Here is a 112,594-nt window from a genome sequence, read left to right as displayed (position 1 = left end):
TGCCTACGCCGCGGCGCACGTGATCCCCGAAGCAACGGCCGACAACACCCCGGGTACCCCCGCGCGCTTGGACTGGGACGCCACCATGGCGTACCGGCACGAACTGTGGTCCTACGGCCTGGGTGTTGCCGACGCCATGGACACAGCGCAGCGAGGCATGGGCCTGGACTGGGCCGCCACGCAGCAGCTCATCAAGCGAACCGGCGTCGAAGCGACATCCGTGGTGGCATCCGGCAACACCGCTACCGCCGGGAAGACCGTCAGGGACCTCGTCTCTTGCGGTGCCGGAACTGACCAGCTGGACCTGGACTCTGTCCCCGAGGGGCCCGCCGGAATCAAGACCGTGCTGGACGCCTACCGCGAGCAGATCGCCGTCGTGAGTGAAGCGGGACCGAAGGTCATCATCATGGCGTCGCGGGCGCTGGCCAAGGTGGCAGCAAGCCCTGAGGACTATCTGCAGGTCTACTCCACGCTCCTCAGTGAGGTGGACCAGCCCGTCATCCTGCACTGGCTCGGGACCATGTTCGACCCCGCACTGGCCGGCTACTGGGGATCGGACGACGTCGCCGAATCAACGGAAACCTTCCTTGGCCTGATCCGGGACCACGCGGACAAGGTGGACGGAGTGAAGGTCTCGCTGCTGGACGCCTCGCATGAAGTTGCCCTGCGTGCAGCCCTTCCGGAGGGCGTCCGCCTCTACACCGGCGACGATTTCAACTACCCGGAACTGATCGACGGCGACGGCGCCCACCACTCGGACGCGCTGTTGGGCATCTTCGCCGCGATCTACCCTGCCGCCTCGGTCGCCTTGCAGAAGTACGACGCCGGCGACGCCGCGGACGCGCGCGCCATCCTGGACTCCACCCGCGAACTGGGCAAGCACATCTTCAGCGCCCCCACGTTCTACTACAAGACCGGGATCGCCTTCATGTCCTGGCTCAACGGCAAACAGCCCGGATTCCAAATGGTCGGCGGGCTGCATTCCGGCCGCTCCGTGGTCCACCTGGCACGCACCTTCGAACTCGCCGATCAGGCCGGGCTCCTGAGCGATCCCGCGTTGGCCGCCTTCCGCATGTCCGATTACCTCCGCATCAACGGGGTGAGCGCATGAACGACTTTTCGCGGCCGTCCGACTTTTCCAGATTGTCACTCAACAGCGCCACCACCAAGAAATGGACCCTCGCCGAGGCGGTGGACGGTTGCGTCCGTGCCGGGATCCCGGCGATCGGCCCGTGGCGGGACATCGTCGCCGACACCGGCCTGGACAAAGCGGCCAAGCTGATCAAGGACGCCGGACTTCGCGTTTCCTCCCTCTGCCGGGGAGGCTTCCTCACAGCCGCCGACGCCGAAGGGCAGGCCGCCGCTGTGGCGGACAACCGGACAGCCATCCTCGAAGCCGTCGCGCTGGATACGCAGGAGCTGTTCCTGGTGGTCGGCGGACTCGCCCCGGGAGAGAAGGACGTCGTCGCGGCCCGCCAGCGCGTGGCCGACCGCCTCGAGGACCTGGTGCCCTTCGCCGTCGAACACGGGGTCCGGCTGGTGCTCGAACCCCTGCACCCGATGTACGCGGCGGACCGGGCCCTCATCTCGACGCTGGGCCAAGCGCTCGACCTCGCCTCGCCTTACGACGCGAAGGCGGTGGGCGTCGCCGTCGACACCTTCCACGTGTGGTGGGACCCGGAACTGAAGCAGCAGATCCAGCGGGCCGGCCGGGAAAACCGGATCGCATCCTACCAGGTGTGCGATTTCAACCTCCCCATCGCCGCCGACGCCCTGCTGTCCCGCGGCATGATGGGCGACGGCGTGATCGACTTCGCGACGATCGGCAGCTGGGTGCGCGACGCCGGATACACGGGTGACATCGAGGTGGAGATCTTCAACCAGGACATCTGGGACGCAGACGGCGATTCAGTCCTGGAAACCATGAAGCAGCGCTACGCGGAGCTCGTGCTTCCGTACGCCTAACGGCGCGGCGGCGGTCTGAAGGGCGGGGCACATTGCGTGCCCCGCCCTTTCAGTGTGCCTATCCCGTGGCGGAGACCCGCCCGGCCACCAGTTCTGCAATCTCGGCCGGAGATAGCCTGCCGTCGACGAGCCACACCGTGAACGTGCGGACCAATGAGTCCCCTGCGGCAAGCACCACTGGCCGGTCCCACGCGAGGGCCGAACCCACTGCGGGGTAAGCCGCCATCCGGACGAACCAAAGATCCGGCGCCTCAGCCGGGGCAGCGAACACCACGGTGGCGGGGCCTCCAGGGAGGTCGGCTGCCCAAGCCAGCCACGGTGACGCCGAGCCGTGGACTTCGGGTTCGCCGCGACCTTCGGCAGTGAAGACCTCAGCTTCGGCGCACGCAGGCAAGCGCCAGAAAAAGCCGCCGTAGCCGCTTCCGGGGGCGCCGTTTGAGCCGGGGCTGCCCAGCGAGGAGTCGACGACGGCGGTCAGTTCTGTTCTTAGCTCCAGTTGCCAGGTGCGGCGGTCGAGCTGCCGGGAGCCGGTGGTGCGGCGTTCGCGGAGAAGTTCGGCGCCGTCCGATGCCTGCCAACTCAATTCCTGCTCCAGCAAGCCGGGCCCGGACACTGTGGAGCGCTCGATGATGCGCCCATGGTCTTGCCGTTCTTCGTAACGGCCCGACGCGCGGATGTACGTTTTGCCGCCCCAGAAATTGGTCCCGTTCACATCCTGCAAGGTGAATCCCGCGCCAAGGTGCCAGGGGTGGTCTGCCGGCAGGTGATCGGTTACGGGGACTCCGGCCAGTGTACGGACCGGGTGCAGATAGGGCCGCGGGGAGAGCCGCGTGGCAAGGCCTGTACCGCTCTGCACGGTCGCCAACAGGGCAGCGCCGCCAAGCTCGCCGCCGTCGGGCAGGCTCAAAACCGGCCTTCCGGCGTCGACGGCTGGCCGCGCCCAAGGCAAGCCGAGTTCGCTGAAGGTGGCGTGCGCCGCCGTCGCGCGTTCCAGGGCGTCTTCGATTCCGTCGACCACGGGACGGGCGGCGTCGCCCTCGCCCTCCCAGGTGACGTACTGCTCCGGGATCAGCGCCGGAGATTCCGCGGTGCGGATGGCTTCGAGGACCTGCATGAAGGCGCCGCTGTCCGCGAGCGGACTGATCAGCGGCGCGGTTGCGGGCCCCGGCGTCGAGCGACGATGCTCCAGCAGGTCTTCGGTGAGGTCCACCCGGCCGTATACGGTTTCGCGCTTCCCGGCGGCTGAGCTTACCGTGAGGCGGTCTTCGGTGTAATGGAACACTGCAGTGCCTTCGCTGCCCTGCAGGGTGATGTACGGTTCCACGGACTCGGCGGCGCAGAGGGTGAGCGCGCACGTGATGGGCACGCCCGCTGCGGTGCGGATCCGAATGACGGAGGTGTCGTCGGCTTCGATGTCGTTGGCGCGGTACAGGTCCGTATCCACGGACGCAAGATCGTCCACGGTTTTCGCCCCGGCGATCCTCAGCGCTGTGGCGATGGCGTGGGCCAGGGGGTTGGTCGCCACCCCATCGACGACGTCGACGCCGTCAAGGCTGCGCTTACCCGCCCATCGTGAGCGTTTGTAATAGGCGCGGTCACGCACCCAACGCCCGGTGGCCGAGATGCCCAGGAGCGTGCCGATCTCTCCCGCCGCAAGGAGTTCATCAATGGCCTGGAGGGCCCGGGATCCGAGGCTTTGGAAGCCGACCTGGACGATTCTGCCAGCTGCGGTGGCGGCTTCCTGCAGGCGATTGAAGTCGGCGAGGGAAGCGACTGGAGGCTTCTCGAGGTATAGATCGGCGTGGGGGAGCGTCGTGAGGGCGAGTTGCGCGTGCGTCTGGATGGGGGTGGCCACAATGACGAGGTCCAACGCGGGGGTTCCCGCCAAGAGCTCGTCCAAGTTGCTGAATACCGCGGTTCCGGGCGGGAGGGCGCCGGGGGCGGGCGGATTCGGATCCGCCACGGCAACAAGTCGCACCACGCCGTTTGCCTGGAGCCTTTCGAGGTTCTGCAGGTGGTGCGCGCCGAAGCCGTGGACCCCAATAAGGGCCACCCTGCTGGGCTCATGGCCGGACTGTTTGTGTTCTGCCGGGTTGCGTTCTGCCGGGACGGGCGTGGACAGGGTGCCCATGGCTCTCCTCATCTGTCCCCGGGAGGCGGGGCTGCTGACGTCGGTGTCGTTTCAGGACCGCTTGGTAAGCGCTTTCCAAGAAGAGTGTACCTTGAGTCCAGGGGAGATGTAACGGCTTTGGTTTGCTGCGTTTAGGCGGTTGCGTTTAGACGATCCGGCCGGCCGGCAGTTTCTCCCCGGCCTCGACCGCCACGTCGATCGAATTTCCCGCTACAGGCATAGGGCATGTGCCATATGGGGTGAAGGCGCTCGGGTAGTTGATGGCGCGGTTGAAGTCGAGGACCACGGAACCGTCGGGCCGGGGGCGCGAGACGGCCAGCTTGCGCCATTCGTCCGTGGTGTTGCCGTTCGTCTCGTCGTGGAAGGTCACCGTGAGGGCTCCGAGCTTCTCGGCCTCGGCGTGCAGGCGGATCTCGTGGGGAAGTCCAGGCGCCCGGAAAACTACCTCGCCTACCGATCGGTGCACCCCATCCACCAAAGGATTGGCTGTCCCGATGGGCACATCCACGGGCTCGGGGTACGCCTCGAAGCGGCCTTCAAGCACCCAGTCCGGGTTGTATTCAAAGGTGGGAACGGCGTCGAACTCCGTCAGTACGGGCGAGGAGTCGTCCCGGGTCCGGATGGCGTACTTGTCCGCGCGCATGGCCAGTTCCACCACCACTTCCGTGCCATCCGAGCCGCCGAACTGCACCCACATGAGCGATTCCTCGTCCTGGAGGGTGGCTGAAATCGTGCCGTCCACGGGAGCTCCCGTGTCCACGAGCGTGAGTCCGTCGGTCGCGCTCGCGGTGAGTGTCGCCGTCGTGCCGTCCGTAGACCAAAGCCCGGGGACGAGCTCGACGGCGGCGGGTGCGGATTCGAGCCACTGGAAAGAGGTGAGGGTCAGCCAGCCGTGGTCCGCAGCGAGGGCGGCGTTGCGGCCGGTGCGGAAACGTTGCCAGCGTTCCAGCTGGGCGTTGCTTGCGGGGGCTGTTGCGCTCATGGTTCCTCCAGCGGCTTGGGGCGGTGTTCGTTGGCTTAACCATGCACCCGTCGCCACCATTCCCGGAACCCAACTGACTAGCAGTTGTTGTCGTTTTGACGGCTCATAACGACAACAACTGCTAGTCAGTTGGGCCGGAGCGGGCGGGCGGAGCGCGCAGGCGGAGCCCGCGACAACATTTGAGACGGATTGCCACCGGCCTCAGGGCTGCGGGTAGGATTCCTTTGGAAATATTAGTAATCCGGCTCACAGTATCCAGCGCAGTGTACGGGCCACACCCAACGCCAGAAGGTATTTTTCATGGTTGACACTGCACATCTCAGCACCGACCTTGCCGCGGAACTGCGGGCCGATGTCCGCCGCGTCTCCACGCTTCTCGGAGAGTCATTGGTCCGCCAGCATGGCCCCGAGCTGCTCCAGCTCGTCGAGCAGGTGCGCCTGCTCACCAAGGAATCCAAGGAAGCCGCCCGCGGCGGCGCCGATGCCACAGGCCCGTGGAGCGCGCACGACGTCGTCGCCCAGGTCCGCGAGTTGCTCGCCTCATTGCCTCTTGAGGAAGCCACTGAGCTGGTCCGTGCCTTCGCCTTCTATTTCCACCTCGCCAACGCCGCCGAGCAAGTGCACCGTGTCCGCGGACTGCGCACCCGCCAGGAAAAGGACGGCTGGTTGGCCAAAGCCGTGGCCGAGATCGCCGATGAGGCCGGAACCCAGGCCCTGCAGGACGTCGTCAATGAGCTGGACGTTCGTCCTATTTTCACCGCGCACCCCACCGAAGCCTCGCGGCGTTCGGTGCTGGACAAGATCCGTAAACTCTCGGACGTCCTGGCCGAATCCACCGTTGAGGGCACGGCCGCCCGCCGTCGGCAGGACCGCCAGCTCGCCGAGATCATCGACCAGATGTGGCAGACCGACGAACTCCGCCAAGTCCGCCCCACTCCCGTGGACGAGGCCCGCAACGCCATCTACTACCTGAGCAGCATCCTGACCGATGCCATGCCGGAAATGCTCACGGACCTTTCAGAGCTGCTGGGGGAGCACGGCGTCGTGCTGCCAGCGCACAACGCCCCCATCCGCTTCGGTTCCTGGATCGGCGGAGACCGCGACGGCAACCCGAACGTCACCGCTTCGGTCACGCGCGAAATCCTGCAGCTGCAGAACCAGCACGCCGTGCGGATCAGCATCTCGATGATCGACGAACTGATCTCCATCCTCTCCAACTCCACAGCCTTGGTGGACGCGGAAAAGGATCTCCTGGACTCGATCGCCGTCGACCTCAAGAACCTGCCCGGCCTGGACAAGCGCATCCTGGAGCTGAACGCGCAGGAGCCCTACCGCCTCAAGCTGACCTGCATCAAGGCCAAGCTCATCAACACGGGCCGCCGCGTGTCCGCATCCAGCCACCACGAACCCGGCCGCGACTACGCTTCCACGTCCGAGTTGCTGGCCGAACTCGAACTGCTGGAGGCCTCGCTGCGGAAACACTCGGCCGTGCTCGTGGCCGACGGCGCCCTGGCCCGGGTCCGCCGGGCGATCGCTTCCTTCGGGCTGCACTTGGCGACCCTCGACATCCGTGAGCATGCCGACTACCACCACGACGCCGTCGGGCAGTTGGTGGACCGGATCGGCGTCGGAACTCCCTACGGCGAGTTGAGCCGCGCCGAACGCTTCGAGCGGCTGAGCGCGGAGCTGGCTTCGCGCCGCCCGCTGTCCGGCCACCCCATCAAGCTCGACGGCGACGGCGACCGCACCTACGACGTCTTCCGCAGCATCCGCCACGCCCTCCAGACGTACGGGCCCGACGTCGTCGAAACCTACATCATCTCCATGACGCGCGGCGCGGACGATGTCCTGGCTGCCGCTGTGCTGGCCCGCGAAGCCGGACTGATTGACCTGTTCGGCGCGGCTCCGTATGCCAAGATCGGCTTCGCCCCGCTCCTGGAGACCGTGGAAGAGCTGCGTGCTTCGGCCGAAATCGTTGACTTGCTGCTCTCTGACCCGTCGTATCGTGAGCTGGTACGGCTGCGTGGCGATGTCCAGGAGATCATGCTCGGCTACTCGGACTCCAACAAGGAATCCGGTGTCATGACCAGCCAGTGGGAGATCCACAAGACCCAACGCAAGCTACGCGACGTCGCCGCCAAGCATGGCGTCAACGTCCGTTTGTTCCATGGCCGCGGCGGTTCCGTAGGCCGTGGTGGCGGACCGACCTACGACGCCATCATGGCCCAGCCCAACGGAGTGCTTGAAGGCGCCATCAAGTTCACCGAGCAGGGCGAAGTCATCTCGGACAAGTACTCCTTGCCGGAGCTCGCCCGCGAAAACCTTGAGCTCTCCCTGGCGGCCGTGATGCAGGGTTCCGCGCTGCACCGCACCCCGCGCACCTCGGACGACGAGCGCGAGCGCTACGGACACGTCATGGAGATCATTTCCGACGCCGCGTTTGCCCAGTACCGTTCCCTGATCGACGATCCGGACCTGCCGGCGTACTTCCTTGCCTCGACGCCGGTGGAGCAACTCGGATCCCTGAACATCGGCTCGCGGCCCTCCAAGCGGCCGGATTCCGGTGCGGGACTGGGCGGGTTGCGGGCCATTCCGTGGGTCTTCGGTTGGACGCAGTCCCGGCAGATCGTTCCGGGCTGGTTCGGCGTGGGCTCAGGCCTGAAGGCAGCCCGCGAGGCAGGCAACACCGCTGAGCTTGCCGAAATGATGAAGCGCTGGCACTTCTTCCAGTCCGTGATTTCCAATGTGGAGATGACCCTGGCCAAGACGGACATGGACATCGCCGGGCACTACGTGTCTTCGCTGGTTCCGGAAGAGCTGCACCACCTGTTCAAGGCAATCCGTACTGAGTACGATCTCACGGTTGCCGAGGTGGAACTCCTGAGCGGCGAAACCGAGCTCTTGGAAGCCCAGCCGACGCTCAAGCGTTCCCTCGAAATCCGCGACCAGTACCTCGACCCCATCAGTTACCTGCAGGTGGAGTTGTTGCGCCGCGTCCGCGAGGCCTCCATTTCCGGCGCCGAGATTGACGAACGACTCCAGCGGGCCATGCTCATCACCGTTAACGGCGTGGCCGCCGGCCTCCGGAACACGGGATAGCGGCTCCTTCCGTTCCTTCCCTTCCGACGCTCGCTCACTTATGTGGGTCTTTCGGCGCACGCTCGCTCACATCATGTGAGCGAGCGTGCGGCAGGGAGGGCTTGTTTGTGAGCGAGGGTTGCGTCCGTCCTACCCTCGCTCACATATATGCGTCCTTCTGGAAACCCTCGCTCACAGCGAGCGTTTAGGGTTGAGGGATGCCGTCGTTCCAGACCAAGTTGAAGATCACCGGGCTCAAACCAGGAAACCCGCCGGAGTCGGTAATGGCCGCTGCGCTTGCGGCCCTGGAAACGCGTCATCATGTCGAATCCAATCAGCTCGACATTGTTGGTGGCGTCGCCCAAATCAGCCTCCGCTTCCTCGTGGAGCCGCGCGACTATCCGGGCGAGAACAGCGAAGCCCGCGCGTCGGCAGCCATGATGCGCGACGCCGTCGAACGCGTAGCGCTCACAGGGAACCTTTATGTGCTGCGTCGCAAACGGGGGAAATGGTCGCCGGTTTGAGCCCGACGCCGGGACGCGCCTAAAGGTGCGGCGGCTCGCCCGGCTCGTCCACCGGCGAGCGGTCACCCCGGCGATGCGTGACGATCACGCCCACCACGACGCCAATCAGCAGACCCACGCCGACGCCGATCAGTGAGCTCGCCCAGAACGGAAGCTTCGTCGTCGAGCCCGCAAAGTAACCCAACCCGGCTTGCCACGTGGCCCACAACAGGCCGCCCAAGCCAGCGCAGAGACTGAAGCCGCGGGAGGAAACCTCTGCGATCCCGGAAGCAGCCGACGCAGCCAGCCGCCCGCCGGGGATGAACCGGGCTCCGATGATCGCGCCGTAAGTGGAGGATCGCCCGGCCCTGGCGATCGCCCGGTGGATGCCCTGATGGACTTTGCGGCCCCACGCCCAACGGTCCAGGATGTGTCCCAAGCGACGCTTGAAGAGTTGGAAAACAATCATGTCGCCCAGCCAGGAGGCGACGGCGGCCATCAAACCCACCAACCACAGGTTGACCCGGCCCTCCGCTGCCAGCGCGCCACCGGTGATCACCAACATTTCGGACGGGATGGGCGGGAAGATCGCGTCGCCCACCACCATGGGGATGATCCAGGCATAGATCGCGGCTCCCCAGCCATCGGCGGTGGTGATGTCCATGGGCACAAATTACCGCACTTTGGTGCATCCACCGGAGTGTCGTGCAAGACTGGCGCCATGCGGCTCGAAATCCTGCAAGGTGACATCACCACGCGCGACGTCGACGCGATCGTCAACGCCGCCAACTCGTCATTGATGGGTGGCGGGGGAGTGGACGGCGCGATCCATCGCGCCGCGGGCAGGGAGCTCCTGGCCGCGTGCATGGAGGTGCGCGAACGGTACCCGCACGGGCTGCCCGTGGGCCAAGCCGTGGCTACCCCCGGGTTCAAATTGCCTGCCCGATGGGTGATCCACACAGTTGGCCCCAACCGCCACGCGGGCCAGAACGATCCGGAACTGCTGGCGTCGTGTTTCCGCGAGAGCCTGAAAGTGGCAGCGTCCCTCGGAGCGAGTTCCGTTGCGTTCCCCGCAATCAGCGCGGGGGTCTACGGCTGGGACGCGCGCGAGGTCGCCGCGGTAGCGCTCGACGCCGTCAGCCGGCTCGACGTCGAAAGCTCCAGCGGGCTGGAACTCGTCGAATTTGTGCTGTTCAGTGCGGAGACGACCGACGTGTTCCGGAGCGTGTTCGGGGCTTCGGACGGGTGAGGGCACGCTTTCGCAGCGGCGTCAGACGGACTGCGCCTCAAGCACGGACTTCAACTGCCCTAGCTGTCCGACTTCCGACTCCATGGTCTTGGTGATCATCGAGCCCATGAGCTTCATGAAGCCCTTGGGCTGGAGATCCAAGGCAAACCGAACGGTGGTGCCGCCGTCGGCCTCGTTCAGGGTGAAGGATCCTGTTGGGCGGGCGGGGCCCGCGATGACCTGGAAATCGAGCCGCTTGCCCGGCTCGGCCGCGGTGATCTCGTAATCGCCGGCGATCGTGCGACCACCGGGGCCAGCCATCGTTTGCGAGTACACGGCACCCTTGTTGCCTGCTTCTCCGCTTGCGAGGGCGACATTCTTCACGCCCGGACGCCACAGCTTATTGTTCAGCCCGTCCGCGAGGAAGGCGTAGACGTCGTTTGCGGGGCGGTTGATCGAGACTTCGTTTTCAGCGTGGGCCATGTGGTTCCTTTTCGCGAGACCGAACACCGCCCGCGGTTGTCGGGCCGGCAAAACCGAGCATATACGCCCGGTCCGCTTGGCAACTCGGGAACGCGCCATTTTTTCGCCGTCCCCGGATCCTGAACACCCGTCCCCGACGCTCGCTCGGGTATGTGGGTGTTTGGCCCGACGCTCGCTCACATATGTGGGTGTTTGGGGGACGCTCGCGCGGGTACGACCCCAAGCTGAACATGTTCCTCATTTTGGGTGAGCGAGCGTCCCGGGAAGGGCCGTCATATGTGAGCGATGGTTTGGGGGAAAGCCGTTATTGGTGAGCGAGCGTCCCGGGAAAGGGCGCCATATGTGAGCGATGGTTTGGGGGGAGGGTCAGGCGGGGTGGGCTTCGCCTAGCTCGAGACGGCTCCGGTATTCCACGGGTTGCTTGCTGATGGGGTCGACAAAGCGGATGCCGCGAGCGAGCAATTGCAGCGGCTTGGAGTAGTCGTCCGGGGCCTTGTCCAGGAGTTCGGGATAGAACGCGTCGTTCACGATTCCCAGCCCGAGCGAAGCCATGTGCACGCGAAGCTGGTGGGTCTTGCCGGTGTGGGGCTCAAGCCGGTAGAGCGCCCGGCCGGCGCCGCCGTCGTCGAACGTTCTCAGCAGCTCAATGCGGGTTTCCGCGTTGGGTTCGCCGTCGATCACCTCGGCGAGAAGGTAGCTGCGGGATTTTGTCATGCGATTGCGCACGACGGCGGGGAATTCGACGGCGGGAAAGCCCGCGGCGGGTGCCGCGGCGGAGATGCACTCGTACTCCTTTTGCACCTGCCGTTTTTCGAAGAGCACTTGGTACTTGCCGCGGGTCTCCGGATTGGTGGAGAGCAGCAACACCCCGGCAGTCATGCGGTCGAGCCGGTGCATCGGGATGAGGTCCGGCAGGTCCAGTTGGTTCCGGAGACGGACGAGTGCGGATTCCTGGATGTAGGTCCCGCCCGGAGTGGTGGGCAGGAAGTGGGGCTTGTCGACGACCAGAAGGTGCTCGTCCTGGTGCAGGATGTTGATCTCCACCGGCATACGAGTCTCCGGCGGGAGCGTGCGGTAGTACCAAATGAAGGTGTGTTCTTCGAGCGGGGTGCGGCGATCAAGGGGCGCGCCGCCCTCGCCGACGATTTCGCCGGCGTCGAACCTGTCCTCGATGCCCTGGGGGTCGATATGACCCCAGCGGTGCATCATGTAGTCCATCGCGGTGTCCCAGGGCCCCTCGTCCGGGAGGCGCAGGCGGGTGGCGTTGACGCCGTCGCGCACTGGAAGGGGGGATTGCATCACCGGTCCATTCTACCGGGGTTATGGCCAGGCCTCCGACGAGAAAAAAGTTCTTGACAATAAAAGTTGTCGGTAGGCAGAATGGAAGCATGTTGGACATCGAAGTGATCGAGGATCCCGCCGCGGCGGAAGCGTCGCTGGACCCGATCCGCACCCGCATTCTGCAGGAACTGGTCGAGCCGGGTTCCGCCACGCAGCTGGCGGTCAAGGTGGGCCTGCCCCGGCAGAAAGTCAACTACCATCTCAAGGCCCTCGAGCGGCATGGACTCGTCGAACTCGTGGAGGAACGGAAGAAGGGCAACGTCACCGAACGCGTTTTGCGCGCGACGGCGGCGTCGTACCTGATCTCGCCGGTGGCACTTGCATCCGTGGCGCCGGATCCCCGGCGCTTCTCGGACCGCTTTTCCGCCTTCTGGCTCCTGGCCCTCGCGGCCCGGACGGTCCAGGAGATGGGCAAGCTGATAGCCGGCGCGGCCGCGGCCAAGAAGAAGCTTGCGAGCTTCGCGATCGACGGCGAAATCACCTTCCGGTCGGCGTCGGACCGTGCCGCATTTGCCGAGGAGCTCGCTGTCGCGGTGACCTGGCTCGTGGACAAGTACCACGACGGCGGTACCGGCGCTTCGACCGAAACAGTGAGCGGCGCACGCAAGCACCGGCTCGTCGTCGTACTTCATCCCGCACTCAAGACAACGCAGCACTCTCCAGAAAAGGAACAGGACAATGACTGACAACCGTGAATTCGAAATCGTGGCCGACACCGAACTGCCCGGCACTCCTGAACGGGTCTGGCAGGCTGTCACCCAGGACACCTCGGCCTGGATGTTTCCCACCGATCAGTGGCCGGCCGTGAAAACCGTGGACGAGTATCCCAGCCACCTTGTGACCCGGATGGACGGGCCGGACGGCTGGTTCAACCAGTTGGAGCACGTGCTCGAACCGCTCGACGGCGGCCGGGCCAAGCTCCACTATGTCCACAGCGGCATCTTCGCGGACAACTGGGAAGGGCAGTACGACGGCGCCAGTAAGCACACCGAGTTCTACCTGCACACCCTGGGCCAGTACCTTCAGTACTTCGACGGCAAGCCTGTGGTCTTCACGGACGTCCAGGGCCCGGCGGCCTCGCAGGCGCCCGACGGTTTCGTGCAACTGAAGAAGGCCCTCGGCGTGAACGGCGTTGCAGAGGGTTCCGCGGTTGAGGTGGACGTCGACGGGGTGGGGCGGCTGAGCGGAGAACTCGACTTCTCCAACCAGCACTTCCTGGGCCTACGGACGGCGGACACGCTCTACCGGTTCTTTGGCCGGAACTCCTTCGGAGCACCCGTGGGCATGACGGTGCACGATTTCAGCGGCAGCGGCGATTCTGAACTGACCGCGAAGGCCTGGGGCGACTTCCTGGAGAAGGTGTACGCCTAACCCGCCCGCTAAGGGAAGCGAAGCTGGCTCAGGCTGCCCAGCCGCGTCCCACGGCATCCAACGCGGCGGCGTAGATCCCTTCCCAATCGGTTCCGGGCTCGTCCATGTTCGCAAGTTCCAGGCTCACCAGTCCGTGGACCTGTCCCCAGATGGACATGGCGATCGTCGCGGTTTCGGCATCACGAATGGTCCCCGCTTGCTGCGCGGCGGTCACCGCTTCCATCAGGGGAAGCATCGCTTCCGAGGCGACTGCCGGCGTCGGGCTGCAGTCCACATAGCTGGCAAGTGCGCCGCCAAACATGAGCCGGTACAAGGCTGGATGTTCAAGTGCCCAGGAACGGTAGGCGAGGCCCAAGCCTCGGAGCCCTCCGTTTTCGGCGAGCCGTTGCGAGTCGCCGAACGAGCGGAATCCGTCGTCGACGGCGGCCGTCAGCAACTGCGCCTTGCCGCCGAAGAGTGAGTAGACCGCCGTGGTGGAGGTCTGGGCGGCTGCGGCAACGTCGCGGAGCGTGACTCGCGCAGGGCCGTGCCGGTCAACGAGTTCGGCCGTTACCTGAAGAAGCCGCTGCCGGACGAGCTGGTCATGAACGATGGGTCTTGCCATGCCTCCAAGTGTTTCATAACATTGTTTCGTAACGACGTTATGAAACTCGACGAGCGGAACTTGAGCTACCGTTCCCAGACCGAAGGATTCGCATGGCACAGGAAATCTTCCCGGGGCGCTTCACGGCCGACACCGGGCGCGAATCGGTGACCGTATTCCTTATCGGAATGCGGGCCAACCGTTGGTGGAAGATCGGCAAAGTGGCGCGAGTGGCATCGTCAATGCCCACCATGCTCCGCCATCTCGCAACGCATCCCGAGTCCGGACTGCTCGGGTGCGAACAGTGGTTCGGGCGCACCACCATGCTGCTCAGCTATTGGGAGAGCCCCGAGCATCTCAGGCGCTTCGCGGCGGACAGGGACTCGCCGCACTTGGCGCCCTGGCGACGCTTCATGAAGGAAGTCGCGGGAAGCGGCGACATCGGCGTGTGGCACGAAACCTACCAGGTGCCGGCGTCGGGAATCGAGGTGGTCTACAACGGCATGCCGCAGTTTGGCCTGGCCAAAGCCACCTCCCATGTCCCTGTCGGTCCGGGCACCAACACCGCCAGGCAGCGCATGGGTGCCGGGCGACCCAACTGACTCGCAGTTAATGTCGTTCTGAGGGCTCAAAATGACAACAAATGCGAGCCAGTTGGGCGGCGGAGGGGCAAGTGGCGGCGGGGGAGCGGGCGGGCTGCGGAACGGCGGGCTACGCGACGGCGGCGGGTTCCTTGGGCGCTTTCAAGGTCCTCCGGAGTTGCGGCGACGCATCGATCCGGGCTTGGGCATCGCGCAGTGCCAGCACCGCCGTCTCAAGCTGGGCCGGCGCGAGCGTGTACGGAACGCGCATGAAGTGCTCGAAAGCCCCGCCGACGCCGAAGCGCGGGCCGGCCGCGAGCCGCACGCCGAAGTCCGGGGCGACGACGGTGAGCGCGGTACTCGACGGCGTGGGCAACCTGCACCATGCCGTCAGCCCGCCGCGCGGACGTTCCACGTGCCACCCGGGAAGGTGCTCGGCCAGTAATCCGAGGAGCGCTTCCCGGTTCCGCCGCAGCTCCGCAAGCCTCGCGTCCAGCGGTTCGGCGAAAGCCCGGAGCAGCCGAGCCGCAGCCAGCTGCTCGACGACGGGCCCGCCCAGATCCATCGTTGTCCGGGTCTGCACGAAGCGGTTGATCAGGTCCTCTTCGGCGCGGATCCACCCGGTCCGGAGCCCGGCCCAATGCGATTTGCTGAGCGATCCGATGGTCACCACCGCCGGACTGAACGCCGCGAGCGGCGAGGTGCTGACGCCGTCGAGGTTTAGCTCCCGCAGCGTTTCGTCTACCACCAGGACAGTGCCCGTCCCTGCCGCCTCGCGGACCAGGCGGCGCCGCTGAAGGTTGGACATGATCCGCCCGGTGGGGTTGTGGAAGTCCGGGACGAGGTAGGCCATGGCCGGGCGTTGGTGGCGCATTGCGGCCACCATGCCGTCGATATCCCAACCGCCCGACGTCGGCTCGGCGGCAGCGCCCGACGTCGGCTCGCCGGCAGGTGGCATCGGTACCGGAACCGTGCGTGAGCCCGAAACGCGGATTGCATCGAGAGCGTTGGGGTAGCTGGGATGCTCCACGAGGACCTTCTGCTGCCGCCCGGCGAGGGTCTTCAGGATAATGTTCAGCGCGTGCTGGGCCCCCGAAGTCACCAGTATCTGTGCGGCCGTCGTGGGGATGCCGGCTGCCGTGTAGCGGTCCGCGATGGCTTCCCGGAGGGGCGGGAGGCCGACCGCGTCGTAGCCAAAACCGGGCAACAGCGCAGGGAGATCGATCAACGCATCCGCGAATGCCCGGTGCACCACCTCGCCCGTCGCTGGCAGTGAAGCATAGGCGAGGTCGAGGATCCCCTCCGGAATGGCCAGTCCAGGTCCGCTGACAGGGACCGTCCGGTGTGGAATGCCCGTCCGGCCCCTGCTGCCCTGGCCGCCGCTCAGGAATCCTTGCTCGCGCAGGCTGGCATAGGCGGCAGTGACGGTGGTCCGGCTGACGCCCAGGGTGACGGCGAGCGCGCGCTCACTGGGCAGTGCCACGTCGAGTGGGATGCGCCCGTCCATCACCAAAAGGCGTACGACGTCGGCAAGCTCGCGATAGGCGGGAGCGGCGCCAGTGTTCCACGGACCGAGGAGACGCACCATGGCTGTGGGGTTGAGGGATCCGGGCATAAGACCAGTATTGCAAACTGGCTATGGAAAGCAATGCCAGTTTTCGGGAGCATGGTTTCATGATGACCCGCAGAATCACCCAGCTCCTGATTGGCCTCGCAATGTACGGGATCTCCCTGGCCATGTTCATCCGGGCCGGCCTTGGCCTGGACCCCTGGGATGTCTTCCACCAAGGCGTCGCGGGGAAGATCGGGTGGAGCATCGGCACGGTCGTCGTAGTGGTCAGCTTCCTGGTTCTTCTCCTCTGGATACCGCTGAGGCAGATGCCCGGTTTCGGAACCCTCGCCAACGCCGTTCTGGTGGGAGTCTTCGCGGACATCGGCCTGGCCCTGATCCCGGCGTTCTCGCACCTGGGTGGCCAGATCGCCATGCTCGCCGGCGCCGTGGTCCTGAACGGAATCGCCTCCGCTTGCTACATCGGCGCACGCCTTGGCCCGGGTGCCCGCGACGGACTCATGACGGGACTTGCCCGCCGCACCGGATGGTCGGTGCGTTTGTCCCGGACCTTGATCGAGGTTGTCGTGCTCGGTGTGGGCTGGCTGTTGGGTGGGTCCGTCGGCGTTGGAACCGTTGTCTACGCCTTGGCCATTGGCCCGGTGGTTCAGCTATTGCTGCCGCTGTTTACGGTTCCGGTGAAGGCTCCCGTGGCTGCCCCGGAAGCGGTGCCGGCCACTTCGTGACGCGGAATCTTCCTGGCGACTCGCAGATTTCTTGACGCCCCCGGAATTCCGGAGGCGTCAGGGAATTTCCGCAGCGTCAGCCGGACGAGCCGGGCTGGCACTCCGGGCAGAAGTAGATGGTGCGGTCTTCCATCCCGGACGCTGGCCCCAGCACTCCGCGGCGAATCGGCGTCCGGCAACGAAGGCACGGCTGGTGCTCGCGGCCGTACACCCAGTAGCCGGAGCGGGGAATTCCCCGGACTCCAGGGAACGCTGTGCCGCGCGTGATCCTTGGCCCGGGTCCGAGGTTGGCTTCGAGCATAACCTTGGCTTCGGCGAGCATCGCCGGCAGATCCTTCACAGCCGATACCGGCGCGGCCGGATGCACCCCGGCCAGGAAACACGCCTCGCAACGGTAGATATTGCCGAGGCCGGCGAGGTTCCGCTGGTCCAACAGTGCGACGCCGATCGGTGCGTCCGGCGCGGCCCGGAGCCGACGAACGGCCTCTTCCGCGTCCCAGTCGGGACCGAGCAGGTCCGGGCCGAGGTGCCCTACTACGCGGGACTCGTCCGTCGTCGGGATCACCTCCAGGATTCCCAAGGAGAAGCCGACGACGTCGGCCGTCGCTGTGCGGAGGACGCACCTGGCCGTGTGGCCGGGTTTCCTCCACCGGCCGCCGGGGGAATAGACCTGCCAGCTTCCCTCCATTTTCAAATGCGAATGGATGGTCAGGGCGCGGCGGGATGGTCCGGTAGCCGCCGAACCGGCGTCGTCCGCCGGCGCAGTCGCGACCGACCCAATCGCCGCCGGCTCCAGCAAGCGCATGAGCAGGTGCTTTCCCCGTGGCACTACCTCGGACACGGTCCATCCGGCCAGGTTCAGTGTGGCAAACCTGGGTACCCGGAAGTCCGAGGAGACAAGGGTCTGCCCACCGAGGGCCTTGTGCAACTCCGCGGCGGCCCGCCAGACCGAGTCACCCTCAGGCACGGATCCTCAAACCCTTCGGCGTGGAGTACGCCCCGGCAGCCGCAAGGGCGGAAGCCACGGGGGTGTCCAAGAGGTCATGGCCGTTGACCTTTTCCATAATCAATTTGTCCACGGCTCCCCGCCGCACCACTCCGACGAGCGCGGCAGCGGCAGCGGCCAGGACGGCGTCGTCTTGGCTGAAAGTGAGCAGGGTCTTCCCTCCCCGTTCGACATACAAAACCAAGGCGCCGTCGACTATCACCACCAGGGCACCTGCTTTCCGTCCCGGACGGTGGCCCGATCCAGCGTCGACGGCCAACGCGGGCCACGGGAGGGCCGCGCCATACGGGTTTGCGGGGTCCGTTGCGGCGAGGGCCAAAGCGACTGGCTCCGTTTTGGCGAGTTGGGCGTCCTCCGTGAAGGAGCGTAATCGGTCCACTGTCGCCGGCACGGCAAATTGGGCGGCGCCGAGGTGTTCGATGAAGTAGCCGCGGCGGCACCGCCCGGCTTCTTCGAGGCGCGCGAGGACCTTGTACATCAGCCCGAATCCGCCCACGATGTTCTCCACCATGACGGAGCCCCGAGTCACGACGCCGTACCTGTCGAGGAGGAGTTCGGCGGTGCCGCGCGCGTGGATGGTGGGGTCGAGCTCGGGAGCAGGCAACGCGGACCAGCGTCCAACGGCGAGCGGGGGAGTCGGAGCCGCTCCGGTGACCGAGCCGTAGCGGCCGCCCGCGAGTCCGGGCGAGCCCATCAAGCCCGTGCCGTGCGAGCGGCCGAGCCTGCTCATGCGCAGGGACCTGGCACGCGGCGGCCGCGCGGGCTGTTTGTGCGCCGTGCGTCCGCCGGCAATCATCGCGCGGACGGGGCCGAAGGTGTCGCCCGTGATGCGGCCGGCCCACACAAGGTCCCACAGGGCAGCCACCACGGCATCGTCGCTAAGGACCGCGTCCATGCCGCCGGCAACATCGGTGAGTTGCCGGAAGAAATAGGCGCCCCCGCCGGTCTGCAGGTATTCCAGAAGGCGGAGTTGGGCGTCGCCGGGCTCGAATTCAGGGTCCGGGTTGAGGGTGAGCTCCGCGGCTTCGGCCACATGGAGACTGATCCAGCCGTCGTTCCCGGGCAACGAGCCAGCCCCTGACCACAAGACTTCGCCCGCGGCCATGAGCTCGTCCAACATGGCCGGCTGGTAATCGGAAATGCGGCTGGCCAGCACCAAAGGCTCCCACGCCGACGCCGGAACAGGCACGCCGGAGAGCTGGTCGATGGCGGTCATGATGCCGTCGAGCCCGCGCAGCGCCGGGGCACCCCTGCCTCCAGAAGAACCAGGACGGCCGGCCGAGGGCACGGATACGTTTTGCCAGGCGGGGAGGAACCGGCCGTACGCGGCAGCGTCCACCGGCTCCACTTCGGCGCGCAGCGCGGCCAGTGAACGACGCCGGAGCTTGCGCAGCACTTCGGAATCGCACCACTCGCTACTCAATGGGACTCCGCGGAGCGGAACAGCCGGGAGTTCCGGTGTCTCCAACAACTCCGAACCCTCATCGGGAACCGTGGCCGGCGCACTCGGGTGCGGGCGGAACTCGCCCTCCACTACGCGGCCGTCCGCCGCCAGGCGTTTGAGCGCAGTGCTTACGACGGCGACACCCAGTCCCAGCCTCGAGGCGGCTTCCTCGGCCGTGAAGGGTCCGTGGGTTCGTGCATATCGGGAGACCAGGTCCCCGAGCGGATCGTGGACGGGTTCGATGAAGGCGAGCGGCACTCCCATGGGCAGCGGAACCCCGATGGCATCGCGGAGCCGGGCCGCGTCCTCGATAGCGGCGAATCGTTCAACGCCGCTGAGCGTCACGGTGAGGGCGCGGTTGGCCTTGCGCAGCGCCGCCAGATGCGATGCGGCCAGATGCGATCCCGCCGCCAGTTGCGACGCGGCCGGATCCGCGGAAGCTTCCACTCCTTCGGGCTGCAAACGGGCCGCCACTTCTTCGACGCTCAAGGGGCCGAGCAGGCGCAGCAAGTCCGCGACGCCTTCCATCCCACGGACCAGCCGGTCCGGTGCCAGCCGCTGGAGCTCGAGCTCGGTGGCCTCAATGACCTTCGCGTCGAGGAGTTCGCGTAGTTCCACCCTGCCCAGGAGCTCGTTGAGGAGCGTGGAGTCGAGGGCCAAGGCAGCGGCCCTGCGTTCGGCGAGCGGTGAATCGCCCTCGTACAAATACTGGGCCACATACCCAAAGAGCAGCGATTTGGCGAAGGGCGAGGGCTGCTGCGTGGTGGTCTGAACCAAGCGCAGTTCCCTGCGTTCGATCGAAGCTGCTATGTCTTTCAACGCGGGGAGGTCGTAGACGTCCTGCAAACACTCGCGCACGGTTTCGAGCACGATGGGGAAAGACGGGTACTTCTTCGCGACATCCAGCAATTGCGCGGAGCGTTGCCGTTGCTGCCACAGCGGCTGCCTTTTCGCAGGGTTCTGGCGCGGCAACAACAGGGCGCGCGCGGCACACTCGCGGAAGCGGGAGGCGAACAAGGCACTCCCGCCAACCTCCGCCGTCACGATCTGCTCAAGCTCCTCCGGGTCGAACAGGAACAGCTCGGCCCCCGGAGGTTCGTCCTCCATCATCGGGACCCTCAGCACGATCCCGTCGTCGGCGGCCATCGCGGAACCGTCCAGCCCGTAGCGCTGCTGGAGCCGCTGCCCGACGGCGAGTGCCCACGGTGCGTGGACCGGCATGCCGAAGGGGCTGTGCAGCACCACGCGCCAATCGCCGAGTTCGTCATGGAACCGTTCGACCACGAGCGTCCGGTCATTAGGGACCACTTCCGTGGCCTGCTTCTGTTCGCCCAGATACTGGATCAGGTTGCCGGCGGCGAAGTCGTCCAGTCCGCTGGCCTTGCAGCGTTCCAGTGCTGGCTCTTGGTCCGAGGCGGAAAGCTCACGCACGAATGCTCCGAGGGCGCGGCCGAGATCCACCGGCCGGCCCAAGGAATCGCCCTTCCAGAAGGGGAGTTTTCCGGGCTGGCCGAAGGCGGGCGAGACAAGGACACGGTCGTGCGTGATGTCCTCGATTTTCCAGCTGGTGGCGCCCAGGGCAAAGATGTCGCCGACGCGTGATTCGTAGACCATTTCCTCGTCGAGCTCGCCGACGCGTCGGCCGCCTTTGGCAGCGCGCGACGCCGGACTGGGCTCCTGTGCGGACCCTGCACCGGCCTGGCTGGAACCGGAGCCGGACCCAGAACCGGTGCCTTCGCTCTCGGTGCCGATGATGTACACGCCGAAGAGCCCGCGGTCCGGGATGGTTCCGCCCGAGGTGACGGCAAGTCGCTGTGCTCCGGGGCGGCCCTCGATGGTGCCGGCATTCCGGTCCCAGATGATGCGCGGCCTGAGTTCGGCGAATTCGTCCGAAGGATACCGGCCAGCCAGGAGATCCAGGGTGGCTTCGAAAGCTGAGCGGGGCAGGGTGGCGAAAGGAGCGGAGCGCCGAACGGTGGCGAACCATTCCTCGACATCGATGCTTCCCAGGGCGGTGGCGGCGACCGTTTGTTGGGCGAGGATGTCCAAGGGGTTGGCTGGAACGTGGAGGCGTTCGATCTTCCCGCTCAGCATGCGTTCCACAGTGATGGCGGTGTGGACGAGGTCTGCCCGGTGCTTGGGGAAGAGTACGCCTTCTGAAATCTCGCCTACTTGGTGCCCGGCGCGCCCAACCCTTTGCAGTCCGCTCGCCACCGACGGCGGCGACTCAACCTGGACTACAAGGTCCACGGCACCCATGTCGATGCCGAGTTCCAGGGACGACGTGGCCACAACGCACCGCAGCCGGCCGGACTTGAGGTCATCCTCGATGAGTGCCCGCTGGTCCTTGGACACGGAACCGTGGTGCGCGCGGGCCAGGACCGGATCGGCGCCGCTCGTGCTGCCGGCCTGGGCCATCATGTGCGCCGGAGTCGCCGTCGAGGACGGCAGCCCCGAGTCCAGCGCCGAATCCGCCGCGGCGGAAAACACATCCACCGCCATGAGTTGGCGCTCCGCGTAGATCTCGTTCAATCGGGCTGTGAGTCGCTCCGCGAGACGCCGGGAGTTCGCGAACACAATGGTGGACTGCTTCGACAGCACAAGGTCGACGATCTTCTCCTCGACATGCGGCCAAATGGACGCTTGCGGTTGCAGTCCGGAGGCCGGCCCGGAGTCGAAGGCGCCCGCGGCTCCCGCCAGGTCGGACATGTCCTCCACAGGAACGCTGACGCTGAGGTTCCAGTTCTTGTGCGACGGTGGTGCGACGATTTCCACGGGTGCCGAACCGGCGAGGAACTGTGCGACGAGCTCGCGCGGCTCCACGGTAGCCGAGAGGCCGATCCGTTGGGCGGGTTTCGGCAGCAGAGCATCGAGCCGTTCCAATGACACCGCGAGGTGTGCGCCACGCTTGGTGCCTGCAACGGCGTGGACCTCGTCGACGATCACGGTGTCCACCTCGCTGAGCGTCTCCCGGGCTTTGGACGTCAGCATGAGGAACAAGGACTCGGGCGTGGTGATGAGGATGTCCGGCGGGTGGCTGAGCAGCGCGCGGCGGTCCGCCGTCGTCGTATCTCCTGAACGGACTCCGACGCTGACCAGCGGGGCCGGCAACCCGAGCCGTTTGGCGGTTTGCGTGATGCCGATCAGCGGCGAGCGGAGGTTCCGTTCGACGTCCACGCCGAGGGCCTTGAGGGGTGAGATGTACAGGACTCGGGTCTTGCGCTTGGGAGCTTTGGCACGGGCGGTTGTGCCCTCAAGTTCCGGAAGGGCGCCCGCCGAAGCAAGCGGGGACACGGACAAGAGCCGGTCCAACGCCCACAGGAATGCTGCGAGCGTCTTGCCGGAACCCGTGGGTGCAACTACAAGGGCGTGCGATCCCGAAGAAATGGCCTTCCATGCACCGTCCTGGGCAGGGGTGGGCGCGGAGAAAGCACCGAGGAACCACTCCCGCGTGGCACGGCTGAAGCGGTCCATGGCTGAATTGCCAGGACCGCCCGGTAGCTTCTGCTCCTGCATTCCTCCATCATGCCTCACGGCACCGACACAATAAGGAACAGCGCTGGACCGCCTACCCCGCCTGGAACGCCTGGACGGTCAGGAGATTGATATTGGTGTTGCTGCAGGCCGTGTATTGCTGCGGGATGAACAGCGAAGCGGTGTCCTCGGGTGGGTAGACCCGGAAGCCGGCGGCTGGGGCCTGGGTGCACTCGGGGTAGTTCCCGGCCTGGGTGTAGCGGAGTTGGGCGAAACCGGCCTTCCCCGGAGCGAGGAGCACTTGCGTCACAGGCTGCGAGTCGTCGCGCGCGGCAGCCGCGCCGATCGGATCGCCCGCGGGTCCCGACGTGAGTGAGACGCCCGGGAAGCCATTGAGGACGCAGGGTTGCGTGCCGGAGTTGGTCAGGATGAGTTTCATGTAGACGCTCCCTGCCGCTCCGCCCCCTGTGGAGTCGACAGATGCCGTCAGCGAGCCCGCTTTGCAGAGAGCGACGCCTGATGGCGTCGTCCCGGTGCTCGATGGCGTGGCGCTGCCGCCTGAAGTAGGAGTACTTGAGGCCGAGGCCGACGGTGACGACGAGGCCGACGCCGTGTCGCTGGGTATGGCTGATCCCGAGGGCTGGGCCTGGGTTTGGAAACAGCCGGAGAGCAGGAATACCGAGGCTGCTGCCATCGTGAGCAGGAGACCGTTCTTGACTCGCATATTCGTCATGCGCACAGCTTTTCGTCGTCATTTGCCGGAGTCAACTGCGGCGCGGCAGCGGCGCCGGATTGGCGTCCGGATCGTAATGTTCCGGACGCCGACCCAACGGAGCCGTTACTTGGAGACTGATGCCTTGGCGGAACGGCTGCGGAAGAAGGCCGCGCCACCCAGACCCAGCCCTGCCACGCCGGCGATCAGGCCGGCCCAGCTGCGCGCCTGTGAGCCGTCGTCGGTCACGGAAGCTGCCTGCTCGGTGGAGATGGACGCAGCCATGTGACTGTCACCCGCGGCCGGATCTGCGGCTGTGACGGCCACCGAAGGAGCCGGAGCCTTCAGCGAGTGCGCGTCCTGGCCGTCCTTCGGGATTTCAGCCCAGTTCGTCTGCCCTTGCTCGCAGTTCTGGAGCGTGGGGAAGTAGAGGGTCTTGCCAGCGGTGTCGGGCAGCTTCACGGACAGGACCAGCGCGTCGCGCAAGTGCGGGTCCAGCGGAGCCTTGGTCGTGTAGACGATCTGGCTGGTGCGTTTGGTGATCGATGTGCCGTCGGCCAGTTTCTTGGGTTCCGGCAGCGTCTGCGTCACCTTTTCAACTGTCCAGTTGGGGTTCACCGTGGGCGTGGCGTCGGTCAGTTCCTCGGGCAGGTTGATGGTCAACTTGGTGGTGCCTGAGGTGTCGCAGCCGTGCGGGACGCCGAACGTCAGCAGGGCATACGAGTTGGCCGTGGTCTTGTCCGGGTTGATGGAGACGTGGGCAGATGCGCCTGCGAGGCCGGCCATCATCAGTGCGGCGGTGCCGCCCGCGATTGCGGTAGCGGACAGGGCGCGGCGGAGTGAGGACTTGTTCATGGTTGTTGCCTTTCAACGGGCGCGCGAAGGCGCGCCAAAGTGAGGGGATGTGCCCGTCACCAGTTGAAGGCGGTGCCGGGCGGAGTCAGGAGGGTACGACGACGGCGGGCGGGCCGCGTCTGCTGTCTTGCCTGAGGTTCCGCCACGGGCGGGGGATGAATACGGCAGGTGCGCTGAACGCAACAGCTGCGTTGCCGGCGTCGGGCCTGAAGATCAGTCGGATGAGCTGCAAGAGGGGACGAAGCCAGGCCGCGAGCTGCCACAGTGCCTGCTCGCCCTTGGCCAGGAGTAATGCCGAAGCGGCAGTGGCGAGGGCGTGCCCCGTCAGCATCAACCAGCTGAGGGGAGTGTCGACCTCATGAAAATGGACTGTTTCAGCGCCCAGCGGCGGGGAGAGGTGTTCCGCCGCCAAATGGTGTGCCGGTGAGCCCGGAGCCGGAACGGCGAGCGGACCGAATGCCGTGAAGGCTTCGTGCAGGACAAGCTGGCCGGCTCCCAGAAGCGCGGCAATGACCGGAAATCCGAGCTTGAACCGGGTGGCAAGAGTGGTGACGAGCCCGGTCAATGCAAGGACGGCCAACAGGACCGGAGCGACGGGAAGCGCACCCCCGGAGAGGACATGGGCACCTGCCGCGAGGGCAACAATGGCGACCGCCAGGGCCACCGAACGCATGGCATGGAAGGGCGTCCGGGCATGCGATGCGCGCACGGGTTCCTCCCTCGGTAGCGTTCAAGCGGGTGGTCGACCGTCCGGTTCGGGCTGGCCAACCCCGCAATTCTACCGGTGGTTCGTGGCCGTGCCGCTGTCGGATGGGTCGTATGACGGGGTCATGCTGCGGGTTTGGGAATCAGGCAGTTATTGCCGGACCACCTTCGGAGGGCTTGCCTGCCGGGCCTTTGCCGGATTGTCCTTTGCCGGCCGGCCCACCGCTCTTCGGCCCCTCGCCCGCCGGTTCCGGCGCGGCTTCCGAGAAGCTGCGTGCCGCGCGCGAACCGGCGATGGTGCTTGCCCCAATGCTGATGAGGGCCCCGAGGATCATAGCGGCGGCTTCTCCCGGTTCCAGCAAATGCAATTGGGAGCCGATGGTGGCGGCTGCAACCGGCACTCCCAATTGGGACGAGGCCAGTACTGCGAGCGGCAGGGGCTGGCCGAGGGCCCGGATGCTTCCGTGCACCAGCAGTGTTCCAAAGCCAAGGCAGATCCCGAGGAGGATCATGCTTGGGCTGCCCGCGAGGGTCCTTAGGTCGAGCGATGCACCCAGCCAGACGAAGAAGACCGGCCCCAGGAAACCGTCGCTCACGGCGAAAAGCTGGTGCGCCAGGCGACGGGGTTCGCCCACCGCGGAGACCACCAGGCCGAAGGAGAACCCGGCCAGCATGATGGAGACGTGGCCGAGGACCGCGAGCCCTGAAAGCGCGAACAGCAAGGCCAGCTGGATCCGCAGTTCCAGGGCGAACTTCCGGTCTTCGGATATGTCGTGTAACCGTCCGCGGTTGCCGCTGTTCTCCAGCCAACGAAGCACGAAGAACAAGACCAACGCGCAAGCCGCGACGACGGCTGCCCCGACCGCTGCCCGGCCGGCGTTCGGCGGGTCAACGGCTAACGGAAGCGCCACAATGCAAGCGATATCAGCGATCGCCACTTGCGCCGTCGTCGTCAGGACCTTCGGCCCTGTCAGCCGAAGCGAGTCGACGATCGGCAAGACCAACGCTGCTGAGGAGGATGCGAGCAAAACGATGTAGAGGGGAGCATGTCCGGTGCCGAAGGCTAAAGCGATGACGACTCCGACGACGGCGGCCAGCACCGCGGCGACGCCGGCGCGCAAGGCGCCGCTACCCAGGGCGGGACGGATGGCCTTGTCCCGCACGGGGACGTGCGTCCCGGCGACGAACATGATGAGGGCGAACCCGACGTCGGCCACGAACGTGAAGGTGGGATCCGAGGAGTCCACCAGTCCCAGTCCCGTGCGTCCGATGACGATGCCTGCCAGCAACTGCCCCAAAACAACGGGAAGGTGCCATTTCCGGGGTAGCGCCAAGAGCGGACCGAGGAGCGCGACTGCGGCGATCAGCGAAAGCTGAAAGAACGACACCTTCCTCCTTCTCCGGGCCTGGCGGTTGGTCTGCGGTGTTTACCGGGGCGCATCAGCCAGTTTCAGGGGAATGTCCGTGTTCTCGTCGGTGTAGTAGCTCGCGCACACCCGGTGATAGCCATCAGCCACCTGAGCGGGCATGCCCGTGGCCAGGTCTCCCCGGACCATCAGGATGGGCGAGAGCTTCTTGCCCTCCTTGATCTTCTTCAGGTCCGAGGCCACGTGGGCGTTCTCTTCCGGGAGCAACGCCAAGCGGGCGGCCCGGAGGATGTCCTTGGCTTTGCGGTGCTGGATGGGCGCGTCCTTGAGGGCGGCGACAACCGATGCCACCACATGGTCGGATTCCAGCAGGGAAAGGTAGTCTGCGGCGCTTGGGTAGTCCTGGTCCTCGGGCTCCGGCAACCAGCGGACTTCGCCTTTGTTATCGTCAGGCATGCGTCGTACTCCTTGGCCAGCGGTATCGGCTTGCAAATGTGGGTGGCGCGGGACGGGGGACCTTGGAGAGGTCCGTGCCGGGACGCCGTCGTCGTAATTCAAGGGCGAGGCTTTCTTGGCCGCGCGCCATCGCCCAGTGGTGATTCGCGGCAAAAGCGGGTTTGAGCAGCCAGCTTAGCCGCCGGAGCAGGGGTTTCGATGTGCTGACCCGCCAGTCATAGGTGATAACGGTTTCCGGGCCGTCCTGTTCGAAAGTCCAGCGCCCGGTACCGCGCAGGTCGCCGCTCGCCGCGATCGCGAAACCTTGCTCTGTGATGGGTTCGGTGACCGTGAACCTCCAGCGCAGCGTGTACGGCAGCCAACCTTTGGACTGCAGCGAGAAGGCCTTTCCCGTACCGTCGGCGTTTCCCGGGTCCAGCGGAACAACCCTCAAGTACACCGAAGGCCACCAGCGGGGCAGTGTCCCCGCGTCGCCTAAAATATCCATGACCTCACGCGGGGTCCCCGCGACGCGCCAGACAGTGAGGAACTCGTAGTCGGCGTTGCTCTTGGAAGTGCCGCCCATTGCTGCCTCCAGGGCGCGGATGGATAGTGGACTCACAGTACTCATGCCGTTGCACACGGTCAACGGCCCGGCTTCGGCGTGCCTGCGGGCGAGTTACTCCCGGACGGTCACAGCCAGCCGCTGGATGTCGTTGTTTCCCATGCCTTGATAGTTCCACTCCGGCGTTTCCGGCTGGGTCTGCCCTGTGGAATCCGTCGCACGGCATGCCAAATCGTGGGAACCGGGCGTTGCGATCCACGTGAATGTCCATCCGCGCCACGAATGCCGGCCGGTGGGAGCTTGAAGTTGGGCCTGCTCCCAGACCCCGTCCACGCAGACTTCCACGCTCTCCACGGTTCCTTGCCCGGACCAGGCCCGGCCGCTCAGCTGAACCGGTCCCGCGTTCACCGCGCGTTGCCGTGTGAAGAAATCTGGAACGCCGGGGGGAGCCATGAGGGAACGGACTTTGATCCGTTGGACGGGCTCGCCGGGATCGCCTGCGTCTTGGGTGTAACGGTAGGAGTCGAGCTGTTGGTAACCGTCGAAGCTGTGGTCAATTGCCTCGATGGATTGCAGCCATTTGACGCTCGTCATTCCGTACCAGCCCGGGACGAGGAGCCGGACGGGGTAGCCATGTTGAGGTGGCAGGGCTTGGCCGTTGACCTCATAGGCGAGCAGGACGTCGTCGGACATTGCTTCCGCGAGCGTCAGGCTGCGCGCGTACTGGTGCTCCACGCCGCCCTGGATCCCACGGTCCGCGCCCGTGAAGACGAGTTCGACGGCGTCGGGTGACACGCCGGCGTCGAGCAGCAACGGAGCAAGCGGGGTGCCGGTCCACTCGGCGGTGCCCACCCCACCCTGGTCCCAGGGCTGGCTCACAGGCCGCGGTTCCAGCCGCGAGCGGCCGTTGCCGGCGCACTCCATCGTGACGGCTTGGGTGCGGCGCTCGCGGTGCTGGAGGTCAGGCAGAGTGTACTCGTGCGGATGGTCCACGAGCCCGCCGATATTCAGCCGCCACGAGACGGGATCGATCTGGGGAACGTCGAAATGGACCAGGAGATAATGCATGCCCAGCGGTGTGACGGGCCATCGGAGCATTTCCAGCGGCATGGCGTGGTTGCGCGAAGCGAGTTGCAGTTCCTCGCGGGTGATGGGACCGGTTGTCGGAGCGGCCGTAGCGGCCGGTGCGGTTGGTTCTGTCGGAACAGCGGGGGCGGTAGGGGCTGGGGTGGCAACAGCGGCGCCTTCCGCTGTGCGGCGGGTGTTGACGCTCATGCTCCCAGTATGGGCGCCCGGAGCAGTGGTGTCACTGGAATTTGGCCGGGGAAGCGAGGCGCTTGTCCCGCGGTGCGTACGGCGACGGGGGCGGGGGCCGCGTCCGACGTCGGGCTGTTGGGAAAGTATTCTTGGTCTTTGGCGCTTGCGCTCCTGGACAGAGACAGATGGAAGAAGGAGAGCCTCCGTGAAAATCCGAGCCCCACGACTCGACGTGAGTGGCGTTCTCCTTGTTTGGGCCCTGATATTCGGGCTTTGGCAACCTTTTATTTGGTGGCGGGGGATTGTCGCTGCCGTATGTTTGATCATCGCGCTGTGGGGCTTTGTTGCTTGGTACCGGCGTCGTCCTACGCGGGGACGTTAGGGCACCTGATTGCAGCGCGGCTGGTGATTATCTGTTTTTGTAGATCTTCAGTTGCAGGGAGTGGCGATGGTTCAGTCCAGGAAGCTGATTCTGATTGGCTACTGGGACGGTCCTGAGGCAGACCCGTCATGGCCTTCTCCAGAGGAATTCGTGGACGCAAGTTGGGACATCGATGAGCGTGATCTTGTCGTATCCTACTTGCGGATGGGGTTTGTCGCGCGGAGCTTCATGGGGTTCTCGCGCTGTCGGTTCTGTGGGAAAGAGAACGGCAATCTGGAATTGAGCGACGGCCATTTCGTGTGGCCGGATGGGTTGGCTCATTACGTCGTCGAACATGGTGTAAGGCTTCCGGACCGGTTCGTTCGCCACTCGTTAGCTATTATTGACAGCCTTGAGAGTGCGTCCCGAGACGTCGAATGGTGGCGAGGAATCAGCCCGACTCAGAAGCACTGACTCACTGAGCGGCACGTAACGACATCACGCTTGGTTCTGCATTGGATGGTTTAATTAAGCAAATTCAAGATTTTCTCAAAATTCTGTTGCAGAATGGCCAGTTCCGGCGGAGGCGCCGGTATCCAGACGGGAGGAATCTGGCTAATGGTGAAACTTTCCGATGGACAGATGCTTCCCGACCGTGTCTTCTATTCGCTGCTTAGCCCTAAGTACGGCGGGCCCGCAGATTGGAACAGAGTTGACGAAATCTCAGGAACTTGGACTAGCAAACGAGATGTAATCAGCAAGCAGAACTTCGTCGTCGCCGATATCGTTGACCGCTTGTTGGGGTCCAAATTCTACGTAAACGGATCTGGAGCCGATCGGACGATCGAGTATCCAATTGGTGACTACGACACCGGTAATTTCATTGTATTTAGACGTCAGTGACCGGTAGACATGATGGCCGTCGATGCTATGAATTTTTGTGGTACCCACAGGACACCACAGGAAATCCGGTTGGCGGCGCATTTGCCATGGTCTCCGACTGGCGCCCGTCCCGGTCTCGTGCGATTTCGCTCCGCTGTCAGGGCTGGAGTCGTGCGCTCACGGCGGTCTAAAAGCTGAACGCGTCACGCGTCGAGAGCACTCTTCGGGTCGTGCTCGAGCGCAGCCGTGATGGCGGTGTATGACGCCACGGTCAGGGGTTGAGCGGAACCTTCGAGAGCATAGCGCACAGTGACCGGACCCTGGACCATTGAATTCCTGTCAAAGCTGTCCTTCTCAATGGCCGTAGTCTCGGCGGCCGGAATCACACCCAGCGCAGGCCTCGTCACAACCCAGCGCGACCTGGCCGATGTGGCCACGACCGCAGTTCAAAGGGCCAGCCGGAGCATAGCCGTGATTGACGCCTCCAAATTCGGGACAACGGCACTGATACAGATGGTCCCGCCCGCGCACATTGAAAAGTCATCACTGACAGTCGATTAGATCCGCAAACGGCCGATGCCTACAGATCATCAGGCTGGACGATAGAGATCGGTCCGTAGAACGGACCGGCCCAATGCATCAGGTCCGCACTGCTCGCACCCCCAACTGACTCGATACCTCGAGTCTTACGACGCACTCGACGGAAGCTGTCCTGGCCGAGTGTCACCAGAGAATCCCCCGGTCGGACATAGCTTCCATGAACGGGTTTGGTAAGCGGGCACGCCCCCGATTGGGCGGCCTCCCCCCAGCTCAGGCCGACGAAACGCCGGTTATCGGCGTTTGGAAATGGCCGGGGGAGTGCCCGCAGAAGGGGTCTCTGATCAGTGCACGAAGGCCGGTACGCAGAATCCTTGAGGGCAATCGACGCGGCTATCTACTCCGGGAAGGTGCACTACCTGGGCCCATCATGCTGCCGAAGGTAGGGCGCCGCGCAAGCGCCTGGCACCCGCCCCTAAAGAACCAGCACAAGCAACGTCGTGAAACCCTTGGTTTCTTGCACCTTGAATTGACCTTGCTCAGATTAGTATCCAATTCGTCCTAATGGATCCGAAGTGAGTATTTCCCCTTACTAATCGGGGATCCTAAGCTGGTCGGAGCATGGCACCGTGCCCTGCCTCGATCTGCCAGGAGTGTCAATGGAGACTCGGCACCTGAAGTACTTCATTGCCGTGGCGGAGGAGAGGCACTTTGGCCGGGCAGCTCTCCGCCTGCACATGGCGCAGCCGCCGCTGTCGCAGGCGATCCGACAGCTCGAGGAGCAGCTCGGCACCCCCCTATTGGTGCGCACCACGCGCAAGGTTGAGCTCACCCCGGCCGGGCAGGTCCTGCTGGACCGCGGACGCGCGCTGCTGCAGGACCTCGGCGCCCTCGTGGACGACGTCCAGCAGGTCGGCGCAGGAGCCACCGGCGTGATCCGGGTCGGCTTCACAGGAACCGCCACGTACCGGCTGATGCCCAGCATCGTTCAGGCAGCACGCCGGACCCTCCCAGGGCTCAGGATCACTGTGCAAGGCGAGATGCTGACACCACAGATGGAGGCTGCTCTCGAAGAAGGCCGGCTGGACGTAGCAGTCCTCCGCCCCCCGGTCCGCTCCGACGAGCTCACGCTGAGGTTGCTTGAACAGGACCAGCTGGTGGCGGCTCTGCCTGCCGATTCGCCCCTCGCGGAGCGCGGCACACTGGACATCACCGATCTGGCCGCCGAGGACTTCATCGGCTATTCCGCGGACTCCGTAGTCAACACCATCTCCGTTGAAGCCTGCCGCAAGGCCGGTTTCCAGCCTCGCCTGGTGCAGGAGTCCAAGGAAACATCCACCCTGCTCTCGCTCGTGGCCGCCGGCATGGGCGTCGCACTCGTGCCCATGACCTCCCGGATGTTTTCCTTCCAAGGCGTCGCCTTCCGCCCGCTCCGGGACCCCCCGCCGGTTGACCTCGCCGTCGCATGGAACCGGAACAATGCGACCCCGCTGATCCGGACCTTTCTGGGCCTCTTCGACGCCCTCCCCGCCTCACAGCCAGCAGCCGCCGCAAAGGACACCTCCGAATGAAAATCGCACGTATTGAGGCCATCCCCTACTCCATCCCCTACGCCCGGCCCCTGAAGTTCGCGAGCGGAGAGGTCACGGCCGCGGAACACGTGCTGGTCCGGATCCATACGGACACTGGCATCTGCGGCGTGGCCGACACCCCTCCACGCCCCTACACGTACGGCGAAACGCAGGAATCCATCGTCGCTGTGGTGACCAATGTGTTTGCCCCGCAGCTGATCGGGCTGGATCCGATGGACCGCTCCAAGGTCCAGCAGGTGCTCCGCCGCACGGTCAACAACCCCACGGCCAAGGGGGCCCTGGACATCGCCCTGTGGGACATCATCGGCATCTCCCTGGACACCCCCGTGCACAAATTGCTTGGCGGCTTCACCGACAGCATGCGGGTGTCCCACATGCTGGGCTTCAAGCCCGCCGCCGAGCTCCTCGAGGAAGCGCTGGGGTTCCGTGAAACGTACGGCATCGACACCTTCAAGCTCAAGACCGGCCGGCGGCCGCTCTCCCTGGACGTCGAGGCCTGCCATGTGCTGCGGGAGGGCCTCGGTGCGGACACCGAGATCTACCTCGACGCCAACCGGGGCTGGACGGCGAACGAGGCTATGGAGGTCCTCCGCCAAACCGAAGGTCTAGGACTGTCCATGCTGGAAGAACCGTGCGACGCCAGTGAGGCCATGGGCCGCCGCCGGCTCGTGCAGCAGTCACGCATCCCCATCGTCGGCGATGAAAGCGTCCCCACTCTCGGCGACGTGTCCCGAGAGCTGCTCTCCGGCGGCAGCAACGCCATCTGCATCAAGACCGCGCGCAGCGGTTTCACCGAGGCCCAGCAGATCCTCGGCCTCTGCGAGGGGCTGGGTGTGGACGTCACGATGGGTAACCAGATCGACACCCAGGTCGGAAGCCTGGCCACCGTGACGTTCGGCGCCGCCTTCGAGGCCAGTTCCCGGCGGGCCGGGGAGCTCTCCAACTACCTGGACATGACGGACGACCTGCTCGCAGAGCCGCTCGAAATCAACGACGGTGCCATCCGGGTCCGCGAGATCGCTGGCGTTGGCGCTGTCATCGATGCCGACAAGCTGCAGAAGTACCGTCAGGACTAGGCCTCCCCGGCCGCACCTGCCCTCAGGAACCCAACACCGTAAGGAGAACTTCATGCTCTACCTGGTCCGCATGGACGTCGATATTCCGCTGGACATGCCCAAAGAACGCGCCGACGCCATCAAAGCGGAGGAACGGGAGTACTCCCAGAAGCTCCAGCACGACGGCCGCTGGCCGCATTTGTGGCGGGTCGTGGGCGAGTACTCCAACTACTCGGTGTTCGACGTCGCGGGCAACGACGAGCTGCACACCCTCCTCTCAGGCCTGCCGCTGTTTCCGTACATGGGCATCAAGGTCACGCCGCTCGCCAAGCACCCCTCTGCCATCGAGTAGCCGGTCGGATTCGGATTCATATACCCCGGCTCTCAATCAGTGACAGATGGGTATTTCTCATCAATCAATGCCGGGCCTACTGTTGAAACAACAAGGAACGTGAGGCACAGCACAGTGCAGCGCACAACGGTCCGGAACCCCAACCGTGAATCGACGAAGGAGTCATCATGACGACGGAAACTCAGGCCACTGCGGCCGCTTCGGGGGCTGGCGCCACCGCCCGCTTCAGGGAAAACAAGCAGCTTGCCGCTGGCACGGGCCAGGAGCGAGTCAACGCCCTCGCCGGCCGGCTCATCAAGGCGGTCAACGACATCGTGCTTGACGAGAAGGTCAGTTACGACGAGTACAACGCCTTCAAGGCCTGGCTCATCCAGGTCGGCGAGGACGGCGAATGGCCGCTGTTCCTGGACGTCTGGGTGGAGCATTCGGTCGAGGAGGTTGCCAACGCCAACCGGAATGGGACCAAGGGCACCATCGAGGGGCCGTACTACATCCCGGACGCGCCCACACAGAACACTCCGGCAACCCTGCCGATGCGCGAGGATGAGCCCGGCACTCCGCTGCTGTTCCAGGGCCAGACGAAGAACGTCGCCGGAGAACCGTTGGCCGGTGCGCTGATTGAGCTGTGGCACGCCGATGACCTCGGCTTCTACTCCCAGTTCGCCCCGGGGCTGCCGGAGTGGAACCTCCGAGGCTCTGTCATCGCCGACGGCGAGGGCAATTTCGAGATCAACACCATCCAGCCCGCGCCGTACCAGATCCCCACGGACGGCGCCTGCGGGGCGCTCATCGCTGCGGCAGACTGGCACGCCTGGCGCCCCGCCCACCTGCACCTCAAGGTTTCAGCTCCCGGGCACCAGCCCATCACCACTCAGCTCTACTTCGAAGGCGGCGAGCACGTTGTCGACGACATCGCCTCCGCCGTCAAGCCCGAACTCATCCTCGCACCCACCCGGCGTGCCGACGGCCAGGGTCGCGAAGTCACCTACGACTTCATCCTCGACCCCGAGGACTAAGCCCGCTACCAGTTCCAGGACTGGTACTCGTTAGGCACGGGGGCGGCCCCGGGCCTAACCAAACATCGCACACGGCGGCACCGTTCCGCCGTCGATCCATCCAGCAGACATGCCGCGATGGCGCGCTGCCAAAAACGCTCCTTCTGCCCCATAAAGCCAGGCAGCATTCAGTGCCCACACAACCCCACACCAGACAGGAGATGTCGATGACTCAGGGAGCAGTCAGAGCCGGAGTTGATAACCTCGACCTGCGGCACGCGTTCGGCAGGTTCGCCACCGGAGTCACGGTAGTCACCACCCGCACGGCCGACGGTGTCCCGCACGGTGCCACCGTCAACGCCTTCACCGCGGTGTCCCTGGACCCACCGCTGGCTCAAGTGACGCTGACACGTACTTCACGGGCCGCCCGCTATCTTGAAGGCGCCCCGTTCGCGATCAACATCCTCTCGCTCGAGCAGATGGACGTCGCGTTGCACTTCGGCGGCAAGGTGCTGGACGATGAGCCCGAGTGGGCCCTCGCCGGCAACGTTCCGGTGTTGCTGAAGAATGCAGCGACGCTTGAATGCCGGCCTTGGAACATCTATGACGGCGGCGACCACATCATCGTGGTGGGCGAGGTCATCGCTTTGGACATCACCGATCGCCAGCCGCTCCTGTTCTTCAACGGGAAGTTCCGCGAGATGGGGCGCTTGGTCGGGGGTGCTCCGTGGGACCACCCCGGCGACGCTCCCGAATCGGGCTGGTTCGCCGGCTCCAGTACTTTCAAACGGATGCGTAGCCCCTAGCCGGGATCCCTCCCGCCAGGACGGCCTGACGCTTGTCGGCGTTCGTCGATTCATTGTCGGATGGCAGCGACGGACGAGTCCTTTTAGCCGGAACACAATTCGCACTTTCTAGACGTTTGCATAAGGCGTTCCGATGGTTCGTGCAGTCTCGCGCCACCGGCGCGAAATTCAAGTCAGAGAACGACATCGTGCTTTGTGGGTGCCCGTGAATGAATTGGGGCGTCCTTTTTCATCCAGATTCTGAAGTTTGTTGCTATCAAAGGAGATAAGACAATGACGAAATCAATACACACGATGGCAGGAGCAGGCAATGTCCGCTGAACCCATCGTCGCGGTTTCCGCTAAACCTAAATTCGTGAGAAGCCGCGTCACCTATTCGCTATACGCGTACTTCTGTACATTTGGTTGGTTCATGCTTGGGTTTTCTCCATGTGTTCCGATCATCGCCCAGGAGCAGAAGATCTCAAATGGGCAGGCGGGGCTGATAGGACCGGCTCTCGCCTTGGGCCTTATTCTGGGGGCACTCGCGATCAACCGAGCCACAGCCAGTTTGGGACGCAAGAGGGTTCTTTTTTCTGCGAGCACCATCCTGACGGTTGGTCTCATTGGGCTCCTTTTGAGTTCATCCTTCCCTCTGACTGTCGCGGCGACCTTTGTGTGTGCTTTCGGGGCTGAGTCGATAATCGCCTCAGTGCTCCCGGGCCTGGCAGTGCATCACCAGGCCATGGCTCCAGCCGCGTTGAGTGAGGGCGCTGCGATTGGGGCGGCCGCGGGCCTGGCATCACCGTTCCTCGTTGGTCTGAGTATCTCGGCGGGATGGGGATGGAGGATCGGCATCTCCACCACCATTGTGCTCCTTGTGATCGCATGCCTCTTCCTGGCGGGGATGCCCCGAGTAGGTGCACTTGACGGGCGACGCCTGCGAAACGCCGCTCACCCGTCAGCAGCCCGCCCATCGAAAACTACTGGCGTATTCTGGCTCCTCTGGGTGGCTTGCATTTGCGGCATCGCTTTGGAGTTCTCCACCCTGTTTTGGGTTCCGGCGCTCTTCTCGGAGCGTGCGGGCATGAGCCTGGGGGCAGCCGCGTCCTCGGCCTCCGCGCTCGTTCTGGGTGAACTGATTGCCCGATCGATCTCATCGCGACTCAGTACCCGATGGACGCTCAGGCCTTTGCTGCTGGTTGCCCTTGCCGTTACTGCGTTGGGATGGCTTATCTTCTGGACTGCGAGTGTCCCTCTCGTTGCCGTCGTAGGACTCTTCATCGCTGGTTTGGGGATCGGCCCGCTGCAGCCCTTGACAGCTGCCTCTTTGTTTTCAGTCTCTTCTGGAGAGGAAACTAAGGCGCAGTCGCGCATCTCGATTGGACAGGGGATCGCGATCGGTACTTTCCCCATCATCCTGGGGGCATTGTCGGACGTCACCGGCACGTTCCTCGCTTTTCTGGTGATTCCGGCGCTGGTGATTCTCTGCGCCATCATGCTGCTCATCGCAACCAAAAAGGTGCATTCAGCGCCCGCCCCTGACTCTTACGTCGTCGCACTATAACTACGTCAAGCAGCACGAATGAGAAACCTGTGTCAGCAGCCGTTCCGTTCTCGTTCAGTCGGGTCTGGCCAGCCTTGTCCAACCCTGGGACGGCGCCCATCACCTGTTCTGCTCACACTGCGTACATCTGATCTATGTTCACCACCACGGGCCCTTAGCCTCGCCCGCGAAAGGAAGTCTCAGCATGAAACCCGCCATGAACCAGATCTCGACCATGCAAGCCACATTCGAAGAGGATTTGCCCGCATATGCAGCAGCGGGCTTCGAAGCCATTGGCCTTCTTGAGATGAAACTGCCCGAGGACGACAACAACAACCGCCGCCTGCTGGACAGGTACGGCTTCGAGGTGTCGAACTGCATCGTCAGCGTCCTCTCGATCCTGCCCTTGCAAGGAGTGGTGTTGCCGAAGGGAGACTGGAAGGGCATCGACTTCGAAGGTCCGAAGGACACCGAGACCCGTATCCGCCAGATTTGCGACGCCGTCCGGCGCCTCGGACCGTACAAGCCTTCGTCCGTGACTGTGTCGTTTGGCTCGCCGGACGGCTTCGAAAGCGCTCGAGCCGCTGAAACTGCGCTGCGAGATGGTCTGCGCCGCATCGCGGATGTGGCGACCAAGAGCGGGGTTCGAATCGCGATCGAGCCGATTCACCCATCGATCATCCACACCCTGGGTCAGTCCATCGCTGAGACGGCCCACATTATCGACGATGCAGGGGTCGCGGATGCCGTTGGCATTCTTATCGACACGTGGCATTCTGGGGATTCACCCACCTTGTTCGAGGACATCGGGGCTCACGGCGATCGCGTCATCGGTCTGCATGTGTGTGACCGGGCACCTGCCGGCGACCCCAACCGCCTGGTGCCGGGAACGGGCGCGTCACCAACTGTGGAAATCCTGGGTGCACTCCGCAAGCTCGGCTATGACACTTGGGCGGACGCAGAGCTTTTCTCGCCGCATGACGTTTGGCTGCGCCCCGTCGAGGAGGCAGCCACGATCGGTTTCACCGCAATGAATGATGTACTCAAGCGAAGCGCTGATTTCGTCTGATCCACCCCAACAAACTGTAGGGATTTAACTATGTCCAGTAATGGTCGAATGCAATACCCGCTTGGCGAGGTCACCCGTGGCCACCACTATGCAATCTCCGTGCGCGATATGGACGCAATGATTGCCTGGTACCAGGAGAAGCTAGGTGCCGTGGTAACCGGAGCCTGGGACCCGGAGGAGCTTGACGCTCACGTCCGGATCGTGACTGTCAATGGATTCTCGTTTGAGCTTGTCTCGATGAAGGAATCCTCGCCGTCTTCAACTCAGTGGGGTGACCCGCCCGGTATGGCCATTAAGAATGGCCCGTTCCACATGGCCTTCACCGTGGATGACTGCGCCGCCGCCGTCGCAGAGCTCAAACTTCGCGACGTGAAGTTCGCTTGGGATGTCGCCGACTACGACGAACTCAAGATGCGGTGCGCGCACTTTTGGGATCTGGAGGGAAATATTCTCGAGCTCGTCGAGGTACTCGACTAAGAGAGGCGAGTTCTCGTCTGCAGGCAAAGGGAAAGTGCGGGACTCGGCACCTGATCGCCGGCCGACCGGCCGGCGATCAGGCCGCCGCCGCGCAGGTGTTTGGCAATGAACAGAAACTGCTGGGCAAACCGCACATCGTATTTCTCGGCGTGCGTGGGCGGTAGCACTCATGATTTCGTTCTCTGTCAGGATACGGCAGGGACCGGGCTTGGAACTGCGAACCTGCATGGTCATAAATCGGCTCTCGCGGTTGAGCTCTAGTTGGTGTCCTCGGCCTCAGGGGCCAGGTTCGGCCCATTCCAGGGCGGCGACAAGGTGGCCTTCGTTGGGGAGTGCCTGCTGTTCGGCTGCGGGGAGCTTGTCGTAGGTGTAGGCGGCGACGGCCATGGGCGAGGTGGAGCGTCCTAGGCTGTAGCGAACGCTGCGGTCGTTTTTGGTGCCGCAGATCAGGATGCCGACGGTTTCGTTATGGTAGTCCCGGCGCAGCAGATCATCGACGAGCGCGACGTAGAAGTTGAGTTTGCCGACATTATGCGCAGCTGCTCATAATGCCGGTTATGCGGAGTGGGACATTATGCCGAAGTCTTTGTTCGCGCTGGCGTGTTGACGGCACGTCGCTGAAGCTGTTCTTGGCATAACGCCCCGCTCTGGTGGGGTCAGCGTCCGAGGTTGGTCAGCTAGGTGAGCATGTCCTTGTCTTGGTGCCACAGGGGCATGGCATCGGCCGGGGTGAGGTTGGTGAAGGCGCTCTGGAGTGCTCGTCGCTTCATCTCGCCGTCGATTCGGGCGTAGATCTCGGTGGTCTTCAGGTCGGCGTCGCCGAGGATGTCCCGGATGTAGACGAGGTTGACTCCGGCTTGAAGTAGATGCATCGCCTTGCTGTGTCTGAGGGTGTGTGGCGAAATCGTGTCCGGCAATGTCGCGGGGCTGGCTTCCCTTGCGGCGGCTACGTGCTTATCCAGGATGTAGGCGATGCCGCTTCGGGTCATTTTCACACCCCCACGGTTGGGGAACAGAGACCGGGACCTGTTGGCGGGTCCGGTGAGGCCAGCGCCGTCGGCGTAACGCTGGACGAGAGTGACTGTCGGTAGCATCAGCGGCACGATCCTGGTCTTGTTGCCCTTGCCGGTGAGTTTGACTGTTGCGGGAGGATCGGTTCGCAGGTCGCCGAGGGTCAGATCGGCGATCTCCTGGACCCTGGCGCCGGTGTCGTAGATAAGCGCGAGCAACGCGAGGTCGCGTCGCCCGGAGGGTTTGCTGGTATCGGGCTGGTCGAGGATCAGCCGGATCCCGTCGAGTGAGAGGTGGCGGGGTGAGGCGGTGGTCGTCTTCTTCTTTGGTATCGCAAGGACACGCTGGTACTGCCCGATCCGCTCGATATCCCGGGCTTGCAAGTAGCGGCAGAATGACCGGATCGCGGCCAGTCGCTGGTTGCGGGTCGCTGGTTGCGGGTCGCTGCGGTGCAGCCCCGCTCGGCTTCGAGCCAGGCCAGAAATCGCTCCACGAGATCTTTGGTCAACAGCTCGCAGGTCATGTGCTCGGGGGCGATGTTCTCGTGGGCCTTGCAGTACCTGAGGAACAAGATGAATGCATCTCGGTAGGACCTGATGGTGTTCGTCGCTGAGCCGACCTCTCCGGGAAGGAACCGGGCGAGGAACTCGCTGAGGAGGTACTGGAAATCATGGGTGCTCATTCGAGATCGCCTCCTGGGATCACGCAGGAGGCGACGGCGTTCATGGCGGCGGGGACTTCGGGGAACATGTCCGGGATCAGGCGGACGTATTGGCCGGTCCCCTTGACCGATGCGTGGCCGAGGTAGGTCGCCAGGGTCGGTAGGGCCCAGTAGCCATCGGCGCCTTGGTTGACCAGGCCTTGGAGCGAGTAAACGGCGAAGGTGTGCCGAAGGTCGTGCACGCGGGGTCCATGACCACGGCCGCCGTGCGAGATGCCGGCGGCCCACAGGGTCTTCCTGAACCATCTGTAAATGCTGTCGGAGGTGACGGGCCGACCGTCGTTGTGAGTGAAGAACCGGGTGTCGCGGTCGGCGGTGAATAGCCGTGGTGCGGTGGCGTCGTAGCGGCGCATGATGTCGGCCAGCGACGAAGAGAGTGGGACGAGGCGGTCCTGGTCGTACTTCGCGTGGCGGACGGTGAGGCAGCAGTTGTTGAGATCGACATCACCGCGGGTCAGGTTCAGCGCTTCGGACACGCGCAGGCCGCACCCATACAGGAGCCTGATCAAGACCGGGAGCAGGACCGGCATGACCGAGGACGATTTGGCCTTGAGTCCGGCGCAGGCGGCGAAAAGCCGGTCCAGCTCGCGTCGGGTGAACACGTAGGGGGTGAACGAGTCCCGGTCTCCTCGACGCTTCGGGGGTCGCGGGAAAGCCACCGGGAAGTCCTGTGCGGCCAGGTAGTTGAGGAATTGGTTCGTGTATGCGACTCGGTTGCGCTGGTTGCTGGCACGTTCATTGGGCCGTCGGCGGCACCATTGGTCGACGTGCTCCTGACTGATCGCAATCTCGGTTTGGCCCGTCGAGGCGATAAATCTGGAGAACGCCCGCAGCGTCCGGGGCACCGCGGTATAGCTCAGGCCTTGTGCGCGCTTGTAGCGGACGAAGGCGGCCATGTGCTCGGCGAAGATGGACTCGTAGTATGACGCCTGCTCATCAATCCTCATCGTTGTCACCACCCAGGCTGGCGAGATAGCTCTCGTGGAGGCCCGGCACGTCCAGAGCGCACTCGCGCAGCTGTCCCAGATCGATCTTTAGGTATATCGCCGTCGAACCGGTGCTGGCATGCCCGAGTGCCTCAGAGATCGCCGGGAGCGGCACTGTTTTCTCCAGCAAGGCTGAGGCAAGCGAGTGTCGAAGGGCGTGTGGACCGTGCTTCTTTCCCGCCGGGATCGCGACCCCTGCGGCTTTCAATCGTGCATAGACCACGGCGTGGATCGATACCGGCAGCATGGGCTCGCACGGGCCGTGCAACTTCAGGAACACGTACTCGGAGTCCGAGTGCGGCCTGGCGTTGCGCAGGTAGTCAATGAGTGCTTCACCAACATCGTTGAGCAGGGGAAGCGCCAAGACCCGGCCCGTCTTTTGCTGGATGAACTCGATGCTGTCCTGCTCCCATGTTCGAGTACCTTACTTCCCCAAGGCTCGTTCTTCTGCCTGTCCAGAATGGTCCGTCAGATGTTCCAGTAAAGCTCGATCATGGCGGTATTCACGACGCGCTGAGCCCGCTGTTGAGCCTCACGTACGAGGCTTTTCAACGACATGAGGGCGGCGGCGTAGTCTCCCGGAAGGGTCCGGTTCGAGCTGGGTCATGATTCCACCGTAGTTGGACGCTCCGACAATCCGACGCCAATTGTCCAGACGCCATCTGGACAATTGGGATTTCTCAGCCGTGAACATCACAGCGAAACGATCGGCATCCTGATCTGCGGCACCAAGAACGACCGCAACGTCACGTACACCCTTGGCCGTTCAACGTCGCCCGGGGACTGACTGCGACAGCGCACTCGAGAGGTTGACGGTACTCCGTGTCGTCGCCGGTGGTGGGGCTGGCGGATCGCCGTCCTATTTGTTGGTCGGTACCCGCGTCGTCGCTGCGCCGTAGCACCCCCAACCACATAGCCCAGTGGTAGTTTGCGGTTATGGCAAATGCCCTCGCGTGGTTCTCCCAGTCCGGTGTGGTGCAAGGGTTGATTCTCGGCGCCGTGCTTGCGTTCTTGACGGCGATCCTCGTCATGAACGCCGTGGGCAGGGCGCTCACAACGACCGTCAACGGTTGGAGTGCCATCCGCAAATGCGGCCAGCCTGGCAACGGAGTCCTCGTCCGGGCCGCCTGCGCCAAGGCCCTGCCTGTCGTGAATGTGTTTGAAGAGGCTGCGTACTGGACCGCCACTGTGGATGGCTCAGGGCAAACGCTGAGCGGCGGGAATGGATACGTCCTGCATTTTCCTCCCGGGAACCTCCCGCCGCATGACGCCTTCTGGTCGCTCACCCCGACCGATACCGTCGGGTACATGGTGGAAAATCCCACCAATCGCTACAGCGTTGGTGATCGTTCCGCTCTGGCACAGAATGCCGACGGTTCGGTCGATATCTATCTGCAGCATCAGGCTCCGAGCGGGCACGAGCAGAACTGGCTGCCCGTTCCGTCCGGAAAGTTCAAGCTGATGTTCCGCGTGTATCTGCCCGGCGCGGCGATTCTCGACGACACGTACCAATTGCCGTCGGTTGTCAGGGCGCAGTGAAATGAACCGCCTCATCTTGAAGTACGGACGTCCCCTCACCGCCGTCATACTGGCCGTCTTCGCCTGGGTCATTTACCGGCGGATCGCCAACGGGGACGGAATCGTTCCTCTGGTCATAGCGGCGGTCATCGTATGGGGGCTCGGGGCGCCCGCTTTCATCTACCTCTGGCCGCGACTCACAGTCAACGGGTACAAGAGGGCGATACTCAAGCACGGATTCGGTGAGGGCCCCATCCCCGTCAACACGCTGTACGCCGTGCCCGGCACATCGTCCCCGTCGACGGCGACTTCGCGCGGGAGCCTTATGGCAACCGGGGCCGACGACTTGCTCTACATCGGCGGTTGGCTCGACTTGAGCAAAGGGCCGCAAATCCTGCACGTACCGGACATGGCCGGGCGCTATTTCAGCGTGCAGTTCACCGACCCGTCGAAAAGCACAAACTTTGCCTACGTCGGCAAACGCACCACGGGAACCGAAGCCGGCGACTATGTCCTCAGCGGACCCGGCTGGAAGGGAACGGTACCCAACGGGATGACGCAGATTTCTTCGCCAACTGATTCCGCGCTCGTCATTGGCCGAGTTTTCGTCGAAAGCGACAGCGATCTTCCAACCGCTTACGCGCTCGCGAAGCAAATCCAGCTCGCGCCGCTAAAGCAATAACGTGATCAGCACAGAAGTACGACGGCGGACGGCTCGCCGCCGCTGGCTGGCCGACCGGCCCTTCCAGGACATAAGAGGAGATCAGAATGTCAGCAACACTCAAGGTGACGCACAAGGCCATCGGGGTGGAAGTCCGGCGCGGCACGTACGAGGCCATAGTCGACGGGAAACCTGCCGGGACTGTCGAAATGAACAAGACAATCGACATCACAGTCGAGCCCGGACATCACACCCTGCAAGTCCGAAATGGCCGAAATTCGAGCCGGATCAAGACCTTCGACGTCGCCGAGGACGAAATCGCCAGATTCCGGTGTAGCGGGAAGAGCCCCCTGCCGATCTTTCTCTTGTCCTTCGCGGTTCCCAGCCTGGCGCTCACGCTCAAACGCGAGTAGCCGCACTCAGACGATCCTGTGTGATGGTTATCGGCGGAAGGTGACGTGGATGATGCCGCTTTCGGCGGTCTCTGACGTGACGGTGTAGTCGCTTTCTAGCCCCCGGAGATCGTCCCAGAGCCGTATTCCGCTACCGAGCAGGATTGGTGTGATCGCGACGTGCAGCCGATCGACAAGTCCGGCACTGAGGTAATCGCGCACAACGGTGGGGCCACCTCCGATACGCACATCCTCTTCACCCGCCGCACTGAGCGCTCGTTCAAGCACTTCTTCGGGGCTGGTGCTGACGAAGTGGAAGGTCGTACCGCCGGCCATCGTGATGTCAGGGCGGGGGGTGTGAGTGAGGACGAACACCGGGACGCGGAAGGGCGGCTCGTCACCCCACCAGCCCTTCCACTCGGGGTCGTCGGGAAAGTTATGGAACCCGAACATGCCGGCACCCATAATCTCAGCTCCGACCCCCTCGAAGTAGGCCGCGGCGTATTTGTCGTCGACGCCGGACGTTCCTTCTCCACTGGTGTCATGCAGAACCCGCTCACGGAAAGTGCGGGTGGATGTATATGCGTCAACGAGTCGGCCCCAGTCCGAACCGAACGGATTCTCCGGGGTTGCGTCCGTCGTCGTGGCGAAACCATCCAGCGAGATATTCAGGTCAACTCGAACAGCCATGGTGAAGGTCCCCTCAGATCAGTGGTTGCGTTATGCAACCACCATACTGGTGGTGAGATCTCCTGCACGGAAGAATTCCTGGACGAATTCGTCATCCCTGGGAGTACATGAAAAGTGACCAAGGAGACCAACAGTATGAAATAGGCGGCCAAGAGTGGGCAAATATACCCCCAATCGGCAGCGTTGTCATCTACGACTACCGGGCCCGTCAATCAGCTGTCTGCCTGTCAGGAGGCTTTGGCAAGGTATTGGGCCAGTGCTTCCCTGAGGATTTCGCTCGGCTTGCGGTGCTCGATTTCGGACCGGGCAACCAGTTGTGCGTCCATGTCCTTCGGGAGGCGGATGGTCCGGGACGGGGATGTTCCGCTGCTGCTCAGGGAGGGTTTGCCGACGGCTCTTTTTACTGCCTCGGGCGAGCCCAGGGCTGCTTCCAGCAGGGCGCGTCCGGCACCTTGCCCGGACGCCTTGGTGATGCGGGCGTCAGGGCCTATGTCGGCGGTCTCCGCCCATTCGCCCAGGGCACGGAAGTGGGCCTGTTCCTCCGGGCTCAGGTCCTGACCGCCCTTGGCCTTCTTCTCATTCATTCCGTTGTTCCTCTCTCGGCAATGTCGAGTATCTTCCGCCTTGCCTCCATCACGTGGAAGACCAGGATGTCGTTAGGCGGTGTAATGACTGCCATGACTTCGAGAATCGTCCGGCGGTCCCGAGAAGGGCCGATAAACAGATCCGGACGTGCGCCTGATTCCACACGCGGCTCATCGAACTCTTCAACGTGGTAGATCTGGTTCAAGATTGCATGCAACGCATCCCCGCGGGCAATTCCATGTTTGTTTGCGCTGTCCGCCCACCTGATCCCCATTTTAATATTGTCTCACAATAAAAGGGTTATTGCGAGACAATATTGAGCGGTAGCTCTCGGTCCGAGCGAGCGAGACTGAGGAACGACAACCTTCGAAGGGACATGGGTGTGCACTCATCGTTCCTGAATGCGCGAAGCCCCCGACATCCGCGGTAACCAGCAGCGCACGGCATCGCGGTATTGACGGAATTCTTCGCCGAACCGTTCTTCCAGGTCAGATTCCTCAAGCGGCCTGACAACGTAATTCCACACCAGCGAGCCCACGACGGCGTAGGCCACTACCAGCCATGACTGTAGGATGACGCCAACTGCCGCGCCCTGGAGAATGCCTGCGGCCGCCATTGGATTCCGGATCCAGCGATACGGACCCGCGATGACCAGATGATTGGGCATTGCCGACGGCAGCGGGGTGCCATTGCCCAACGTCGACATCGCCACGGCCGCCGAGATACCAAGGGCGCTGGCTAGTACCAGAACGGCGACACCCACAGGAGCGGCAAACGACGGAAACGGGAGAACCACCGCCCAGCGCTGTTCGAGAAAGGCAACTGCGAACGGAATCACCGCCAGGAAGAACCCCCAGAACAGGACAATTTGCCCAAATGTTGAGGCCACGTGGGCGGCGGCGGTCGCGCGGGGGATTGCGGGACGGAATGCGAACGGACCGCGGATGATCCACGCGGTCGGCACGTTTCCCAGCAAGACTATGCAGAGCGAGATCAGCGAGCCCGCGCTCGCAGCGCCCATGCCGAGTACGCCCCAGCCCGCTTCGGTTGTGACAGTGGCGTAAACCGCCAGTGCGACGGCGACGGCGCCCGTCCAGCCGGCACTCACTAGCGCGGCAGCCTTTACGCCAAAAGACGCCACGGCCGACGCCACGACGAATAAAGGAATGTCGAAGACAGCAACCGCAACCGGGTCGAGGTTACCGAGGGTCGCCTCGCGCACCACCGGCGACAGGAAAACCGCGGCCCACCACAAGAAACCGGCAATCGCCTGCATGGCGAAATATGCCCTGCCCCACCAAATAGCTCCGCCCCGCCGAATCAAGGGCGACACCCGCTCAGCCCAAACATGCGTAGCCCCAATCCCAGACAATTTTGGCTCAGCCTACCGAATTCGAACGCTGCGTCCGTCTTCACACGAGTCCCTCGCAGGACTAGTTAACCCCTCACCCCCCAAAATCCCCTCACCGCTACAATGGGACATATGCCGGACATCGAGCGTTGGCCCACCGGATGGTTGCTGTCTACAGCGGCCCGGTTGGTGGAACACGCTTGGGACGAGAATCTCAGGGCGATCGGCCTCACCCACGCCGGCGTCATCGCGCTGGAGGTTCTTGCAGCCACTGGCCCCATCACCCAGACCACGCTTGCCCAGATCGTGCGTGTGCAGGCCCAAACCATGGGGCAGACCCTCAGCAGGCTGGAGTCACACGGGCACGTTAGCCGCCGTCGAAGTTCCGAGGACCGCCGGGTACACGTCGTTTCGCTGACCGATGCCGGCAGGGACGCACTTGAGCGGGCAGCGGAATCGGAACGGCAGGTTCTTGCCCAGGTATCGATCGATACGTCGATGTTCCGGCAGGAACTGAAAACAGTCGTGCGCGAACTGGCAGGCCGGCAAGCACCAGAAGGAGACAGCGCTAGCGCCCCTCTTGCCTCCGCGGCATTGGAAGACTAGTCCGAGGAAACATCGACGGCGGCCTGCACACCGGGCGCAGGAACCTCGCCGCGCGTGGAACGCTCACCGCGGGCAGCCAACTCATCCAGGACCGCGTCGTACCAGGACTTGACCCCGAACTCGGGCTTCCCGACGTCGAGCAGCCTGAAAAGGGCGTCGGCCAAAAAGTTGAGCTCCGCAACGGACAGCTTCGCAAGCCCCTGGACCGGGTCCAGTTCGCCTTCCAGGCATGAGGTGAGTAATGCGTTCACAGCGCGGCTCCAAGCATGGGAGCAGCTACGTAAAGAGTCTTGGAAGAGAGGGGAGTCGGGCGGGTCATGAGGTCGCTCCATGGAAAGAGTTCCTAGGGCCGCTGCATAACCCACCCTGATGATATCGACACGTGGAGCCGCGCGGCAAGCGCGCCGCGCGGCCGGAAACCACCAGCAACAATGCCTAAGTGGGGCGTTCAGTTCCTTCCCCGTCGCCGAACAAGCCAAGCCACCAGAACCACGACGGCGGCGGCGCAAAGCACGGGCCCGAAACGACGCACCAGCACCGGCCACACGGCCGAGCCCAGATCCAATTCCGACGACGACGCGAGCGGCGCGGACCGAGGTGCGGGTGCAGCCGCGGCCGCAGGCACAGGCGCCGCCGGCGGCTCAACCACCTGCGCTGCAGAACCCGCAGCGGGCCCGACGGCGGCGGGCCCGGCGGCTGCTCCAGCCGCGGGCTCCCCGGGCCGCGCTACCTCGCCGGTAGCCGTCCCGGACCCTGCCGACGCAGCCGAGGCTCCGGCGTCGGGCTCGATTTCGCTCGGAGCCCCGCCGCCCGCCTTCCCGATCACGCACTGGACAAACTGCTCCAGCAACTTGTCCGAGATGTCCTGGATGACTCCGCGGCCGAATTGGGCCGGTTTGCCGGTGACGTTCATGTCGGTGGTCACGTCCACGGCGGTGCCGTCGCCGTCGGGCGTCAGCACTGCCGTGACCGTGGCACCCGCTGTGCCGTTGCCGCGTTTGTCCTTGCCCGTCGCCGAAATGACCACCGTGTGGGTCTCCTGGTTGCGTTCGAGGAATTCACCCGTGCCGGTATAGATCATGGCGATCGGCCCGAGCTTGACCTTGACCGTTCCGGTGAACTGCTCGCCGCTCACGGACGTGAGGGTCGCCCCAGGGAAACAGGGCGCGATGTCTTCCAGTTGGTTGAAGGAATGCCAGGTGTCCTCCAGCGAACTGGGAACCACGAAGTGATGTTTGAGTTCCACGTCTCCCTCCGCCCGCCTTCCGCTAGAGCCCGGCGGCCGCGATAACGGCCCGCTTGGTCAGGACCTCGGCCAAGTGGCGGCGGTAGGCCGCGTCACCGTTGAGGTCGCTCGCGGGATCGGTCCCCTCGGCAGCGTGTGCGCTCGCCGAGGCGATCGCTTCCCGGGTCAGTGCGGCGCCCACGAGTGCCTGCTCGACGGCGGTCGCCCGCAACGGCGTGCTGGCCATGTTGGTCAAGCCGATCCTGGCCTCGGCGATCGTGCCGCCTTCCACCCGGACCATTGCGGCCACGGCGACAATGGACCATTGCTGGGCCACCCTGGTGAATTTCTCGTAGTGCGCACCCCAGCCGGTGTACTTCGGCACCCGGATATGGGTGAGGATCTCGCCGTCGTCGACGGCGGTGGTGAAGTACCCCTGGAAGAAGTCCGCCGCTGCCACCCGGCGTTCCCCTTCCGGACCTGCCAGAATGAACGTCGCGTCCGCAGCCAGCACCGGCGCGGGCATGTCGCCTGCCGGGTCGGCGTGCACCAGGGCGCCGCCGAACGTGCCGCGGTGCCGGACCTGGGGATCCGCGACCGTCGCCGCGGCCTTGGCCAGCAACGGCACGTGCTCGGCAATAAGCGGGTCCGTCGCGATCTGGTGGTGCGTTGTCATGGCTCCGATCAGCAGGGCGTCGCCGTCGTCGCGGACCCCGGACAACTCGCCGATCCGGCCCAAATCGACCACCATCGCGGGGTCGGCAAGGCGCAGTTTCATCACGGGGATCAGGCTTTGACCTCCGGCCAGCACCTTCACGTCGTCGCCGGCGTCGGCCAACACGCTCAACGCCTCCGCCACCGTGGCCGGAGCGGCGTAATCGAATGCGCTCGGAATCATTGCACACCTCCCGTGGTCTTGGCTTCTTCAAGGGCGGCCCACACACGCGCCGGCGTGCATGGCATCTTGATGTCCTTCACGCCAAGGTGCCGAATCGCGTCCAGCACGCCGTTGACAATGGCGGGCGTCGAGGCGATGGTTCCTGCCTCGCCGACTCCCTTGGCCCCCAACTGGTTGGTGGTGGACGGCGTCTCCGTGCGCGCCGTCGTGAAGTGCGGCAGGTCGGGCGCGCCGGGCACGAGGTAGTCCACGAACGAGCCCGTGACCAGGGTCCCGGCGTCGTCGTGCACGGCCTCCTCATAAAGGGCCTGAGCGATTCCCTGCGCCAGGCCGCCGTGGACCTGGCCCTCCACAATCAGCGGATTGACCACCACCCCAACGTCGTCCACGCAAACGTACTTGCGGATGCTGACCTGCCCGGTCTCGGTGTCCACTTCCATGGCGGCCAGATGGGTGCCGTGCGGGAAGGAGAAGCTCTGCGGGTCGAAGGTGGCATCCGAATCCAGATTGGGCTCAAACCCTTCCGGCAGGTTGTGCGCCGAGAAGGCGGCGAAGGCGACTTCACCGAAGGCAGTGGACTGATCAGTGCCCTTGACGCTGAACTTGCCGTCCGTGAACTCGATGTCCTCCTCGCTGGCCTCCATCATGTGCGCTGCCAGGACCTTGGCCTTCTCGATCACCTTGTCCGCAGCGGCCAGCACCGCCATACCACCGACGGTCAGCGAGCGGGAGCCGTAGGTGTCCAGGCCCCGCTGGGAGACCTGTGTATCACCATGCAGCACTTCGACATTTTCGAACGGCACGCCGAGCCTGTCCGCCACGAGCTGGCTCCACGCGGTTTCGTGGCCCTGGCCGTGGGGGGAAGTGCCCGTGACTACCTCGACGTTGCCGGTGGGCAGCACCCGCACCTGGGCGTGCTCCCAGCCTCCGGCCGCGTAACTGAGCGCGCCAAGCACCCGGGATGGAGCCAGGCCGCACATTTCGGTGAACGTGGAGATGCCGATGCCGAGTTGGACAGGATCGTTGGCCTCGCGGCGCCTGGCCTGCTCTGCCCGGAGTTCGTCGTAGCCAAAGAGTTCCAGGGCCTTCGCCGTGGCCGCCTCGTAGTTGCCGCTGTCGTATTCCAGCCCGGTGACAGTGGTGAAGGGGAATTCCTCGTGGTTGATCCAGTTCTTCTTCCGCAGTTCCAGGGGATCCATGCCCAGTTCGACGGCGAGCTCATCCATCAAGCGCTCGATAGCGAAGGTTGCTTCCGGCCGGCCTGCGCCCCGGTAAGCGCCCGTCCACGCCTTGTTGGTGAAGAGGTTGTTGCATTCCAGTCGGTACGCCGGGAATTTGTAGATGGCGTTGTACATGAACGCGCCCAGGATCGGGATGCCCGAGCCGATAATGCCGAGGTAGGCTCCCATGTCCGCCAGCAGCTGGATGTCCAGCCCTGTGACAATCCCGTCCTTCGTCGCCGCGAGCTTCACCTTCTGCACTTGGGCCCGGCCGTGATGCCCGGACTGAAGCGACTCGCTGCGGGTTTCGGTGTATTTGCACGGCTTGCCGACCCGCCGGGCTGCCATGAGGGTGATGAATTCTTCCGGGATCACCGTCAGTTTTCCGCCAAAACCGCCGCCCACGTCGGGGGCGATCACACGCAGCTTGCTTTCCGGGAGGCCGAGCGTCAATGCCAGGATCAGCCGCAGGATATGGGGTATCTGCGTGGACGACCACATGGTGATCTGCTCACTCGTCGGATCCACCACGATCGAGCGCGGTTCCATGAAGGCCGGGATGAGGCGTTGCTGGTAAAAGGTGCGTTCGATGAGGACTTCGGCGTTCTCCAACGCCTCGGCGATCGGCTTGCCTGTGCCGGCTTCGCCCGAGTCAAACACCCATGTTGCCGAGAGGTTGGAGTCCAAGCTCGAGTGGGCCAGCACCTTGTCGGTGAATGCTTCCTCCAGATCCAGGACCACCGGAAGTTGGTCGTAGCTGACGTCCACGAGTTCGACGGCGTCCCGCGCCGCTGCGGCGCTGCGGGCAACGATGCAGGCAACTACCTCGCCGGCAAAGGCCACCTCGTCGACGGCGATCGACGGGAACGCGGGCGCCTTCTGCTCGGCGGTGACGGGCCAGACGTTGGGCAGGCTGCCCTGTTCCGCGGCCAGATCGGCTCCGGTGAACACGGCGACGACGCCGGGTGAGGACTTCGCGGCTGAGGTGTCGATCGAGGTGATCCTGGCGTGGGCGAACGGACTGCGGACCATGGCCAAATGGAGCATGCCGGGCAACGTCATGTTGTCCGTGTACCTGGAGCGCCCCGTGATGAGGTGCGCGTCTTCTTTGCGGAGGCGGGGCCTGCCGATTTCGGCGATGGTCATGCCACACCTGCCGTTTCTGATTCGTCGCTGTCCGCGGAAACCGTACCGTCAGCGGCTGCCTGTACCGCGGCAACAATGTTCTGGTACCCGGTGCACCGGCAAAGGTTCCCCTCGAGGCCGTCCCGGATTTCCTGTTCGGTGGGGTGCGGATTTTCGGTGAGGAGGGATGCCGATTGCATGATCATGCCGGGCGTGCAGAAGCCGCATTGCAGCGCATGGCATTGGTGGAAGGCTTGCTGCAGAGGGGCGAGCTTGCCGTCCCGGGCCAGGCCTTCGATGGTGGTGACGCTGTGGCCGTCTGCCTGAACCGCGAACATGGTGCAGGATTTGACGCTGACTCCGTTCAGATGGACGGTGCAGGCGCCGCAGTTGGTAGTGTCGCAGCCGATCAATGTGCCGGTCTTGCCAAGCCGTTCGCGCAGGTACTGGACCAGCAGCAATCGTGGCTCGACATCGTCTGTGTAGCTCACATCATCGACTTCGACGGTGATCGTCTTGGAACTCGCCATTGGGATCTCCTGTCGCGTTGGACGACGGGCACGACTGCCCGGCATCCAGTCCTGATGTGACACAGGTTACTCCTCGGAAGGGGTGAGCGCCCTAGCCCGGCTTGAGTTCGTACCCCGCATCCTCGTGGTCCGCTTCAACCGTGGGTTCGTGGTGGATCCGAGCCTCCATGGTGCTCAATCTTCCGCCGCCGCCACCCCAGTGCAAGGCAATGATTTCGGCGGCGATGGAGACGGCCGTTTCCTCCGGGGTGCGGGATCCCAGGTCCAGGCCGATCGGGCTGGAGAGCCTGGCCAATTCGGCCTCGCTCAGGCCGGCTTCGCGCAGCCGTTCCAATCGGTCGTGGTGCGTGCGCCGGGATCCCATCGCGCCCACGTAGGCCACGTTGTGGCGCAGTGCCAACTCAAGGAGCGGCACGTCGAATTTCGGATCATGTGTGAGCACACAGATCACGGTGCGCTCGTCCACTTGGCCGGCAGCGATCTGCGCCTGCAGGTAGCGGTGCGGCCATTCCACCACTACCTCGTCCGCCTGCGGGAACCGGGCAGCCGTCGCGAAAACCGCGCGTGCGTCGCAGACCGTGACCCGGTAGCCCAGGAAGGTGCCTTGCTTGGCGACGGCGGCGGCGAAGTCGATCGCGCCGAACACCAGCATCCGCGGCTGCGGGGCGAAACTGAGGGCGAACACGCGCATGCCCTCGCCGCGCCGCTGCCCGTCCGGTCCGTACATGAGCGTGGCGTTGCGGCCCGCGGCCAGCAGGCCCTGGACGTCATCGGATACCGCATGGTCGGCACGCTCGCTGCCGAGGGAACCCACGAACCCCTCCGGGCGGACCACCAGGTGGCGGCCCAGCCACGCCGGATCGGGGTGTTCGATCACGGTGACGATCGCAACCGGCCGGCCCGCACCGACGTCGTCCGCTACCTGGGCCAGTTCCGGGAAGTTCTCAGTGGAGACCGGCTCCACAAAAATGTCCAGGATCCCGCCGCAGGTGAGGCCGACCTCGAACGCGGCATCGTCACTGATGCCGTAGCGCTGCAGCACCGGCTTGCCGGACTCGACCACCTTGGTGGCCAGTTCATAAAGCGCTCCTTCGACGCACCCGCCGGACACCGAGCCCACCGCACTGCCGTCGGCGTCGACCATCATGGCGGCACCGGCCGGCCGCGGTGCGGAGCGGAAGGTGCGCACCACCGTTCCGAGTCCTACTGTGTGGCCGGCCGCCATGGCGGCGACCAGATCGTCCAAGACCTCACGCATTGGCAACCACGTCCAACAACTCCTCGAAACTCTGCATTGAGTGCCCCCCTATAAAGAAGTCAACGTGCGGCAGCACCGCCCTGATTCCCCGCTGCAGCGGCTCGTACCCCGCCTTGCCGCGGTGCGGATTGGACCAAATGATCCGCCTCGCCAGATGGTGCAGCCGCTCGGCTTGGCGTCCCAGCAGTGCGGGGTCGCCGCGCTCCCAGCCGTCGCTGGCAATCACGACGACGGCGCCCCGCACCATCACGCGCTGCCCCCACCGGTCGTTGAACGCCCGGAGCACTTCTCCGAGCCGGGTACCGCCGGACCAGTCGGGGACTGTGCGGCCGGCGAGGGCCAAGGCATTGTCCGGGTCCGGCACCCTCAGTGCGGCAGTCACGCGGGTCAGGCGGGTGCCCAGCGTGAACACCTCCACTTGGCGCGGGGCGGCTTCCACTACCCGGTGGGCCAAGCGAAGCAGGCTGTCCGCGTACGGTGCCATGGAGCCCGAAACGTCGATCAGCCAGACCACCCGGCGGTTTTTGCGGGGAGCCCGGGCGCGGCGCAGCGGCCCCGGTTCCCCGCCGCGGCGCAGCTGGTCGCGCAGGGTCCGCACCCGGTCCACGTCGCCGTGCCGGTCGAGGTGCTTGCGCCGGGTCTGCCGGGTGGGCAGGCGCACCGGCAGCTCCTCGAACATCCGGTGCAGCAAGGCCCGTTCCTCGTCGTCCAATACGGCCACATCGCGGTGCCGAAGCAACTCCCGGCGGCTGGCGAGTGCCCGCAACTGTTCCCTCCTACCTTCCGGGCCGCCGTCGTCGTCATCCAAAGTGGCAGCGCTCACGGATGTCGCGGAGTTTTCCAGGCGTTGGGCGGCGGAGTGTTCCACGGCAAACCAGGCCTCAAACGTCCGCTGGTAGGCGGGCAAGTCCTCCGGCGAGGCGCATAGCGTCGCGCGGCCGGCCCAGAACACGTCCGAACGGCGGTCCAACTTGAGCCTGCCGACGGCGTCGACGAAGCTGAGCGAGCGGTCCGCGGTCACTTTCACGCCGGCCGCACGCACGGCTGCAGCGAAGGCAAGGAGGATCTCTTCGGCGCTGTGTTCGGGGCTTTGTCCTGCCGTTGGCATGGGCTCAGCCGAGCATCCGGGCCAGGGCCGCCGAGACGCGCTCGGTGTCCTCGCGGTACTTGCACAGCGCGCCGATGCTGGCCGCAGCCGAAGCCAGGTCAAGCTCGGCCCGGCCGAGCTGGTGCAAGGCACGCGCCCAGTCCAAGGTCTCGGCGACGCCGGGAGGCTTCAGTACGTCGTCGGTGACCCGGATCTGCTGGACCGCGCGCACCACCTGCTCGGCCAGGAGCGCGGGCACTTGGGGGAGCCGGGTGCGCACAATCTCCACTTCTCGGGCCAGCCCGGGGTGGTCGATCCAGTGGTAGAGGCAGCGGCGTTTGAGCGCATCGTGCAGATCGCGCGTCCGGTTGGAGGTGAGCACCACGATCGGCGGGGTTTCGGCTTTGACCGTGCCGAACTCGGGGATGGAGACCTGATAAGCGGAGAGCACCTCCAGCAGGAACGCCTCGAACTCGTCGTCGGCCCGGTCGATTTCGTCGATCAGCAGCACCGCCGGGCTTTGCTGCAGCGCTTTGAGGATGGGACGCGCGAGCAGGAACCGTTTGTCGTAAAGCGAACTTTCCAGTTCGGCCACGCTCAGCCGCGCGTCCATTCCCGCTCCGCCGCTGGCCTCCACGCTGCGCAGATGCAGGATCTGGGCGGTGAAGTCCCAGTCATACAGCGCCTGCGAGGCGTCGATTCCCTCATAGCACTGCAATCGGATCAGCGGCAGCCCGAACCCTTCCGCCAGGGCCTCCGCGAGGGAGGTCTTGCCGGTGCCCGGTTCGCCCTCCAGAAGCAGCGGCCGTTCCATGCTCAGGGCGAGGTAGCCAATGGTGGCCAGGCCATCGTCGGCGAGGTAGCCGGTGGCGGCCAGCATTTCGGCCAGCGCTGTGGCGGAGCTGATCGACGTCTGCGTCATGGCACCAGCATAGGGTCACCGGCAGGGCTCCGGTCTGGTGGGCTACCCGCCGATGTACGACATCTCGATCTTGTGTGTCGCGGCGGGGTCTTGAGGCGTGTGCGAACTGCGCAGTTCCGAGTAGCGGTCCGCGCGGCCGCCCCACAAGGCGGACAACGCCGTCGAAAGCTCGACGTCGGACGCCCCGCCTCTCAGGAGTGCCCTCAAGTCCGTGCCCGCCGTGGCGAAGAGGCACGTGAACAGCTTCCCGTCGGCGGAGAGCCGGGCCCGCGTGCAGCCGCGGCAGAAGGCTTGGGTCACGCTGGAAATGACCCCGATTTCGCCGCTGCCGTCCGCGTAGCGCCAGCGATCCGAGGTTTCGCCGGGGTAGTTCGGCGCCACGGGCTCCAGCGGGAACACCGCGCCGATGCGGGCCAGGATCTCGGCTGAGGCAACCACCTCATCCATTTTCCAGCCGTTGGACGCACCCACGTCCATGTACTCGATGAACCGCAGAATGAACCCGGACCCTTTGAAGTGGCGAGCCATGGGAAGAATGTCCTGATCGTTCGTCCCCCGCTTGACCACCATGTTGATCTTCACGGGCCCGAGACCCGCGGCCTGGGCAACGTCTGCGGCATGCAGGACCTTCGCCACGGGATAGCCGACGTCGTTCATGGCCTGGAAGGTCTCCTCCCGGAGGGAGTCCAGCGAGACCGTCACCCGGTTGAGCCCCGCATCCTTGAGGGCTTGCGCCTTCTGCGCCAGGACCGAGCCGTTCGTGGTCATCGCCAGGTCCGGTGCCAGCCCGTCGGGAGTGCGCAAGCGGGCCAGCATCCGGACCAGTTCCTCGATGTCCTTCCGCAACAGGGGTTCACCGCCGGTCAGCCGGATCTTCCGCACACCGTGTCCCACCGCGATCGACGCCAGCCTGGTGATTTCCTCAAACGTCAGCAGCTGGTCCCGGGGCATGAAAACGAAATCCCGCCCGAAGATCTCCTTGGGCATGCAGTAGACGCACCGGAAATTGCACCGGTCCGTGACGGAAATCCGCAGGTCCCGCAGGGGCCGGTGGAAGGTGTCGGTGATGGAATTGGCGTCCATGCAGCGCCCTCTCAACGCGGTAGTAGTGCCAACCGCTTGTGCCTCTCCCAGAGTATGCCCGGTCCCGGGCGCCCACAATGGACCGCGGTCGGGCGAACGGCGGCGGAGGCGGCCTCAGCCGATGGGCTCTGACATCTTCTCCACGACATACTGGGCGTCCACCGACGTGCCGGTCACCGGATCGGTCATTTCCACTCTCCAGCTGCGGGCAAACTGGTCGACCCCCTGTTTCATTGCCACTGTGCCTGAAATGAGGACGGTGCCGGGCTGGTTCAGGCCGCGTTCTGCGAGCACCGCCAGCCAGTAGTCCGGGCTGAGGAGGGCCTCCAGCGAACTGTCCTGGATCAGGGTGTCCGGAGTTTCGCCGTCGCCCACCCAGCCCTTGAGCGTGATCTTGTCCAAATGGTCGCGAACATCATCCAGGCGCCATGCTTTGCGTCCCAAGACGTCCGGGCTCGCGTTCTTGCTCCACGCCACGCCGTGGACCTCGAGCTCACGGTCCGTGTGGTCGCACGCCACGGTCAGGAGGACGTCCCCATCGGTGATCACGAGCGCCCATTCCGCTTCGCCCGAGGTCCGGCCGTGCTGGACGCGGACTTCCGAAACCTGCTGGGCCAGATAAGGCGACACCGGGTACAGCGCTGGCGTGGTTGTGGGGCCGGGAACGCCAAGTTCGGCCAGTTCGGCGATGTGGGCCTGCACTTCTTCCTGCTCGCGCCCTGCGTAGCCGGCGTTCAGGAGGTGCTTGACCTGGACATTCCGCGTGGTGCCATCGGGAAGTTCAAAGCTCAGAGTCGTCATTTTCTGTCCATCCTTTGCGTGTCCTGCTGGAGAAATTTTTCAGATCGGAAACCGGAAACAGTCGCCAATGTACATCCAGTATGCGTAATGTATACATTTAACGCCAGTGTGGCAGGCGTCACCGTAAACTTCTCGTGGAGGAAACCCATGGCCAATGTTCCAGTTCCGGCTTCCGGCGCAGCGCCGCGTCCCGGAAAGCCGATGCATCCCAAAGGCCTGTACAAGGCCTTTGCGGCAAGCCTCACCGGCACCGCGCTCGAGTGGTACGACTTTGCCGTCTACTCCGCCGCGGCCGCCGTCGTATTCCCCCTCGTCTTTTTCCCGTCGTCGGATCCCTTGACCGGGACCATCCTGGCGTTCTCGACCTACGCGGTGGGCTATGTCTCCCGTCCTGTGGGCGGCATCATTTTCGGCCGGCTCGGTGACCGCATCGGCCGCAAGAAGGTCCTCGTGACGACGCTGATGATCATCGGCGTCGCCACTGTGCTGATCGGGGTGCTGCCTGGCTACGGCAGCATCGGCATCTCGGCCCCGATCATCCTGGTGTTGCTGCGCTTCGCCCAAGGCGTGGGTGTCGGCGGCGAATGGGGCGGGGCAGTGCTGCTCTCCAGCGAATACGGCGATCCCCATCGGCGCGGCTTCTGGGCTTCCGCGGCCCAAGTCGGACCGCCGGCCGGCAACCTTCTGGCCAACGGCATCTTGGCCGTCCTGACCGTCACCCTCAGCGAAGCGCAGTTCATCAGCTTCGGCTGGCGCATCGCTTTCCTGGTTTCGGCCGTGTTGGTGGGCTTCGGTCTTTGGATCCGGTTGAAGCTTGAAGATACCCCGATCTTCAAGGCCATCGAGGCGCACAGTGAGCAGCCCAACGCTCCGGTCCGCGAGGTCTTCAGCAAGGAACTCCGTCCGCTCGTCGCTGCCACCCTGTGCAGGGTTGGCCCGGACGTGCTCTATGCCCTGTTCACCGTCTTCACCCTGAGCTACGGGATCCAGACGCTTGGTTACGACCGCAGCCAGGTCCTCACTGCCGTGTTGATCGGTTCGGCATTCCAACTGTTCATGATCCCGTTGGCCGGGGCCGTCTCCGACCGCTTCAACCGGCGACTCGTCTACGGGATCGCGGCGGTGGTCGGGGCCGTCTGGACTTTCGTCTTCTTCGGAATCCTCGGCGGACACAGCGAGCCGTTGCTGATCGCGGGAATCGTCCTGGGCCTCATGGCGCACTCCTTCATGTACGGACCGCAGGCAGCCTTCATCGTGGAACAGTTCTCTCCGCGACTTCGGTCCACCGGAAGTTCGTTGGCCTATACGTTCGCAGGCGTGATCGGGGGCGCCATCGCACCCTTGATGTTCACGCTGTTGTTGTCCCAGTTCGGCACCTGGATTCCGGTTGCCATCTATGTGGCCGTGGCCGCCGTCGTGACCGCCGTGGGGTTGGCGCTCGGCCGGGACTCCAACACCGTGGAGGACGAGGACTATCGCCTGCTGCTGGAAGGTTCCGCGGCAAGCCAACGGTCGGCCGTCGCGGAAACGCGCTGACGCTCACGTCATGCCTTCGAAAATCCTGACAAGCTGCGCTGGGCGGACAGAAGATTCCTCAGGTGCGCAGCAGGATGTCCCGGGTCACCGCGAGGTGATGGTCGATGGCCTTCTGGGCCTTCGCGGCGTCGCCGGACATCAGGGCGTCGAGAATGTCCTGGTGTTCGGCGCATACCTGTTCGCGCCGGCCTCCGGTACGGAACAGCGCGGAGACGCCTACCAGAATCTGCCGGACGTGGAGCTTGCTGTACGTCCGGGAGATGAGCTCGTTGCCGGCCGCGTCGATGAGCTGCTGGTGGAACAGGGTGTCCAGGCGGATAAACTCACGGGCCGCTTCCGGGCTCAGTTCCTCGGGAAGCTTTGCCTGCTGGTCAAGGGTTTCCTGCATCGTCCGGGCGGGAACCCGGCCTTGCTCGATGACCAGCCCGGCGGCGTGGCTTTCAAGGATCCCGCGCAGTTCCATCAATTCGGACATTTCCCGGCCGGTCACCGGAGGAACGTAAGCTCCGCGTTGGGGGATCAGTTCCACCAAGCCGTCCGAGACGAGCAGCAGGAGCGCCTCACGCACCGGCGTACGCGATACGCCGATTTCCGCGGCCAGTTCCTGCTCGTTCAGGAACTTCCCCTGGACTTCGGGGTCGATCAGGATATTTTCACGCAAGTACGCGTACGCCTTCTCGCGGCCGGACGCCGCAGTCCCCGAACTTTTTCGCATACATCATGTATACAACAATTTGGAGTAAATTCATGCGTTTAGCCGTGGCACAAATCATCACGGGAGCCGATCTGGCCGCCAACCTGGAACTGATCCGAGAATACGCCACCCGCTCCAAAGCCGCCGGAGCCGAACTCGTGGTCTTTCCCGAAGCAGCGATGCGCGCCTTTGGCAACAGCCTTGCGGACATCGCCGAACCGTTGGCCGGACCGTGGGCCACAGCGGTCCGCGGCCTCGCACGGGAGCTGAACATCGCCGTCGTGGTGGGAATGTTCACTCCCGGTGAGGGCGGCCGGGTCCGGAACACCCTTTTGGTCACCGGCCCAGGGGTGGACGCCTCCTACGACAAGATCCACCTCTTCGATGCCTTCGGTTTCGCGGAATCCGATTCGGTCGACGCCGGGACGTCACCCGTAACCTTCGAATTCAACGGCACCGTGTTTGGCCTTGCCACGTGCTACGACGTGCGCTTCCCCGCCCTCTTCACAGCCAACGCCCGGGCAGGAGCGCAGGTCAACATCGTCTGCGCCTCGTGGGGCGACGGCGAAGGCAAAGCCGAGCAGTGGGAGCTGCTGGTGCGGGCCCGCGCAGTGGACAGCACCACCTTCGTGGTGGCGTGCGGCCAAGGCAACCCGGCCAGCGTCGGCCTGCCCACCACCGGCACCGCGCCCACGGGAATAGGGCACAGTGCCGTGATCTCGCCACTGGGTGCCGTGATGGTGGGCCTCGGGGAAATGCCGGAACTCGCCGTCGTCGACATCGATCCGTCGGTCGTCGAAGAAGTCCGGGGCAAGCTTCCGGTCCTGGCGAATGCCCGGGATCTTTAGCGTCGCGGAGACGGCGGCGTCTTCTTTCAGGGAGGGCGGCGCCGTCCTGACCTTCTTTCGTTTCGGAAAGCGCTTACGACACGGCGAGTCGCGTCATTTCGAGGCTTTTGCGCGGCAAAGAAGGTCAGGACGGACAGGCCACGTTCGACTTAGGCGGCCGGTATGTCTTCGAAGGCGACTTGGTCGAGCAGGATATGGCCCCAACTTCCCGTGCCGTTATCGACCACTTGGATCTGGGCGCTCTGGCCAACGAGGTCGGAGACGTTCCACGACGTCCAGGCGAGGCGTTCGCTGTTCTGGCCCGTCGCGGTGCGGACCACTTGCCCGTTGACCACAAGATTCACCGTGGTCTGATTGTCCGGTTCACCTCCAACCGCGTTTGGCACGCTGCTGAACACGATCTGGTCCACCATGATGTGGCCCCAGGATCCGCTTGCGTGGTCGATGACCTGGATTTGGGCCTTCTGCCCCACGAGCGTGTGGACGTCCCAGTTCACGTTCGACATCGTCGATGAATTCTGGCCTGTTGCCGTTCGCACTACCTGCCCGTTGACGAGGAGGTTCACCGCCGCGGCGCCGGACTGGCCCCAGGGGTGGTTTCCTCCAGCGATGAGGAAGTCGATGTAGTCCCGCGTGATCGTGAACGTCGGTGACGTGATCGCGCCCGTGGAGGCATCACCTCCTCCGACGTACGTATCGAGGACCTTGGAGCCGAGCTGGTTGGGGAGGGATTCCGCCGTCGGGCCCTGGCCAATGTAACTGCCCGACGCCGTCCACCCGGCACCCCACGTCGCGCCCTCGAAGTCGGCGAAGACGTCCGACGGCCTCGGGTTGTTCCCGCCTCCTGCGAGGAAGTTGACGTACGAGTGGCCGATGGTGAACGACGGCGAGGTCAGCATTCCGGTCGCTGCGTCGCCGCCGTTGAAACTGTTGGCGAGCTTGTTCCCGAGGTAGCCCGTGACGGGCTGCTGGTTGGGGAGCGCCCCGGCGGCTGGCCCGGAACCGAAGGCCGCTCCCGCCGTCGTCCATGAACCATAGGTGCTGCCCTCGAAGTCCGCGTACGGCGCCGCGGGGTTCGCCTGTTCGGTGATGTTGGCGAATTCCGTGATCGAGAGGTTGGCGAAGTTTGCGCTGCCGCCGATCGTGTAGAGGGAGATCCCCGTGTCCGACGACGTGAAGAAGGCCTGGTTCGAGAGTGCGATCCGGCCGTCGTCGGCGAAGACCTCCACGCTGCCATGGTCCACGAGGATCCGGAGGTGCAAGGACGTCGTGCCCGAGGCGAGCGGCGCCTGGGACTGCTGGTACGTGCCGAAGGAATACGGCACTTGGTCCTGCGCGGAGCGATCGACGTAGAGGTTGCCCCCGTAGACACCGATGTTCGTGTGCCGGCTGCCGTCCTTGTTCTCGCCGACGGAGATGCCGACGTTGTTCAGGGTGGTCCAGCTGACGTCCGCATCGAGCTCGTAGGCGGAGCCGTGGTAGTCGAGGGTTGTCCGTCCATTGACCGTCGCGTTGGCGGGCTTCACGGTTTTGGTGGCGTAGTTGGCCAGATTCGGGGTCGGCTGGGATAGGAGGCTGTAGACACCGCTGCCCTCGGACTTGAGGCTGAGCTGACGCACCACCGACATCTGGCCGTTGTAGTTGTCCGTGGAGTCCGTCGGCACGGTGTGCGGCGCGTAGTGCCAGTTGTTCATCCAGCCGATCGCGTAACGGGAGGTGTCGGGATTCGCGGCGTCCGGCCAGGTCACCGAGGCGTACCAGTCCGAACCCCAGTCGAGCCACTGCGGGTCCGTCTGGTCCGCGACGAACGCCGAGCCGTTCCACGTTCCGGTCCAGTACGCGTAGGTGTCCGGCTTGCCGCTGTAGTCGCCCTGCATGCTCCCGGCCATGACCCAATGCCACGAACCGTCGTCGGCCTTCATCTGGAAGATGTCCGGGCACTCAACGCCGCCGATGTTCGGAGTGGTGTAGCTGAAGTCGGTTTGGTGCGTCCACGTCTTAAGATCCGGCGAGGTGTAGAAGGTGATCTTTTGCTGGCGGCCGATCGCGGCTACCCAGGTCGAGTGTGCCGCGTCCCAAACGATCTTCGGGTCGCGGAACCAGTCCGAGGCGTCCGGGTTGGCAATGACCGGTGCGCCGTACTGCGTGAAGGTTGTCCCGCCGTCGGTCGAGTACCAGAGGTATTGCGATTGCTGGAACGGGTCGCCGTCGGTGGGCTGCGTGGCGAGCGCGACGACGGCGCCGGCCCCGAAGCCCGCGGTGTTGTTGGTATCGATCACCGAGGAGCCGGTCCAGACGGGGAAATTGCTTTGGAGGGGGAGGGCGTCGCCTTGGTCGTTGAACACCACAGTGTCCGACGACGTCGCATGTCGCCATCCGCCGGGGCCGTTGTCCTGGTTGCTGTGAAGGTAGTACAGGTTGTACTTGCCGTTGAGATAGATGGGCCGCTGAGGGTCGCTCAGCCATCCTGACGGGGGAGTCATGTGGTAGACGGCCCGCATTGGCGGTGGGGTCGCGCTGCCGACGGCTCCTGCGCCGGGGATGTCCCCGGTAACTATGGTTGTGGTGAAAAACATCGTGAGCGCGGCGAAGAGGGCGAGCATGCTCGCCCTCTTCGACAGCCTCCTTGCTGAGTGGGCCATAAGATCTCCGGGTCTCGGTCAGGACTACTCGACCGCCGATAGCTCTGCGTCGAGCCTCTGCACACGGCGTTGTTGAGCAGTCGGGGGAGCTTGTGGTGGAGCTAAGGATTTTTGATTAAACGCTTAATCACGGCAAGAATAACTGGCACTTGACTCGTGATCAAGCGTTTAAGCGGATTATTTTAGCTGGTTGCCCGGAGGGCGAGGCGGCGCATGAGGGCGCGCCGGATCCGCTGGGCTGGCTGTTCAATGGCCACGCAGCTCAAGAAACCAAGCGGCCAGACCGCCACGAGAGCGAACGCAGCAAACCCGAGCGCGGGAACGTGGGATGGAATGTGGGCGGCTGCGAGGAGCTGCTGGACGGGCCATCCGTAGATGTAGATCCCGTAGGAGATGTCGTAGCGGGACCCGATGGCGGACGCGCTGACGATTGAACCGATCGACAGGACGAGATAGGCAAACGGTAGCGGGGCGAGGGCTGTGCCGTAGCCCGTGGCGAGGGCGCCCCACACTGCCAGTGCGGCGAGGAGGCTCGGCGCCGCACCGACGCGGACCGTGTGTCTCTGGGTGGCAAGGAGGGATCCCGCCATGAAGACCGCGAGCAGCGGGAGGACGAATTCGGTGCGATTCGGCCCGAAGCTGCCTGCAAGCAGCTTTCCGAAGACTGCTCCCGTGGATGCGGCAAAAAGCAGGAATATTGCAGTGGCAGTGCCTCGCCTGCTCTCCGGAACCCTGCGGAGCAGGAACACAATCGCGGCGATGATAACGTAGCAGAGCCCCTCCCAGGTGAGGGTCCATAGGGGGCCGTTCCAGTCAAAGCGGTCGTTGTTGCCCCAGAGGGACGTCCCGATGGCGGGCGTGTCCATGACGCCGATGCTGAGTGCCAGCGCCGCGCCGAGGAAGGCCAAGGCTCCGCGCGGGTCGTAGGTCCCGTGTGTCAGGAGGGCGCCAAGCGGTGCTGCCACGAAGGCAACAGTAAGCGCCGCGACCACGAGGGCCGGATAGATGCGGGCGAGCCGTGCTGCGGCATACTCGAGCACAGAGTCCGAGCGTTCGGCGCTGACGGTGATGAGATAGCCGGAGATGGCGAAGAAGCCCATGACGCCAGCGGTCCCGAGCTTGATCCCGTAAAGCGAGGGTTCCGGGCCGTAGCCACCCAGCCACCAGGAATGGGAGACGATCACGGCTGCCGCGAAGACCAAGCGCAGGGCGTTCAGCGAGTTTCGTCCGGAGCCCAGGGCATTACCCAGGGTGCGGGCGCCGAGTATGGCCAGGCCCGGACGGTCCACGGCTGTCGTTGGGGTCTTCATGGGCTGGTCATCTCTTTTGGGCTCAGAGGCTGTTCGGGTGACCTTCTTTGGGTGTGACCTGGCTAACATTCTTGACTGAATCTACACGAGTAGATCTGAGGGGGTCAAGCGACTTCTTTCTCAACCAACCAGCCGCACCTCGCCTTGGCCGAGCTGACCAGCTGGAAAGAGACGGCCACGGCCGTAGCCGGACACGGCAGCGCCGACCTCGAGTGGCTTGACGATGACGAGACCGTGGAGCGGCCGTAACACCGTACGCATCTGGTTCTGCCTTCACGAGCGCACGGTCTTTCTGGAACAGGTGCGCACCAGTCCTTCGAACGAGGCGAAGTAGCCCGAATCAGACTCGTTTTAGCCGAAGCTCACCCGCGACGGACAGCCACCCTCAATCAGCCCGTCGATAGTGCAAGGCGACCGCGCCGTTGCTGAGCGGCTCCGCCGAGATCAGGTCGAGGCGTCGCGTGCTAGGCAGTCCGCCCTGGTACAGGGTGGGACCGTGGCCGGCAATCCTGGGATGGACAAGGAACTTGTACTCGTCAATCAGACTCAGTTGGTCCAGCCCTGTCGCAAGTTTGCCGCTGCCGACGAGCACCCCGCCGGGAGTCGCATCCTTGAGATCCTGTACCGCCGTGCGCAGGTCGCCGACGACGTGGTGGCTGTTGGTCCACGGGAAGTCGCTTCGCGTGGACGACACAACGTACTTCGGCTTGGCCTCCAGCTTGAGCGCCCACTCGCGCATCGCAGGCGGCGCGTCCTCCTCGCCGCGGACGACCGCTGGCCAGTAACTCTCCATCATCTCGTAGGTGGTGCGGCCCCAGAGCATTGCGCCCCCCTCGTCCATGAGGCGGGTGAAGTAGGCGTGCGTCTCGTCGTCGGCGATGCCTTCCTGGTGGTCGACGCAACCGTCAAGGGTGACGTTGATGCTGAAGGTTAGGAGACCCATATGACGATTCTAGGCTGCCCACTTACCGATGCCTCAAATATCGCCGCCTCGGCACGGAGGCTGCTTTCGTCGGAATCGCTGTCGGAATCGCTAGGGTTCGCTCGGGTAGTCATCGTCTTCCTGGCGCCGTGGGATTCACGAAGGCGATCAGTTCCCTGCTCGACGAGTTGCGGCGGCTCAGTCGGCGAAATCTGGACCACCACGCCCCGTGAAAGCAGAAAACCCCTGGCTGACCAGGGGTTTTCTTTGGCGGCCCTTGTGACGCTAGGTTGAAATTATGAACTATGGACACGAATCGCGAAGTTAGTAGATAGCAGCACCCAGCCCTGAACCAAATCCGGTCCATTAGTGGGGGCTTATCTGATGGTTTACCTAGATGCGTTGGGCGGTCCATCAGATGCGTCAGGCCATCTCGACGTTTTATAGTGATACAAATTCGTCTTCGAGCGCAGCCGGTTCCCACGACTCGCAAATAAACTGTTGCCGTCCGTGGAGTTCTATGCCTCTAAGGACGACGAAAGAGAGCCCATTCAACTTAGCGAGTCCGATCATGACCTTTAGGGTGGGTTGCTCCAAGCCTCGGACGCACGAAGCTTCACCGTCCTTGAAGCAGAGAGCCTGGTATCGCTCTGCCTCAGGCCGAGACCAAAACAAGGGGACAGTCTTGCCCTCGCCATCTGGAAATTGGTTTGCCAATTCTGGTGTCCAGGGCAGAAGCAACCACGACCCAGTCACTTTTCCGTTTTTGGCTTCCATGACCGTCCAGAACGGCTGACCAGATGCAGATTCGTCCGGGAGCATCGGCGCGAGGAATCGGTTGGCGACGGCCTGGCCGAAATGGGGGAGTTCGTCAAGCGTCATATGTCGAACTCCGTGGTCGTCAAGGTACTTGAGAGCGCCAGACTGGAAACCGCTTGCAGAGATGAAAAGACCAATCGTGCTGGGCATGTCCCTGACCTTTCCGCAGAAGGCGATCACGTCGTCCCGGCCGACCGGTCGTTTGTGGTCCTTACACTCAATGGCAACTCGGTGCTTGTTTCCTGCGATCTCATACTCGAAGAAGACATCAATGTTGTACAAGTTGCCGAAATTATCAGGAACCTGAGCCTGCTTCGTAACGGTAATATTCCTAGCGTGTCTGCTCAAGAGTGAGTCGTACACGTAACTCACGTAAGACTCCAGGAAGTCACCTGGACCCGCAGACTTACCATTCTCACGCCTGTACCACTCGTAAAAGTCACGCTTCAGCTTCGCCACGTTCCACATGCCTCTAGCCTATAAAGGACGCGCCGCATGGGGGACCAGCAGGTCCTCATCGCGGAGCTGAGAGGCCTCCACGATAGCGAGGAGGGCACGGAAGGCCGCCGTGGCGAGGGTCCGCTTGTCGTAGATGCCTTCGTGCTCGTCTGCGTAGTCCAGGGCGGCGGCCCACGCGGGACACTCCATGTCCATCGACGGTCACCTATACGAACTTCTAGCCAGTTCTAGGAAAGATACCTAGAACCCCCTATAACTCCGTATAGGTTCTCATAAGTCCATTTCCGGGTGGCCCGCCCTGTCGGTCGGCTCAGCTACGGCCGCGGCGCCCGGCACGTTCGGCGAATGCATCCAAGGCCGCCAGCATTTCAGGCGCCCGCCAGAACCGGCCTTTCTTGTATTTATCGACGCCGACGACGATCCCCGCTTCCTCCAGGGCATCCAGGGCGCGCTTCTGACGCATGTAGTCGAGGCCGAGCTTGGACCCCAGAACCGCGGCGTTGACAACTGGCTGGCTGGCCAGAAGATCCAGGACCGGCCATACGGCTGAGTCACGGCGTGCTGTGATCCTGTCAGCCCAACCCTCGGTAATGGCGACGACGTCGTTGGCGAGCGTCGTGCCGTTCTCAATGGCCCGGAACGCCGCTTCGGAGGTCACGGTGATGATGAGCTCCGGGTCTCCGGCCCGGAAAGCAGTGAGGGCAGCGTGATAGGCGCCGACGTTGGCGAGCAGCCCGGCGGAGACGGGGACAGTGACATGCGAGGCCACACCCCGGTGCTTGAGCATGGCGTGCAGCAAGGCTCTTCCGGTACGTCCGTTGCCGTCGGTGAACGGGTGGATGGTCTCGAACTGTGCGTGCGCGATGGCGGCCTGGATGATCACCGGGATGTCCCAGCGCCGGGTGTAGTCCATGACGTCGGTCATCAGCGCCGGGACACGGCTGTGGTGCGGCGGGACGAATTCCGCGCCGATCGGACTGTACTGGCTGGTGCCGATCCAAACCTGTTGGTCGCGCCAGTGTCCGGCGACGTCGGCGTCGCGGGTGCCGTCCATCAGGGCTCTGTGCATGTCCAGGACGCTCTCGGGCGTCAGGTGGTCGGCGGCGGCCAGCGCCGTCTCCATTGCCCGGACATTGCGGACGACCAAGGTGGCGTTGGCCTTGTCTTCTACACCGAGCTCGGCCTCACCCAGGCTGCGGGCGCTGGCGGTCAGGTTCTCGATCTGCGAGGAGGCGACTGACTCACTGCGCAGCATCAGGGACACGAACGGGCGCAGGTGCTTGCCGTAGCGTTCGTCGAACCGGCTGATCTCCTGGGCGGCTTCCTCGGCCAGCGCCGCGACCCTTGGAGAGGGGAGGTAGGTCGATTTTGCGATAGTCGAAGGGATCAACGCCTCATAGGGCTGCCCGGCCATCCCGGACAGATAGTTGCTGGTGCGGAAGGCGTCCTGGGTTCCGGTCCACTCGTAGCGTTCATACTCGGCCGCCGGCCAACCAGATGTACCGGCCAGGGTGACATGCCCGTAGATGCCTGTACCGTCCGCTTGCCCCGGCTGCTTCATGATCGCCTAACTGTAAGAATATCCCTTGGATTCTTACATTTATACTCCTAAGCGTAAGAACATGCCATGGCTTATCTCATTTAGCCAGCAAGGGCCACAGCACCATGTCAGCCTCTGGCCACCTCGATACGCGGAAGCCATTGCTCCGCGAGATCCCGTCTGTGGTAGCGGAAGAGAGATTGAACGGTGGAACCCACGTCATGGCGAGTTCATCGGTTAGCGCCGACGGGAGCGCTTTCCGGGGGACGGGGCCGACGCCCTGGCTTCCTTGGAACCGAGCTGGTAAAAGATCTGCCTCGGCAGCGACGCAAACATTCCTAACACGGACAGGTGAGTTGTGCTCGTCAACTGGCGCGGTTGGCCATCTTCTGTATCCACTCGGGGACTCTGCACGTTGCGTAACAGCCAAGGGCATCGCGTAGCCGAGGTGGGAGGTGACTCTTCCTCGAAACATGCACCAAAAATGCACCACGAAGGCCCCGGGAATGCAGAAAACCCCCGGAATTCCGGGGGTTTTCATTGGCGGTGACGGTGGGATTTGAACCCACGTTGGCTTTTACACCAAACAACATTTCGAGTGTTGCACCTTCGGCCGCTCGGACACGTCACCAACTGAAATAGGGTACCGGAGTGGAGGCCCGTTCCCCAAAACGGCCGGGCGACGCCCACTTAGTAAGTAGCCTTCCCTTTCGTAATCGCAGCCGCAGGACTAGATTCGCAAGCACGATGACTCTTCCACGAAACGCACCGCAGAACACGGACACCCAGAACACGCACCCCCAAACGGCCCTGGCCTACTGGACGGTCGGCCCGTGCCAAGGCGAGCTCCGCAGCGAGGACCTTCCGGCGCCGGCGCAGGGCGAGGCTGTGGTCCGTGCTTTGTACTCGGGAATCAGCAGGGGCACAGAGCTCGTGGTCCATGAAGCGCACGTGCCCACACGAACCGCGAAAGCGATGCGGGCCCCCCATCAAACCGGGGACTTTCCCGCGCCGGTCAAGTTCGGTTATCTATCGGTCGGAATAGTTGAACAAGGCCCCGAGGACTGGATCGGCCAGAATGTGTTTTGCCTGCACCCGCATCAAGACCGCTACGTCGTGCCGCTCACCTCACTCACCCGAATACCCGACGGCGTGCCGGAACGCCGCGCTGTGCTCACTGGCATCGCCGAAATCGCCCTCAACGCCCTTTGGGAGGCGGGGCCCCGCCTGGGTGACAGGATCGCCGTCGTCGGCGCCGGATTGGTGGGCGGCATGACCGCGGCGCTCCTGCGCGGTTTCCCGCTGGAGCGCTTGCAACTGGTGGAGACGGACCCGGCGAAGCGCGGGTTCGTGGAATCCCTGGGCGTGGAGTTCGTGCTCCCGGACGACGCGCATCAGGATTGCGACATCGTGTTCCACTGCTCGGCCACGGATGAAGGACTGGCCCGTAGCCTGCAATTAGCCGGGGACGAGGGCGAGATCATTGAGATGTCCTGGTACGGGGACCGGAAGGTCTCCTTGCCGCTGGGGGAGGACTTCCACGCCCGGCGCCTCACCATCCGAGCCAGCCAGGTGGGAGTGGTGGCACGTTCGCGCCGGCATAGCCGTACCTCAAGAGAGCGGCTGGAACTGGCGGTCTCTCTGCTGCGGGACCCCATTTTCGACGCGTTCCTCACGGGGGAGTCGCAATTCGAGGAACTGCCGGAGGTCTTCAATGGCCTGGAAAACGGCGAACTGGACGATCTTTGCCGAGTCATCAACTACCCCGGGACCCCGCAGCGGGAAGGAAACGAGGCATAACGATGTTCAGCCTCACCGTCCGCCGGCACTTCATGATCGCCCACAGCCTTCCGCGGGAATCGTTCGGCCCGGCCCAAGGACTCCACGGAGCCACTTTCGTGGCCGAGGTGACATTCCGTCGGGCCAAACTGAACGACGATGCGATCGTCCTGGACATCGGCGCCGCTGGAACCATCGTGGACGAGGTGCTGGCCGGCCTCAACTACAAGAACCTCGACGAACACCCGGACTTCGCCGGACAGCTCACGACGACGGAAGTGCTGGCCCGCTTCATCGCTGAGGCGGTTGCAGCGAAAGTCCGCGAGAGCGACGACGGCGGTGCGCTCGCCGGCGTCGACGTCCTCCTCCGGGAACATCCCGACGCCTGGGCAGGCTTCTCGCTGGATTTCGAGCGGTAGCTCGCGCGGGACCGCCCCGGATGGCGGATAAACGGTGCAGAATGGGGCCATGACGTCCGCCGTGCTTTCCACCCAAACGCTCACCCCGGAACTCCTCCGCGCCTGGGCGTGGCACAGACAGGGCCTGGACGGTTCCCTCTCCGGCAAGACGTCCGAGGAAGTCCTGGATCGCGCCGGCTGGGCCCGCTCGGTGGGCGGTGCCAACCCCTACCTGACGCTCTTCGCCCGGGCGGGGATCCGGCGCGAACAGGTCGATCGCGACGTCGCCGAGTTGAGGATCCACGAGCTCCCCACGGCCCGCGGTTGCACCTACGTCCTGGGCCGGAACGACTTCGCGTGGGGCCTCCAAGTCGGCCGGGACGCCGCGGTGGCGCCGTTCAAGGTCCTGGCCCGCCTCGGCGTCGAACGCGGTGAGATCACCCTCCTCGAAGAGCAAGTACTCCACACCCTCCTGGAATCCAGCGACCCCATGGATCCCAAGCAGCTCAGGGACGAGCTCGGCGAATCCGTCCGCAGCCTCGGCGAAGAAGGCAAGAAGAAAGGTGCGTCAACCACCCTGCCCACGGCGCTGGGGCTCCTCCAAGCCGATGGCCGCATCCGTCGCGTCCCCGTCAACGGCCGCCTCGACCAGCAGCGCTACGCCTACACGTCGTGGGTGCTGCCGCCCAGTGGCCTCGACGACGACGCCGCCCGGGCGCTTTTGATCGAACGGTACCTGCGCTGGACTGGCGGAGCGACGTTCAAGCAGAGCCAATGGCTTACGGGCTTCACCGTCGCGCAGAGCAAGGCGGCGCTGGCCGCCGTCGGCGCCGTCGAAGTGACGACGGCGGCAGGCGAGCCGCTCTGGATGCTGCCCGACGACGTCGAGCACCTTTCCGCGTTCACGGCGCCGCAGGAGGAACAGATCCAGCTTCTGGCCGGGACGGATTCTTTGGTACTGCTGCGCAGGAATTCGGCGGACATGCTGGCCGAAGGAGATCGGGGCCGGAAGATCCTGGACACCACGCTCGCGCTGCAGGCGGACCTGTCCGACCACCCGATCCTGGACCGGGGACGGATCATCGGGCTGTGGCAATACGATCCGGGCAAGGAACGGATCGCAGCATGGACGTTCGACAAGCCCACTGCGGCCGTCACCCAGCGGATCAATGAGGTGGAGAGCTGGATCCGCGAAGACCTCGGGGACTTCCGCTCGTTCAGCCTGGACTCGCCGGCATCGCGGCAAAAACGCATCGACGCCCTGGACAGTGCCAATTCATAAAGCGAACGCTGGTCTCAGGTTGGAGTGCTTCAGTCCACCCAGAATCCGGAGAACTCGCCGGTGGCTTGCGTGAAGGTGGCATCCACGTGTTTTACCCGGCCGGGGGCGTCCCGGGACTGCAGCCATTCCAGCAAGGAGTCGACGGCTTCGCGGTCTCCCTCTGCGATCACTTGCACCGAGCCGTCCAACTGGTTGGCAGCTTCCCCGGTCAATCCCAATAGCCGGGCTTGGTGCATCGTGGAGTACCGGAAACCCACGCCCTGGACGCGGCCGGTCACCATGGCCGTGACGCGCACTGGGGAACTCATGCGGCACCCGATCCATACGGCCTCGTGATCGCCTCGAGGAAATGACCGTCCGGATCGGCGAAGTAGACGCCGCGTCCGCCGTCGTTGTGGTTGATCTGCTGGGGGCGTGAGCGTGCAGGATCGGCCCAGTAGGGGATGCCCTCAGCCTGGATCCGGGCGAAGATCCCGTCGAAGTCGTCCTCGCTGACCAGGAAGGCATAGTGCTGGGGAGAGATGGGCCGGTCCGCCGTGGCGAAATCGAGGGCGACTCCATGGTCAAAGGCCACGGTCATGAAGGACCACATGGCTTGCGGCTTCGGAAGCCCAAACACCTTGGCGAGGAACTCCGCGGAACGGCGTTTGTCCGTTGTGTAGACGATGGTGTGGTTGAACGAGACGGTCATGAGGTCCTCCTCAGGTGTGCTGCCTGAGACCATCTGACGTCCAACACCTCACAATTTCAAGGGCGATCCGGAGGCAGCTGCTATTTCCGGTGGGCCGCGAAGAAATCGCGCAACAGAGCCGAGCATTCCTCTTCGCGCACGCCTGCGTACACCTCCACCCAGTGGTTGAGCCGGCGTTCCCTCAGGATGTCGAACACCGATCCGGCAGCCCCGGCCTTCTCATCCCAGGCGCCGAAGACCACCCGCGGAATCCGGGCCAGCACAATGGCTCCGGCGCACATCGCGCACGGCTCCAGCGTCACCACAAGGGTGCAGTCCTCGAGGCGCCAGCCGTCTCCGCCTTCGCCGAGCTCAAGGGCGTGGCGTTGCAGGGCCGCGGCCGCCTCGCGGATGGCAACGATCTCGGCGTGCGCCGTCGGGTCGCCGTGCGCTTCCCGTTCGTTCCGTCCGGCACCCAGCACGCCGCCGTCGGGCCCCAGGACGACAGCGCCGATCGGCACGTCCTCCGTATTCAGCGCCCGCCGGGCCTCGTCCAGTGCCAGGCCCATCCAGGCCGCGTGCTCTGCGTGATAAGGCTCGTTGGTGCTCATCCCTCAATGATAGTTTTGGAGTCATGCGCACACTCGTCGTGGACCACCCGCTGGTCGCTCACAAGCTCACCGTTCTGCGGGATAAGAACACTCCTTCACCGGTCTTCCGGCAACTCACCGAAGAACTCGTCACTTTGCTGGCCTACGAGGCCACCCGCGAAGTCAGGACCGAAGCGGTAGAGATCGAAACCCCCATCACCAAGGCGATCGGCACTGCCTTCACGAAGCCGACGCCGCTGGTGGTCCCCATCCTGCGCGCAGGCCTCGGCATGCTTGAGGGCATGACCAAGCTGGTTCCCACCGCCGAAGTGGGCTTCCTGGGGATGGCCCGCGACGAAGAGACCCTGGACATCATCACCTACGCCGAGCGCCTCCCCGAGGACCTCACCGGCCGCCAGATCTTCGTCCTGGATCCCATGCTCGCCACCGGCGGCACACTGCGCGAAGCCATCAAGTTCCTCTTCAAGCGCGGTGCCTCGGACGTCACGTGCATCTGCTTGCTCGCAGCCCCGGAGGGCCTGGCCAAGCTGGAAGAAGAGCTTTCCGAAGCCAACGTCAAGATCGTCCTCGCGTCGATCGACGAGAGGCTCAACGAAAAGGCCTACATCGTTCCGGGCCTGGGCGACGCCGGAGACCGCCTGTACGGCGTGGCCGGCTAGCGAGTCCGGCTAGCTACTAACCCGCGCGGCGCTGGGCCTTGCTTGCCTTGAGCACCATGGGCAGCTTGGACCGAAGGGTGCACTCAAGCAACTCCTCGGCGGTCTCGTCCTGCTCGTAGACTTCCGGCAGGCGGATGCCGATCAGGGTGTTCATGAGCATGCCCTGCGCAAGGAAGTCGCGGGAGGTTTCGGGGGACAGGCCGGCTTCGTCGCGCACCAGGCGGTAAATATCCAGGAATCCTTCCCTGGCGCGTGCCCCGATGGCGGGTTCATGGCCGGCGACGAAGGCCTGCATCAGCATCATGAGAATGCCGCGATCCTCGATCAGGTCGGCGTAGGCGATGGCCATGAGCTGCTTGAGCTGTTCCGGGCGACCGCTCCCGGCGGCAGGATCGAGGTGCCGCAATTCTTCGGCGAGTTCTCCGGCGTCGTACGCCGCGATGACGTCGCGGAACGCGCGCAGCAGCTTGCCCTGGGCGCGATCCAGGGCCTCCAGGAACAGTGTCTCCTTGGTGCCGAACATCCGCACGACATACGGCTGGCTGATGCCCGCGGCCTTTGCCACTTGGTCCGTGGTGGAACCAGCGTAGCCACGCTCGGCGAAGACGCCGGTGGCGGCTTCCAGGATCAGTTCGCGCCGCTGCGCCGCTGGTATGCGTTCGGCAGTTGCCTGGCTGCTTGAGCCCGATTCCGGGGCGCCTGTGCCCGCTGTTTTCTTCGCCACACTTGACATGTTATCAGTCGATAACTAACTTTGGGCCTTAAGTAATCATTCGATTACAACAACCCAACTTAGCGGCACCTCAGCGACCCGTGGAGTCATCATGAAACGCACCATTCCCGTTTGGCTGGCCATTGTGGCGGCCTCTCTCCCCGTCTTCATGGCCACACTGGACAACCTCGTGGTCACCAACGCACTGCCCGTCATGCACAAGGCCCTCGGTGCGAGCGTCGAGGAACTGCAGTGGATCGTCAACGCCTACTCCCTGAGCTTCGCGGCGTTCATGTTGCTGGCCGTCGGCCTGGGGGACCGCTTCGGCCGCCGTCACGTGTTCATCGCGGGCCTTGCCATCTTCACCCTCGCGTCCGCAGCGGCAGCCGTCAGCACGGATCCGTTGCAGCTCATCGCCGCCCGCGCGGTCCAGGGCGTTGGCTCCGCGGCGCTCATGCCGCTATCGCTCACCCTGCTGGTGGGCTCGGTCAGCGACAAGCTGCGCCCGCTCGCCATCGGCATCTGGGGCGGAGTCTCCGGCCTGGGTGTCGCACTGGGGCCGCTGATCGGCGGCGCAGTCGTGGAAGGCTGGAGCTGGGAAGCGATCTTCTGGCTCAACGTGCCCATCGGCATCCTGTCGATTCCTCTGGCGCTCTTCGCGCTGCCGAACAGCTTCGGCGCCCGCGTCCGCGCCGACGTCGTAGGCCTTCTTCTCTCCGGACTCGGCCTCCTGGGGCTCGTCTTCGGCATTGTCCGGGGGAACGACGCCGGCTGGTCCAGCGCCGAAGTCCTCGCCGGCTTGATCGGTGGCGGCGTCCTGCTGCTTGCCTTCGTTCTGTGGGAATCCCGGGTCGCTGCGCCACTGCTTCCGCTCCGGCTGTTCCGCGACCGCAGCTTCACCGTGGCAAACCTGATCGGCTTGACCTTCAGCTTCGGGATCTTCGGGTCTGTCTTCATCCTCATCCAGTTCCTGCAGGTAGTACAGGGCCACGGACCCCTCGCAGCAGGCGTCATGACGATGCCCTGGACCTTGGCGCCCATGTTCGTGGCACCGCTTGCCGGCCTGTTGGCCCCGCGGCTTGGCACCAGGACCCTGATGATTGCGGGCCTCGTGCTGCTGACAGCGGGCATGTTCTGGCTGGCCGGAGTCCTTTCCGCGACCGTCCCTTATGAAACCCTGGTGCCGGGCTTTGTTGCGGCCGGAATCGGTATGGGCCTGGTTTTCGCCCCGATGTCGACGGCGGTGCTCGCCAACATGCGCGCCGAGGACCACGCGAAGGCGAGTGGGACCAACTCCACTCTCCGGGAGATCGGTGTGGCACTGGGCGTGGCCGTCCTGACGGCAGTCTTCACGGGAGCCGGCGGCAAACTCACTCCCACGGGCTATGTGGACGCGGCCATTCCCGCCGTCTACGTGGGTGCGTCTGTGCTGGTCCTCGCCACGCTGGCGGCGTGGCTCCTCCCGTCCCGCGCCCACGCACGCAGCCTGGCGGCTGGAGCGGAAGCGGGCGCCGCCGTCGAACCCTCCCTGCAAAACGCCTAACCAGCCGAACTCGTCAACGCGGGGTCACTTACGGCCCAATTCGAGCAGCAACATGGGCCGTAAGTGACCCAGCGTTGTGCTCCGCCCCTACCGGTTTTCGGGCTCCGCCGATAGCCTTTGGCGCATGGACTGGAAACTTGAACTTGTGTTTGTCCCCGTGTCCGATGTGGACCGCGCCAAGGATTTCTACGTCAACAAAGTGGGCTTCAACGCCGACTACGACGAGCGGCCTATGGACGGCATCCGCTTCGTCCAACTGACTCCGCCCGGCTCGGCCTGCTCCATCTGCATCGGCGAGGGCCTCAACGACGCCCCTCCAGGCACCGCTCCCAGCCTGCAAATGGTGGTGGGAGATATCCAGGAGGCCCACAGCCAGCTCAAGGCCAACGGCGTGGAAGTCAGCGACATCGACATCCAGGATTGGGGCCACTTTGTGTACTTCGCCGATCCGGACGGCAACAAATGGGCCGTTCAGTACATCCCCCACCGGCCCAACGGCTAGGACTCACACCGTAAGAGTTGGGCCGCAGACCGGCTTCAGCGGCAGGATGGATGCATGAACCTGCCTGCTGAAGCCGTGAAAACCCTGACCGTCCGGGCTGTCCTCTTCGATATGGACGGAACCTTGGTGGACTCCACCGCGATCGTGGAGCAAGTGTGGAGCGAATTCGCGGGCCGGTATGGACTGGACATCGAGGAGATCCTGCGGACTTCACACGGGGTCCAAGCCAAGGACACGGTGCGCCGTTTCGCTCCCGCCGGAGCTGACATCGACGCGCTCGCGGAGGAACTCGGCGAGATGGAACGGACCCGGACGGACGGGATCGTTGCGTTGCCCGGAGCCGCGGAACTGTTGCGGTCGTTGCCTGCCGACGCCGTCGCCATGGTCACCTCGGCCGATCGGATCCTTGCCGGGGTGCGCATGCAGGCAGCCGGACTCGAGATGCCCGCGACCACTGTTACCTCCGAGGCCGTGACCCGTGGCAAACCGCACCCGGAAGGCTACCTCAGGGCCGCAGCGCTGCTGGGTGCCGAGCCGGCCGACGTCGTCGTCTTCGAAGATGCCCCCGCGGGCATCGCTTCCGCCCGTGCGGCCGGAATGCGGACCGTGGTGGTGGGCGACGCCGGCGGCGAGGCGGCGGATGGGCTGTGGCAGATCGCGGACTATTCAGCTGTCACTGCCACGGCGAGCCTGGACGCTTCCGGTCGATGGGTGATCGAGCTCCGGTTCTAGCCCGCCAGTACGTACACCGTGGTCCCGCCGATGGTCTGTGACTGGAAGTTCGCAGCCACCCATTGCGCGATCTGGGCGGGGGCTTCCGATCCGCTGTTCGCCTGCATGGTCCCGCCGGCGATGAAGTAGTGGATCTTGCCCTGTGCCACGAGCTGCTGGAACTGCTCAAGGGTGGGAGACGGGTCCGTGCCGTTGAAACCGCCCACCGCCATGACCGGCAGTTCGGTGGCCAGCTGGTAGCCGGCGGCGTTGTTCGAGCCCACGACGGCGGCCGCCCACGTGTAGTTCGAGGCGCCGGATTTCAGTGCGGCAACCATTTCCGACGACGGCGTGGTGGCGCCGAGCAGGCCGCCCAGGCCGCCGCCTTGCCGGTTCCCTCCGAAGCCGCCAGCCTGGGCGCCCGGCTGTTGGAGGGTCTGCGGGGGAGTGTTCTGGGCTGCGTTGTTTTGCCCGAAGCCGCCCCGGGCTCCAAAGCCGCCGAAGCCACCGAACGTAGTCGCGGGACCGGCGCTGGGGATTGCGCCACTATGCGTCACGGAGGCGGTAGAGATCGAGTACGCCAGCGGACCGGCAAGGGAGGCCGCGAGGGCGAGCGCCGCCGTCGTGCGGTGGAGGATGCGGACCGGGAAACGTCCCGAGAGCAGCAAGCCGGCCGCAGCCGCCAATGCGCCCAGCAGCACGGCCCAGCGCAGCAACGGACCATAAGCGGTGGTGCCGCCCAGGAGGCCGAAGGCCGTGAATCCAGCTGCGGCAACTGCCACAGCGAGCACGACCGCGGCGACGAGCTGTGCGCGGTGCTGCCACAAAAGCGCCCCGCCCAGGCCCGCGAGCCCGGCGATGCCCGGGGCCAGCGCCACCGCGTAGTAGGGGTGGATGATGCCTGCCATGAAGCTGAACACGAGCCCGGTGACCAGCACCCACGAGCCCCACACGATCACCGAGGCGCGGACGCTATCCGTGCGCGGGGCACGCCGGCCCAGCCACAGCAGCCCGGCCCCGAGGACTAGCACCGAAGGGAGCAGCCACGCGATCTGGCCGCCGAATTCGTTGTTGAACATCCGGAACAGCCCAGGAACTCCCCAACCGTTGCCGCCCCCCACGCTGCCGGTCTCCTGGCCGCTCAGCCGGCCGAGGCCGTTGTAACCGAGCGTCAGTTCCAGGATCGAGTTGTTCTGTGAGCCGCCGATGTATGGCCGCATGTTCGCCGGAACGAGTTCGACGACGGCGAGCCACCAGCCGGCCGCGACCACCATGGCCGCCCCCGCGCCGAGCAGATGAAGCAGGCGACGCCCCACTCCACCCGGCGCGGCAACCAAGTACGCCACCGCAAATCCAGGAACCACCAGCAGGACCTGGAGTTGCTTGGTGAGGAAGCCGAAGCCAAGGAACACTCCGGCCAGCAGGAGCCAGCGCAGTGTGTTGTCCTGCATGGACCGCAGAGTGGCGTAGCCGGCGGCCGTCATGAGTAGCACCAGCAGGGCGTCCGGGTTGTTGAACCGGAACATGAGGGTGGCTACCGGGGTGATGGCCATGACGACGGCGGCGAGCAGCCCGGCCCGGTGGGCGAGCTGTGGATCGCCGGAAGCGGGGGCCGCGGCTCGCCTGACTGCCAGATACAGCAGCCAGGCCGTGGCCACGCCCATGAGCGCCTGGGGAACCAGGATGCTCCAGGAGCTCAGCCCGAAGATCCGTACCGAGAGGTCCATGATCCAGAGCGACGCCGGCGGTTTGTCCACCGTGATGGAGTTGGCGGCGTCGGACGATCCGAAGAACCATGCGGCCCAATTCTGCGAACCGGCCTGGGCCGCCGCGGAATAGAACGCGTTGGCCCAGCCGGAAGCGCCGAGATTCCAGAGATAAAGGACCGCCGTTGCCAGGAGCACGAAACCGAGCTCCACGCGGTGCCGCAGGGCATGCGGGCCGCGGGTGCGGCGGGGCTGGCGGGACCGGCGGGGCGAACCGGCCCGGGCGCGGCCGCCCCCTCCGTGGGGAACGGCCGCTTCCTGCGGCGCAGTCGGCCCCACCAACAGCGGCGGCGGAGCCGGCTGCCTTGCCTCGGAGTCCGTGCCTGTGGAATAGGAAGTGGTCATCGGAATCTACTTTGTCAGCTTGTAGACCGTGGAGTTGCCCACCGTCTGGGCTTGGAAGTTCGCCTGTACCCAGGAGGCTACCTCGGAATTGCCGCCTTGGCCTCCGAACCCGCCGCCACCCATGCCGCCTCCTGCGATGTAGTAGCCGATCTGTCCCTTGGCCACCATGTCCTGGAACTCTGCCAGCGTGGGGTAGGGATCGCCGCCGTTCCAGCCACCGAGCGCGATCACGTTGGTGTTCGTGGCGAGCTCAAGGCTTGCGGCTTGGGTGGCACCGGAGACGATCGCCGACCACTTCGTGGTGGTGGATTTCAGCAGGGCGGTCAGTCCGGCGTCGGACGTTCCCTCGGAACCGGGCCCTCCCGCCGGACCCGCGCCACCAGCTGCGCCGAACCCACCGGCGCGGTTTCCGAAGCCGCCCATGGCGGAACCGCTGGGTCCCGACGTAGGGATGGAACCGGAGTGCGCGGTAGCCGCCGTCGCGAGCGTCCACGCCGCTGTTCCGAGGCCGCCGGCCAGAAGGGAAACGACGACGACGGCCGCGGCCGCTGCGTTCCGGAACCGCCCCGCCGTGTTTTGGCCGGCAAAGCGCAACGAGTCGAGGCGGAGCAGGATTGCCGCTGCCGCCACCACGCCCAGGACGACGATCACGATGCGCAACCACGGAAGCCACGAGGCGTCGCGGCCCAGGAGAACCGCGGACCAAGCCGAACTACCGAGGATGACCACGGCCAGGACGATCCTGGCCGGCCAATATCCACGGCCACGCCACAGCTCAACGCTGCCAATGCCTGCCAAGGCTGCGATTGCCGGTGCGAGCGCTACCGCGTAGTAGGGGTGGACAATGCCGCTCATGAAGCTGAAGACGCCCGCCGTCACCAGAAGCCAGCCACCCCACAGGATGAGCGCGGCACGGGTGCGGGAAGCCCGCGCTTCCCGGCGGGTGAACCATAGGCCGGCTGCCAGCAGAATCAGTGCAGCAGGGAGAAGCCAGGAGACCTCAGCGCCGAAGCTCGTGCCAAACATGCGGGTGATCCCGGCAGCGCCACCGAATCCGGCGTTGCCGCCACCGCCACCGCCGCCGCCGAAGGCGCCGAGGCCACCGAGATTGCCTCCAGCAGGGGCGCCCGCTCCGCCGCCGCCGGGCGTGCCTTCGCCCGAACCCGTGATGCGGGACAGCCCGTTGTAGCCAAAGGTCAGCTCGAGGAAGCTGTTGGTTTGCGAACCCGCCATGTAAGGCCGTGCCGATGCCGGGGTCAGCTGGAAGAGGGCGACATAACTGCCGGCTACTACTGCGATTCCGGCCAGCGCGCCGAGCAGGTGCAGCAGCCTCCGCCGCAACGGGGTAGGTGCGGCCCAGAGATACGCAAGTCCCAGGCCCGGAACAATCAGGAAACCCTGCAGCATCTTGCTCAGGAACGCGAGGCCCACTACAGCGCCGGCAGCGGCGAGCCACTTCCAGCCCGCCCGTTCGATGGCGCGGGTAGTGAAGTACGCCGCCAGGACCAGGCAGAGAGTCAGCATGGCGTCGGGATTGTTGAAGCGGAACATGAGCGCCGCCACCGGGGTCAGTGCCAAGGCGCCACCGGCCAACAAGCCAGCGCCTGGTCCGGAAACCCGCTTGACCGTCAAGTAAAGGAATCCAACGGCGGCCACGCCCATCAGCGCCTCGGGAACCAGCATGCTCAGGGGAGAGAAGCCGAAGATCCGGCCCGCCAAAGCAGGGATCCACAAGGAGGCCGGAGGCTTGTCCACGGTGATGGCGTTGCCGGCGTCGAGCGAACCGAACAGAAGCGCCGTCCAGTCCTTGGTGCCGGCTTGAATGGCCGCTGCGTAGAAGGAGTTTCCGTAGCCGGTGGCCGCGAGGTTCCAGAGATACAGGAACGCGGTGGCTACGAGGAGCCCGGCGGCGGACGGCCGTACCCAACGGGGCTGCCGGCCAAAGGCGTATCGGGTCCAGCGGGGCGTTGCATCCGGGGTTGACGGGCGTGCCGAGTGGCGCGGTGCGTCGGCAATCCCGACGGCGGGGCCGGCGTCAGCATTTCCGGCGGCGGGTCCTGTGCTTGCGGGAGTAATCGTGGAGGTCATGATGCTGCCGTTTCTGTGCGCGTTTTGGCTTGTGTCATGGGTTCAGCCGACGGCGCCGCAGGCTGCCGAAAGACCCAAAGGCGGAACAACAGGAAGCGGACTGCCGTGGCGGCGAGGTTCGCTGCGACCACGGTGAGGAGCTCGCCCCAGCGGTCCGGCGTCGTCGTACTGTGCACCAAGGCGAGGGCCCCGGAGGTGAGTGCGAGGCCGATCCCGAAGACGATCAACCCCTCGAAGTGGTGCCGAACGGGATTGCCGCCCTGGATGCCGAAGGTGAAGCGACGGTTGGCGCCGGTGTTGGCGATGGCCGTGACGAGCAGCGCCAGGAAGTTCGCCAGCTGCGGGTCCATGAAGCCGCGGCAGAACAGGAAGATGAGCACATAGGCGAGGGTGGACGCAGCGCCGATCGCGGCGAACCGGACCAATTGCCCGAATAGGCTGCTGCGCGGGCTTTGCTCGGCGATTCGGGACGACGCCGGGAGCGGCCCGCGTGCAAGTGCCGCCCGCAGTTCCGGAATGGGGATGCGGCCCGAGACGAGATCCCGGGTGAGCCGGACCATGCCGCGGATGTCGGCGAGGGCGGTCCGCACCACGTCGACGCTGGAATTGGGATCGTCGATCCAGTCGACGGGAACTTCGTGGACCCGGAGGCCGCAGCGTTCGGCGAGGACCAGGAGTTCGGTGTCGAAGAACCACGAGTTATCCATGGTGTGCGGGAGGATCTGCTGGGCGACGTCTGCCCGGATCGCTTTGAAGCCGCACTGGGCATCGCTGAAGCGGGCACCCATGAACGAGTGCAGCATCAGGTTGTATCCGCGCGAAATGAACTCGCGTTTGGGGCCGCGGACGACCCGCGAGTTACGGGTCAGTCGGGTGCCGATGGCGAGGTCCGAATGGCCGGAGATCAGCGGCGCCAAAAGGGGCGCCAGTGCGGCGAGGTCAGTGGAAAGGTCAACGTCCATGTAAGCCAGAACGGGCGACGGCGATGCAAGCCACACCTTGCGAAGGGCGTTGCCGCGTCCCTTCTCGTCAAGGTGGACAACCGCGAGCTCAGGCAGTTCCCGGGCTACGCGCTCCGCGATTTTCAACGTGCCGTCCGTGCTCGCGTTGTCCGCCACGGTGATGCGGAAGCCATGCGGGAAGGATTCGCGCAAGTGGCCGTGAAGCCTGCGCAGGCACTCTTCGAGATCGCGTTCCTCGTTGAAGACGGGGATGGTGACGTCGAGGACGGGGATGGCGGTGTGGGTGTCCACGGGGGCGCGCCGCCCCGTGCCGCGCTGGATGGGAGTGCTGGGTTGGATGGGAAGGCCCGGCGGCACCACCGCGGGGTCCTTCAGGGTTCCGGAGGTGGATTCGATGAGCGTCATGTATCCAGAGTGCCGTTGCCGAATATGAAGGCTTTAGGCGGAACCTGTGACGTGGCTGTGGATGTGTGACCAGCGTGGCGCATCACTTGCCTGGCCAAGAAACGGAGAGGCCCGCCCCGGAAGGGACGGACCTCGACGTACTTTGTGGTTGGCTCTTGGCTTAGTACCAGTTGTGGGCCAAGTGGAAGGACCATGCCGCGGACGGCGATCCGTAGCGTTCCTTGATGTAGTTCAGGCCCCAGCGGATTTGCGTCTGGTAGTTGGTCTGCCAGTCGGCGCCTTCGGACGCCATCTTTTCGGCCGGCAGCGACTGCCCAATGCCGTAAGCGCCACTGGAGGCGTTGGTGGCAGTGGTGCGCCAATCCGATTCCTTGTTCCACAAGGTGATCAGGGCCGACATTTCGCCCTGGCCCCAACCGTAGGAGGGAAGGATGCTTGCGGCGTAGGCCTGGGCGCCGGAGGGATCATCGACGGCGACTGGTGCAGCCGGTGCCGCTGGAGCAGGGGGTGCAGCGGGTGCGGCCGGTGCGGCAGCCTGGGGCGCGACGGCGGCTGGAGCGGGCGCGGCCGCCTGGCTTGGCGTCGACGCAGTGCTCGGCTTGGGGATCGCGCTTGCGCTCGCCGACGGCGTGGCGGTGGCCGAAGGCGTGGCTGAGTGATCCACCGTGCGGGATTCGGACGTGCGGCTCATGTCCTGGGCGTTGATGGCTTGTCCGGCGGCCTGGGTGGCAGCGCCTGCGCCGAGGAACACGGCAACGACGCCGGCAACAACTGCCATGCGCTGGCCGGTGCCGAGGTTCGAGGCGGCTCGCCTCAGCGTGGAACGTGACTTGTTTCTCCGGGCAGGTTCGCCGCGGTGGCGCGCAACAGGGCGCGACTGATCCTTGGAATCAGACATGGTGATTGCCTCTCGACGCCTGCGGAGTTAGCTGTCGGATTCGGATGAGGTCATCCGGCCGTGGCCACAGCGGAACGTGGCGGCACGGCTTCACCCCTAGGGCTGGCTCAACATGAGCGCTTGCCCGGAGACCTGGGTCCCCCGTCTCTGCCTGGACTGTTGGGCACCGGGGAGTGGCAGAGCTCGGCGCCTACCCGGCGGTGGCCGGAATGATCCAGCGCACCTATTCGACGGTACAGGAGGATCCAGCTTAAGTCACATTTAGGTAACGGAGATCACGACGCCGGTGCGTCGACTTGCGCGCGCCGGGCACCGGCGTCGTACTCTTCTGGTTCGCCCGTCAGGCCGGGGCAGTCCTGAGCGCCGGGAGCCGCACCGCGAACTCCGTCCGGCCAGGCCGCGACGCCACTTCGACCGTGCCGCCGTGCGCCTGAACGATGGATTCCACAATGGACAAGCCGAGGCCGGAGGTGCCCTCGGAGCCGGACCGGGCGGCGTCGGCACGGGCAAAGCGGGAGAAGATCCTGCCCTGGAATTCAGGCGGGATGCCCGGGCCGTTGTCGGTCACGGTCACCACGGCGCTGCCATCGGCGGAGCGCATCACGCCCGTGACCACGGTGGTTCCCGCCTCGGTGTGCTTGCGGGCGTTGGAGAGCAGATTCGCCAAAACCTGGTGGAGTTGGGTGGTGTCGCCGCGGACCGTGAGGGGCTCATCCGGGAGCTTGAGTTGCCAGATGTGCTCGGGAGCCATGACTTTCTCGTCGCTGACGGTCTCGATCACCAACTGCGTGAGGTCCACATCGGTGAATTCCGGGGCCTTCCCTTCGTCCAACCGGGCCAAGAGAAGGAGGTCCTCCACGAGGGTGGTCATGCGTTCGGACTGGCTCTGCACCCGGCCCAGCGACTTGCGCCCGTCTTCGGTGAACGTCTCGGTCATGCGCAAGAGTTCGGTGTAGCCGCGGATGGCGGTCAGCGGAGTGCGTAGTTCGTGCGACGCATCCGCGACGAATTGGCGCACCTTGGTTTCGCTTTGCTGGCGGGCCTCGAGGGCGCTCGAGACGTTGTCCAGCATCAGGTTCAAAGCATGGCCGACGCTTCCCACTTCGGTGCTCGGATGGGCCGCCGACGCCGGAACACGCACCGCGAGGGCCACTTCACCGGCGTCGAGTGGAAGTTTCGACACCTTGGTGGCGACGTCGGAGAGTTGCTCCAACGGCCGCATGGTGCGGCGGATCAGCACGGTTCCGGCCAGCCCGATCAGGACCAGTCCGCCCAAGGAGACCAGCACCATGGTCCAGACGAGGGAGGCCTCGGTGTCCTCTTTCGAGGCGAGCGGGAGACCTGTGATGACAACATCGCCGTAAGGAGTTTCGGTGGCCACCAGCCGGTAGCCGCCAGTGGACAGCGTGCGATCAACCGGGCGGCCATCGGACGGGAGCGCCGACAGGATTCGGGCGTCGCTGGGCGACAACGGCGCACGTGTGGCATCGGAGGACAAGAAGCCGGCATCGCTGCTCACCTGGCCTGCAAGGATGCGTGCATTGAGCGTGCCGATGCTCTGGCCGCGGGGGTCCAGCGGGTCCGGACGGCCGCCAGGGTTGCCTTGCGGCGGGCGGCCATGGGAGGCCTGCATCAATTGCTGATCGAGCTGCTTCGTGAGGAACAGATCCATGGAGGCATAGCTGACCACCCCGACTGCACCGCAGATGGCCACAAGGAGTGCCATGGAGAGAAGGATCAAGCGCGTGCGCAAGTGCCAGGTTGAAGGATTGAACCAGCTATGGTCGGTCTGGCGGGGGATACCCGAGAGTGCGGACATTCGGCGCCCCGGCTATTCGGCAGGCTTGATGACGTAGCCTGCTCCGCGCACCGTGTGGATCATGGGCGGGTGGTTGGCCTCGATCTTCTTGCGCAGGTATGAGATGTAAAGCTCCACGATGTTGGCTTGGCCGCCGAAATCGTAGTCCCACACGCGGTCCAGGATCTGGGCCTTGCTGACCACGCGCTTGGGGTTCTCCATGAGGTAGCGCAGGAGCTCGAACTGGGTCGCCGTGAGCGGGATGTCCTCGCCGCCGCGGGTAACTTCACGCGTGTCGACGTTCAGGGTCAAGTCGCCCACCACCAGCTCGGCGGTGTCCATCGCGGCCACCCCCGAGCGTTGGACCAAACGGTGCAGGCGCAACAGGACTTCCTCCATGCTGAAGGGCTTGGTGACATAATCGTCGCCGCCGGCGGCCAACCCGACGATGCGGTCCTGTACGTCGTCCTTGGCGGTGAGGAAGAGCGCAGGCACCTCCGGCGCAAAGGCGCGGATCCTGCCGAGCAGCTCGACGCCGTCGAACCCTGGAAGCATCACATCCAGCACCAGGACGTCCGGTCGGAAGTCCTTGGCGAGCTTTACCGCGGCGGGACCGTCGCCCGCCACCGCCACCGACCAGCCCGCCATGCGGAGGCCCATGCTCATGAGCTCGGCGAGGCTGGGTTCGTCGTCAACCACAAGGGCACGGATGGGGGAACCGTCCGGGTGGCTGAGTTGCGGAAGGTTGTTGGTCATGGAGTGCGAGGATGCCATGGGACAACTCTCCTATCTGCCGGTTTGCCAGTGCTTTGCCGTTGCTGTGAGCACCCTGTGAGTCCCAGCCTAGCCACCTGTCCGGAGGTTGTGGCGGTTCTGCAGGTCACAGGGAAGCCTTCAGTTCGACACAGCCAACGCACAGCAAAGCGGCTGACGCTGTTTGGGACAAGAACAATCACGACCAAACAGTCTCGATTTCGATGGAGAACACCATGGATCAGCAAAACAACCCCTCCGTACCTGGTTCCGAGCCGGAGAACGGACACCCGCAGCCGGTGATCCGCCCCCTTGATGATTCTGCGCAGGCTGGTGCCGGGCAGCCGGCCGCAGGGTGGGGTGCTCCGCAGCCGCCGGCGAACCAGCAGCCGGCCGCCGGGTGGGGTGCTCCGCAGCAATACAACGCCGGACAGCCCCGACCTTCGTTTTTCAAGAACTGGAGCCTGAAGAAGGGGCTCATTGTTGGCGGCGTCGCGGTGGTGGTCGCTGCTGCGGCAGGAGCCGGTGCATATGCCGCCGGCAACGGGACCGCGGCCGCGGATACCACCAACGCGCAGGGACCTGGGGCCGGGCAGAACGGCCAGGGCGGATTCGGTGGCCCGGGCGGCACGAACGCAGGCCCTGGCGGGCTCGGCGTCGGCATGGGCGGCCTGAACGCCGCGGTCCACTCTGAATACGTGGTCCTCCAGAACGGCAGCTATGTCACCATGGCGGGTCAGTTGGGTACGGTCACCGACATCTCGGCGAGTTCCATGACCGTCAAGAGCGAGGACGGGTTCACGAAAACCTATGCGCTGGGAACGGACGTCGTGGTAGCTGAAGGCCTGCGGCAACGTGGAAGCGGAAGCGGCGGCACCACCCTGACCCTCGCCGATGTGAAATCCGGATCCAGCGTGAGGGTCACTGCGCTCAAGGAATCGGACAAGTACACGGCCCAGTCCATCCAGATCGTTACTGCCACCACATCAAGTACCCAAGGAACCGGCACCACCAACTAGTCCCCACCGCCACCCTCGCCTCGCAAGTCCCCACCGGGTCCCGGCCTTCGCAAGCTCAGGCAGGGACCCTCGCCGGCGTGGCCCCACGGCCAGGGAACCCTGGCGGCGTGGGCCCACGGAGCTGATGTCGTTACGGGCCTTCAAAACGACATCCAGTGCGAGCGCGGCGTGAGGCTAGGGCCATTGCGGGGGTCCTAGCAGACGATTTGCCAAAGAATTTTCACGAGATGCCGATCCAGGATTGGACAAGGGTTGTTTCATATCTCGAGATTCAAAGGCAAGCGCGTGACGTGGCTTGAGATTCAGAAAACGGCAAATCCATCAAATTTTATTCGAATATTGCGCCAAGAATAGCCAGTGTGACGAACGAGAATGGGTCACATTTGGACATGTGTGAATTGTGATGTGCGGCACAATAGTCCGATTCGTCTCAAAATGTGGACGGTCCGGCCCTTTGTTACTTGCAAGTTCCCTTTGTTACGTTGCACACTTCAAATGTGAACAAGAACTCAACAGCATCTGCAGCCGCAGCGATCGAGCCCAGCGCACCCGCTGGTACTTCGATGAGCTGTTGTCGAATGCATGCCTAACTTAAGACCCCAACAAGTTTCAGGCATTCGCCCCCTGCCCAGCGTCGGGCGCCCCTCCCCATCTCATTGCGGGGACCAGACCAGCATTCGAAGCCGCGATGACGGCTATTCACTTTGAGGTAAGCACTCCATGTCAGTTGCATCCGGATACGTCCACATCTCCGTCCGTAACGCCAATAAGGCCGCGTCGAACGCCGGCCTGCGTCCCGGCTTCGGCAACCGCCCGGCCTACGCCCAGCCCGCACCGCAGGGTGGCAGCCAGGCACCCGGCTACGTCCCCCAGGGCTATAACCCCAACTCCTACGGCCAGCTCCGCGCTGTTCCCGCCAACGAGGCCTCGCCGATGACTGCGCCCACGCCGGTCTTGGCTCCAGCGGACCGCTCTATCCGTCCCGTTGCTAATGACAATGTGGCCCGCGGTTTCGTGCTCTACATGGGCATTGACGAGGACACGGCCGCGGCCGCCGGAACGTCCATTGCCAAGTTGGCCCAGGAAATCCGGGCCTACGCCCAGTCCCTCGTTTCCGGCGCCGAGAGCTATGCCGCCGTCGCAGTAGCCCCGGCCAGCGCGCCCGGTTCCGCGCTCGACGTCGTCCGTTCGACTTTCGGTGACCCCACCGTTGGCAACCGCCAGCGCTCCGAGGCGCTCCGCCCGCAGCCTGCACAGGAAGCCCGCCCGTCCGGCGTCTTGATCGACCTCGCCCGTCGTGAGGTGCACCTCGACGGCGATTCCCTGAACCTCACGTTCAAGGAATTCGAGCTCCTCAACTACCTCGTCGAGAACGGCACCCGCACCGTGGGCCGCGACGAACTCCTCGAGGGCCTGTGGCGCAACGCCGAAGAGGTCCCCAACGAGCGCACCATCGACGTCCACATCCGGCGCCTACGCTCCAAGCTCGGCCGCCTGGCAAACACGGTCCGCACCGTGCGCGGCCAGGGCTACCGTTTCTACGAGCACCCCGAGGTTATCGTCTGGGCCGCTCCGGAATACTCGATCTAGTCCCCACCCGTCCAAGGCGCCCGCCCCCTGTCTAGGGGGCGGGCGCTTTCGCTTCCGCGGCCAACCCAACTGACTCGCATTTGTTGTCGTTTACAGGCGTCAAAACGACAACAAATGCGAGCCAGTTGGGATAGTAGGGTGGGGGGATGAGCGAGCATCACATCAAGCGGCTGGTGATCATGCGGCATGCGAAGTCGGACTGGCCCCTCGGTGTGCCGGATCATGAGCGACCCCTTGCCGAACGCGGCCACAAGGAAGCCCCCCTTGCCGGGAAATGGCTCCTCAAACACCACGTGATTCCGGACTTCATCCTGTGTTCGTCCGCGCTCCGGACCCGGCAGACCTGCACGTGGGTGTGCAGCGAGCTGGGGGACAAGGCCCCGACGCCGAAACTCGAGGACGGCCTGTACGCCGCCTCCGCGCAACGCATGTTGACCGTCATCAACCATGTGCCGGAAACCGTCACCACTCTCATGATCTTTTCGCACATGCCCGGCGTGCAGGACCTCGCGATGCACTTGGCTTCCCGCGACTCGGACCATGACGCCTACATGGATGCCGCAACGCGCTACCCCACGAGCGCCATGACAGTCATGGAACTTGAAAAGCCGTGGGCTGAACTCGACGGCCAGGATGCCCGGCTGACCCACTTCGCAGTTCCGCGCCCAAAGAAGTAGCTCCCTCGCGCGAACTGGCAGCTAATACCCTTTTTTGCCCGCGGCCAGAGGGCATCTGCTGCCAACTCGCGCGGATGGTCCCAGCTAGCCCACCTCGAGGCCGGCCGCCACATCCTGCAGTAAGCGGACCACGTGGCGGATGCTGGGGCTTGCCATCATGGTCTTCCGGTACACGATTCCCACTTGGCGTTGCTGCATCGGATTGACCACGGGCACCGCCACCACTCCAGCGGGGAGCTCGGGCCTACCGAGCCGTGGCACGAGCGCCACCGCCACGCCCTGCTGGACCATAGCGATATGGGTGGAAAAGTCGGGGTCGTAGATGCGGATGTCCGGCACGCGCCCCAGGCCTGCCAGGATCGCCAGCAACGCCTCATTGCAGATGGCCCCAGCTGGCGTGCTGATCCAGCTTTCGTCCACCAGGTCGGAAGGCTCGACGGCGGTCCGGCCAGCCAGCGGGTGGGCTGAGTTCAGCAGGACGTCGGCGGTGTCCAGGCAGAGGTCCTCGTGGACCATGTTCTCCGGAATGACCAAGGGTACGGAGTGCCAATTGTGGACGACGCCGAGATCGGCTTCCCCGGTGGCGACCCTCTGGACGGCCTCGCGCGGGTCTTCGGCCACCACACGGACCTCAAGCCCGGATGCGCCAAGCCCGGAGCCCGCCGCGGCCGAAGATCCGGCGGCAACGGCTTGGGCCGTGCCGAGTTTCGCCAGCATCGGCCCCACAAGACCCCGGCAAGCGGTGGAGAATGCCACGAGCCGCAGCACGCCGCTCGGCTTCGTTGGGTCGGCGAGCAGCGTGGCCTGCAGCTCCTCCAACTCGCCCAGGATCCGGCGTCCGTACTCCGCCAACGCCATGCCGCGGTCGGTCAGCAGTACGCCGCGGCCGTGGCGTTCCAGGACCGTCACGCCACTTTGCTTCTCGAGCTTCTTGATCTGCTGGGAAACCGCCGAGGGGCTGAAGCCCATGGCCTCCGAGGCAGCCACCACCGAGCCTTGTTGTTCCACTGCTACGAGGGCCCGCAGCGCCGCAATCTCAATCATGAAGCAAACGTACATGATCCGATGCAGAATTCAACGCTGGTGCTTCATTGGCTTGGCTGTCAGAGTTGAATCGTGAATATCCGCCACTCAGCACTCGCCGTCCTTGTCGCCGTCCTTTGGGGCCTGAATTTCGTCGCGATCGACTTTGGATTGCACCCCGGTAACGGGAGCGGTGGCGCGGCCGACGTGCCGCCTCTACTGTTCGTGGCCATCCGCTTTGTGCTGGTGGTGTTCCCCTGCATCTTCTTCGTCCGCAAACCGGACGTCAGCTGGAAGGCGATCATCGGCGTCGGGCTCTTCATGAGCGCCGGGCAGTTTGGCCTCCTCTACCTGGGCATGGCGCTCGGCATGCCTGCAGGACTTGCCTCGCTGGTCCTGCAGGCTCAAGTGCTCCTGACGGTGCTGTTGGCGGCCCGCTTCCTGGGGGAGCGGCCGAGCAAGCGGCAACTGACAGGGGTTGTGCTGGGTGTCGCCGGGCTAGCGCTGGTGGCGGTGGGTCGAAGCTTGGTGGCCCCCGTGGTGCCGCTCATGATCGTGCTCGCCGCCGCCTTGTCCTGGGCCGCGGGCAACGTCATCGCCCGCAAAGCCAAGGCGGCCTCGGGACTGGGGCTGGTGGTCTGGTCCGGGGCCGTGGTCCCCTTGCCCCTCGCGGCCCTGTCGCTCATCGTCGACGGCCCGGCAGCCGTCGTCGGGACCCTCACCAACTTTCAGCCGGCCACCATCCTGAGCGCCTTGTATACCGCCATTTTCGCGTCGTTGGTGGGCTACGGCATCTGGAACCGGCTGCTCAGCCTGTACCCGAGCTCGGCCGTGGTGCCTTTCACGTTGTTGGTCCCGGTGGTGGGAATGACCGCCGCGTGGCTGCTCATCTCAGAGGTCCCTACGACGGCGGAACTGGCCGGCGGGCTCCTCCTGCTGGGCGGCGTCGCGACTGCCGTGCTGCAACGGCGCGAGAAGCCTGGGGACCTGGCGGCGGCCGAAGTGCGTCAGCGCTTGGGGGCCGGCTTGCGCTGAGGGGCGGATCCCGACGTCGGGCGCTTGGCGGGGGTGCGTGGTGCAGGGCGCTTCACAGTTCCCGAGGCCGGACGGGCCGCCGGTCGCTGGGCGGTCCTGCCGGGTGCCGGGGAAGGCCGCGAAGCAGGCCGGGGCGCGGGCCGCCGGGCAGCCGGACGGGCCACTGCCTTCGCACGGCGCGATGGCCATACCGCCCCCACGAACAAGATCAGCAGGGAACTGCAGCCGGCAAGCGCGGCGAGGTAGAAATAGATGTCCGAGTCCTTGGTGCTCACCGCGCTGCCCAGGGCGTTCTCGTCCTGGTTGAAGGCGAGGCCCCACATGCGCAGGAACGCGATTCCGAACGCGATGAACAGGATAGTCGAGATGGCCCCGAGAACCAGCATGAAGTACCTGCGACGGGTGAAAACCTCGGCGACGCACGCCAGGTAGCCGATCGCCAAGGCCCCCAGGAAGATGTACATCACGGTTTCGTCAAGGGTGATGGCCAGGAGCACCAGCAAACCAGCAGACACCACAGCAGAGATAATCGCAAGCTTTCCGCTGTTCCCCATGTGACGCATGGGATTAATCATCCCTGACCCGCGGCAGCGCCGCGCCCCAAGACGCGGCAGTTGCCATACCGTTACCGCAGTACGTAGCCCCGCATGATGGTCATGAGGGCCGCTATGCTCTGCTCGCGGGTGCGCTCGGGGTTGTACGTCTGCCGGTCAAGGCCCACCACGAAGATCGCTCCGAACATCGCCGCCTCGAGGCTGCCCCGGGCAATGCCCCTATCCACGGTGTACGTGGTGGCGACCTTTTCGATCGCCGCGCCGATCACGGCCAACAGCTCGCTGCGGAGCTCGACGAAGAGCTTGCCCCATTCGCTGGGCGTCCGCCAGTTCTCGCTGATCCAGAGCCGAGCGAAGGACGGGTAGTCGTCCATGAAGTCCATGGCTTGCCCGAGCATGGCCTCCATCGCTTCGAGCGGATCGGCGTGCAGGCCTTCAATCGTCTGGAGCCGGCCGAGCATGATGTCGACGCCGTGGCGCAGCAACTGGGCGATCAGATCGGACTTGCTGCCGAAATTGTAATAGACCGTTCCCTTGGACACCCCGGCTGCGGCCGCGATCTCGTCCACGGTGACGCCCGCAGCGCCGCGCTCGCCGATCAGCTCCATCGAAGCGTCGAAAAGGCGCTGCTTGGTCGCGTTGGTGCGGGCCGGGCGGAGCTTCTTCTCCGGGAGCCCCGAGACATCCGGCTCTTGCATGCTCATACAGCGATCTCCGGCTTCAGGGTCTTGAGGGTCCAGAACTTGTGCTTACGGACAGCCAGCGTGGAAAGCGCGGCCCCCAGCACAGTGTAGCCAAGTAGCCCCAGGACAATCGGCCAGATCATGGTCAAGTCGCCGCCGTAGATCAGGTGCCGCATGCCGGTCACTACGTAGCCCATCGGCATGATCTCGTGCACCACGTGCAGAGGCATAGGGGTGGTTTGCCAAGGGAACGTTCCGCCGGACGACACCAACTGCAGGACCAGCAGGATCAGCACCACGAACTTTCCAGGAGTCCCGAGCAAAGCCACGATGCCCTGGATGAGGGCCGTGAACGCCATGACCGCTGCCAGCATGAACAACCACATCCACACCGGGTGAGCCGCGTTGAGTCCCAGCCCCAGGTCCACCACGAGGGTGAGGATACTGGCCTGCAGCACGGACACCACGAAGAACGGGAGCCAGCCGCCGACGGCGATTTTCCATGACGGCGCGTTCGACGCCAAGGCCCGCTGGGTGATGGGACGCATGGCCTGGACCAGCATGAACACGCCGATCCAGAGGGACAGTGTCAGGAAGAACGGGGCCAGGCCCGCACCGTAGGACCCTGCCTTGGCCTGCGATACGTTGTTGACCGCCACAGGATCGGCGATCACCTTGGACACCTCGCTCTTTTGGGCGTCGTTCGGGTTCGGGACCTTGCCTGCGCCCTTCGCCAACTCGCTCGCCAAGGTGCGGGATCCGTCAGCGGCGCTGGCAGCACCAGTGGCAAGCTGCGCCGCGCCGTCGTCGAGCTTTGCGGCGCCGTCCGCGAGGGCCGCCGTGCCGTTGACGGCGGACTGTTCGCCAGCGGCGAGCGTGGAGGCTCCAGAACTGAGCTGGTCCGCGCCTGCCGAGGCCTGGCCGATGGCGCCCGTCAGCGCCGGGGTAGCGCCCGCAAGCTTGGCGGCGCCGGCACTGACCGCGGCCGATCCGTCCGAGAGCTGCTGGATCTGCGCGGCATCCGCCGAGATCTTGGCTTTGGCGTCGGTGACCGGAGCGGACGCGGCGGCCGTGTCGAAGTCGGCCAGGATCTTGTTCGCCTGGTCCTGGGTGATGACCCCTGCGGACACGAGCCTCGCGTTGGAGGCCACCACGCGGTCCCGCGCCCCGGCGTCGAACGCCGAAAGCTGCCCGACGACGTCCTGGACCTTCGCGTTCAGCTGCGCGTTTCCGGCGGCTACTTGGGCGGCGCCGTCGGCAAGCTTCTGGGAGTCTGCCGGGAGGGACGCGGTCTTGTTCTTCAGCTCCGTGAGGCCCGCGCTGAGCTGCCCGGCACCGCCGTTCAGCTGATTGGCGCCGTCGCGCAGCTTGTTTTGGCCCGCCAGGAGCTCGGACGCACCGCTGCTGAGCTTGCTGGTGCCGTCGTGAAGGGCGGCCGCGCCGTCGCTGAGCTTGCCGACGCCGTCGGCAAGTTGGGAGGCGCCGTCGGACGCCTTGACGATCGAAGCGTGGATGGTGCCGAAGCCTGTGAGGAGTTGGTTGGCGGTTTCCTCGCCTACTTCCTTGGCCACAGTGGAGTGCACCGCAGTGGTGAGTTTGTCCACGATGGTGCTGAGGAGGTAGTTGTTCGCGTCATTGGTGGTGACGTTGAGCATCGCCTGGTTGGCCGCATTGAAACTGCCCGGCGAGACAAGGTTGGCCGAGAAATCCTTCGGGATCTTCAGGGCGAAGGCGTACTTGCCGGATTCAACGCCGGCATCGGCTTCGGCCGTGGTGGTCACCCGCTGCCAGTTGAACACGTGGCCCTCCACGAGGCTGTCGGCAACCTTCTGGCCAGCCTGCAGCTCCGGGCCGCTTGCCGGCTGGGCTCCCGCGTCCTCGACGACCAAAGCGGCGTCGATCTGGTTGAGGTTGCCGTAAGGATCCCAGTTCGCGTAAAGGTACACGGCTCCGTAGAGGAGGGGCACCATGGTCAGGGCGAGGATGGTCAGCTTGGGCAGGAGCCCGCCGGTCATGCGCTTGAGTTCGGAGCGGGCCAGCCGCAGAACAGTCACTTTGCGGTCCTTTGCAGGGTTTCGGGTACTTCTTCGGGATCTTCTTGCGCGGGTTCGGCGGGTGCCGTGTGCGTGACCGAGTTGCCGATCACGGCGGCCGGGCCGTCCCAGCCGTCCGGAAGGGCAGAGACGACGGCGACGACGGCGAGCGGCCGCCCGGCGTCGTACGCCAATTGCTCAAGCCGGGGGAGCCAGTCCGCAGTGTTGGCGCTGTGCCGGTCCGGGGAATCGAGCACCAGAAGGTCGAGGGCAGGGTCCGCGAGGGCCAGGGCGGTCAGCAGTTCAAGGCGGCGGTCCGCAGGGAGTTGCTCGATCCACAGCCCGGCGATGTCTTCGAAGCGGTTGATCTTGAGCCACGGCTTGCTGAGGAGCGCGCCGCGGTAACGGCGGGGGATGAGGGAGAGGTCTTCGGTGACGAGGTCGCGGACGCTCAGATGCTGCTCCGGCTCGTTGACACCCGGAGCGTCAATCAGGGCGCTCGCAGCCCGGAGCTTCTTGGTTTTCGCCGAGTTGTCCCAGCTCAGGAGGCCTTTGCTGGTCTTCATCCGGCCGCTCAGAGCAAGTGCCAAGGCCGTGCGCTGGTCCTGACCGTCGCCGCTGACAAGGAGGAGCTCGCCGCGCCTGGCTTCGAGGGAAGTGGGAGGGAGGAGATCGTCCCGGCGGCCATCGATCTGGAGTTGCTGTGCAGACAGCACAATTGGACCTTTCGCAGAACTTGTTATCTGCTCCAATCGTAACTGAACTGACCAGTCAGTTCAAATAGATCCCTTCGCCTCCTGGGAACCTAGCTGTCTGTTTGCCTTGCACGGCGAATTGGCATGAACGTGCGCGGCGGCTCCGCCGCGGCCAGAAAGTTGCTTATTAGGCCGGCGACTGTTTCAGGCTGTTCCAGTGGAAGCCCATGCGATGCGCCCGGAACGACCGCAAGTTGGCCTTCGGGCAAGGCTTCGTAGAGCGAGAGAGTGTGGGGCAAGGTGACCACGTCGTCGTCGCCGACGATGACGAGCACCGGCTGGTTAATTTGCGCGATGTCGGTGGTGGTGAGTGTCGGCTCCGTGGTGAACATCGCGACACTCTTGCCAAAGACGACATCCAAGTGTTCGGGCCCATCCGGAGACCGCTCGATGTAGGCCCTGCCCAGTTCCTGCGCCATGGGCGATTGGGGGTCCAAGTCGAAGGGCACCGTGCCGTTGTAGTGGTAATTGGTACCAATGACTACAAGCTTTTGCACCAGTTCGGGTCGCCGGAGAGCGACGAGGAGGGCAACGATCCCGCCGTCACTCCACCCCACCAGATGGGCAGGTCTGTTCGCCGGGACCGCCCAGGTCTTCCACCCAGGTTGGGTGTCCGTCAATGTCGAGGTGCTTGGCCATGCGGCCATTCTCCTCCCGCGTTCCCGACGCCACAACGGTTCGTCGACCGGCGGCGGCCAGGGGGTCAGAGTCCGTACTTCTCCAACAGGCGCAGCCACACCTCGCTGATGGTGGGGAACGACGGCACGGCATGCCACAGCCTGTCCAACGGCACTTCGCCCACAATCGCGATGGTGGCGCCGTGCAAGAGCTCGGCCACTCCGGGCCCGGCAAACGTCGCGCCCAGCACCACCTTCCGGTCCTCGTCCACCACCAGTTGTGCCCAGCCTTGGTAATTTTCCGAATGCAGCTGGGATCCGGACACGTTGATAGGGAGCTCAACCGAGCTTGCGTTAATGCCCTTTTGCAGCGCCTGCTTGAGGCCCGGGCCCACGGATGCCACTTCCGGATCCGTGAAGACCACGCTGGGGATCGCATATTCGTCGGCCGTCTTCGCGAGGGCGCTCCATGCCTTCGGGGTGCCGTGGAGGGTTCCTTTGGCACGGGCCACGATGGCGTCGCCGGTTGCCCTGGCCTCGTACTTGCCCTGATGGGTGAGGAATACCGATCCTGCGGCATCGCCGGCCGCGTAAAGCCATAGCCCGCTCGTGCCGTCGCTGGCGGCGCCCTCAACCAAGCCGCTCGAGTCCGTGGTGAGGCGCAATGGCTTGCCTTCTTCGGCGTCGAGCCCTACGTTTTCGAGTCCCAAATTATCAAGGGAAGGCCGACGACCTGTGGCCACCAGCAACTGGTCAGAGTTCAAGACCGTCCCGTCGCCGAGAGTGACGCTGAAGGCATGGTCCGGGTCGTGTTCGACCCGCGTGGTGTCGGTCCCGAGGTGCAGATCAACGCCGTCGGCCCGCAGTCCCGCAGCGACCAAATCGGCGGCTTCCTCGGGAAACGCACTCAACAGCCGGCCTCGGGCAACGATCGAAACCGACGAGCCTAGGCGGGCGAAAGCCTGGGCGAGTTCTACGCTGGCAACCCCTCCGCCCAGCACGATGAACCGTTTGGGGATGTGCCGTGCAGACGTGGCTCCGCGGGTTGTCCAGTAGGGGACGTTGCGCAAACCGTCGATTTTCGGGATGAGCGGTGTGGATCCGGAGGCCACCACCACGGCGTGATGGGCTTTGAGCGAGTAGCTGGTGCCGTCCTTGCCATCCACTTGGACTTCACGCGGGCCGGTGATGCGTGCCCGGCCCCGGATGAGTTCGATGCCTGTGTCCACGAGCCACTGGACCGCGCCGTCGTCCTGCCATTTGTTGGTGAAATAGTCACGGTATTTCAGGACCGGTGCGGGATCCAGGACCTTCGTGACGGCGTCCGACGCTCCGGGCACTGATTGTGCCGTGTGCAGGGCGGTTCCCGGCCGAAGGAGCGCTTTGGACGGTATGCAGGCCCAGTAGGAGCACTCCCCGCCGACGAGCTCAGCCTCCACAATTGCGCAGGTGAGGCCGCCCCGGACCACCCGGTCTGCAACGTTTTCCCCCACAGTCCCGGCGCCGATCACGATGACATCGAATTCCCGGATATTCTCCTCAGCCATGGGAGAAGCCTACGCCCGGACACAGGCCGGGATCAGGGATCCGGCGACGGATTCTGCCGGGTCAGGTGTCCATCGCGCCTTTGAACCAGCCGGTGATGCTCGCCGGATGCGTGATGGCAGTGCCGACGACGACGGCAAACGCCCCGGCGTCGAGGGCCTGGCGGGCCTGTGCCGGGGTATGGATGCGGCCCTCGGCGATGAGCGGCTTGCCCAGCCCAGCGCCGGCGATCTCCGCGAGAAGCTCAAGATCGGGGCCGTCAGTCTTGGGACGGTCCCCGCTGTACCCGGCCAAGGTGGTGCCGATCAGGTCAGCACCGGCGTCGACGGCGGCCGCCGCATCGGCGTAGGAACCGCAGTCAGCCATGACCAAGGCGTGCGATTCGGCGTGGATTCCGTCAATGGTTCGCTTGAGTGTCAAGCCATCGGGACGCGTGCGTCGCGTTCCGTCGATGGCCACGACGTGGGCGCCGGCATTCGCGACGGCGAGGGCGTGCCGGAGCGTCGGGGTGATGAAAACGCCGTCGTGCCCGTCCTTCCAGAGCCCGATCACCGGGACCTCCACAGCTGCGCGGGTGAATTGGACGTCCGCAAGGCCCTGTACGCGGACTGCGGCGGCTCCACCGATAACGGCCGACGCCGCCACCTGGCCGGTGGTCCGGGGATCGCGCATGGGTTCGCCCGGGTAGGCCTGGCAGGACACGATCAACTGCGAGCGGAGGGCTTCGAGGCCATCGGGGGTCAGGATCATGGGGTGTCTCCTTGCGAGGGGTTCGGTTGTTTGGGCGTTTGGGCGTTTGGGCGTTCGGGTGTCAGTTCAGGACGAGTTTGGCCGCGCCCACAATGGCCGCGGTATTGCCTAGCGCCGCGCGAAGCACGGGAATGTCGGCAAGCGGGGCCATGAGCTCCTTGCGCAGGGCGCGTTCCATGGGTTTCCACCAGAAATCTCCCGCATCCGCCAAACCCCCGGAAACCACCACCGTCTCCGGGTCGAGGATGTTGACGAGCCCGCCGATCGCCTGCCCCGCGGCACCTGCGCCCGCCCCGATGGCTTTGATGGCGGCCGTACCGTCGGCCGAATCGGCACGATCTCCGTCGTGCACCAAGGCAAACACCGCACGAGTGTCCGGGACCTCGGGGGAGCCGCCGAAACGGACGAAGGATTCGTGGATGGCCGGGCCGGAAGCGATCGCCTCGACGTGGCCCGAGCCGCCGCACACACACGGGAGGGCCTTGCCCTCGTGATAGGCGTACGGCGACGCAAAATGCCCCACGTGCCCACCCACATAGTGGTGCCCCAAAACAGGAGCGCCGTCCAGCACGAAGCTGCCGCCCACACCCGTACCGAAAGCCACCATGAGCGAACTCGAAGACCCGGCAGCCGCCCCACGCCACGCCTCACCCAGAGCATGCGCATGCACATCGTTGACGGCACTCACCGACCCCCGAGGCAAACCCAGGAGCTGCGCCAACCCCGCCGTCAACCTGGTCCCGGCCCACCCCAGGATCGCATCAGTCGCCGAAACCACCTCGCCATTCACGGCATCGATGACCCCGGCCGAACCGACGCCAACACGCACGACGTCGATTCCCGCACCCGCCGCCCGCCGCATGAGCCGCCCCACGAGCGCCGCAGTTGCCCGCAAAATAGCGTCGCCCCCGTCCCGATTCAGCGTAGGAATCTGCTCCGAAAACAACACCTCCCCATCGGCCCCGACAACCCCCGCGGCAGTCTTCGTCCCCCCAAGATCGACCCCGACCACGTACATCATGTTTGTCCTCCGGATCGTTCGGTTGCTGTTGCTGCGGTTGCTGTGTGGTCAGGTTAGCCGTCGTCGCGGCGGCGCCCAGGCTGCGGTTCGTTGATGATCAGGTTAGCTCTGGCTGGGACAGCGCGGACCCATCATTTCGCCGGCGCTTAGACACCTCCCGCCGTTCCGCTACGGTCGCGGAGCGACCTCCGCAGAACTCTGGTCGGCGATGCGCGCCTACACGAAACAATGCGCCCGCGCTTTGCGCTGATATCCCGCCTGACGCAGGGTCCTGTTGGCTCGCCGACCGGGAGCGTGCCGCCTGCGGCGGCCCGTGCGGATCCCGGCCCGCCGCAAAGGTTCTGCATTCGCCCGAGTGGCGGAGGGACGGTTTTGTGTAGTCCCGCATCGCCGACCAGAATGCTGCGCAGGTCGCCCAGCGACCGGAGCGGCATGGCGGGAGGTGTCTAAGGGACGGCAAAACTGGTCCTGCGGCACGACCCGACCACCGCAACAAGCACCGGGTGAGCGACGGCAAACCGCCCAGATGAGCGCTGATCGGAAGCTCCGGCAAGAGTAGGGTGCGAACCCTAGACCAGGCCGTTGCGCTCGAGGATCGTGCGGATTGCGGAGGTTTCTTCGGCGTTCAGGGAGAGCATGGGGGAGCTCATGGTGTTGGATTCGATGATGCCCATGATTTGGAGGGCGGTCTTGAAAGCGCCTAGTCCTGCTGCGCCGCCGGAGACGCGGCCGTTGGGGGTGTAGACGATGTCGAAGAGGTCGGCCAGGCGGTCTTGTTCGGCGGCCGCTGCGGTCCAGTCTCCGGCCTGGGTGGCGTCGAACAGGCGGCGGTAACCGGCGGGGTCTACGTTGCCGAGGCCGGGTACTACGCCTTGGGCGCCGGCGAGGAGGGCGCCGTCGACGACGATTTCGTGGCCCGTGAAGATGTCGAAGTCGGGGATGTCCTTGGCTGCGAGGAGGAGTTGGCGGAAGGAGACGTCGTCGCCGGAGGAGTCCTTGACGCCTGCGATGACGCCGTCGCGGCCGAGGCGGACCAGGAGGTCGGTGGGCAGTTTGAAGTGGGTGCGGACGGGGACGTCGTAGGCGAAGATCGGCTTGTCCACGGCAGCGTGGATGCTGCGGAAGTGGGTTTCGGTCTCCTGGGCGTTGCCGATGGCGTAGTACATGGAGGTGACCACGATTGCGTCGGCGCCGAGATCCACGACTTTGCGTGCTTCTTCGATGACCCGGTTGGTGGTTTGTTCGTTGGCGCCGACGATCAGGGGCACGGCGCCGGCGTTCGCGTCGGCGATCGTGGAGACCACCAGTTCGCGCTCTTCGTTGGTCATGTAGGGGACCTCGCCTGAGGAGCCCAGCACGAAAAGGCCGGACACGCCGCCGTCGAGCAGGTGCTTGGTGACGTTCTTCAGGGACGCGGTGTCAACGCGCCCGTCGGCGTGGCGGGGGGTGATGACCGGGGGAATGACGCCCTGGAACTGAGTAGACACAAAAATCTCCGTTGCTTGGATCTGGATGGGAAAAACTTAGGTGTGGAGCAGGCTGGGCGCGGCGCCGAGCAGCTTCTTGGTGTAGTCGTTGCTCGGGTTGTCGAAGACCTGGGCGGCCGGGCCTTCTTCGACGATCTGTCCGAAGTACATGACGCAGATGCGGTCGGAGACGTAGCGGACAGTCTGGATGTCGTGCGAAATGAAGACCATGCCGAGGTTCAGCTGGGTTTTCAGGTCAGACAGCAGGTTGAGGACTTGGGCGCGGACGGAAACGTCGAGGGCCGACGTCGGCTCGTCCGCCACGATGATGTCCGGGTCCAGGGCGAGGGCGCGGGCGATCGCCACGCGCTGGCGCTGGCCGCCGGAGACTTGCGACGGCGTGACCTCGGCCGCCGATTGTGGCAAGCCAACAAGGGCCAGCAGTTCCTTGACCTTGGTCGAGCGCGACGCGGCGTTGCCGATGCCGTGAACCTGCAGGGGATCGGTGAGGATGTCCTGGATGGTCATGCGTGGATTGAGGGCCGTGGCGGGGTCCTGGAAGACGACGGAGACGGCGCGTCCGAACTCCTTGCGCATCCGGGCGTTGCGTTTGATGGCCGGCTTGCCGTGGAAGAGCACCTGGCCCGACGTCGGGGCCTGGAGTCCCACGAGCACTGACGCGAGCGTTGACTTGCCGCAGCCGGACTCGCCGACGATGCCGACCGTTTCGCCCCGGCTGATGCTGAAGTCCACGCCGTTGACTGCCTTGACGATGTTGGGCCGGAAGAGGCCGCCCGTGCGCGCCCGGTGGTGGACCTTGACGTCTTTGAGCTCGATGACCGGTTTGCCGGTTGAAACACTCACTTTGCGTCCTCCTTCAGGTGGCTGGCCCAGTAGTGGTCCCGGTCTGCTCCGCCGCCGGCGGGTTCAACAACGGCGAGGACCAATTGCTGGTTCGGGTCGGCGTCGGGCCTCAACGAACGCGCCGCAAAACGGTCGCCTGGAGCGAAATCGCGCGGTGACGGGACGGTGCCTGGGATCTGGTGGAGGCGGACGGCGTCGGCTTCGATCGAAAGGACCGCGCCCAACAGACCGCGCGTGTATTCGTGCCGCGGGTTCTGCAGGAGCTCCGAAGCCTGTGCGGATTCCACCACCTGGCCGGCGTACATGACCGTGATCCGGTGCGCCAAGGAGGCAACCAGGGCGAGGTCGTGGCTGACGAAGACCATGGCGAAGCCGAGCTGTTCACGCAGTTCGTTGAGCAACTCCACTACTTGCTTCTGGACGGTGACGTCGAGGGCGGTGGTGGGTTCGTCTGCCACCACGATCTTCGGCGAGCGGGAGAGCGCCATGGCGATCAGGACGCGTTGACGCTGGCCGCCGGAGAGCTCATGCGGGTAGCTGGCGAGGGTGCGGACGGGATCGAGCTTCACCATTTCCAGCAACTCGGCAGGGGTCTTGCGGCCGCCGCGCCTGGTCAGCTGGGTCATCTGTTCCTTGATCTTCATGGATGGGTTGAGCGAACTCAGCGCATCCTGGTAGACCATGGCGATCTGTTCGCCGCGCAGGCCCTGGTAGGCCTTGCTGTTGCTGTGCTTCGAGCCGGAATCCAGGAGTTCCTTGCCATCGAAGACGATGGAACCAGTGATCTCGGCGGTCTTTGGCAGGAGGCCCATGATCGCGAGGGACGTGATGGACTTGCCGCAACCGGATTCGCCCACCAGGCCCATGGTTTCGCCTTCGCGGACGGTGAAGGAGACGTTGTCCACGATCGCGGTGTCGCCGAAGCGGCCCGGGAAGCGGATGGACAGGTTCTTGACCTCCAGAACGTTCCTGGCGTCGGCGGGGACCTGGGGGAGCCTGTCCGTGCGCTTGGCCTCGATGGATGCGAGGAGCTCGAGTTCCTTATCCAGTAGGGCATGCGGATTCTCTGCTGCGAGCCTCGGATCGTTCAGGACGGACGCCGCGTAGTCCTCTTCGGAGAGCGGATCGCCGTTGGCGGCGCGAACGCCGTCGAGCTCGTGCTGTTCCACCACGGAAGACTGGGCTACTGACGTCGCGATCTCGGTATCGACGGCGGCGCCCGCCACCGCGGCGCCCGCAAAGGCAGCGGCAGCGCCGTCGTCGTCCTTCACGACCGGCGCCTTCCGCAGCTTCGGGTTCACCATGGCATCGGTGAGCCCCTCGGCGAGGATGTTCAGCGCAAGCACGGTGAGCAGGATGGTGAGGCCGGCGAAGGTGGTTGCCCACCAGCCGCCGGAGAGGACCAGGTTGCGGCCGTAGGAGATCACGTTGCCCCACGACGGCGCGGGATCCTGCACACCGGCGCCGAGGAAGGACAGCGATGCTTCGAGGATGATGGCGTCGGCCACCATGACCGTGGCGAAAACCAGCACCGGGGCCGCAGTGTTGCGGACAATGTGCTTGAGCAGGATGTAGGCGCGGCCGGCGCCCATCACGCGTTCGGCGCGGACGTAGTCTTCACCGTATTGGGAGAGCACATTGGCGCGGACCACGCGGGCGAGCTGCGGGGTGTAGATGATCGCGATCGCGACAATGATGGTGGGCACCGAGTTGCCGAACGCCGCCAGGAGCACGGCCGCGAGGGCGATGCCCGGGAACGCCATGAGGATGTCCATGAGGCGCATGACGATCTCGTTGACGGCCTTGCTGGACGTCGCGGCGAGCGAGCCAAGCACGGCGCCGACGACGATCGCAAGGGCCACTGCGCCGAGGCCGATCATGAGCGAAGACTGTGAGCCGTAAAGGAGCCGGGAGAAGACGTCGCGGCCCAGGCGGTCGGTGCCGAAGAAGTGGTCGCCGTCCGGAGCTTGCGCAGGAATGAACGTTTCCAGGGGGTCGTGTGGCGCGATGACCGGAGCGAAGATGGCTGCCAGGGCGATGACGACGAGGAACAACAGGGCAAAACGCGATCCCCACGGGAGGGACTTGAAGCGGACGCCCGGGGCGCTGAGCCGTTCAGCAAGTTTGCTGCGCATGGCTATACCGTCCTGATTCGGGGGTTGATGAGCAGGTACAGGAGGTCCACCACGATGTTCACCAGAACGAAGGTGACCGAGATGGTGAGGACCACGCCCTGGACCAGGTTGACGTCCAGGTTGGTGATGCCGTTGAGGATCAGCTGGCCCATGCCCGGAAGGGCGAAGATCATTTCAATCACGACGGCGCCGCCCAGGAGGTAGCCGATCCTGAGTCCCAGCACGGTCACCGGAGTCACGAGCGCGTTGCGCAGGACGTTCCGGGAAACCACCTCGCGGTACGGAACTCCGTTGCCAATGGCTGTCCGGACGTAGTCGCGGTCCAGTTCCTCCACCATGGACGTGCGGACCACGCGGATCAGGGAAGCGGAGACCGGAATGCCGAGAGCGAGGGCCGGGAGCGCCATCGAGTTGAGCCAACCGCCGAAGCCGGACTCCGGCGTCGCGATCCCGCCCGAGGGAAACAGAGGGTTGTCACCGAGCGCGAACCACTGAATGAGCAGGATGCCAAGCCAGAAGGACGGGGTGGCGATGGCCGCGATGGAGAAGATCCGGACCAGTTGGTCCTGCCACTTGTCGCGGTAAAGGGCGCCGATGATGCCGAATACCAGCGAGAGCACGACGGCGATGATCACGCCGAGGAACGTCAGCTGGAGGGTTAGCGGGAAGGCAGACGCGATCATGCTTGCCACCGACTTGGACGGCGGGGTGGTCACGCCGAGATCGAGCTGCAGGAGCCTGCCGAGGAAACGGAAGTACTGGACGAACAGGGGATCGTTCAGGCCGTTGTCCTGGCGGTACTGCTGTTTGGCGGCCTCGCTGGCGCCTTCGCCGAGGGCCGTGCTGGCCTGGTCGCCTGGGGCTGCTTGAAGGACGAGGAAGACCAACAGCGTGATGCCCAGGATCATCAAGGGCAATGCCGCGAGCCTACGTCCAAGCAGACGCAATATCATGACCATTTGTTCTCCGGTTGCTTTGGTGCGGGGGCCCAACTGACTCGCAGTAAGTGTCGTTTTGAGCCGTCTAAACGACAACAAATGCGAGCCAGTTGGGTGTGGCTAGGACGTGCGGCCGACGCCGATGAAGGACAGTCCCGTGGTGGGCAGCGGCTTGAAGCCTGAGAGCTTCTTTTCGTCCCATGCACTGGGGAGCTGGCGGTGGAAGAGCGGGTACAGCGGGACTTCGTCCGAGACGAGGTCCACGATCTGGCCGGTGATCTTCTTCGCGTCGGCGGCTGCGGCCTGCGAGCCCTTGTCCATCAGGCCCTGGAGGGTGGCGCTCTCCGGAGTGGTCCAGTAGGCGCGCTTGGCCATCCAGGTGGCGCCGGAGTAGAACCAGCTCAAGAGCAGGTCTGCGTCGTTGCCGAAGACGGAGGGGTCGCCCGGGGCCGCAACCACGGAGAAGTCGGCCTTGCCAACCCTGTCCGAGTACAAGGCGCCGGACTGCAGGTTCTTTGCGGTGACCTTGACGCCCGGGATCTTGTTCCAGGATTCAAGCATCAGCGGGGCAACGTCCTTGACCCAGGCAGTATCGGTGGTGAGCAGCTCGAATTCGAGGTTGCTCACGCCGGCTTGCTTGAGGAGGTCCGCGGCCTTCTGGGGATCGTAACCGTAGACGTTCTTGGCCTTGACGTAGTCCGGGTGGCCCTCTTGGAAGTACGACGACGCAGCCTTGGCATTGCCGAACAAGGCCTTCTTGATGATGGCGTCTTTGTCCAGTCCATAGTGGAGTGCCTGGCGGACCAGCTTGTTGTCGAACGGGGCTTTAGCGCAGTTGAACATCAGGAACAGCATGCCGAAGGACTGCACTGATTCAACCCGGGTCTTGGACTTGAGCCCGTCCATGTCCAGGTACGGGACATCTTCGATCGCCTGGACGCGGCCTGACTGGACTGCCGTGACACGGGCGGCCGCGTCCGAGAGCAACAGCCAGGTCATGCCCTTGGCGAGTGCCGGCTTGGGACCGTTGTAGTCGGCGAATGCTTCGAAGACGATCTTGTCGTCCTTGACTGCCGAAATCAGCTTGTAGGGGCCGGAACCGACGGGCTTGGCATCGAATCCCTTCGGATCGGCAGAGGCCAACGCCTTCGGCACCACCTTCACCACGGAGATTCGGGGTCCGAAGCCGGGGAAAGGATATTTCAGCGAGAACTCGACTGTCTTGGCATCGAGGGCCTTGACGTCCTTGATGAAGGGAATGAACTGGGAGAACAAGGACTTGTTGGCCGGGTCCATCACGCGGGTGAAGGAGTAGACAACATCGTCGGTGGTGACCGGGGCGCCGTTGTGGAACTTGGCACCGTCGCGGATGGTCACCTGGTACGTGGTGTCGTTGACCTTCTTGGGGTCGCTGGCGGCCAGCGCGTTGTAAGGCTCGCGGGTGGCGGGGTGGAGTTCCACGAGGCCTTCGAAGACGTGCAGGTTGGCGGCCTGCGGCGTGGCGCCGGAGGACGTCATCGGGTCGAAACCCGTGGACAGGGCATAGGAGATGCCTGCCTCGATGGTGAGGTCCTTGTTGACGGCCGCAGTGTTGTTTGCTGCGCCCGTGGTGGTGGAGGCAGGACCGCCACATGCCGACAGGGTGGCCGTGAACGCTGCCGCGGCTCCGATCGCCCCGGTCAGCTTGAGGAAGTTGCGTCGGCTGGCGTCGCTGACCAGCGGCAGGGTGTTAATCGTGTTGCTCATAAGATGCCTCACCATTCAAGTTTTCTGGTTATCGGATGTAGGACATCCGATGCTCGTAAAGAAACTGTAAGGGTGGTCACATGAAGTCGTCAAGCGAGATCTGGATCACTGGTGGCCGGAGGAGCGGTCGCGGCGGTGCTGCCGGAGTGCTGCCGGTGGGCGCGGCGCCGCGGTTTACCCTGCGAGATTCGGGCCCGGGGCTCGGTGAAAAATAAAGGCGAACATCTATCAAGGAGATGGGACATCCGATATTGTATGTTGCGAAGCACTATATCCACGGTGGGCGCTAGGCTCACCTCAACATTAACACTGCACTGATTCCTTGTCCCCGGTCCTGAAAGGATCCGGGCCAGGGAGGGGTACTTTTGCAAGGAGAGCCATGACCACTTCCGGTGTCGTTCCGCAGGCGCGGTTCAGCGCACAGGCCCGGCTCAGGGCCCTTCAGTCGGACATTATGGAATTGATCCTCGAGCGCGAGCTCGAGGCGGGCGATCCTTTGCCCACGGAAAATGAACTCTCCGTGGCGTTGGGGGTAGGGCGCAACACCCTGCGCGAATCGCTGAAAGTGCTGCAGGCGCTGGGTGTCATCGAGATCCGCCACGGCTTTGGCATGTTCGTCGCCCCGAGCAACTTCGAGGCGCTCGCCGACGGCCTGACGTTCCGGGGCCGCTTGTCCCTGCGCCACCAGGGGCTCGAGGCGCTGCAACTGGTGGACGTGCGCCAGGCCCTCGAATCGGGGCTGATCGGATCCTCCATGGATGTGATGACCGCTGAACAGCTCGCCCTGATCGAAGAGGCCGTCAAGCAGATGGAGGAGCTCGCAGCCTCCGGCGAGAACTTCGTAGCCGCCGACGCTGAGTTCCACCGCCGGCTGTTCGAGCCGTTGAACAACGAGCTCCTCATCAATCTCATGGGCGTTTTCTGGAAGGTCTACCGGAAGATCCACGTGGAGATCGGCTCCGACAACGAAGATCTTGTAGCCACCGCGGCCATGCACCGAAGCATCTATACCGCCGTCGCAACCGGCGACAAGCTCGCGGCCGCCGAACTGCTCAATCGTCACTTCGACGGAATACGCCGCCGCATCAGCGAGGCCGTCGCAGTCTGAGGCCTGGCACCCAAGCCCGAGGGCCGCCGTCGTACTTTTCATGAAGTACGACGGCGGCCCTTGCCTTTTGCGCGCAACCCCCGGAGACGCTGCCCTTCCTGACCTTCTTTGGTTTGGGAAAGCGCTTACGACACGGCGAGTCTCGTCATGTGGTGGCCGTGGGGCGGCAAAGAGGGTCAGGACGGCGAGGGCGTCGGCTTGCACGTTGGATCGTAGAGCGATGCCCTGGGTAGGTGGCGGATTCTGCTGGATCATTCCCCCTGCCGAAGGTCTCTGGCCGTGTGATTCCAAGGGTGCCGGGCCCGGGGAGTGCTTGTGATCCAGCAGAATCGTAGGCGCACCTCCGCCGTGGAGTGAGGTCTGCTGGCCGCGTAGTGCCGGGGGAGTCCTTCGGGTTCTTGAAGGGCTGCCCTTCCTGACCTTCTTTGGTTTGGGAAAGCGCTTACGACACGGCGAGTCTCGTCATGTGGTGGCCGTGGGGCGGCAAAGAGGGTCAGGACGGCGCGCGCAACCCACGAGGCGAGGCGCGCCAACCAACCCGGCCCGGAATTTGACGAAAAAAGACCCGCACCGGGTCCGGTGCGGGTCTTCATTTGTGCGCCCAAAGGGATTCGAACCCCTGACCTTCTGTTCCGTAGACAGACGCTCTATCCAGCTGAGCTATGGGCGCATCTTGGTGATTCTCGGGAGTTTCAAACTCGTTCCCCCCTCGAACCTCAATAAACTTTACGCGAGATCCCCGTTCGTGCCAAATCGACTCGGTGTAATCTGCCTAACTAGACCGGTCTATGTGACCTTGGTCACTAAATTTGGCCAATCGCTGACGCGGATCCTTGATTTTTAGGGGTTTTGCTCCGAAATGGTCAAGAGATCCCATGTCCGAGCCCAGATTGGTCTACTCCGCGACCCCTAGCATTTAGGACACACCACTGAACCCGAGGAAGGGAACCATGATGGGCGATCTGGCGCGACTGCCGTTGCTTGAGAAGGCACCTACTACGCATGCACGCCTGTTGGCCTGGGTGGAGGAAGTTGCCGAGCTGACACAGCCGGACCGCATCCACTGGGTTGACGGCAGTGAAGCTGAGAACAAGAAGCTGACCGACGAGCTCGTCGAGGCCGGGACCCTGAAGAGGCTGAACCAAGAGCTCTTCCCCAACTCTTTCGCTGCATTCTCTGATCCCGCGGACGTAGCCCGTGTGGAAGAGCAGACCTTCATCTGCTCTGAGAAGGAACACGACGCCGGCTTCACCAACAACTGGATGGCTCCGGCGGAGATGAAGCAGAAGCTGCGCGGGCTGTTCGCCGGCTCCATGCGCGGCCGCACCATGTACGTCATTCCGTTCGTCATGGGCCACCTGGATGCCGAAGATCCGAAGTTCGGCGTCGAGATCACCGACTCCGCCTACGTTGTCGCCTCGATGCGCATCATGGCCCGCATCGGTACCGACGTCCTCGACCGCATCACGCAGACCGACGCTTTCTTTGTCCCCGCGCTGCACTCCCTGGGCGCTCCGCTGGAAGCCGGCCAGGCCGACGTCGCGTGGCCCTGCAACCCGGACAAGTGGATCGTGCACTTCCCCGAAGAGCGCTCCATTTGGTCCTACGGCTCCGGCTACGGTGGCAACGCCCTCCTCGGCAAGAAGTGCTACGCCCTGCGCATCGCCTCCGTCATGGCCCGTGACGAAGGCTGGCTGGCCGAGCACATGCTGATCCTGAAGCTGACTTCGCCCGAGCAGAAGACCTACTACATCTCTGCGGCATTCCCCTCCGCTTGCGGCAAGACCAACCTCGCGCTGCTCGACCCCACCATCAAGGGCTGGAAGGTGGAGACCCTCGGCGACGACATCACCTGGATGCGCTTCGGCAAAGAGGGCGAGCTCCGCGCCGTCAACCCCGAGGCCGGCCTGTTCGGCGTCGCACCCGGCACCGGTTGGGGCACCAACCCCAACGCCATGCGCGCCATCGCCAAGGGCAACAGCATCTTCACCAACGTTGCGCTGACCGACGACGGCGGCGTGTGGTGGGAAGGCATGACGGAGGAAACTCCGGCGCACCTGACTGACTGGCAGGGCAACTCCTGGACTCCCGGCTCCGGCAAGCCCGCGGCACACCCGAACTCCCGCTTCTGCACGCCGATCGACCAGATCGACATGCTCGCCGAGGAATACTTCAGCCCCGACGGCGTGGAACTCTCCGCGATACTCTTCGGCGGCCGCCGTAAGACCACCATCCCGCTGGTCACCGAGGCCCGCGACTGGTCCAACGGCATCTTCATGGGCTCGACGCTGTCCTCCGAGACCACCGCTGCAGCGGCCGGCGCCGTCGGCGTTGTGCGTCGCGACCCCATGGCCATGCTGCCGTTCATCGGCTACGACGCAGGCGACTACCTGAACCACTGGGTCAACCTGTCCGCCAAGGCCAACCCTGAGCGACTGCCCAAGATCTTCCTGGTCAACTGGTTCCGCCGCACTGCCGAGGGTGGCTTCGCCTGGCCCGGATTTGGTGACAACGCCCGTGTCCTCAAGTGGGCCATCGAGCGCCTTGAAGGCAAGGCCGACGCCGTCGAGACTCCCATCGGCTTCGTGCCGACCGGCGAGTCCATCGATCTCGAAGGCCTGGACATGACCCCCGCCGAGGTGGAAGCCGCAGTGCGTGTCGACGCCTCGGAGTGGAAAACCGAACTGGCATCGATCGAGGAATGGTACGCAAAGTTCGGCGGATCCCTGCCGGCCGCACTGCTCGCCGAGCTTGACGGCCTGAAGGCTCGCCTGGCCTAGACCACCAGACGGACGTCCACCTGCACGACCCCACGGCGGTCCCGCACTTTGGTGCGGGACCGTCGTCATTTCCGCATCCTGGAGCAGTCGCTGTGGAGCATTGTGCCGCGATGGGCGTGAGCGTAGCTTTTAGAGAACCAGCAGTTCTCTAATTCAGGGGAGCCGGGCCATGGACGATTCCCAGCGGCACGCAACACGGACCACCGCGCCCTTGGCCGCTTTGGGCGTTGGGGACGTCGCAGTTGCCGGTGGAAAAGGTGCCGCGCTGGGGGAGTTGGTGCGCCAAGGGTTCCCGGTGCCGCCGGGCTTCATCATCACCACGGGCGCGTACTTGTCCTTCCTGGCGGAAACAAACGTGGATGCCGCGCTGGGCGGCTTTCTGTCCGTCGGGCCTGAAGAGGCCCCCGACGGCGGTGCGTCCGACGCCGACGCCGGTGACGGCACCGGGGGTGCTGACGGTGCGGCCCTTCGGGCCCTTTTTTCCGCGACGGAAATGCCCGGCTGGCTGCGGCGGGAGATCCTCGATGCCTATGCGGGGCTGGGAGGCGGGGCGGTCGCGGTCCGATCCAGCGCCACGGCGGAGGATCTCCCGGGAGCCGCGTTCGCCGGTCAACAGGACACGTATCTCAACGTGCAAGGCGGGGACAACGTAGTCCAGGCGGTCGCCAACTGCTGGGCATCATTGTGGACGGACCGGGCCATGGCCTATCGCCGACGGCAGGGGATCAATCCGCACGAGGTGGCCATCGCCGTCGTCGTGCAAAAAATGGTACCGGCCGCCATGGCGGGCGTCCTGTTTACGGCGAACCCGGTCACGGGCGAGCGCAGCGAAATGGTGGTGGACGCGAACCCCGGGCTGGGGGAGGCCGTGGTCTCCGGGAGGGTGACGCCGGAGCACTACGTCTTGGACGGTTCGGGAAAAGTGCTGAGTTTCACGCCCGGTGGCCGCGAGGTGGTGATCAGCGCGGCCGAGGGCGGCGGCACCCAAGAAAGCTCCGGCACGCAAGGAGCGAAGCCCGGGCTCGCCGCGGAGGAATTGGCGGATTTGGCAACGCTGGGAAAGAAGGCCCAGCGGCATTTCGGCCGGCCACAGGACATCGAGTGGGCGGCGGCAGGCGGCACGCTATACATGCTGCAGTCGAGGCCGATGACCGCGCTGCCGCCCCAACCGCCCGTCCTCAACGCGGTCCAACGTCGGGTGGGGCCGTTCTTCATCGAGATGTTCCAGGCGCGCCCGTATCCCTTGGATGTATCCGGATGGATGAGCCGGGGAATCCTTGCCATGCTGCATGGCATGGCCGGGAGCGTGGGCGTGGTCTTCCCCTCGGTGGAGGATTTGCTGCCGGAGGAGGAAGGAGTGGTGGTGCAACTCATCCCACCCGTCCCGCGCCCGACCATCCGGACGTTTGCCGCGCCGGTGTCCTTGCTGCACCGGTCGAGGCGGTTCAAAGCCGCCAACTGGACCCGGGATCCACGTTTCTCCCTGTTTATCGACAACATTGAAAGGCTGAACGGCAAGGACCTCGGCCCGCTGCGGTGGAGTGCGGTTGTTGCATTTGCCCGGGAATGCTTCGCGGCGATGCAGGGCATCACGGATTTGAGGGTCTCCTACCTGCCCGGCATTCCGGTGCCGGTGCTGAAGATGCGTTTCATGCTTCTGCTCCTGGGCAAGATCAAGCTTGCGCCCTCGCTGATCGCTGGGGCGGAAACCCGGACCAGCCAGGCGAACCGGGCACTTGAACGGCTCGCTTCCATCGCGGCGAACGATCCCGGGCTGTCGCGCGCGCTCCTTGAGTCGGACGCTCGCGAAATCCTTGGGCTGCTGGAAAAGGAATCCGGACATCGTGCATTCCGTGAGGCCTTCGGCGCGTTCCAACTCGAGTATGGCCACCGTGAAACCACGAGCGTTGTCCTCAGCAGTTCGCCCACGTGGTCCGATGCCCCCGAAGTGGTCCTTGGGCTGGTCAAGGCCATGTCGGGAGAGCGGCCCCTAAAAGCGGACCAGGCCGGGAATGCGCTTGCGGAATTGAAACGCCACCCGGCTCTCCGGTTCGAACCGCTACGGCGGAGGGTGCTCGCCGCCGTCGAGTCCGCCCAAGCCGGCATGGCGTTCCGCGAGGACAGCCATTTCTACGCCACCAAGGCCATACCGCCGATCCGCCGGGCGTACCGGGAACTCGGCCGCCGGCTGGTGCTCGCCGGGGTGCTCGAGGAGCCGGACGAAATCCATCACCTGCGGTTCGAGGAACTTGAGTCCATCACAGACAACGACGACGGCGCGCTGCCGGCTTCGCTCCGCGACCGTCTCAGGCCGCTGGTTCTGGCTCGGGCGGCGAAGCGGAGAGAACTCGAAGGCATCCCGTTGCTCGATCCGGCTTTGCTCTTTGGCCGAGGCCACCCGGGTCGCCAGATGGAAGGGGTCCTCGTCTCCGGCACTGCAGCCAGCCGCGGCCAAGCAACCGGGCCGGTTCGTGTGATCCGTACGCCGGCAGAGTTCGGACGGCTGCGCAGCGGAGAGGTCCTCGTCTGCCCGTACACCAACCCCGCCTGGACGCCGCTGTTCCAGCGGGCAGCCGCGGTTGTGGTGGACGCCGGTGGGCTCGGCTCGCATGCGGCGATTGTTGCGAGGGAGTACGGGATTCCGGCCGTTATGGGCACCGGTTCGGGCACCAGCACCTTGGTTGACGGCCAGCGTGTGCTCGTGGACGGAACCCTGGGAGTGGTCCTGCCGGCCGCTTCTCTGGAGGGATCTTGAGATGCCGCAGCAGCCGGACCACCGGAAGCTGCCGCGCCGCCGCGGGGCGGTCCTGAACAGCGCGATCTTCGAGGCGGTCCGGGCCGAGATCGCCGAATCCGGCTACGCGGCACTGACCATGGAAAGCGTGGCCGTGCGCGCCAGGGCGAGTAAAGCTTCGCTCTAC

The 112,594-nt window shown here is 64.7% G+C and carries 105 protein-coding genes, 2 tRNA genes, 1 pseudogene and 1 riboswitch (2 of these 109 cut by a window edge); of the genes and pseudogenes, 40 read left to right on the top strand and 68 right to left on the bottom strand.

Translation table 11 applies throughout. The annotated features are described in order from the left end of the window. Together VLA65_RS10215 and VLA65_RS10210 are read left to right on the top strand one after the other, a co-directional pair. Window positions 1-1,111: the 3' portion of a dihydrodipicolinate synthase family protein gene (locus VLA65_RS10215; RefSeq protein ID WP_332602443.1), read on the top strand. The gene continues 104 nt to the left of window position 1, outside the view; the window shows 1,111 of its 1,215 coding nt (coding positions 105-1,215); its start codon lies beyond the left edge, outside the window; its stop codon occupies window positions 1,109-1,111. Beyond that, complete coding sequence (locus VLA65_RS10210) at window positions 1,108-1,965, top strand: sugar phosphate isomerase/epimerase family protein (protein ID WP_332602442.1); 858 nt, start codon at window positions 1,108-1,110, stop codon at window positions 1,963-1,965. Before VLA65_RS10215 ends, VLA65_RS10210 begins: the two co-directional genes overlap by 4 nt. A 58-nt stretch (window positions 1,966-2,023) precedes the next feature. On the opposite strand, the gene VLA65_RS10205 is transcribed toward VLA65_RS10210, so the two are convergent. Both VLA65_RS10205 and VLA65_RS10200 read right to left on the bottom strand, forming a co-directional pair. Beyond that, window positions 2,024-4,096, bottom strand: coding sequence for a DUF6807 family protein (locus VLA65_RS10205; protein WP_332602441.1), 2,073 nt, complete (start codon window positions 4,094-4,096; stop codon window positions 2,024-2,026). Window positions 4,097-4,241: 145 nt separating this feature from the next. Beyond that, window positions 4,242-5,078 carry a DUF1684 domain-containing protein gene (locus VLA65_RS10200; RefSeq protein WP_332602440.1) on the bottom strand — a complete coding sequence of 279 codons (837 nt, stop codon included), beginning with the start codon at window positions 5,076-5,078 and terminating at the stop codon, window positions 4,242-4,244. 300 nt (window positions 5,079-5,378) lie between these two features. Between VLA65_RS10200 and ppc the strand changes: the two genes are divergently transcribed. Both ppc and VLA65_RS10190 read left to right on the top strand, forming a co-directional pair. After that, the gene (gene ppc, locus VLA65_RS10195) at window positions 5,379-8,177 is read left to right on the top strand and encodes a phosphoenolpyruvate carboxylase (protein WP_332602439.1); all 2,799 of its coding nucleotides are present in this window, start codon (window positions 5,379-5,381) and stop codon (window positions 8,175-8,177) included. 197 nt (window positions 8,178-8,374) lie between these two features. After that, window positions 8,375-8,680: a hypothetical protein gene (locus VLA65_RS10190; RefSeq protein ID WP_332602438.1), complete on the top strand. Its 306-nt coding sequence runs from the start codon at window positions 8,375-8,377 to the stop codon at window positions 8,678-8,680. A 19-nt stretch (window positions 8,681-8,699) separates the two neighbouring features. Here the strand turns inward: VLA65_RS10190 and VLA65_RS10185 are convergent, their stop codons facing one another. After that, a complete protein-coding gene (locus tag VLA65_RS10185) occupies window positions 8,700-9,323 on the bottom strand; it encodes a DedA family protein (RefSeq protein WP_332602437.1) in 624 nt (207 codons plus the stop codon). Window positions 9,324-9,380: 57 nt separating this feature from the next. Here VLA65_RS10185 and VLA65_RS10180 point away from each other — a divergent pair, with 57 nt between their 5' ends. Further along, on the top strand, window positions 9,381-9,908 hold the full coding sequence (locus tag VLA65_RS10180; protein ID WP_332602436.1) for an O-acetyl-ADP-ribose deacetylase: 528 nt from the start codon (window positions 9,381-9,383) through the stop codon (window positions 9,906-9,908). 21 nt (window positions 9,909-9,929) lie between these two features. Here VLA65_RS10180 and VLA65_RS10175 read toward each other — a convergent pair whose 3' ends face one another. Continuing rightward, complete coding sequence (locus VLA65_RS10175; protein ID WP_059388564.1) at window positions 9,930-10,370, bottom strand: SRPBCC family protein; 441 nt, start codon at window positions 10,368-10,370, stop codon at window positions 9,930-9,932. 366 nt (window positions 10,371-10,736) lie between these two features. After that, entirely contained in the window at window positions 10,737-11,669 is a 933-nt protein-coding gene (locus VLA65_RS10170) for an RluA family pseudouridine synthase (protein ID WP_332602639.1), read from the bottom strand. Between the two features lie 89 nt (window positions 11,670-11,758). On the opposite strand from VLA65_RS10170, the gene VLA65_RS10165 reads away from it, so the two are divergent. After that, the gene (locus VLA65_RS10165; RefSeq protein WP_332602435.1) at window positions 11,759-12,397 is read left to right on the top strand and encodes an ArsR/SmtB family transcription factor; all 639 of its coding nucleotides are present in this window, start codon (window positions 11,759-11,761) and stop codon (window positions 12,395-12,397) included. Beyond that, on the top strand, window positions 12,390-13,082 hold the full coding sequence (locus VLA65_RS10160) for an SRPBCC family protein (protein WP_332602434.1): 693 nt from the start codon (window positions 12,390-12,392) through the stop codon (window positions 13,080-13,082). Before VLA65_RS10165 ends, VLA65_RS10160 begins: the two co-directional genes overlap by 8 nt. 28 nt (window positions 13,083-13,110) lie before the next feature. Here the strand turns inward: VLA65_RS10160 and VLA65_RS10155 are convergent, their stop codons facing one another. Beyond that, the gene (locus tag VLA65_RS10155) at window positions 13,111-13,686 is read right to left on the bottom strand and encodes a TetR-like C-terminal domain-containing protein (protein ID WP_332602433.1); all 576 of its coding nucleotides are present in this window, start codon (window positions 13,684-13,686) and stop codon (window positions 13,111-13,113) included. 92 nt (window positions 13,687-13,778) lie between these two features. Here VLA65_RS10155 and VLA65_RS10150 point away from each other — a divergent pair, with 92 nt between their 5' ends. After that, window positions 13,779-14,267, top strand: a complete 489-nt coding sequence (locus VLA65_RS10150; RefSeq protein ID WP_284988702.1) for a DUF4188 domain-containing protein — start codon at window positions 13,779-13,781, stop codon at window positions 14,265-14,267. A gap of 109 nt (window positions 14,268-14,376) precedes the next feature. Here the strand turns inward: VLA65_RS10150 and yczR are convergent, their stop codons facing one another. Continuing rightward, window positions 14,377-15,861 (bottom strand): MocR-like transcription factor YczR, encoded by a 1,485-nt coding sequence (gene yczR / locus VLA65_RS10145; protein ID WP_332602432.1) that lies wholly within the window; start codon window positions 15,859-15,861, stop codon window positions 14,377-14,379. 59 nt (window positions 15,862-15,920) lie between these two features. Between yczR and yczE the strand changes: the two genes are divergently transcribed. Next, the gene (gene yczE, locus VLA65_RS10140; protein ID WP_059388569.1) at window positions 15,921-16,541 is read left to right on the top strand and encodes a membrane protein YczE; all 621 of its coding nucleotides are present in this window, start codon (window positions 15,921-15,923) and stop codon (window positions 16,539-16,541) included. Between the two features lie 76 nt (window positions 16,542-16,617). Here yczE and VLA65_RS10135 read toward each other — a convergent pair whose 3' ends face one another. From VLA65_RS10135 to VLA65_RS10095, 9 genes are all read right to left on the bottom strand, one after another. Next, a complete protein-coding gene (locus tag VLA65_RS10135; protein WP_332602431.1) occupies window positions 16,618-17,508 on the bottom strand; it encodes an Fpg/Nei family DNA glycosylase in 891 nt (296 codons plus the stop codon). After that, window positions 17,501-22,507, bottom strand: coding sequence for an ATP-dependent helicase (locus VLA65_RS10130; protein WP_332602430.1), 5,007 nt, complete (start codon window positions 22,505-22,507; stop codon window positions 17,501-17,503). Before VLA65_RS10130 ends, VLA65_RS10135 begins: the two co-directional genes overlap by 8 nt. 52 nt (window positions 22,508-22,559) lie before the next feature. Continuing rightward, complete coding sequence (locus VLA65_RS10125; protein WP_332602429.1) at window positions 22,560-23,198, bottom strand: DUF4232 domain-containing protein; 639 nt, start codon at window positions 23,196-23,198, stop codon at window positions 22,560-22,562. Window positions 23,199-23,303: 105 nt separating this feature from the next. Beyond that, window positions 23,304-24,032, bottom strand: coding sequence for a YcnI family copper-binding membrane protein (locus VLA65_RS10120; RefSeq protein ID WP_332602428.1), 729 nt, complete (start codon window positions 24,030-24,032; stop codon window positions 23,304-23,306). 85 nt (window positions 24,033-24,117) lie between these two features. After that, window positions 24,118-24,741: a hypothetical protein gene (locus VLA65_RS10115; RefSeq protein ID WP_332602427.1), complete on the bottom strand. Its 624-nt coding sequence runs from the start codon at window positions 24,739-24,741 to the stop codon at window positions 24,118-24,120. Window positions 24,742-24,880: 139 nt separating this feature from the next. Further along, window positions 24,881-26,125 carry a cation:proton antiporter gene (locus tag VLA65_RS10110; RefSeq protein WP_332602426.1) on the bottom strand — a complete coding sequence of 415 codons (1,245 nt, stop codon included), beginning with the start codon at window positions 26,123-26,125 and terminating at the stop codon, window positions 24,881-24,883. Window positions 26,126-26,164: 39 nt separating this feature from the next. Continuing rightward, entirely contained in the window at window positions 26,165-26,560 is a 396-nt protein-coding gene (locus VLA65_RS10105) for a hypothetical protein (protein ID WP_059388573.1), read from the bottom strand. Then, window positions 26,553-27,125, bottom strand: coding sequence for an SRPBCC family protein (locus VLA65_RS10100; protein WP_332602638.1), 573 nt, complete (start codon window positions 27,123-27,125; stop codon window positions 26,553-26,555). The genes VLA65_RS10105 and VLA65_RS10100 overlap by 8 nt, the downstream gene beginning before the upstream one ends. A gap of 93 nt (window positions 27,126-27,218) precedes the next feature. Next, window positions 27,219-28,379, bottom strand: coding sequence for a sulfite oxidase (locus VLA65_RS10095; RefSeq protein WP_332602425.1), 1,161 nt, complete (start codon window positions 28,377-28,379; stop codon window positions 27,219-27,221). A gap of 910 nt (window positions 28,380-29,289) precedes the next feature. Between VLA65_RS10095 and VLA65_RS10090 the strand changes: the two genes are divergently transcribed. The 10 genes from VLA65_RS10090 to VLA65_RS10050 all read left to right on the top strand — a co-directional run bounded on the left by VLA65_RS10090 (window position 29,290) and on the right by VLA65_RS10050 (window position 38,012). Then, entirely contained in the window at window positions 29,290-29,625 is a 336-nt protein-coding gene (locus VLA65_RS10090; protein WP_332602424.1) for a hypothetical protein, read from the top strand. 336 nt (window positions 29,626-29,961) lie between these two features. Continuing rightward, complete coding sequence (locus VLA65_RS21995) at window positions 29,962-30,165, top strand: hypothetical protein (protein WP_442880278.1); 204 nt, start codon at window positions 29,962-29,964, stop codon at window positions 30,163-30,165. 635 nt (window positions 30,166-30,800) lie between these two features. Next, on the top strand, window positions 30,801-31,712 hold the full coding sequence (locus VLA65_RS10085) for a LysR substrate-binding domain-containing protein (RefSeq protein WP_059388578.1): 912 nt from the start codon (window positions 30,801-30,803) through the stop codon (window positions 31,710-31,712). Further along, window positions 31,709-32,809, top strand: coding sequence for a mandelate racemase/muconate lactonizing enzyme family protein (locus VLA65_RS10080; RefSeq protein WP_332602423.1), 1,101 nt, complete (start codon window positions 31,709-31,711; stop codon window positions 32,807-32,809). Before VLA65_RS10085 ends, VLA65_RS10080 begins: the two co-directional genes overlap by 4 nt. 52 nt (window positions 32,810-32,861) lie before the next feature. Beyond that, window positions 32,862-33,140: a muconolactone Delta-isomerase gene (catC, locus tag VLA65_RS10075; protein ID WP_059388579.1), complete on the top strand. Its 279-nt coding sequence runs from the start codon at window positions 32,862-32,864 to the stop codon at window positions 33,138-33,140. Between the two features lie 167 nt (window positions 33,141-33,307). Further along, window positions 33,308-34,156 (top strand): catechol 1,2-dioxygenase, encoded by an 849-nt coding sequence (gene catA / locus VLA65_RS10070; protein WP_332602422.1) that lies wholly within the window; start codon window positions 33,308-33,310, stop codon window positions 34,154-34,156. Window positions 34,157-34,362: 206 nt separating this feature from the next. Next, on the top strand, window positions 34,363-34,941 hold the full coding sequence (locus VLA65_RS10065) for a flavin reductase family protein (RefSeq protein ID WP_059388580.1): 579 nt from the start codon (window positions 34,363-34,365) through the stop codon (window positions 34,939-34,941). Between the two features lie 310 nt (window positions 34,942-35,251). After that, window positions 35,252-36,487 carry an MFS transporter gene (locus tag VLA65_RS10060; RefSeq protein WP_059388581.1) on the top strand — a complete coding sequence of 412 codons (1,236 nt, stop codon included), beginning with the start codon at window positions 35,252-35,254 and terminating at the stop codon, window positions 36,485-36,487. Window positions 36,488-36,671: 184 nt separating this feature from the next. Next, complete coding sequence (locus VLA65_RS10055; RefSeq protein ID WP_332602421.1) at window positions 36,672-37,535, top strand: sugar phosphate isomerase/epimerase family protein; 864 nt, start codon at window positions 36,672-36,674, stop codon at window positions 37,533-37,535. Window positions 37,536-37,583: 48 nt separating this feature from the next. Continuing rightward, a complete protein-coding gene (locus tag VLA65_RS10050) occupies window positions 37,584-38,012 on the top strand; it encodes a VOC family protein (protein ID WP_059388583.1) in 429 nt (142 codons plus the stop codon). Window positions 38,013-38,288: 276 nt separating this feature from the next. On the opposite strand, the pseudogene VLA65_RS10045 reads toward VLA65_RS10050, so the two are convergent. The 4 genes and pseudogenes from VLA65_RS10045 to VLA65_RS10030 form a co-directional block, all read right to left on the bottom strand. After that, window positions 38,289-38,534: pseudogene (locus VLA65_RS10045) on the bottom strand (PDDEXK nuclease domain-containing protein); the annotation flags it as partial. Between the two features lie 155 nt (window positions 38,535-38,689). Further along, on the bottom strand, window positions 38,690-39,406 hold the full coding sequence (locus VLA65_RS10040) for a tyrosine-type recombinase/integrase (RefSeq protein ID WP_332602420.1): 717 nt from the start codon (window positions 39,404-39,406) through the stop codon (window positions 38,690-38,692). Between the two features lie 295 nt (window positions 39,407-39,701). Beyond that, a complete protein-coding gene (locus VLA65_RS10035) occupies window positions 39,702-40,691 on the bottom strand; it encodes a tyrosine-type recombinase/integrase (protein ID WP_332602419.1) in 990 nt (329 codons plus the stop codon). Continuing rightward, entirely contained in the window at window positions 40,681-41,118 is a 438-nt protein-coding gene (locus VLA65_RS10030) for a tyrosine-type recombinase/integrase (protein WP_275937057.1), read from the bottom strand. Before VLA65_RS10030 ends, VLA65_RS10035 begins: the two co-directional genes overlap by 11 nt. A gap of 548 nt (window positions 41,119-41,666) precedes the next feature. Here VLA65_RS10030 and VLA65_RS10025 point away from each other — a divergent pair. The 3 genes from VLA65_RS10025 to VLA65_RS10015 all read left to right on the top strand — a co-directional run bounded on the left by VLA65_RS10025 (window position 41,667) and on the right by VLA65_RS10015 (window position 43,322). Continuing rightward, complete coding sequence (locus VLA65_RS10025) at window positions 41,667-42,269, top strand: DUF1214 domain-containing protein (RefSeq protein ID WP_332602418.1); 603 nt, start codon at window positions 41,667-41,669, stop codon at window positions 42,267-42,269. A gap of 1 nt (window position 42,270) precedes the next feature. Then, a complete protein-coding gene (locus VLA65_RS10020) occupies window positions 42,271-42,930 on the top strand; it encodes a DUF1254 domain-containing protein (RefSeq protein WP_332602417.1) in 660 nt (219 codons plus the stop codon). Between the two features lie 86 nt (window positions 42,931-43,016). Then, complete coding sequence (locus VLA65_RS10015; RefSeq protein ID WP_332602416.1) at window positions 43,017-43,322, top strand: hypothetical protein; 306 nt, start codon at window positions 43,017-43,019, stop codon at window positions 43,320-43,322. 27 nt (window positions 43,323-43,349) lie between these two features. Here VLA65_RS10015 and VLA65_RS10010 read toward each other — a convergent pair whose 3' ends face one another. From VLA65_RS10010 to VLA65_RS09995, 4 genes are all read right to left on the bottom strand, one after another. Beyond that, the gene (locus VLA65_RS10010) at window positions 43,350-43,991 is read right to left on the bottom strand and encodes a dihydrofolate reductase family protein (protein WP_284988711.1); all 642 of its coding nucleotides are present in this window, start codon (window positions 43,989-43,991) and stop codon (window positions 43,350-43,352) included. Window positions 43,992-44,218: 227 nt separating this feature from the next. Further along, window positions 44,219-44,575 carry a ribbon-helix-helix domain-containing protein gene (locus tag VLA65_RS10005; RefSeq protein ID WP_216363181.1) on the bottom strand — a complete coding sequence of 119 codons (357 nt, stop codon included), beginning with the start codon at window positions 44,573-44,575 and terminating at the stop codon, window positions 44,219-44,221. Beyond that, on the bottom strand, window positions 44,572-44,781 hold the full coding sequence (locus tag VLA65_RS10000; protein ID WP_284988712.1) for a hypothetical protein: 210 nt from the start codon (window positions 44,779-44,781) through the stop codon (window positions 44,572-44,574). Before VLA65_RS10000 ends, VLA65_RS10005 begins: the two co-directional genes overlap by 4 nt. Before the next feature lie 183 nt (window positions 44,782-44,964). Next, window positions 44,965-45,852, bottom strand: a complete 888-nt coding sequence (locus VLA65_RS09995; RefSeq protein ID WP_332602415.1) for a methyltransferase family protein — start codon at window positions 45,850-45,852, stop codon at window positions 44,965-44,967. Between the two features lie 207 nt (window positions 45,853-46,059). Between VLA65_RS09995 and VLA65_RS09990 the strand changes: the two genes are divergently transcribed. Beyond that, window positions 46,060-46,533: a MarR family winged helix-turn-helix transcriptional regulator gene (locus tag VLA65_RS09990; protein WP_332602414.1), complete on the top strand. Its 474-nt coding sequence runs from the start codon at window positions 46,060-46,062 to the stop codon at window positions 46,531-46,533. On the opposite strand, the gene VLA65_RS09985 is transcribed toward VLA65_RS09990, so the two are convergent. The 10 genes from VLA65_RS09985 to VLA65_RS09940 all read right to left on the bottom strand — a co-directional run bounded on the left by VLA65_RS09985 (window position 46,530) and on the right by VLA65_RS09940 (window position 56,682). Further along, a complete protein-coding gene (locus tag VLA65_RS09985) occupies window positions 46,530-46,784 on the bottom strand; it encodes a hypothetical protein (RefSeq protein ID WP_332602413.1) in 255 nt (84 codons plus the stop codon). The two genes, VLA65_RS09990 and VLA65_RS09985, sit on opposite strands and share 4 nt — an antisense overlap. Before the next feature lie 197 nt (window positions 46,785-46,981). Continuing rightward, a complete protein-coding gene (locus VLA65_RS09980) occupies window positions 46,982-47,779 on the bottom strand; it encodes an SRPBCC family protein (protein ID WP_284988713.1) in 798 nt (265 codons plus the stop codon). Window positions 47,780-47,801: 22 nt separating this feature from the next. Next, on the bottom strand, window positions 47,802-48,656 hold the full coding sequence (locus VLA65_RS09975) for an FAD binding domain-containing protein (RefSeq protein ID WP_332602412.1): 855 nt from the start codon (window positions 48,654-48,656) through the stop codon (window positions 47,802-47,804). Then, window positions 48,653-51,022, bottom strand: coding sequence for a xanthine dehydrogenase family protein molybdopterin-binding subunit (locus VLA65_RS09970; protein ID WP_332602411.1), 2,370 nt, complete (start codon window positions 51,020-51,022; stop codon window positions 48,653-48,655). Before VLA65_RS09970 ends, VLA65_RS09975 begins: the two co-directional genes overlap by 4 nt. Beyond that, a complete protein-coding gene (locus tag VLA65_RS09965) occupies window positions 51,019-51,531 on the bottom strand; it encodes a (2Fe-2S)-binding protein (protein WP_284988716.1) in 513 nt (170 codons plus the stop codon). The genes VLA65_RS09970 and VLA65_RS09965 overlap by 4 nt, the downstream gene beginning before the upstream one ends. A 91-nt stretch (window positions 51,532-51,622) precedes the next feature. After that, window positions 51,623-52,789: an XdhC family protein gene (locus tag VLA65_RS09960; protein ID WP_306963352.1), complete on the bottom strand. Its 1,167-nt coding sequence runs from the start codon at window positions 52,787-52,789 to the stop codon at window positions 51,623-51,625. Beyond that, window positions 52,782-53,897 carry a vWA domain-containing protein gene (locus VLA65_RS09955; protein WP_332602410.1) on the bottom strand — a complete coding sequence of 372 codons (1,116 nt, stop codon included), beginning with the start codon at window positions 53,895-53,897 and terminating at the stop codon, window positions 52,782-52,784. Before VLA65_RS09955 ends, VLA65_RS09960 begins: the two co-directional genes overlap by 8 nt. 4 nt (window positions 53,898-53,901) lie before the next feature. Continuing rightward, on the bottom strand, window positions 53,902-54,798 hold the full coding sequence (locus VLA65_RS09950; protein WP_332602409.1) for an AAA family ATPase: 897 nt from the start codon (window positions 54,796-54,798) through the stop codon (window positions 53,902-53,904). Between the two features lie 42 nt (window positions 54,799-54,840). After that, complete coding sequence (gene moaA, locus VLA65_RS09945) at window positions 54,841-55,881, bottom strand: GTP 3',8-cyclase MoaA (protein ID WP_332602408.1); 1,041 nt, start codon at window positions 55,879-55,881, stop codon at window positions 54,841-54,843. A gap of 114 nt (window positions 55,882-55,995) precedes the next feature. Then, a complete protein-coding gene (locus VLA65_RS09940; RefSeq protein WP_332602407.1) occupies window positions 55,996-56,682 on the bottom strand; it encodes a DUF2848 domain-containing protein in 687 nt (228 codons plus the stop codon). Window positions 56,683-56,829: 147 nt separating this feature from the next. On the opposite strand from VLA65_RS09940, the gene VLA65_RS09935 reads away from it, so the two are divergent. Next, the gene (locus VLA65_RS09935; RefSeq protein ID WP_332602406.1) at window positions 56,830-58,218 is read left to right on the top strand and encodes an MFS transporter; all 1,389 of its coding nucleotides are present in this window, start codon (window positions 56,830-56,832) and stop codon (window positions 58,216-58,218) included. Window positions 58,219-58,276: 58 nt separating this feature from the next. On the opposite strand, the gene VLA65_RS09930 is transcribed toward VLA65_RS09935, so the two are convergent. Next, window positions 58,277-58,933: a GntR family transcriptional regulator gene (locus VLA65_RS09930; protein WP_059388597.1), complete on the bottom strand. Its 657-nt coding sequence runs from the start codon at window positions 58,931-58,933 to the stop codon at window positions 58,277-58,279. Window positions 58,934-58,965: 32 nt separating this feature from the next. Here VLA65_RS09930 and VLA65_RS09925 point away from each other — a divergent pair, with 32 nt between their 5' ends. Beyond that, window positions 58,966-59,760, top strand: coding sequence for a carbon-nitrogen hydrolase family protein (locus tag VLA65_RS09925; protein WP_332602405.1), 795 nt, complete (start codon window positions 58,966-58,968; stop codon window positions 59,758-59,760). A gap of 149 nt (window positions 59,761-59,909) precedes the next feature. Here the strand turns inward: VLA65_RS09925 and VLA65_RS09920 are convergent, their stop codons facing one another. The 8 genes from VLA65_RS09920 to VLA65_RS09885 all read right to left on the bottom strand — a co-directional run bounded on the left by VLA65_RS09920 (window position 59,910) and on the right by VLA65_RS09885 (window position 68,083). Beyond that, window positions 59,910-62,363 carry a glycoside hydrolase family 32 protein gene (locus VLA65_RS09920; protein WP_332602404.1) on the bottom strand — a complete coding sequence of 818 codons (2,454 nt, stop codon included), beginning with the start codon at window positions 62,361-62,363 and terminating at the stop codon, window positions 59,910-59,912. Between the two features lie 221 nt (window positions 62,364-62,584). Next, a complete protein-coding gene (locus VLA65_RS09915) occupies window positions 62,585-63,712 on the bottom strand; it encodes an acyltransferase family protein (protein WP_332602403.1) in 1,128 nt (375 codons plus the stop codon). 120 nt (window positions 63,713-63,832) lie between these two features. Continuing rightward, on the bottom strand, window positions 63,833-63,973 hold the full coding sequence (locus VLA65_RS09910) for a hypothetical protein (protein ID WP_284988726.1): 141 nt from the start codon (window positions 63,971-63,973) through the stop codon (window positions 63,833-63,835). Between the two features lie 124 nt (window positions 63,974-64,097). Beyond that, on the bottom strand, window positions 64,098-64,655 hold the full coding sequence (locus VLA65_RS09905) for a dihydrofolate reductase family protein (protein ID WP_332602402.1): 558 nt from the start codon (window positions 64,653-64,655) through the stop codon (window positions 64,098-64,100). 420 nt (window positions 64,656-65,075) lie between these two features. Beyond that, window positions 65,076-65,921 (bottom strand): restriction endonuclease, encoded by an 846-nt coding sequence (locus VLA65_RS09900; protein ID WP_332602401.1) that lies wholly within the window; start codon window positions 65,919-65,921, stop codon window positions 65,076-65,078. A gap of 9 nt (window positions 65,922-65,930) precedes the next feature. Beyond that, window positions 65,931-66,107: a hypothetical protein gene (locus tag VLA65_RS09895; RefSeq protein ID WP_332602400.1), complete on the bottom strand. Its 177-nt coding sequence runs from the start codon at window positions 66,105-66,107 to the stop codon at window positions 65,931-65,933. A 115-nt stretch (window positions 66,108-66,222) separates the two neighbouring features. Continuing rightward, window positions 66,223-67,473: a Fic family protein gene (locus VLA65_RS09890; protein WP_332602399.1), complete on the bottom strand. Its 1,251-nt coding sequence runs from the start codon at window positions 67,471-67,473 to the stop codon at window positions 66,223-66,225. A 520-nt stretch (window positions 67,474-67,993) separates the two neighbouring features. Then, a tRNA-Ser gene (locus tag VLA65_RS09885) sits at window positions 67,994-68,083 on the bottom strand. 116 nt (window positions 68,084-68,199) lie between these two features. On the opposite strand from VLA65_RS09885, the gene VLA65_RS09880 reads away from it, so the two are divergent. Genes VLA65_RS09880 through VLA65_RS09870 form a run of 3 tightly spaced genes read left to right on the top strand, consistent with a single transcriptional unit; the run spans window position 68,200 to window position 70,911 of the window. Beyond that, window positions 68,200-69,252: a zinc-dependent alcohol dehydrogenase gene (locus VLA65_RS09880; RefSeq protein WP_332602398.1), complete on the top strand. Its 1,053-nt coding sequence runs from the start codon at window positions 68,200-68,202 to the stop codon at window positions 69,250-69,252. A 2-nt stretch (window positions 69,253-69,254) separates the two neighbouring features. Beyond that, window positions 69,255-69,650 carry a 6-pyruvoyl trahydropterin synthase family protein gene (locus VLA65_RS09875; protein WP_332602397.1) on the top strand — a complete coding sequence of 132 codons (396 nt, stop codon included), beginning with the start codon at window positions 69,255-69,257 and terminating at the stop codon, window positions 69,648-69,650. A 49-nt stretch (window positions 69,651-69,699) separates the two neighbouring features. Further along, a complete protein-coding gene (locus VLA65_RS09870) occupies window positions 69,700-70,911 on the top strand; it encodes a DNA glycosylase AlkZ-like family protein (protein WP_284988731.1) in 1,212 nt (403 codons plus the stop codon). Window positions 70,912-70,940: 29 nt separating this feature from the next. Here VLA65_RS09870 and VLA65_RS09865 read toward each other — a convergent pair whose 3' ends face one another. From VLA65_RS09865 to tadA, 3 genes are all read right to left on the bottom strand, one after another. Further along, window positions 70,941-71,219 (bottom strand): acylphosphatase, encoded by a 279-nt coding sequence (locus VLA65_RS09865; protein ID WP_059388602.1) that lies wholly within the window; start codon window positions 71,217-71,219, stop codon window positions 70,941-70,943. Continuing rightward, window positions 71,216-71,602 (bottom strand): VOC family protein, encoded by a 387-nt coding sequence (locus tag VLA65_RS09860; protein WP_332602396.1) that lies wholly within the window; start codon window positions 71,600-71,602, stop codon window positions 71,216-71,218. The genes VLA65_RS09865 and VLA65_RS09860 overlap by 4 nt, the downstream gene beginning before the upstream one ends. A gap of 80 nt (window positions 71,603-71,682) precedes the next feature. Then, window positions 71,683-72,192 carry a tRNA adenosine(34) deaminase TadA gene (gene tadA / locus VLA65_RS09855; RefSeq protein WP_332602395.1) on the bottom strand — a complete coding sequence of 170 codons (510 nt, stop codon included), beginning with the start codon at window positions 72,190-72,192 and terminating at the stop codon, window positions 71,683-71,685. A gap of 23 nt (window positions 72,193-72,215) precedes the next feature. On the opposite strand from tadA, the gene upp reads away from it, so the two are divergent. Further along, window positions 72,216-72,851, top strand: coding sequence for a uracil phosphoribosyltransferase (gene upp / locus VLA65_RS09850; RefSeq protein ID WP_332602394.1), 636 nt, complete (start codon window positions 72,216-72,218; stop codon window positions 72,849-72,851). Window positions 72,852-72,867: 16 nt separating this feature from the next. Here upp and VLA65_RS09845 read toward each other — a convergent pair whose 3' ends face one another. Further along, on the bottom strand, window positions 72,868-73,575 hold the full coding sequence (locus VLA65_RS09845) for a TetR/AcrR family transcriptional regulator (protein ID WP_059388605.1): 708 nt from the start codon (window positions 73,573-73,575) through the stop codon (window positions 72,868-72,870). A gap of 100 nt (window positions 73,576-73,675) precedes the next feature. Here VLA65_RS09845 and VLA65_RS09840 point away from each other — a divergent pair, with 100 nt between their 5' ends. The 3 genes from VLA65_RS09840 (at window position 73,676) to VLA65_RS09830 (ending at window position 76,340) form a co-directional block, all read left to right on the top strand. Continuing rightward, window positions 73,676-75,106 (top strand): MFS transporter, encoded by a 1,431-nt coding sequence (locus tag VLA65_RS09840; RefSeq protein WP_332602393.1) that lies wholly within the window; start codon window positions 73,676-73,678, stop codon window positions 75,104-75,106. Between the two features lie 124 nt (window positions 75,107-75,230). Next, window positions 75,231-75,608: a VOC family protein gene (locus VLA65_RS09835; protein ID WP_059388606.1), complete on the top strand. Its 378-nt coding sequence runs from the start codon at window positions 75,231-75,233 to the stop codon at window positions 75,606-75,608. Between the two features lie 54 nt (window positions 75,609-75,662). Continuing rightward, entirely contained in the window at window positions 75,663-76,340 is a 678-nt protein-coding gene (locus VLA65_RS09830; RefSeq protein WP_284988737.1) for an HAD-IA family hydrolase, read from the top strand. Here VLA65_RS09830 and VLA65_RS09825 read toward each other — a convergent pair. The 6 genes from VLA65_RS09825 to VLA65_RS09800 all read right to left on the bottom strand — a co-directional run bounded on the left by VLA65_RS09825 (window position 76,337) and on the right by VLA65_RS09800 (window position 85,355). Then, window positions 76,337-78,430 carry an ArnT family glycosyltransferase gene (locus tag VLA65_RS09825; protein WP_332602392.1) on the bottom strand — a complete coding sequence of 698 codons (2,094 nt, stop codon included), beginning with the start codon at window positions 78,428-78,430 and terminating at the stop codon, window positions 76,337-76,339. The two genes, VLA65_RS09830 and VLA65_RS09825, sit on opposite strands and share 4 nt — an antisense overlap. 6 nt (window positions 78,431-78,436) lie before the next feature. Further along, window positions 78,437-80,518, bottom strand: coding sequence for a glycosyltransferase family 39 protein (locus tag VLA65_RS09820; protein ID WP_332602391.1), 2,082 nt, complete (start codon window positions 80,516-80,518; stop codon window positions 78,437-78,439). Next, entirely contained in the window at window positions 80,515-81,885 is a 1,371-nt protein-coding gene (locus VLA65_RS09815; RefSeq protein WP_332602390.1) for a bifunctional glycosyltransferase family 2/GtrA family protein, read from the bottom strand. Before VLA65_RS09815 ends, VLA65_RS09820 begins: the two co-directional genes overlap by 4 nt. 160 nt (window positions 81,886-82,045) lie before the next feature. Next, window positions 82,046-82,783 (bottom strand): hypothetical protein, encoded by a 738-nt coding sequence (locus VLA65_RS09810; protein WP_332602389.1) that lies wholly within the window; start codon window positions 82,781-82,783, stop codon window positions 82,046-82,048. Between the two features lie 2 nt (window positions 82,784-82,785). Beyond that, window positions 82,786-82,959: riboswitch (cyclic di-AMP (ydaO/yuaA leader) on the bottom strand. 164 nt (window positions 82,960-83,123) lie between these two features. Continuing rightward, entirely contained in the window at window positions 83,124-84,602 is a 1,479-nt protein-coding gene (locus VLA65_RS09805) for a sensor histidine kinase (protein WP_332602388.1), read from the bottom strand. Between the two features lie 12 nt (window positions 84,603-84,614). Next, the gene (locus tag VLA65_RS09800) at window positions 84,615-85,355 is read right to left on the bottom strand and encodes a response regulator transcription factor (RefSeq protein WP_078106594.1); all 741 of its coding nucleotides are present in this window, start codon (window positions 85,353-85,355) and stop codon (window positions 84,615-84,617) included. Window positions 85,356-85,570: 215 nt separating this feature from the next. On the opposite strand from VLA65_RS09800, the gene VLA65_RS09795 reads away from it, so the two are divergent. From VLA65_RS09795 to VLA65_RS09785, 3 genes are all read left to right on the top strand, one after another. After that, complete coding sequence (locus VLA65_RS09795; protein WP_332602387.1) at window positions 85,571-86,353, top strand: hypothetical protein; 783 nt, start codon at window positions 85,571-85,573, stop codon at window positions 86,351-86,353. A gap of 720 nt (window positions 86,354-87,073) precedes the next feature. Next, complete coding sequence (locus VLA65_RS09790; RefSeq protein ID WP_059388617.1) at window positions 87,074-87,943, top strand: winged helix-turn-helix domain-containing protein; 870 nt, start codon at window positions 87,074-87,076, stop codon at window positions 87,941-87,943. A 146-nt stretch (window positions 87,944-88,089) separates the two neighbouring features. Continuing rightward, entirely contained in the window at window positions 88,090-88,620 is a 531-nt protein-coding gene (locus VLA65_RS09785; protein ID WP_059388618.1) for a SixA phosphatase family protein, read from the top strand. A gap of 84 nt (window positions 88,621-88,704) precedes the next feature. On the opposite strand, the gene VLA65_RS09780 is transcribed toward VLA65_RS09785, so the two are convergent. Then, the gene (locus tag VLA65_RS09780; RefSeq protein WP_284988750.1) at window positions 88,705-89,664 is read right to left on the bottom strand and encodes a LysR family transcriptional regulator; all 960 of its coding nucleotides are present in this window, start codon (window positions 89,662-89,664) and stop codon (window positions 88,705-88,707) included. 72 nt (window positions 89,665-89,736) lie between these two features. Here VLA65_RS09780 and VLA65_RS09775 point away from each other — a divergent pair, with 72 nt between their 5' ends. Continuing rightward, window positions 89,737-90,678, top strand: coding sequence for an EamA family transporter (locus VLA65_RS09775; protein ID WP_332602386.1), 942 nt, complete (start codon window positions 89,737-89,739; stop codon window positions 90,676-90,678). On the opposite strand, the gene VLA65_RS09770 is transcribed toward VLA65_RS09775, so the two are convergent. The 13 genes from VLA65_RS09770 to VLA65_RS09710 all read right to left on the bottom strand — a co-directional run bounded on the left by VLA65_RS09770 (window position 90,651) and on the right by VLA65_RS09710 (window position 105,800). Continuing rightward, window positions 90,651-91,241: a hypothetical protein gene (locus tag VLA65_RS09770; protein WP_332602385.1), complete on the bottom strand. Its 591-nt coding sequence runs from the start codon at window positions 91,239-91,241 to the stop codon at window positions 90,651-90,653. The genes VLA65_RS09775 and VLA65_RS09770 overlap by 28 nt on opposite strands. A 62-nt stretch (window positions 91,242-91,303) precedes the next feature. Beyond that, window positions 91,304-91,936 (bottom strand): TetR/AcrR family transcriptional regulator, encoded by a 633-nt coding sequence (locus VLA65_RS09765; protein ID WP_332602384.1) that lies wholly within the window; start codon window positions 91,934-91,936, stop codon window positions 91,304-91,306. Further along, window positions 91,933-93,969 carry a YhgE/Pip domain-containing protein gene (locus VLA65_RS09760; protein ID WP_332602383.1) on the bottom strand — a complete coding sequence of 679 codons (2,037 nt, stop codon included), beginning with the start codon at window positions 93,967-93,969 and terminating at the stop codon, window positions 91,933-91,935. The genes VLA65_RS09765 and VLA65_RS09760 overlap by 4 nt, the downstream gene beginning before the upstream one ends. Beyond that, a complete protein-coding gene (locus VLA65_RS09755) occupies window positions 93,966-94,664 on the bottom strand; it encodes an ABC transporter ATP-binding protein (RefSeq protein ID WP_332602382.1) in 699 nt (232 codons plus the stop codon). Before VLA65_RS09755 ends, VLA65_RS09760 begins: the two co-directional genes overlap by 4 nt. A gap of 89 nt (window positions 94,665-94,753) precedes the next feature. Next, window positions 94,754-95,350, bottom strand: a complete 597-nt coding sequence (locus tag VLA65_RS09750; protein WP_332602381.1) for an alpha/beta fold hydrolase — start codon at window positions 95,348-95,350, stop codon at window positions 94,754-94,756. Window positions 95,351-95,406: 56 nt separating this feature from the next. Beyond that, window positions 95,407-96,867, bottom strand: a complete 1,461-nt coding sequence (locus VLA65_RS09745) for a dihydrolipoyl dehydrogenase family protein (protein WP_332602380.1) — start codon at window positions 96,865-96,867, stop codon at window positions 95,407-95,409. A 61-nt stretch (window positions 96,868-96,928) separates the two neighbouring features. Further along, entirely contained in the window at window positions 96,929-97,615 is a 687-nt protein-coding gene (locus VLA65_RS09740; RefSeq protein WP_332602379.1) for an N-acetylmannosamine-6-phosphate 2-epimerase, read from the bottom strand. 61 nt (window positions 97,616-97,676) lie between these two features. Next, window positions 97,677-98,636 carry an ROK family protein gene (locus VLA65_RS09735; RefSeq protein WP_332602378.1) on the bottom strand — a complete coding sequence of 320 codons (960 nt, stop codon included), beginning with the start codon at window positions 98,634-98,636 and terminating at the stop codon, window positions 97,677-97,679. A gap of 569 nt (window positions 98,637-99,205) precedes the next feature. Beyond that, the gene (locus VLA65_RS09730) at window positions 99,206-100,123 is read right to left on the bottom strand and encodes a dihydrodipicolinate synthase family protein (protein WP_332602377.1); all 918 of its coding nucleotides are present in this window, start codon (window positions 100,121-100,123) and stop codon (window positions 99,206-99,208) included. A 36-nt stretch (window positions 100,124-100,159) separates the two neighbouring features. Beyond that, on the bottom strand, window positions 100,160-100,966 hold the full coding sequence (locus VLA65_RS09725) for an ATP-binding cassette domain-containing protein (RefSeq protein WP_284988761.1): 807 nt from the start codon (window positions 100,964-100,966) through the stop codon (window positions 100,160-100,162). Continuing rightward, window positions 100,963-103,101: a dipeptide/oligopeptide/nickel ABC transporter permease/ATP-binding protein gene (locus tag VLA65_RS09720; RefSeq protein WP_332602376.1), complete on the bottom strand. Its 2,139-nt coding sequence runs from the start codon at window positions 103,099-103,101 to the stop codon at window positions 100,963-100,965. Before VLA65_RS09720 ends, VLA65_RS09725 begins: the two co-directional genes overlap by 4 nt. Before the next feature lie 2 nt (window positions 103,102-103,103). Next, window positions 103,104-104,060 (bottom strand): ABC transporter permease, encoded by a 957-nt coding sequence (locus tag VLA65_RS09715; RefSeq protein ID WP_059388624.1) that lies wholly within the window; start codon window positions 104,058-104,060, stop codon window positions 103,104-103,106. 99 nt (window positions 104,061-104,159) lie between these two features. After that, on the bottom strand, window positions 104,160-105,800 hold the full coding sequence (locus VLA65_RS09710; RefSeq protein ID WP_307053113.1) for an ABC transporter substrate-binding protein: 1,641 nt from the start codon (window positions 105,798-105,800) through the stop codon (window positions 104,160-104,162). A 364-nt stretch (window positions 105,801-106,164) separates the two neighbouring features. Here VLA65_RS09710 and VLA65_RS09705 point away from each other — a divergent pair, with 364 nt between their 5' ends. After that, window positions 106,165-106,893, top strand: a complete 729-nt coding sequence (locus VLA65_RS09705; RefSeq protein ID WP_284988764.1) for a FadR/GntR family transcriptional regulator — start codon at window positions 106,165-106,167, stop codon at window positions 106,891-106,893. Between the two features lie 596 nt (window positions 106,894-107,489). Here the strand turns inward: VLA65_RS09705 and VLA65_RS09700 are convergent. After that, window positions 107,490-107,563: transfer RNA gene (locus tag VLA65_RS09700), tRNA-Arg, on the bottom strand. 283 nt (window positions 107,564-107,846) lie between these two features. Between VLA65_RS09700 and VLA65_RS09695 the strand changes: the two genes are divergently transcribed. The 3 genes from VLA65_RS09695 to VLA65_RS09685 form a co-directional block, all read left to right on the top strand. After that, window positions 107,847-109,673 (top strand): phosphoenolpyruvate carboxykinase (GTP), encoded by a 1,827-nt coding sequence (locus VLA65_RS09695; protein WP_284988765.1) that lies wholly within the window; start codon window positions 107,847-107,849, stop codon window positions 109,671-109,673. 169 nt (window positions 109,674-109,842) lie between these two features. Next, window positions 109,843-112,428 (top strand): PEP/pyruvate-binding domain-containing protein, encoded by a 2,586-nt coding sequence (locus VLA65_RS09690; protein ID WP_332602375.1) that lies wholly within the window; start codon window positions 109,843-109,845, stop codon window positions 112,426-112,428. A 1-nt stretch (window position 112,429) separates the two neighbouring features. Continuing rightward, window positions 112,430-112,594: the 5' portion of a TetR/AcrR family transcriptional regulator gene (locus VLA65_RS09685; RefSeq protein ID WP_284988767.1), read on the top strand. Its footprint extends 450 nt past the window's final position; 165 of the gene's 615 nt are visible here — the first part of the coding sequence; the start codon lies at window positions 112,430-112,432; the stop codon falls past the right edge of the window.

This window comes from Arthrobacter sp. S2(2024), assembly GCF_036662515.1.
Lineage (GTDB): Bacteria > Actinomycetota > Actinomycetes > Actinomycetales > Micrococcaceae > Arthrobacter.
This window is presented reverse-complemented; position numbering and strand designations above follow the sequence as displayed.

Coding starts and splice junctions, on each gene's coding strand:
- VLA65_RS10210 (WP_332602442.1), top strand. CDS start 1,108: ATGAACGACTTTTCGCGGCCGTCCGACTTTTCCAGATTGTCACTCAAC.
- VLA65_RS10205 (WP_332602441.1), bottom strand. CDS start 4,096: ATGGGCACCCTGTCCACGCCCGTCCCGGCAGAACGCAACCCGGCAGAA.
- VLA65_RS10200 (WP_332602440.1), bottom strand. CDS start 5,078: ATGAGCGCAACAGCCCCCGCAAGCAACGCCCAGCTGGAACGCTGGCAA.
- ppc (WP_332602439.1), top strand. CDS start 5,379: ATGGTTGACACTGCACATCTCAGCACCGACCTTGCCGCGGAACTGCGG.
- VLA65_RS10190 (WP_332602438.1), top strand. CDS start 8,375: ATGCCGTCGTTCCAGACCAAGTTGAAGATCACCGGGCTCAAACCAGGA.
- VLA65_RS10185 (WP_332602437.1), bottom strand. CDS start 9,323: ATGGACATCACCACCGCCGATGGCTGGGGAGCCGCGATCTATGCCTGG.
- VLA65_RS10180 (WP_332602436.1), top strand. CDS start 9,381: ATGCGGCTCGAAATCCTGCAAGGTGACATCACCACGCGCGACGTCGAC.
- VLA65_RS10175 (WP_059388564.1), bottom strand. CDS start 10,370: ATGGCCCACGCTGAAAACGAAGTCTCGATCAACCGCCCCGCAAACGAC.
- VLA65_RS10170 (WP_332602639.1), bottom strand. CDS start 11,669: ATGCAATCCCCCCTTCCAGTGCGCGACGGCGTCAACGCCACCCGCCTG.
- VLA65_RS10165 (WP_332602435.1), top strand. CDS start 11,759: ATGTTGGACATCGAAGTGATCGAGGATCCCGCCGCGGCGGAAGCGTCG.
- VLA65_RS10160 (WP_332602434.1), top strand. CDS start 12,390: ATGACTGACAACCGTGAATTCGAAATCGTGGCCGACACCGAACTGCCC.
- VLA65_RS10155 (WP_332602433.1), bottom strand. CDS start 13,686: ATGGCAAGACCCATCGTTCATGACCAGCTCGTCCGGCAGCGGCTTCTT.
- VLA65_RS10150 (WP_284988702.1), top strand. CDS start 13,779: ATGGCACAGGAAATCTTCCCGGGGCGCTTCACGGCCGACACCGGGCGC.
- yczR (WP_332602432.1), bottom strand. CDS start 15,861: ATGCCCGGATCCCTCAACCCCACAGCCATGGTGCGTCTCCTCGGTCCG.
- yczE (WP_059388569.1), top strand. CDS start 15,921: ATGATGACCCGCAGAATCACCCAGCTCCTGATTGGCCTCGCAATGTAC.
- VLA65_RS10130 (WP_332602430.1), bottom strand. CDS start 22,507: ATGCAGGAGCAGAAGCTACCGGGCGGTCCTGGCAATTCAGCCATGGAC.
- VLA65_RS10125 (WP_332602429.1), bottom strand. CDS start 23,198: ATGACGAATATGCGAGTCAAGAACGGTCTCCTGCTCACGATGGCAGCA.
- VLA65_RS10120 (WP_332602428.1), bottom strand. CDS start 24,032: ATGAACAAGTCCTCACTCCGCCGCGCCCTGTCCGCTACCGCAATCGCG.
- VLA65_RS10105 (WP_059388573.1), bottom strand. CDS start 26,560: ATGCCTGACGATAACAAAGGCGAAGTCCGCTGGTTGCCGGAGCCCGAG.
- VLA65_RS10100 (WP_332602638.1), bottom strand. CDS start 27,125: ATGGGCGGCACTTCCAAGAGCAACGCCGACTACGAGTTCCTCACTGTC.
- VLA65_RS10095 (WP_332602425.1), bottom strand. CDS start 28,379: ATGAGCGTCAACACCCGCCGCACAGCGGAAGGCGCCGCTGTTGCCACC.
- VLA65_RS10090 (WP_332602424.1), top strand. CDS start 29,290: ATGGCCAGTTCCGGCGGAGGCGCCGGTATCCAGACGGGAGGAATCTGG.
- VLA65_RS21995 (WP_442880278.1), top strand. CDS start 29,962: ATGGCCGTAGTCTCGGCGGCCGGAATCACACCCAGCGCAGGCCTCGTC.
- VLA65_RS10085 (WP_059388578.1), top strand. CDS start 30,801: ATGGAGACTCGGCACCTGAAGTACTTCATTGCCGTGGCGGAGGAGAGG.
- VLA65_RS10080 (WP_332602423.1), top strand. CDS start 31,709: ATGAAAATCGCACGTATTGAGGCCATCCCCTACTCCATCCCCTACGCC.
- catC (WP_059388579.1), top strand. CDS start 32,862: ATGCTCTACCTGGTCCGCATGGACGTCGATATTCCGCTGGACATGCCC.
- catA (WP_332602422.1), top strand. CDS start 33,308: ATGACGACGGAAACTCAGGCCACTGCGGCCGCTTCGGGGGCTGGCGCC.
- VLA65_RS10065 (WP_059388580.1), top strand. CDS start 34,363: ATGACTCAGGGAGCAGTCAGAGCCGGAGTTGATAACCTCGACCTGCGG.
- VLA65_RS10060 (WP_059388581.1), top strand. CDS start 35,252: ATGTCCGCTGAACCCATCGTCGCGGTTTCCGCTAAACCTAAATTCGTG.
- VLA65_RS10055 (WP_332602421.1), top strand. CDS start 36,672: ATGAAACCCGCCATGAACCAGATCTCGACCATGCAAGCCACATTCGAA.
- VLA65_RS10050 (WP_059388583.1), top strand. CDS start 37,584: ATGCAATACCCGCTTGGCGAGGTCACCCGTGGCCACCACTATGCAATC.
- VLA65_RS10035 (WP_332602419.1), bottom strand. CDS start 40,691: ATGAGGATTGATGAGCAGGCGTCATACTACGAGTCCATCTTCGCCGAG.
- VLA65_RS10025 (WP_332602418.1), top strand. CDS start 41,667: ATGGCAAATGCCCTCGCGTGGTTCTCCCAGTCCGGTGTGGTGCAAGGG.
- VLA65_RS10020 (WP_332602417.1), top strand. CDS start 42,271: ATGAACCGCCTCATCTTGAAGTACGGACGTCCCCTCACCGCCGTCATA.
- VLA65_RS10015 (WP_332602416.1), top strand. CDS start 43,017: ATGTCAGCAACACTCAAGGTGACGCACAAGGCCATCGGGGTGGAAGTC.
- VLA65_RS10010 (WP_284988711.1), bottom strand. CDS start 43,991: ATGGCTGTTCGAGTTGACCTGAATATCTCGCTGGATGGTTTCGCCACG.
- VLA65_RS10005 (WP_216363181.1), bottom strand. CDS start 44,575: ATGAATGAGAAGAAGGCCAAGGGCGGTCAGGACCTGAGCCCGGAGGAA.
- VLA65_RS09995 (WP_332602415.1), bottom strand. CDS start 45,852: ATGCAGGCGATTGCCGGTTTCTTGTGGTGGGCCGCGGTTTTCCTGTCG.
- VLA65_RS09990 (WP_332602414.1), top strand. CDS start 46,060: ATGCCGGACATCGAGCGTTGGCCCACCGGATGGTTGCTGTCTACAGCG.
- VLA65_RS09975 (WP_332602412.1), bottom strand. CDS start 48,656: ATGATTCCGAGCGCATTCGATTACGCCGCTCCGGCCACGGTGGCGGAG.
- VLA65_RS09970 (WP_332602411.1), bottom strand. CDS start 51,022: ATGACCATCGCCGAAATCGGCAGGCCCCGCCTCCGCAAAGAAGACGCG.
- VLA65_RS09965 (WP_284988716.1), bottom strand. CDS start 51,531: ATGGCGAGTTCCAAGACGATCACCGTCGAAGTCGATGATGTGAGCTAC.
- VLA65_RS09960 (WP_306963352.1), bottom strand. CDS start 52,789: ATGCGTGAGGTCTTGGACGATCTGGTCGCCGCCATGGCGGCCGGCCAC.
- VLA65_RS09955 (WP_332602410.1), bottom strand. CDS start 53,897: ATGCCAACGGCAGGACAAAGCCCCGAACACAGCGCCGAAGAGATCCTC.
- VLA65_RS09950 (WP_332602409.1), bottom strand. CDS start 54,798: ATGACGCAGACGTCGATCAGCTCCGCCACAGCGCTGGCCGAAATGCTG.
- moaA (WP_332602408.1), bottom strand. CDS start 55,881: ATGGACGCCAATTCCATCACCGACACCTTCCACCGGCCCCTGCGGGAC.
- VLA65_RS09940 (WP_332602407.1), bottom strand. CDS start 56,682: ATGACGACTCTGAGCTTTGAACTTCCCGATGGCACCACGCGGAATGTC.
- VLA65_RS09935 (WP_332602406.1), top strand. CDS start 56,830: ATGGCCAATGTTCCAGTTCCGGCTTCCGGCGCAGCGCCGCGTCCCGGA.
- VLA65_RS09930 (WP_059388597.1), bottom strand. CDS start 58,933: ATGCGAAAAAGTTCGGGGACTGCGGCGTCCGGCCGCGAGAAGGCGTAC.
- VLA65_RS09925 (WP_332602405.1), top strand. CDS start 58,966: ATGCGTTTAGCCGTGGCACAAATCATCACGGGAGCCGATCTGGCCGCC.
- VLA65_RS09920 (WP_332602404.1), bottom strand. CDS start 62,363: ATGCTCGCCCTCTTCGCCGCGCTCACGATGTTTTTCACCACAACCATA.
- VLA65_RS09915 (WP_332602403.1), bottom strand. CDS start 63,712: ATGAAGACCCCAACGACAGCCGTGGACCGTCCGGGCCTGGCCATACTC.
- VLA65_RS09910 (WP_284988726.1), bottom strand. CDS start 63,973: ATGCGTACGGTGTTACGGCCGCTCCACGGTCTCGTCATCGTCAAGCCA.
- VLA65_RS09905 (WP_332602402.1), bottom strand. CDS start 64,655: ATGGGTCTCCTAACCTTCAGCATCAACGTCACCCTTGACGGTTGCGTC.
- VLA65_RS09900 (WP_332602401.1), bottom strand. CDS start 65,921: ATGTGGAACGTGGCGAAGCTGAAGCGTGACTTTTACGAGTGGTACAGG.
- VLA65_RS09895 (WP_332602400.1), bottom strand. CDS start 66,107: ATGGACATGGAGTGTCCCGCGTGGGCCGCCGCCCTGGACTACGCAGAC.
- VLA65_RS09890 (WP_332602399.1), bottom strand. CDS start 67,473: ATGAAGCAGCCGGGGCAAGCGGACGGTACAGGCATCTACGGGCATGTC.
- VLA65_RS09880 (WP_332602398.1), top strand. CDS start 68,200: ATGACTCTTCCACGAAACGCACCGCAGAACACGGACACCCAGAACACG.
- VLA65_RS09875 (WP_332602397.1), top strand. CDS start 69,255: ATGTTCAGCCTCACCGTCCGCCGGCACTTCATGATCGCCCACAGCCTT.
- VLA65_RS09870 (WP_284988731.1), top strand. CDS start 69,700: ATGACGTCCGCCGTGCTTTCCACCCAAACGCTCACCCCGGAACTCCTC.
- VLA65_RS09865 (WP_059388602.1), bottom strand. CDS start 71,219: ATGAGTTCCCCAGTGCGCGTCACGGCCATGGTGACCGGCCGCGTCCAG.
- VLA65_RS09860 (WP_332602396.1), bottom strand. CDS start 71,602: ATGACCGTCTCGTTCAACCACACCATCGTCTACACAACGGACAAACGC.
- tadA (WP_332602395.1), bottom strand. CDS start 72,192: ATGAGCACCAACGAGCCTTATCACGCAGAGCACGCGGCCTGGATGGGC.
- upp (WP_332602394.1), top strand. CDS start 72,216: ATGCGCACACTCGTCGTGGACCACCCGCTGGTCGCTCACAAGCTCACC.
- VLA65_RS09840 (WP_332602393.1), top strand. CDS start 73,676: ATGAAACGCACCATTCCCGTTTGGCTGGCCATTGTGGCGGCCTCTCTC.
- VLA65_RS09835 (WP_059388606.1), top strand. CDS start 75,231: ATGGACTGGAAACTTGAACTTGTGTTTGTCCCCGTGTCCGATGTGGAC.
- VLA65_RS09830 (WP_284988737.1), top strand. CDS start 75,663: ATGAACCTGCCTGCTGAAGCCGTGAAAACCCTGACCGTCCGGGCTGTC.
- VLA65_RS09825 (WP_332602392.1), bottom strand. CDS start 78,430: ATGACCACTTCCTATTCCACAGGCACGGACTCCGAGGCAAGGCAGCCG.
- VLA65_RS09820 (WP_332602391.1), bottom strand. CDS start 80,518: ATGACCTCCACGATTACTCCCGCAAGCACAGGACCCGCCGCCGGAAAT.
- VLA65_RS09815 (WP_332602390.1), bottom strand. CDS start 81,885: ATGACGCTCATCGAATCCACCTCCGGAACCCTGAAGGACCCCGCGGTG.
- VLA65_RS09810 (WP_332602389.1), bottom strand. CDS start 82,783: ATGTCTGATTCCAAGGATCAGTCGCGCCCTGTTGCGCGCCACCGCGGC.
- VLA65_RS09805 (WP_332602388.1), bottom strand. CDS start 84,602: ATGTCCGCACTCTCGGGTATCCCCCGCCAGACCGACCATAGCTGGTTC.
- VLA65_RS09800 (WP_078106594.1), bottom strand. CDS start 85,355: ATGGCATCCTCGCACTCCATGACCAACAACCTTCCGCAACTCAGCCAC.
- VLA65_RS09795 (WP_332602387.1), top strand. CDS start 85,571: ATGGATCAGCAAAACAACCCCTCCGTACCTGGTTCCGAGCCGGAGAAC.
- VLA65_RS09790 (WP_059388617.1), top strand. CDS start 87,074: ATGTCAGTTGCATCCGGATACGTCCACATCTCCGTCCGTAACGCCAAT.
- VLA65_RS09785 (WP_059388618.1), top strand. CDS start 88,090: ATGAGCGAGCATCACATCAAGCGGCTGGTGATCATGCGGCATGCGAAG.
- VLA65_RS09780 (WP_284988750.1), bottom strand. CDS start 89,664: ATGATTGAGATTGCGGCGCTGCGGGCCCTCGTAGCAGTGGAACAACAA.
- VLA65_RS09770 (WP_332602385.1), bottom strand. CDS start 91,241: ATGCGTCACATGGGGAACAGCGGAAAGCTTGCGATTATCTCTGCTGTG.
- VLA65_RS09765 (WP_332602384.1), bottom strand. CDS start 91,936: ATGAGCATGCAAGAGCCGGATGTCTCGGGGCTCCCGGAGAAGAAGCTC.
- VLA65_RS09750 (WP_332602381.1), bottom strand. CDS start 95,350: ATGGCCGCATGGCCAAGCACCTCGACATTGACGGACACCCAACCTGGG.
- VLA65_RS09745 (WP_332602380.1), bottom strand. CDS start 96,867: ATGGCTGAGGAGAATATCCGGGAATTCGATGTCATCGTGATCGGCGCC.
- VLA65_RS09740 (WP_332602379.1), bottom strand. CDS start 97,615: ATGATCCTGACCCCCGATGGCCTCGAAGCCCTCCGCTCGCAGTTGATC.
- VLA65_RS09735 (WP_332602378.1), bottom strand. CDS start 98,636: ATGATGTACGTGGTCGGGGTCGATCTTGGGGGGACGAAGACTGCCGCG.
- VLA65_RS09720 (WP_332602376.1), bottom strand. CDS start 103,101: ATGCGCAGCAAACTTGCTGAACGGCTCAGCGCCCCGGGCGTCCGCTTC.
- VLA65_RS09715 (WP_059388624.1), bottom strand. CDS start 104,060: ATGGTCATGATATTGCGTCTGCTTGGACGTAGGCTCGCGGCATTGCCC.
- VLA65_RS09710 (WP_307053113.1), bottom strand. CDS start 105,800: ATGGTGAGGCATCTTATGAGCAACACGATTAACACCCTGCCGCTGGTC.
- VLA65_RS09705 (WP_284988764.1), top strand. CDS start 106,165: ATGACCACTTCCGGTGTCGTTCCGCAGGCGCGGTTCAGCGCACAGGCC.
- VLA65_RS09695 (WP_284988765.1), top strand. CDS start 107,847: ATGGGCGATCTGGCGCGACTGCCGTTGCTTGAGAAGGCACCTACTACG.
- VLA65_RS09690 (WP_332602375.1), top strand. CDS start 109,843: ATGGACGATTCCCAGCGGCACGCAACACGGACCACCGCGCCCTTGGCC.